Annotated in this window: 72 protein-coding genes, 3 tRNA genes, 2 rRNA genes and 1 pseudogene (2 of these 78 cut by a window edge); 38 read left to right on the top strand and 40 right to left on the bottom strand. The window is 65.8% G+C overall.

Features of this window, described 5'->3' with window-relative positions; translation table 11 throughout:
* From ACW17Y_RS10710 to ACW17Y_RS10700, 3 genes are all read left to right on the top strand, one after another.
* Positions 1-2,293: ribosomal RNA gene (locus tag ACW17Y_RS10710) — 23S ribosomal RNA — on the top strand; it begins 490 nt to the left of the window's first position.
* A 75-nt stretch (positions 2,294-2,368) separates the two neighbouring features.
* A 5S ribosomal RNA gene (gene rrf / locus ACW17Y_RS10705) occupies positions 2,369-2,483 on the top strand.
* Between the two features lie 105 nt (positions 2,484-2,588).
* Positions 2,589-2,665 (top strand) — tRNA-Met (locus tag ACW17Y_RS10700).
* Between the two features lie 140 nt (positions 2,666-2,805).
* Here the strand turns inward: ACW17Y_RS10700 and ACW17Y_RS10695 are convergent.
* From ACW17Y_RS10695 to ACW17Y_RS10670, 6 genes are read right to left on the bottom strand one after another with little or no spacing between them, the layout of a single operon-like run.
* The gene (locus tag ACW17Y_RS10695; protein ID WP_492035693.1) at positions 2,806-3,789 is read right to left on the bottom strand and encodes a formylglycine-generating enzyme family protein; all 984 of its coding nucleotides are present in this window, start codon (positions 3,787-3,789) and stop codon (positions 2,806-2,808) included.
* Positions 3,786-5,576, bottom strand: a complete 1,791-nt coding sequence (locus tag ACW17Y_RS10690; RefSeq protein ID WP_492035692.1) for a long-chain-acyl-CoA synthetase — start codon at positions 5,574-5,576, stop codon at positions 3,786-3,788. Before ACW17Y_RS10690 ends, ACW17Y_RS10695 begins: the two co-directional genes overlap by 4 nt.
* A gap of 5 nt (positions 5,577-5,581) precedes the next feature.
* Complete coding sequence (locus tag ACW17Y_RS10685) at positions 5,582-6,283, bottom strand: glutathione S-transferase family protein (protein WP_492035691.1); 702 nt, start codon at positions 6,281-6,283, stop codon at positions 5,582-5,584.
* Complete coding sequence (locus ACW17Y_RS10680; protein ID WP_492035690.1) at positions 6,280-7,107, bottom strand: formylglycine-generating enzyme family protein; 828 nt, start codon at positions 7,105-7,107, stop codon at positions 6,280-6,282. Before ACW17Y_RS10680 ends, ACW17Y_RS10685 begins: the two co-directional genes overlap by 4 nt.
* Positions 7,108-7,130: 23 nt before the next feature.
* On the bottom strand, positions 7,131-9,533 hold the full coding sequence (locus ACW17Y_RS10675) for an arylsulfatase (RefSeq protein WP_492035689.1): 2,403 nt from the start codon (positions 9,531-9,533) through the stop codon (positions 7,131-7,133).
* The gene (locus tag ACW17Y_RS10670; RefSeq protein ID WP_492035688.1) at positions 9,530-10,573 is read right to left on the bottom strand and encodes a glutathione S-transferase family protein; all 1,044 of its coding nucleotides are present in this window, start codon (positions 10,571-10,573) and stop codon (positions 9,530-9,532) included. The genes ACW17Y_RS10675 and ACW17Y_RS10670 overlap by 4 nt, the downstream gene beginning before the upstream one ends.
* 107 nt (positions 10,574-10,680) lie before the next feature.
* On the opposite strand from ACW17Y_RS10670, the gene ACW17Y_RS10665 reads away from it, so the two are divergent.
* Entirely contained in the window at positions 10,681-11,748 is a 1,068-nt protein-coding gene (locus ACW17Y_RS10665; RefSeq protein WP_492035687.1) for a glutathione S-transferase N-terminal domain-containing protein, read from the top strand.
* A 12-nt stretch (positions 11,749-11,760) separates the two neighbouring features.
* Positions 11,761-12,924 (top strand): glutathione S-transferase, encoded by a 1,164-nt coding sequence (locus ACW17Y_RS10660; RefSeq protein ID WP_492035686.1) that lies wholly within the window; start codon positions 11,761-11,763, stop codon positions 12,922-12,924.
* Between the two features lie 19 nt (positions 12,925-12,943).
* Here the strand turns inward: ACW17Y_RS10660 and ACW17Y_RS10655 are convergent, their stop codons facing one another.
* Entirely contained in the window at positions 12,944-13,246 is a 303-nt protein-coding gene (locus ACW17Y_RS10655) for an SCP2 sterol-binding domain-containing protein (protein WP_492035685.1), read from the bottom strand.
* A 102-nt stretch (positions 13,247-13,348) separates the two neighbouring features.
* Between ACW17Y_RS10655 and ACW17Y_RS10650 the strand changes: the two genes are divergently transcribed.
* Complete coding sequence (locus ACW17Y_RS10650; protein WP_492035684.1) at positions 13,349-13,975, top strand: TetR/AcrR family transcriptional regulator; 627 nt, start codon at positions 13,349-13,351, stop codon at positions 13,973-13,975.
* A 1-nt stretch (position 13,976) separates the two neighbouring features.
* On the opposite strand, the gene ACW17Y_RS10645 is transcribed toward ACW17Y_RS10650, so the two are convergent.
* The 3 genes from ACW17Y_RS10645 to ACW17Y_RS10635 are packed head-to-tail and all read right to left on the bottom strand — an operon-like array spanning position 13,977 to position 18,877.
* Positions 13,977-15,062, bottom strand: a complete 1,086-nt coding sequence (locus tag ACW17Y_RS10645; RefSeq protein ID WP_492035683.1) for an MBL fold metallo-hydrolase — start codon at positions 15,060-15,062, stop codon at positions 13,977-13,979.
* A complete protein-coding gene (locus ACW17Y_RS10640; protein WP_492035682.1) occupies positions 15,059-16,405 on the bottom strand; it encodes a DsbA family protein in 1,347 nt (448 codons plus the stop codon). The genes ACW17Y_RS10645 and ACW17Y_RS10640 overlap by 4 nt, the downstream gene beginning before the upstream one ends.
* Before the next feature lie 24 nt (positions 16,406-16,429).
* Positions 16,430-18,877, bottom strand: coding sequence for a TonB-dependent receptor (locus ACW17Y_RS10635; protein ID WP_492035681.1), 2,448 nt, complete (start codon positions 18,875-18,877; stop codon positions 16,430-16,432).
* Between the two features lie 231 nt (positions 18,878-19,108).
* On the opposite strand from ACW17Y_RS10635, the gene ACW17Y_RS10630 reads away from it, so the two are divergent.
* Positions 19,109-19,480 (top strand): hypothetical protein, encoded by a 372-nt coding sequence (locus ACW17Y_RS10630; RefSeq protein WP_492035680.1) that lies wholly within the window; start codon positions 19,109-19,111, stop codon positions 19,478-19,480.
* A 1-nt stretch (position 19,481) separates the two neighbouring features.
* On the opposite strand, the gene ACW17Y_RS10625 is transcribed toward ACW17Y_RS10630, so the two are convergent.
* The 4 genes from ACW17Y_RS10625 to ACW17Y_RS10610 form a co-directional block, all read right to left on the bottom strand.
* Positions 19,482-20,912 carry an aldehyde dehydrogenase family protein gene (locus ACW17Y_RS10625; protein ID WP_492035679.1) on the bottom strand — a complete coding sequence of 477 codons (1,431 nt, stop codon included), beginning with the start codon at positions 20,910-20,912 and terminating at the stop codon, positions 19,482-19,484.
* A complete protein-coding gene (locus ACW17Y_RS10620) occupies positions 20,909-22,513 on the bottom strand; it encodes a GMC family oxidoreductase (RefSeq protein ID WP_492035678.1) in 1,605 nt (534 codons plus the stop codon). Before ACW17Y_RS10620 ends, ACW17Y_RS10625 begins: the two co-directional genes overlap by 4 nt.
* 2 nt (positions 22,514-22,515) lie before the next feature.
* A complete protein-coding gene (locus ACW17Y_RS10615; protein ID WP_492035677.1) occupies positions 22,516-22,974 on the bottom strand; it encodes a MaoC family dehydratase in 459 nt (152 codons plus the stop codon).
* 392 nt (positions 22,975-23,366) lie between these two features.
* Positions 23,367-23,654 (bottom strand): EF-hand domain-containing protein, encoded by a 288-nt coding sequence (locus ACW17Y_RS10610; protein WP_492035676.1) that lies wholly within the window; start codon positions 23,652-23,654, stop codon positions 23,367-23,369.
* A 109-nt stretch (positions 23,655-23,763) separates the two neighbouring features.
* Here ACW17Y_RS10610 and ACW17Y_RS10605 point away from each other — a divergent pair, with 109 nt between their 5' ends.
* Together ACW17Y_RS10605 and ACW17Y_RS10600 are read left to right on the top strand one after the other, a co-directional pair.
* Positions 23,764-25,419, top strand: coding sequence for a sulfatase-like hydrolase/transferase (locus ACW17Y_RS10605; protein WP_492035675.1), 1,656 nt, complete (start codon positions 23,764-23,766; stop codon positions 25,417-25,419).
* 8 nt (positions 25,420-25,427) lie between these two features.
* The gene (locus ACW17Y_RS10600) at positions 25,428-26,060 is read left to right on the top strand and encodes a hypothetical protein (protein ID WP_492035674.1); all 633 of its coding nucleotides are present in this window, start codon (positions 25,428-25,430) and stop codon (positions 26,058-26,060) included.
* A 154-nt stretch (positions 26,061-26,214) separates the two neighbouring features.
* Here the strand turns inward: ACW17Y_RS10600 and ACW17Y_RS10595 are convergent, their stop codons facing one another.
* The 13 genes from ACW17Y_RS10595 to ACW17Y_RS10535 all read right to left on the bottom strand — a co-directional run bounded on the left by ACW17Y_RS10595 (position 26,215) and on the right by ACW17Y_RS10535 (position 39,847).
* Positions 26,215-27,678 (bottom strand): mannitol dehydrogenase family protein, encoded by a 1,464-nt coding sequence (locus tag ACW17Y_RS10595; RefSeq protein ID WP_492035673.1) that lies wholly within the window; start codon positions 27,676-27,678, stop codon positions 26,215-26,217.
* The gene (locus ACW17Y_RS10590) at positions 27,675-28,985 is read right to left on the bottom strand and encodes an MFS transporter (RefSeq protein WP_492035672.1); all 1,311 of its coding nucleotides are present in this window, start codon (positions 28,983-28,985) and stop codon (positions 27,675-27,677) included. The genes ACW17Y_RS10595 and ACW17Y_RS10590 overlap by 4 nt, the downstream gene beginning before the upstream one ends.
* Positions 28,978-29,721, bottom strand: coding sequence for a FadR/GntR family transcriptional regulator (locus tag ACW17Y_RS10585; RefSeq protein WP_492035671.1), 744 nt, complete (start codon positions 29,719-29,721; stop codon positions 28,978-28,980). Before ACW17Y_RS10585 ends, ACW17Y_RS10590 begins: the two co-directional genes overlap by 8 nt.
* Positions 29,721-30,527, bottom strand: a complete 807-nt coding sequence (locus tag ACW17Y_RS10580) for a helix-turn-helix transcriptional regulator (protein ID WP_492035670.1) — start codon at positions 30,525-30,527, stop codon at positions 29,721-29,723. The genes ACW17Y_RS10585 and ACW17Y_RS10580 overlap by 1 nt, the downstream gene beginning before the upstream one ends.
* Before the next feature lie 95 nt (positions 30,528-30,622).
* The gene (locus ACW17Y_RS10575) at positions 30,623-32,026 is read right to left on the bottom strand and encodes an FAD-binding oxidoreductase (protein ID WP_492035669.1); all 1,404 of its coding nucleotides are present in this window, start codon (positions 32,024-32,026) and stop codon (positions 30,623-30,625) included.
* 23 nt (positions 32,027-32,049) lie between these two features.
* Positions 32,050-34,158, bottom strand: a complete 2,109-nt coding sequence (locus ACW17Y_RS10570; protein WP_492035668.1) for a TonB-dependent receptor — start codon at positions 34,156-34,158, stop codon at positions 32,050-32,052.
* 111 nt (positions 34,159-34,269) lie between these two features.
* Complete coding sequence (locus ACW17Y_RS10565) at positions 34,270-35,190, bottom strand: ROK family protein (protein ID WP_492035667.1); 921 nt, start codon at positions 35,188-35,190, stop codon at positions 34,270-34,272.
* Complete coding sequence (locus ACW17Y_RS10560; protein WP_492035666.1) at positions 35,187-36,692, bottom strand: carboxylesterase/lipase family protein; 1,506 nt, start codon at positions 36,690-36,692, stop codon at positions 35,187-35,189. Before ACW17Y_RS10560 ends, ACW17Y_RS10565 begins: the two co-directional genes overlap by 4 nt.
* Before the next feature lie 120 nt (positions 36,693-36,812).
* Positions 36,813-37,970, bottom strand: a complete 1,158-nt coding sequence (locus ACW17Y_RS10555; protein WP_492035665.1) for an alpha-hydroxy acid oxidase — start codon at positions 37,968-37,970, stop codon at positions 36,813-36,815.
* Between the two features lie 559 nt (positions 37,971-38,529).
* Entirely contained in the window at positions 38,530-38,784 is a 255-nt protein-coding gene (locus ACW17Y_RS10550; protein ID WP_492035664.1) for a carbonic anhydrase, read from the bottom strand.
* A gap of 126 nt (positions 38,785-38,910) precedes the next feature.
* Complete coding sequence (locus tag ACW17Y_RS10545; protein WP_492035663.1) at positions 38,911-39,096, bottom strand: hypothetical protein; 186 nt, start codon at positions 39,094-39,096, stop codon at positions 38,911-38,913.
* A complete protein-coding gene (locus ACW17Y_RS10540; protein WP_492035662.1) occupies positions 39,093-39,545 on the bottom strand; it encodes a tellurite resistance TerB family protein in 453 nt (150 codons plus the stop codon). The genes ACW17Y_RS10545 and ACW17Y_RS10540 overlap by 4 nt, the downstream gene beginning before the upstream one ends.
* A 116-nt stretch (positions 39,546-39,661) precedes the next feature.
* On the bottom strand, positions 39,662-39,847 hold the full coding sequence (locus tag ACW17Y_RS10535; RefSeq protein ID WP_492035661.1) for an HP1242/YdcH family protein: 186 nt from the start codon (positions 39,845-39,847) through the stop codon (positions 39,662-39,664).
* A 498-nt stretch (positions 39,848-40,345) separates the two neighbouring features.
* Between ACW17Y_RS10535 and ACW17Y_RS10530 the strand changes: the two genes are divergently transcribed.
* The gene (locus ACW17Y_RS10530; protein ID WP_492035660.1) at positions 40,346-41,410 is read left to right on the top strand and encodes a TerC family protein; all 1,065 of its coding nucleotides are present in this window, start codon (positions 40,346-40,348) and stop codon (positions 41,408-41,410) included.
* Between the two features lie 61 nt (positions 41,411-41,471).
* On the opposite strand, the gene ACW17Y_RS10525 is transcribed toward ACW17Y_RS10530, so the two are convergent.
* Positions 41,472-42,407 (bottom strand): LysR substrate-binding domain-containing protein, encoded by a 936-nt coding sequence (locus ACW17Y_RS10525; protein ID WP_492035659.1) that lies wholly within the window; start codon positions 42,405-42,407, stop codon positions 41,472-41,474.
* A gap of 31 nt (positions 42,408-42,438) precedes the next feature.
* On the opposite strand from ACW17Y_RS10525, the gene ACW17Y_RS10520 reads away from it, so the two are divergent.
* From ACW17Y_RS10520 to ACW17Y_RS10510, 3 genes are all read left to right on the top strand, one after another.
* Positions 42,439-43,413 carry a sodium-dependent bicarbonate transport family permease gene (locus ACW17Y_RS10520; protein WP_492035658.1) on the top strand — a complete coding sequence of 325 codons (975 nt, stop codon included), beginning with the start codon at positions 42,439-42,441 and terminating at the stop codon, positions 43,411-43,413.
* Positions 43,414-43,737: 324 nt separating this feature from the next.
* Positions 43,738-44,232: a thioredoxin family protein gene (locus ACW17Y_RS10515; protein ID WP_492035657.1), complete on the top strand. Its 495-nt coding sequence runs from the start codon at positions 43,738-43,740 to the stop codon at positions 44,230-44,232.
* Between the two features lie 93 nt (positions 44,233-44,325).
* On the top strand, positions 44,326-44,700 hold the full coding sequence (locus ACW17Y_RS10510; RefSeq protein ID WP_492035656.1) for a hypothetical protein: 375 nt from the start codon (positions 44,326-44,328) through the stop codon (positions 44,698-44,700).
* A 54-nt stretch (positions 44,701-44,754) separates the two neighbouring features.
* Here the strand turns inward: ACW17Y_RS10510 and ACW17Y_RS10505 are convergent, their stop codons facing one another.
* On the bottom strand, positions 44,755-45,654 hold the full coding sequence (locus ACW17Y_RS10505; RefSeq protein WP_492035655.1) for a LysR family transcriptional regulator: 900 nt from the start codon (positions 45,652-45,654) through the stop codon (positions 44,755-44,757).
* A gap of 97 nt (positions 45,655-45,751) precedes the next feature.
* Between ACW17Y_RS10505 and mhpA the strand changes: the two genes are divergently transcribed.
* From mhpA to ACW17Y_RS10465, 8 genes and pseudogenes are all read left to right on the top strand, one after another.
* The gene (gene mhpA / locus ACW17Y_RS10500) at positions 45,752-47,305 is read left to right on the top strand and encodes a bifunctional 3-(3-hydroxy-phenyl)propionate/3-hydroxycinnamic acid hydroxylase MhpA (RefSeq protein WP_492035654.1); all 1,554 of its coding nucleotides are present in this window, start codon (positions 45,752-45,754) and stop codon (positions 47,303-47,305) included.
* Positions 47,293-47,745 (top strand): GlcG/HbpS family heme-binding protein, encoded by a 453-nt coding sequence (locus tag ACW17Y_RS10495; protein ID WP_492035653.1) that lies wholly within the window; start codon positions 47,293-47,295, stop codon positions 47,743-47,745. The genes mhpA and ACW17Y_RS10495 overlap by 13 nt, the downstream gene beginning before the upstream one ends.
* Positions 47,742-48,635 (top strand): VOC family protein, encoded by an 894-nt coding sequence (locus ACW17Y_RS10490; RefSeq protein ID WP_492035652.1) that lies wholly within the window; start codon positions 47,742-47,744, stop codon positions 48,633-48,635. Before ACW17Y_RS10495 ends, ACW17Y_RS10490 begins: the two co-directional genes overlap by 4 nt.
* 13 nt (positions 48,636-48,648) lie before the next feature.
* Entirely contained in the window at positions 48,649-49,485 is an 837-nt protein-coding gene (locus ACW17Y_RS10485; RefSeq protein ID WP_492035651.1) for a fumarylacetoacetate hydrolase family protein, read from the top strand.
* A gap of 53 nt (positions 49,486-49,538) precedes the next feature.
* Positions 49,539-50,885, top strand: a complete 1,347-nt coding sequence (locus tag ACW17Y_RS10480) for an MFS transporter (protein ID WP_492035650.1) — start codon at positions 49,539-49,541, stop codon at positions 50,883-50,885.
* 10 nt (positions 50,886-50,895) lie between these two features.
* Entirely contained in the window at positions 50,896-52,863 is a 1,968-nt protein-coding gene (locus tag ACW17Y_RS10475; RefSeq protein WP_492035649.1) for a glycoside hydrolase family 3 protein, read from the top strand.
* A gap of 155 nt (positions 52,864-53,018) precedes the next feature.
* The gene (locus tag ACW17Y_RS10470; protein ID WP_492035648.1) at positions 53,019-55,379 is read left to right on the top strand and encodes a TonB-dependent receptor; all 2,361 of its coding nucleotides are present in this window, start codon (positions 53,019-53,021) and stop codon (positions 55,377-55,379) included.
* A gap of 85 nt (positions 55,380-55,464) precedes the next feature.
* Positions 55,465-55,954 (top strand): annotated as a pseudogene (locus tag ACW17Y_RS10465) (IS6 family transposase).
* A gap of 202 nt (positions 55,955-56,156) precedes the next feature.
* Here ACW17Y_RS10465 and ACW17Y_RS10460 read toward each other — a convergent pair.
* Genes ACW17Y_RS10460 through ACW17Y_RS10450 form a run of 3 tightly spaced genes read right to left on the bottom strand, consistent with a single transcriptional unit; the run spans position 56,157 to position 59,424 of the window.
* Entirely contained in the window at positions 56,157-56,939 is a 783-nt protein-coding gene (locus ACW17Y_RS10460) for an LOG family protein (RefSeq protein WP_492035647.1), read from the bottom strand.
* Positions 56,936-58,534, bottom strand: coding sequence for an MBL fold metallo-hydrolase (locus tag ACW17Y_RS10455; RefSeq protein WP_492035646.1), 1,599 nt, complete (start codon positions 58,532-58,534; stop codon positions 56,936-56,938). The genes ACW17Y_RS10460 and ACW17Y_RS10455 overlap by 4 nt, the downstream gene beginning before the upstream one ends.
* A gap of 26 nt (positions 58,535-58,560) precedes the next feature.
* Positions 58,561-59,424: a universal stress protein gene (locus ACW17Y_RS10450; RefSeq protein ID WP_492035645.1), complete on the bottom strand. Its 864-nt coding sequence runs from the start codon at positions 59,422-59,424 to the stop codon at positions 58,561-58,563.
* Between the two features lie 442 nt (positions 59,425-59,866).
* Between ACW17Y_RS10450 and ACW17Y_RS10445 the strand changes: the two genes are divergently transcribed.
* Positions 59,867-61,063: an MDR/zinc-dependent alcohol dehydrogenase-like family protein gene (locus tag ACW17Y_RS10445; protein WP_492035644.1), complete on the top strand. Its 1,197-nt coding sequence runs from the start codon at positions 59,867-59,869 to the stop codon at positions 61,061-61,063.
* A 131-nt stretch (positions 61,064-61,194) separates the two neighbouring features.
* Here the strand turns inward: ACW17Y_RS10445 and ACW17Y_RS10440 are convergent, their stop codons facing one another.
* A complete protein-coding gene (locus tag ACW17Y_RS10440; protein ID WP_492035643.1) occupies positions 61,195-62,133 on the bottom strand; it encodes a LysR family transcriptional regulator in 939 nt (312 codons plus the stop codon).
* Between the two features lie 183 nt (positions 62,134-62,316).
* Between ACW17Y_RS10440 and ACW17Y_RS10435 the strand changes: the two genes are divergently transcribed.
* From ACW17Y_RS10435 to ACW17Y_RS10425, 3 genes are read left to right on the top strand one after another with little or no spacing between them, the layout of a single operon-like run.
* Complete coding sequence (locus ACW17Y_RS10435) at positions 62,317-62,802, top strand: hypothetical protein (RefSeq protein ID WP_492035642.1); 486 nt, start codon at positions 62,317-62,319, stop codon at positions 62,800-62,802.
* Between the two features lie 20 nt (positions 62,803-62,822).
* Positions 62,823-64,196: an MFS transporter gene (locus tag ACW17Y_RS10430; protein WP_492035641.1), complete on the top strand. Its 1,374-nt coding sequence runs from the start codon at positions 62,823-62,825 to the stop codon at positions 64,194-64,196.
* On the top strand, positions 64,183-64,512 hold the full coding sequence (locus tag ACW17Y_RS10425; protein ID WP_492035640.1) for a hypothetical protein: 330 nt from the start codon (positions 64,183-64,185) through the stop codon (positions 64,510-64,512). The genes ACW17Y_RS10430 and ACW17Y_RS10425 overlap by 14 nt, the downstream gene beginning before the upstream one ends.
* A 366-nt stretch (positions 64,513-64,878) precedes the next feature.
* On the opposite strand, the gene ACW17Y_RS10420 is transcribed toward ACW17Y_RS10425, so the two are convergent.
* Positions 64,879-64,970 (bottom strand) — tRNA-Ser (locus tag ACW17Y_RS10420).
* Between the two features lie 165 nt (positions 64,971-65,135).
* Between ACW17Y_RS10420 and ACW17Y_RS10415 the strand changes: the two genes are divergently transcribed.
* The 4 genes from ACW17Y_RS10415 (at position 65,136) to egtB (ending at position 70,654) form a co-directional block, all read left to right on the top strand.
* Positions 65,136-65,441, top strand: coding sequence for an SCP2 sterol-binding domain-containing protein (locus ACW17Y_RS10415; RefSeq protein ID WP_428149721.1), 306 nt, complete (start codon positions 65,136-65,138; stop codon positions 65,439-65,441).
* An 82-nt stretch (positions 65,442-65,523) separates the two neighbouring features.
* Positions 65,524-66,738, top strand: a complete 1,215-nt coding sequence (locus ACW17Y_RS10410) for an acyl-CoA dehydrogenase family protein (protein WP_492035639.1) — start codon at positions 65,524-65,526, stop codon at positions 66,736-66,738.
* A gap of 167 nt (positions 66,739-66,905) precedes the next feature.
* The gene (locus tag ACW17Y_RS10405) at positions 66,906-68,294 is read left to right on the top strand and encodes a methyl-accepting chemotaxis protein (RefSeq protein WP_492035638.1); all 1,389 of its coding nucleotides are present in this window, start codon (positions 66,906-66,908) and stop codon (positions 68,292-68,294) included.
* Between the two features lie 203 nt (positions 68,295-68,497).
* Positions 68,498-70,654, top strand: a complete 2,157-nt coding sequence (gene egtB / locus ACW17Y_RS10400; protein ID WP_492035637.1) for an ergothioneine biosynthesis protein EgtB — start codon at positions 68,498-68,500, stop codon at positions 70,652-70,654.
* Between the two features lie 338 nt (positions 70,655-70,992).
* Here the strand turns inward: egtB and ACW17Y_RS10395 are convergent, their stop codons facing one another.
* Both ACW17Y_RS10395 and ACW17Y_RS10390 read right to left on the bottom strand, forming a co-directional pair.
* Positions 70,993-71,223 carry a con-10 family general stress protein gene (locus tag ACW17Y_RS10395; protein ID WP_492035636.1) on the bottom strand — a complete coding sequence of 77 codons (231 nt, stop codon included), beginning with the start codon at positions 71,221-71,223 and terminating at the stop codon, positions 70,993-70,995.
* Between the two features lie 95 nt (positions 71,224-71,318).
* The gene (locus ACW17Y_RS10390; protein ID WP_426040610.1) at positions 71,319-71,465 is read right to left on the bottom strand and encodes a hypothetical protein; all 147 of its coding nucleotides are present in this window, start codon (positions 71,463-71,465) and stop codon (positions 71,319-71,321) included.
* 98 nt (positions 71,466-71,563) lie between these two features.
* On the opposite strand from ACW17Y_RS10390, the gene ACW17Y_RS10385 reads away from it, so the two are divergent.
* Positions 71,564-71,857, top strand: a complete 294-nt coding sequence (locus tag ACW17Y_RS10385; RefSeq protein ID WP_492035635.1) for a hypothetical protein — start codon at positions 71,564-71,566, stop codon at positions 71,855-71,857.
* Here ACW17Y_RS10385 and ACW17Y_RS10380 read toward each other — a convergent pair.
* Positions 71,854-72,555, bottom strand: a complete 702-nt coding sequence (locus ACW17Y_RS10380) for an MBL fold metallo-hydrolase (RefSeq protein WP_492035634.1) — start codon at positions 72,553-72,555, stop codon at positions 71,854-71,856. The genes ACW17Y_RS10385 and ACW17Y_RS10380 overlap by 4 nt on opposite strands.
* Positions 72,556-72,732: 177 nt before the next feature.
* Between ACW17Y_RS10380 and tig the strand changes: the two genes are divergently transcribed.
* The 5 genes from tig (at position 72,733) to ACW17Y_RS10355 (ending at position 77,148) form a co-directional block, all read left to right on the top strand.
* Positions 72,733-74,076, top strand: a complete 1,344-nt coding sequence (gene tig, locus ACW17Y_RS10375) for a trigger factor (RefSeq protein WP_492035633.1) — start codon at positions 72,733-72,735, stop codon at positions 74,074-74,076.
* Positions 74,077-74,228: 152 nt separating this feature from the next.
* On the top strand, positions 74,229-75,131 hold the full coding sequence (locus ACW17Y_RS10370; protein WP_492035632.1) for a hypothetical protein: 903 nt from the start codon (positions 74,229-74,231) through the stop codon (positions 75,129-75,131).
* Positions 75,132-75,237: 106 nt separating this feature from the next.
* Positions 75,238-75,879, top strand: a complete 642-nt coding sequence (locus ACW17Y_RS10365; RefSeq protein ID WP_309628995.1) for an ATP-dependent Clp protease proteolytic subunit — start codon at positions 75,238-75,240, stop codon at positions 75,877-75,879.
* 74 nt (positions 75,880-75,953) lie between these two features.
* Positions 75,954-76,274, top strand: a complete 321-nt coding sequence (locus ACW17Y_RS10360) for a hypothetical protein (RefSeq protein WP_492035631.1) — start codon at positions 75,954-75,956, stop codon at positions 76,272-76,274.
* 100 nt (positions 76,275-76,374) lie between these two features.
* Positions 76,375-77,148, top strand: a complete 774-nt coding sequence (locus ACW17Y_RS10355) for a hypothetical protein (protein WP_492035630.1) — start codon at positions 76,375-76,377, stop codon at positions 77,146-77,148.
* Here the strand turns inward: ACW17Y_RS10355 and ACW17Y_RS10350 are convergent.
* A complete protein-coding gene (locus tag ACW17Y_RS10350) occupies positions 77,145-77,795 on the bottom strand; it encodes an HAD-IB family hydrolase (RefSeq protein WP_492035629.1) in 651 nt (216 codons plus the stop codon). The two genes, ACW17Y_RS10355 and ACW17Y_RS10350, sit on opposite strands and share 4 nt — an antisense overlap.
* Before the next feature lie 186 nt (positions 77,796-77,981).
* Here ACW17Y_RS10350 and clpX point away from each other — a divergent pair, with 186 nt between their 5' ends.
* Entirely contained in the window at positions 77,982-79,247 is a 1,266-nt protein-coding gene (gene clpX / locus ACW17Y_RS10345) for an ATP-dependent Clp protease ATP-binding subunit ClpX (protein WP_492035628.1), read from the top strand.
* A gap of 69 nt (positions 79,248-79,316) precedes the next feature.
* On the opposite strand, the gene ACW17Y_RS10340 is transcribed toward clpX, so the two are convergent.
* The gene (locus tag ACW17Y_RS10340; protein ID WP_492035627.1) at positions 79,317-79,655 is read right to left on the bottom strand and encodes a hypothetical protein; all 339 of its coding nucleotides are present in this window, start codon (positions 79,653-79,655) and stop codon (positions 79,317-79,319) included.
* Between the two features lie 362 nt (positions 79,656-80,017).
* Between ACW17Y_RS10340 and lon the strand changes: the two genes are divergently transcribed.
* On the top strand, positions 80,018-82,420 hold the full coding sequence (gene lon / locus ACW17Y_RS10335) for an endopeptidase La (protein ID WP_492035626.1): 2,403 nt from the start codon (positions 80,018-80,020) through the stop codon (positions 82,418-82,420).
* A 98-nt stretch (positions 82,421-82,518) separates the two neighbouring features.
* Positions 82,519-82,595, top strand: a tRNA-Val gene (locus ACW17Y_RS10330).
* A gap of 115 nt (positions 82,596-82,710) precedes the next feature.
* On the opposite strand, the gene ACW17Y_RS10325 is transcribed toward ACW17Y_RS10330, so the two are convergent.
* Positions 82,711-85,499, bottom strand: the 3' portion of a protein-coding gene (locus ACW17Y_RS10325) for an autotransporter outer membrane beta-barrel domain-containing protein (RefSeq protein WP_492035625.1). 415 nt of this gene lie beyond the right edge of the window; the window shows 2,789 of its 3,204 coding nt (coding positions 416-3,204); its start codon lies beyond the right edge, outside the window — the gene reads right to left on this strand; its stop codon occupies positions 82,711-82,713.

Below are 85,499 nucleotides of genomic sequence, written 5' to 3'. Positions count from 1 at the left end.
AGTACCGTGAGGGAAAGGTGAAAAGCACCCCGACAAGGGGAGTGAAACAGATCCTGAAATCGGAAGCCTACAAGCAGTCGGAGCCCCCAAGCGGGGTGACGGCGTACCTTTTGTATAATGGGTCAGCGACTTCATGTGTCGAGCAAGCTTAAGCCGTTAGGTGTAGGCGCAGCGAAAGCGAGTCTGAATAGGGCGCTAAGTTCGACGTATGACGACCCGAAACTAGGTGATCTATCCATGAGCAGGATGAAGGTAAGGTAACACTTACTGGAGGTCCGAACCCGTGAATGTTGAAAAATTCTGGGATGACTTGTGGATAGGGGTGAAAGGCCAATCAAACCTAGACATAGCTGGTTCTCCGCGAAATCTATTTAGGTAGAGCGTCCGACGAATTCCTCAGGGGGTAGAGCACTGGATGGTTGCGGGCTGCGCGAGTGGTACCAATACTAACCAAACTCCGAATACCTGAGAGAACTATCGGGCAGACACACGGCGGGTGCTAACGTCCGTCGTGAAAAGGGAAACAACCCTAACCATCATCTAAGGCCCCCAAGTACTGGCTAAGTGGGAAACGATGTGGGATTGCTTTGACAATCAGGAGGTTGGCTTAGAAGCAGCCATCCTTTAAAGAAAGCGTAACAGCTCACTGATCAAGCGATCCTGCGCGGAAAATGTAACGGGGCTCAAGCCAGTCGCCGAAGATATGGGTTCACGTAAGTGAGCGGTAGCGGAGCGTTCCGTAAGCCGGTGAAGGTCAGGCGTGAGCCTGGCTGGAGGTATCGGAAGTGAGAATGCTGACATGAGTAACGATAAGGAGTGTGAGAGACACTCCCGCCGAAAGACCAAGGGTTCCTGCGTAAAGCTAATCTGCGCAGGGTTAGTCGGCCCCTAAGGCGAGGCTGAAAAGCGTAGTCGATGGGAAGCAGGTAAATATTCCTGCACCAGCTGGAAGTGACGGATGGCGCAACTTGTCAGGGCTTATTGGATTGTCCTGGCAGGGAAGTTGTCCCTGGAAATAACTCCAGCAGAGACCGTACCCGAAACCGACACAGGTGGTCAGGTAGAGCATACCAAGGCGCTTGAGAGAACTGTGCTGAAGGAACTCGGCAAATTGCACGCGTAACTTCGGAATAAGCGTGACTCTGCTTAGGGCAACCTTTGCAGAGTGGCACAAGCCAGGGGGTAGCGACTGTTTAGCAAAAACACAGGGCTCTGCGAAGCAGCAATGCGACGTATAGGGTCTGACGCCTGCCCGGTGCCTGAAGGTTAAAGGGAGTTGTGAAAGCGACGAACTGAAGCCCAGGTAAACGGCGGCCGTAACTATAACGGTCCTAAGGTAGCGAAATTCCTTGTCGGGTAAGTTCCGACCTGCACGAATGGCGTAACGACTTCCCCACTGTCTCCAGCACAGGCTCAGTGAAATTGAATTCCCCGTGAAGATGCGGGGTTCCCGCGGTCAGACGGAAAGACCCTATGAACCTTTACTATAGCTTCGCCTTGGCGTTAGCGACCGTATGTGTAGGATAGGTGGGAGGCTATGAAACCGGGGCGCCAGCTCTGGTGGAGCCATCCTTGAAATACCACCCTTACTGTCGTTGACGTCTAACCGAGGGCCGTTATCCGGTCCCGGGACATGGCGTGGTGGGTAGTTTGACTGGGGCGGTCGCCTCCTAAAGTGTAACGGAGGCGCGCGATGGTGGGCTCAGACCGGTCGGAAATCGGTCGTCGAGTGCAATGGCATAAGCCCGCCTGACTGCGAGACTGACAAGTCGAGCAGAGACGAAAGTCGGCCATAGTGATCCGGTGGTCCCGCGTGGAAGGGCCATCGCTCAACGGATAAAAGGTACTCTAGGGATAACAGGCTGATTTTGCCCAAGAGTCCATATCGACGGCAAAGTTTGGCACCTCGATGTCGGCTCATCACATCCTGGGGCTGGAGCAGGTCCCAAGGGTTCGGCTGTTCGCCGATTAAAGTGGTACGTGAGCTGGGTTCAGAACGTCGTGAGACAGTTTGGTCCCTATCTGCCGTGGGTGTTCGAAGCTTGAGAGGATCTGTCCCTAGTACGAGAGGACCGGGATGGACATACCTCTGGTGGACCTGTCATGACGCCAGTTGTGCAGCAGGGTAGCTAAGTATGGAATAGATAACCGCTGAAAGCATCTAAGCGGGAAACTAACCTCAAAACAAGGCTTCGCTGAGGATCGTGGAAGACTACCACGTTGATAGGCCAGGTGTGGAAGCGCGGCGACGCGTGAAGCTTACTGGTACTAATAATCCGATCGGCTTGATCGTTTCTCAGCAAAACTCATTCGATTTTTCGAATACGACAATGTCTTCTCGTCACAATCTACATATCCGCTTGGTTGACCTGGTGGTTATGTCGGAGGTTCCCCACCCGATCCCATCCCGAACTCGGTCGTTAAGCCCTCCAGAGCCAATGGTACTATGTCTCAAGGCATGGGAGAGTAGGTCGCCGCCGGGTCTACCAAGCGGATATGTGGATTGTGACGTCTGTCCGGGCTAACGCGCTTTGCGCGACTTCAGCCCAGTGTCTCTCGAACTTCTTCCTTCACAAAGCCGCTCTTGCCGCGGGATGGAGCAGCCCGGTAGCTCGTCAGGCTCATAACCTGAAGGTCGCAGGTTCAAATCCTGCTCCCGCACCCAAGATCTCAAAGCCCCGTCGGTCACCCGCGGGGCTTTTTGCTGTCTGGGCGTCAGCGCAAAGCCTGAGCCTGAAGCCAAGATCTCAAAGCCCCGCTGGTTCGCCACGGGGCTTTTTGCTGTCTGCAATGCTGTGGTGCAGGCTACCGGCCCAGGCCGACGGTCCGGAAGCCGACGTGAGAGGCGCCCAGGGTCAGGTCCTGGGCCTGGCGCGCGCCGGGGCGGTACCGCATGCAATAGTTCGGCGCGCACAGGTAGCTGCCGCCCTTGATCACTCCGACGGGAACCCCCGGCTGGCGGGGGTCCTGTCCGGCGTCGCCGGGGGCGAACGCTACCGGGCGGGTCTGTCGGTAGGGATCGGCGGTCCATTCCCAGACATTTCCGATCAGATCGTGGACCCCCAGCCCGTTCGGTTTGAAACAGGCGACCGGAGCGGCGCCGGAATAGCCGTCTTCGCCGGTGTTCCTTGCCGGGAAAACGCCCTGCCAGGTGTTGGCTTCCGATGGCTGGCGGGTGGAGTTTTCGGCCGCAGGGTCGGCTGATCGGGCCGCCCACTCCCATTCGATCTCGGTCGGCAGGCGACGCCCGGCCCAATGCGCATAGGCCAGGGCGTCGGCCAGGGCGATATGGACCACAGGCAGGAAGTCACGTCCCTTCAGATCGCTTCCAGGACCCTCGGGATGGCGCCAGGACGCGCCGGCCACGAAGACCCACCACGTCGAGGCGTTGCCGGGATCGAAACGCACGCTGTTGAAGCTGAAGACCGCCGAGCCTGGCTGGACTGCGTCGGCCGGCATGCCCGGATACAGACGCGGATCGACCGGCCGTTCGGCGACCGTGACATAGCCCGTTTCCTTCACAAACCGGGCGAACTGAACATTGGTCACCTCTGTCGCATCGATCTGGAAGGCGGCGACCGTCTCGACCCGCGGCGGCCCCTCGTCCGCATAGACGTCGTCGCCCATAAGAAAGCGACCGGCCGGCACGTCGACAAGACGTCCCGGTGCGTCCGATCCGGGCGTGGCGGGGCAGACCGCGGGTTCGACCCTGCGCGTCGGGGTGCAACCGGCCGCGCCCAGAAGGACGGCGACCGCCGCCGGGACGGCCCAAACCTGTCTAGTGATCATAGCCGCAGAGCTCCGGAGACGATCTCGTCGTGAACCGCCTCTGACAAGGACACATAGGCCCTGTGCCGGGGGTCATCGAACATCAGGGCGTCGCCAACTGTACGCGGATCAAAGCCTTCTCGGATGGCTTCGGCCTTCTTCTGCTTGAAAGTTCCCGTCGTTTCCATGGCCCGGGTCAGGCGGAGAAACAGGGGACGGGCATAGCCGGGCAGTCGGGCGTGCACGGCCTCGCGCACATCCGCCGGATCGAACCGGGCTTCATCCACCACCAGGCTGGCCATGCCGGCACGCCCGCCGAAGCCGGGAACCTCTACGCCGTAGACATTCACCTCGAAAATCCCCGGCACGGACGCGATGACCTCGGCGACCTCGGTGGTCGAGACGTTTTCTCCCTTCCAGCGGAAGGTGTCTCCGATCCGGTCGACGAAATAGAAATAGCCGAGACGGTCGCGTCGCATGAGGTCGCCGGACCGGAACCAGGCGTCACCCGGTTGCAGGACGCCCCGGAGGACCTTGCTTTCCGTCGCCTCGGCATCGGAGTAGCCCTCGAACCGCATCTGGGCCCTCGCCGGATCGATCCGGGCGATGGCCTCGCCGATCTCGTCGTCCGGACAGGGGATGCATCTGCCAGAGGCGTCACGGATCGGTCGTTCCGCCACGGGGTCGAACCGGATCAGCGCCACATTGACCGCGGATTTCATATAGGGCGGCGCCCGGCCGATGGCGTGGGGTCCGCCGTCGAAGTTGAACAGGGTCAGATTGCTCTCGGTCGCGCCATAGAACTCCAGAATTCGGGGGATCGCGAACCGCTGCTGGAACCGATCCCAGACATCGGGTCGGAGGCCGTTGCCGACCGCCAGTCTCAGTCTGTGCCGTCGCTCGTCCGGCTGAGGCGACGCATTGAGAAGATAGCGGCACAGCTCGCCGATGTACTGGAACAGGGTGGCTTCGAACCGGACGCAGTCGCTCCAGAAAGCGCTTGCCGAAAACTGCCTGCGCAGGGCGATGGCGCCGCCGACCGTGAGGGCGATGCCCGGGGCGCAGACCCCTCCCACGGTATGGTAGAGGGGCAGGGGCGCATAGATCACGTCCCGCGCCGTCGATCCGCTGGCCGCAGCGAACGAATGCATGGTCAGCAGCATGCGGAGATGGGTGATCCGCGCGGCTTTCGGCAGGCCGGTGGTGCCACTGGTGTAGATCAGGAGAACCAGATCCTCGGCCCGGCTTTCGGCGCGCAATCGCCGGTCTGGCCGCCCGGACGATCCCTCCGAGAGCACCTCGTCGAGGCGGCCGAAATCGTCGGCCACGCCACCGGACAGCCAGGCCGAAACCTCGGCGCCGACATGAGACCGCGCCGACCGCCAGGCCTCGGCGAGGGGCGCATCGACGATGATGTGATCGGCGCAGGCCGTGGCCACGCAATGGGCCAGCCCGGTCCCGGTCAGCTGGGTGTTGATCAGAGCGGTGGCGATGCCGACCTTGGCCAGGCCGAACCAGACCGCCAGATAGTCGGGACGATTTTCCATGAACAGGGCGACCGTCGCTCCCGGGTCGATCCCCTGGTCCACGGCCCAGGTGGCATAGCGGTTGGCTCTCTGCTCAAGGTCGGCATAGGTCCAGCGTTCGTTCTCGAACAGGATCGCGATGCGTGAGGCATGGCGGTCGACGGCGCGTTCAAGGTCGTCGGCGACATTGACGCGGGATCCCGGCTTCAGACGGTTGACCCGGGCAAGCGTCCGCAGGCCGCCTCGCAGAAACCGGACCTCGCGACGCAGCGCGGCCAGCATTCCGGTCACGCCTCGGGCTTGCCCATGTTGACCAGTGTCCGGCCGCCCGCGGCAAAGGTCGCGGACGCCGCTTTCGTGGCCGCCATGGCGGCTTCCAGGTCGAACGGCACCTTGATCCCGGCCTGGGCTGCGGGCCGCGTCGCGATGGCTGCGACCCAACGCTGAAGGTGTTCGAAGGGCGCGATGTCGACCCCGGACCATTTGTGGGTCCTGACCCAGCACCAGTTTGCGATGTCGGCGATCGAATAGTCGCCCGCGAGCCATTCATTGTCCGCGAGCCGGCGGTCGAGCACGCCGAACAGCCGGCCGCTCTCACCTTGGTAGCGATCAATAACGACCTGTATCTTCTCGGGGAAATAACGATGGAAGACATTGGCCTGACCCATCATCGGGCCGATCCCGCCCATCTGGAACATGAGCCACTGGAGCACCAGACTGCGTCCCTTCGCGTCTGCCGGCATCAGCCGCCCGGTCTTTTCCGCAAGGTAGATGAGGATTGCTCCGGACTCGAAGACGGCGAAGTTTCCTTCGTCACGATCCACGATCGTGGGGATCCGCCCGTTCGGATTGAGCGCGAGGTAGTCGGGCGCCCGCTGGGCGCCGGACAGCAGGTCGATGGCATGGACCTCATAGTCGAGGCCCAGTTCCTCGAGCGCGACAGAGGCCTTCCAGCCGTTCGGGGTCGGGGAGGTGTAGAGGTCGATCATGGTGTTTCGTCCAGACGGGAGGGGAGATCCAGGGCGCATCGAAAGCCGATGTGTCCGGTCGAGGTTTCCGGGGTCAGCCCGATCCGCGCCGCCGGCCGGTAACGCGCGCAATACTCGCCGGCGCAGAGATACGATCCGCCCTTGAGCGTCCGGAGATCATCGCCGGCCGCCGGACTGCTGCATCCGCAGGTCGACGTCCGGTCAAACCGGTCCGACGTCCATTCCCAGACGTTGCCGATCATGTCGAACAGGCCGTAGCCATTGGCGGGGTAGGCGCTCACGGGCGTGGTGCCTGGTCCGGGCGGCTCGGACCACCACGGAAAGGCGCCGCGCCAGAGGTTCGCCATTGGCCGCTCGTCCGGAGCGAAGGTGTCGCCCCAGGCGTAGACCGCATCCTCCAGCCCGCCCCGCGCGGCGACCTCCCATTCGCCCTCGCCCGGCAGCCGCTTGCCGGCCCAGTCGCAATAGGCGAGGGCGTCCTCGAGAGAGACGTGGGTCACAGGATGGTTGTCCAGATCGGCGGCTGCCGATCCTGCCCCCTGCGGACTGTGCCAGGCGGCGCCGTCGACGAAGCGCCACCACAGGTCGGGGCGGCTGAGGTCCACCGGCCCCCCGGTCATGGCGAAGACGGCGGACCCTGCGGGTTCGAGACGTTCGGCGGTGGTGACCCATCCGGTCTCCGCGACGAACCGGGCGAAGGCCGCGTGGGTCACCGGAGTGACGTCGATGGCGAAGGCGGACACCTCGGCCCAACGCGCGGGACGCTCCTCGGGATAGTGATCGTCTGACCCCAGACGATAGCGGCCGCCGGGGATGATCGCCATCGTCGCGGTCGTCCCCTGCGATCTCATACGGTCATGCCCATCCGGTCGAGGAACCTCCGGGTTTCCAGCGGATTCGTCGGCTTGTTGTCGACCTCGATCAGCACCCGCTCGATACGACCACCGAAGGGATTGGGCCCCTGATATCGCGTCGAGACCTGGTTCCCGAGGTCGGCGCCGATCGTGAATCCGTCATAGCCGGTCGAGAACAACGCCTGTTCATAGGTGCGCTCGCCGACCTTCCGGTCGTTCACGAACAGGGCGCCGCCCCCGTCGAAGGGACGAGCCGTCATGGTCTGTCGATACCGCACGACGTTCCGGCCCGCGCGAAGCGGGCTGTCGGCGACGATCCGCTCGCTCCAGGGCACGAGGCTGTACTCATAGGATAGTCGACCGTCCTCGACATAGAGGACATAGCCGGCATGCCTGGACCCCGAGGCCACCAGCACGCCGTCCTGACCGGGCGCCCAGTCCAGCTCGACCGTGATCTCGTGGTCGAGACCGCAGACCAGCGGAGCCACGTCATGGGTTATCCGCTCGACCGGCGGGCGAAACTCCCAGCGGGGGCGGATGCCTTTCGACTGGCGGTCCTGCACCAGTTTCAGCATCAGGCTGCGGTCGTCGAGCGGGAAGACGCCATACTTCTCGGCATCCGCCTGCCATGCGGCCCGAAGCCGCTGGACGATTTCGGGATGGGCGGCGGCGAGATCGCGGCTTTCATTACGATCCAGGCTTAGGTCGTACAGCTCCCAGACGTCCTCGTCCTGGCGCGTGCCGCGCGTATGCCGGCAGACCAGCCTCCAGCGCTCGTCCTCATAGGCCCGGTTGCCGCCCAGTTCATAGTACTGGCCCGTGCGGGTCGCCGCGTCCGCCGACAGCAGGTTCGGCAAGAAGCTGGCCCCTTCCAGCGGCTTTTGAGCTGCGCCGAGCCAGGTTTCCGGGCGGGTCACACCGGCGGCTTCCAGCAAGGTCGGCATGACGTCCACGACATGGACGAACTTTTCCCGGATCTTGCCCTTGTCGCGGATCCGGCTGGGCCAGGACACGATCAGGGGGTCAGCGACGCCTCCGAGGTGGGCATACTGTTTGTAGAGCCGGAACGGCGTGTTCGACACACAGGCCCAGGCCATCGGATAGTGGGGGAAGGTGGCGTCCTCCCCCATCACATCATAAAGCTCGGCGGCCTTTTCGATCGGGACCGGCCGTCCGAAGGCCGGCGCGAAGACATTGGGCGAACCGTCGGCTGTGCCTTCGCCTGATCCGCCATTGTCGGACATCACCAGGATGACGGTGTTTTCGGCCTGGCCGAGGTCGCTCAAGGTCGCCAGCAGCCGGCCGACATTGGCGTCCATGTTGGTGATCATGGCGGCATAGACCTCCATGTAGCGGGCAAAGACCCGCCGCTCGACCGCGTCGAGCTCGGCCCACGGACGAGCCCCGAATGACAGGGGGGGCAGACTGGTGGTCGCGGGCAGGAGCCCCATCGCCTTCTGGCGCTGGAGCCGGGCAGCGCGCACGGCGTCCCAGCCGGTATCGTAGGAGCCCTTGTAGGCGTCGCGCTCGCGGCCCCTGGCTTGCAGGGGGGAATGGGCTCCCGGATAGGCGAGTTGCAGATGGAAAGGCTTGTCCGGAGACATCGCCTTCTGCGTCCGGATGTAGCTGATCGCCCGATCGGTCAGATCGTCACAGACATAGTAGTCGTCGGCCGTGGGAGGCTCGATCGGGGCAACGCCGTCATACAGTTCAGACGGCTTGAAATAGTCGGTCGAATGGCCCTGGAACCAGTAGGCCCGTTCGAACCCGCGCGAGGTCGGCCAGTTGTAGTAGGGGCCGTTGGGCCCGCTGCTGGCAGCGTTGTTCAGGTGCCATTTGCCGACGAGGAAGGTCGACCAGCCAGCGTCGCGCAGAACCTCCGGCAACGTCGCGGCCTCGCGCGTCAGGTCGCCGCGATACCCTGGATAGCCGCTGTCGATGTCCGCCAGCCAGCCCATCCCCGCAGAATGGGAGTTGAGGCCCGTCAGCAGTGCGGCCCGAGTCGGCGAGCACATGGCGCAGGTGCGGAAATTGGAATATCGCACGCCCGCTTCCGCCAGGGCGTCGAATGTCGGCGTCCGGATCTCGCTTCCGTAGCAGCCCAGGTCAGAGAAGCCGACGTCGTCCAGAACGATGGTGATGATGTTCGGGGCGCCCTCGGGGGCCGTCGGAGAGCCGGCGTAGGAGGGCCGCGAGTCCCTGAACGATTCGCGCACGCGCGCCGCCTGTCCCTTGGGCACGGCCGAGGGCGTCACATAGGGGGCCATGGCCTCGCGGATCGCACCGAAGGCAAGGGCGCCGCCGGTCGCGGCGACAGTCCCCGCCGCCGCGCCGATCAGAAGGGAGCGTCGATCCACCTGGCGCCGCGGCCGCTCGTTCGGGGGAGTGTCCGTCATGCCGCAACGCCTTCTGAATGATGGCCCGTGAGCAAGGGCAGGCATCCGGTCTCCGCCAGAAGCTTGTCCAGTCGGGCCTGTGTCTCGCGATCCAGGCCGGCGAAAGCCTCCAGGATCGCCCGCAGGCATTTGGTCAGATATCGGTCGGTCGGCTGCTCCAGGTCGACTCCCCCGGCTCGATATTGAAACTGTGTCTGTCCTGACTGAACGGCGGAGGCGTTCGCGGTCAGAAGTGGAAGGTGGTGGGTCGCGCATTCGACGAGCAGGGCCCGCAGGGCTGGCGAGTCGACCTCGTCGTCCCACTGGCCCTCGGCGTCGCCCGACAGGTCGTCGGTTATCTGCACCCAGCGGAACAGCCACGGATACCGGTCCCGCATGAGCGCCTGGGGCGTCGGGTCAGTGGCGAGCTGGGTGAGCTGGCCGTAGAAAGCCATGTCGGCCGCGCTCGGACGGTCGCCAAACAGGAACCCCCGCTCGACCGCGCGCTGGTCCAGTGCGGACATGATCCTGGCGGCCGAGGCCTCGATAACCGGTTGCGCCGCCTCGCCGACCCCTACGATGTCGCGTCGCTCGACCTGCCTGTCCCGCCACATCTTCGCCTGTTCGAGAATCATGGCCTCACCCACGCCGCGCAGGGCGTCGAAGGCCAGCCAGCGACTCATCTGCTCCTGGTCCACCGGTCGGGCCCACCGGTACACGTACATGGCCTTCGAGAGCCATTCGTCGGCCAGGTCCTCGAGCAGCAGCGACAGGAAGGCCACCGCCGGATCAGTCGGGACAAGGCTGCGCGCGCCGGGGTGCCAGGCCTCAAGTCGCTCGATCAGCAGGGTGGAGTCGTTGCAGGCCTCGCCCTCCGGCGTAACCAGCACGGGCAACACCTTGGCCTTCATCGCCTGGGCGGCGATGAACCCGACCATGCCTCCCTGCCAGACGAACGGAATTCGCCGATACCGCAGGACCGCGCGCATCTTCATCGAATAGGGCGATCCGATCGCCCCCTTCAGCTGATACAGGCCCGAGCCCGCCAGATTCTCGTGCACGCGATACCTCCGCCGTGAACCGTTGGATCGGTCTACTATTGGCATTCAAGATGCCATAATGATGGGAGCGGGAAGGCCGGTCAATCGAGCTGGCATGGAGCGGTTCGATGTTCGTCGTCCACGGTCTGGATCTGTCGTATTTCACGGGCAAGCTCGAAGCCTATCTGCGCGCCAGGGGCCTGCCCTATCGGCTCGAGGAGATGGATACGCGCGCCTTCAAGAGCCTGGCCCGACATACGGGCGTTCGACAGATGCCGCAGCTGGAACTGCCGGACGGGCGCTGGATGACCGATACCGTCCAGATCATCGACACCCTCGAAAACGAGCTGCCCCAGCCCGGCATCACGCCCTCCGATCCGGCTTGCGCCTTCCTCGCCGGATTGATCGAGACCTATGCCGACGAGCACCTGTGGCGACCGGCCCTCTACTACCGGTGGGCCTTCGACGACGACGCACGGCTGATGAGTGCGCGGCTGGCGCGGGGGATGCTGCGCGATATCGCCGCCCCCTTCGCGCTGAAGCGGCAGTTTATCCTGCTGCGGCAGCGGGCCCGCTATCTGCGCGGCGAGGGTGTGACCTCCGCCAATCGCCATCAGATCGAGGCCGACTATCTGGACCTTCTGGACGCCCTGGATCCCGTTCTGCGTCGGCGGGACTGGGTCATGGGACCTGGCCCGACGCGAGCTGACATCGGTCTCTTCGGCCCGATGTTCCGTCATTTCCATTGTGACCCGACTCCGGGGCGGATCATGCGCGCGCGGGCTCCGGCGGTCGCCGCCTGGATCACCCGACTGTGGGCGCTTGAGGGCCCTGTCGGACCCGGTGCGCGATCAATGACGTCCGTGCCCGACGACCTGGAAGATGTGTTCCGCCTGATCGCGGGTCGCTGTCTGCCGGAGATGGCAGCCAACGCCGCAGCGGCGGCCGCGGGGCGGGACGAGACTGTGCACCGGGCCGGCGACGCCGTCATTCGCTATCGGCCTAATCCCTATCGCGCCGGGCGTCTCTCGCGCTTGAGCCGCGATTTCGAGGCGCTTGATCCGACGGCGAGGGGGCGGGTGGCGTCGGTTCTGGGCGAAGACGGAACACGCGCTCTGTCAGGCACGAACTTCACAGGGATCGCCTTGGCCGATCCCTCCCGCATCCGCGATCGCTGGGGTCGCGACGTTCGATGAAAAGGTAGATCCATGACGGCGACCTACATCCTGTACGGCATGCCTGTGTCGATGTTTACGGGCAAGGCGCGCGCCTATCTGAGAAAACGCGGCGTGCCCTTCGTCGAACGGCTGATCAGCGATCCGCGGTTCGTCGCAGAGATCGCGCCGTCGGTCGGCCGTCTCATGATCCCGGTCCTCGAAGCGCCCGACGGGGCGATCATCCAGGATACAGCCGACATTCTCGACTACGTCGAAAAGGTCCTTCCGCCGGCGGTCTCCATCTATCCCGCAGGCGCGCGCCAGTCCGTCATCGCCCGGATTTTCGAGCTGTTCGGGGACGAGGGGATGATCCGGACCGGCATGCACTATCGATGGAACTATCCCGAACAGAACCTGGACTTCCTGCGCACGGCCTTTGCCGCCGGAATCGCGCCGGCCGTCGATCCGTCGCAAGCAGCTGCCGTGGCTGAGGGCGCAATGGGCAAGATGCAGGGCTATCTGCCCGCCCTCGGAATAACCCCTACCGTGATCCCGGCCATTGAGGCCGCCTACGAGAACCTGCTGGCCGCTTTGGACGCCCATTTTCGCGTCTCGCCCTATCTCCAGGGCGGCGCGCCGAGCGTGGGCGATTTCGGGCTTCTGTCGGCCTTCTACGCCCACCTGGGCCGAGACCCCTATCCGGCGGAGCAGATGAAGCGGCGGGCCTATTTCGTGTGGCGCTGGGTTGAGCGCATGAACGCGCCGGACACCGACATGCCAGAGTTCGCCGGACTGGACCCTGTGTTCGCCCCTGACGACGAGGTGGCCGAAAGCCTCGTGCCGGTGCTTCGGGCCGTCGACCGCATCTATGGCGCCGAACTGGAGGCGCAGGTGGCTGCCCTGGACCTCTGGCTGGGTGAACACCCCGACATCGTCGCAGGCGACCCGGTCCAGTCGCCGGAGCGGGAGCGTCGCCCCCGGGGGAAACTGACATTCGATCTTCTGGGGACGCCGGTCACGACGTCCCTGAGAGCGTTCAGCGTCTTCAAACTGCAGGCCGTCACGGACACGTTCGCGGCGCTGGATCCCGAGAAACAGGCGTCGGTCAGGGCCTGCCTCGCGCCGCTGGGGCTGTCCCGGTGGCTGGACCTCCGGGCTAGCCGCAGACTCTCACGGGTTCAGAACCGCGAGGTTTGGGGCGATCGCTCGACCTGAGCGACCGCCTCCGGACCACCTAGTTCAGGATGTTGCCCAGCTGCATGGCCAGGCCCATGTCGCCGTCGATCTTGATCTTGCCCGACATGAAGGCGGCCGTTGGGTTCAGCTTTCCGGCGGCCATCTCGAGGAAGTCCGATTTGGAGATCTTGACCGTGCAATCGGCCGCACTGTCTTCGTTGTCGACGACGACGGCGTCACCTTTGGCGTCGATGCGGATCGCGCCGTCGTCGCCGAAATGGAACTTCACCGTCTTGCCCCTGATCCCCCCGTTGGCGGCGACCCGGCCCCGGATCTCCGAGGTAATTTCGTCTAGCGTCATGTCACTGTCCTCCGGTATGTTGATGGATCACCCGGTGGCGCAATTTGCCACCGGAAGTGCCTAATGTTACGGCACTCATAATGTCAATATTTGGAGCGTGCCTTGGCGGGATCCGCTGATGACCAGCCCTTTGTCGACGGCCGTCGGGTGCGCAGCGAACGGAGCCGCCTCGCCATCGCCAGGGCGCTGCTCGACCTCGTCCGCGAAACCCGCCAGATGCCGACGATGGATGCGGTCGCCGACCGCGCGAATGTGTCGCGACGTTCCGTCTTCCGCCACTTTTCCGATACCAACGAGCTGATCGTCGCAGCGACCCACATGCAACGGGACGAGGTGTTTGCCCGATTCCACTCCCGCGACATCAGCCTGTTGCCGGAGTCCGAACGGGTTACCGCCGTGGCCCAGCGGCTTGGGCGACTGTGGGAATACGTCACGCCCGCCCGCGCCGTCGCCGGTTCAATGCGGGCAGAGAACTCCGTCATCGACCGGATGTTGCGAGAGGACGATGTGACCCACAGCCTCTATCTGAGCACCGTCTTTTCCGCCTCGCTCCATCCGCTGGAAGAGACGGATCGGTCCTTGTTCCTCCAGTCGATGGTCTCCGCCTCTTCCTGGCCGACATGGATCGGACTGCGTCGGGACCAGCACCTGACCGTCGTCCAGGCCCGGAGGGTCATGGAGCACATGCTGCGGTCGCTGCTCATGGCCGCCCGGCTGAGCTCGAACTGAACTAGAACAGCCGCCGGCGAATGATCCTGTCGCCGCCCTGCGGCAGGCTGAACAGCATGCCGTCCTCGCCCACGGTGATCGGCCCGTCGAAGTGCTTCTTCGCATCACCCAGAAAGGCCGGATAGCCATAGGCGAGGGGTTGTGGCGGCACCAGGTGGTTAAGCACCAGCGCGTCCACGCCAGCCGCCTTTGCGGCGTCAGCCGCCTGTTCCGGGGTGGCGTGGTAGTCCACGATATCGCGCATGACCTGGGCGAGGCTGGAAAGGTCCTGCTCGTCCAGTCGATGCTCGATGGCCGAAAGCAGGGTCGGTTGGAGCGCTTCATGGACCAGGAGGTCTGCTCCCGTGGCCATGGCGTTCAGATGCGATGAAACGGCCGTGTCCCCGCTGAAGACGACGCTGCGCCCCCCGTAATCGAAGCGGTAGCCGACGGCCGGGCTGACGGGACCATGATCGACCGTGAAGGCCCTGACGATCAGGCCGCCTTCACTGTAGACCACCACGCCGTCCGGCGCCGCGGCCGCTTCTGCGCTGAACACCATGGGGGCGGCCCCGTGTCCGGTCGGCGGCGCGATCGCCGGACCATGGTGGCCGGTTCGATACCCGGAATCGAGCGTGTAGGCGGCGTTGAATCCAGCTGCGACCGCCTCGACTCCCTCCGGCCCGAACAGGGGGGTGGGTTGAGCGTGTGTCCCTCCGACCCAGCGCTGCAGGAGGACCGGGGGGAGGCCGTCGATGTGATCGGAATGGAAATGGGTCAGGAAGATCGCCTCGATCCGTCCGGCGGGAATTCCCATTCTGGAGAGATTGCCGGCGGCCCCTTCGCCGCTGTCGACCAGGAAGACCTTCCCGCCGACGATTACAGCGCTGCAGGGGCCGGCCCGCGTCGGATCCGGAAGAGGGGAGCCTGTGCCGCAAAGCGCGACGTTGAGACCGTCGGGCATGGTGGTGACGCTGTCGCGTCCGACCTGGGTGTCGGCGACCTTGCCCAGCACCCGGGCCCCGATCGGTCGCTGGAACACGATCAGTATGCCCACGGCCAAGAGGATGAGGGCGAGGGCGGCGAGTGCGACGCGGCGAAGGGTCATGAGGCTGTCCTGAGACTGGTCTGGGGTTCGGCCCTGCGGGGGCCGCCGATCGCTTCGACTATGGCCTTCTCGACCAGCCAGAGGCGGTCCTGGCCCCAGGTCGACAGCTTTCCGAACCGGAAGGACGGCACGCCCCACAGATCGTCAGCGAACATCGCCAGTCGATTGTCTTCCACCGCGGTTCGCCAGCCGTCGTCCGTCATCCAGCCCTGGGCCAGTCGCCAGTCGAGACCGGCTCGCTGGACCAGCGCCCGCAGGCCCCGGTCCGACCCGGCGTCGACGCCTTCTGCAAAGACACCGCGAAGGAAGGAGGTCGCAAACGCGGGGCCCTCGCCTGCGGCGATGGCGCCGTGCAGTATGGCCAGCCCCCGCTCGACCGGACGCCCGACCGGATCGGCGACCCTGCCGAACGGGAGGCCGAGCCGCTCGGCCTCCCGCTTGCAATCCCGAAGGATGTAGTTCCGCTTGGCGGCCGGAACGGGCAGTCCTCGCATGACCATCGGCAGGACGGGACGCAAGCGAAGCTCCACGCCGTAGTGGGACGCCAGTGCGATGGTCCGGTCCATCGCCAGATAGGTGTAGGGGCTGCGAAACGAGAGAAACATCTCCAGCGCCGGCGTCGAGGCGGCGGCCGAACGGTCCGTGCCCACGAACCCGAGCTCGGGGCGGGCAGCGATCATCCGTTCCGCGAACTCGCCGCCACACCCCAGGTCCTTCAGACGGGCCTCAAGGTCACCCAGACGATCGAGCCCCCAGTACCACTCGCCGGCATGAAACAGGGTCGCGCCGAGATAGTGACCGAGGCGGTCGCGCAGCTGGCTTCCCTGTATCAGGGCCGCCGCGACGGCGGTCGCGTCCGCATTTCCGAAGGCGATTGCGGCCTCGTCGAGCGAGAGCCCCCGGGTCAAGGCGCGGCTGACGACCGGCGCGGCCGCGAGGAATCGCCCGCTGGTGATGGCGGACTGGAGCACGGCCTGGGCCCGATTCACCTCCTGCATCCGCGGCGCGGCGCGGTCCTCATAGTCAAGCCCGTAGGCAGGGGCGACCTGTGACGCATCGCGTCGGGCATAGGCCTCCAGCTTCCCACGTTCCGGAGCCGCCCAGTCCGGAGGGGGCGGGACCAGATGGGGCGTGATCACCACGCCGTAACGCGCGGAGACCTCCGCGAGCCGCTCGGCCATCAGGGCGGAATAGGGATCATCCGCCTGGTGGAAGTAGAGAATCTCGTGCGGCTGCCCGCGACGTATGCGGGCGGCCTCGAACCGACGCCGTTGATCGTCGCGGCGCCGGGTCGATGTGATCGCCTGCGCGACCAGGGGCCCGATCGCCGCCCTGAGGCCCATCGTCCCGTCCTCAACCTGCCGGGGTCAGAAGTTGCGACGCAGGGTGATGCCGGCCGTGCGCGGCGGTTCCATGAAGGCGCTCTGGCTTCCCGCTTGATAGGTCGTGTCGAAGATGATGTTGGCGACACGTTCGTCGGTCAGGTTCCGCACCCAGATTTCCGCCCCCCACGCCTTGTCGAGAGTGCCAAGACCGAGGCTGGCGTTGAGCAGGACATACCCGTCCTGGAGGGACAGCGGGTCAAGATCCTGGGCGGTCGTGTAATCGGAGCGATACAGATAGTTGAGGTTGGCGCGCAGACCAACGGAGCCGTTCAGGGGCCTGGCGAAGGTGATCCCGCCTGAAATCAGGACATCGGACACGAAGTTCGGGGTCTGGCCGCTCAGATCCTGTACCGTTCGGCCGGCGACGATCTGGCCGGCCGTCGGACTGGCGTTGGCGAAATCGGTGTACTGGGCGTCCTGGAGCGTGCCGCCGCCGTCGAGGGTGATGTCGTCTGTCAGCTGGACACGGTAGTCCCACTCCAGGCCCTTGCTCTCCAGCCCGCCGGCGTTGACGATTCTGAAGGACGTCCCGTCGAAGGCGTTGGTCTGATAGTTGTCCAGGGTCTGGAAGAAGACGTTGGCGTTGATCTGGGCCCGACCGTCCCAGAAGCGGAACTTCGCACCAGCCTCATAGGCATCGACGGTTTCGGGATTGAAGACGACCCGGTTCGGGTCGGCAACGGAGTTGCCGGGCGTCGTCTGCGCCGCCGTTCGGCTGAGGTTGAAGCCGCCTGACTTGTAGCCTCGCGCATAGCGCGTGAACAGGTTCACCCCGTCGGACAGTTCATAGGCTGCGCTGACCGTCCCCGAAACGTCGTCGTCGGTGAACTCCGTCGAGAAGGGGTTCACCGCCGGGAAATTCTGCAAGGCCCGCAGCGCGGCGAAGGGAGCCAGCGGACCCACGAACTGGATCTGCGACAGCTGATCGAACGACTGGATCCGGTAGTCGGCGCTCTTTTTCTCACGCGAGTAGCGAAGGCCGCCGGTAATCGAGAGCCTCTCGGTGGCGTTCCAGGTGGCCTGTCCGAACGCAGCGGCGCTGCGGCTCTGATAGTCATAGTCGTCGTTCACCGCGACGCCGGCCGCGCTGAACGTGCCGACGGGCCGCCCTGTCGCCTGCTCCAGACGCGTCAAAATGGGGACAGTCACTCCCGGTGCGACCGTGACGCGAGGGGTGATGGCCTCAAGATAGGCGCGGAACTGGGTTCCATAACGCAGTTCCTGGTCGGCGAAGATGTCCTGGTTGAACAGAAACCCGCCGATCAGCCACTCCAGCCGAGCATCGGGGTCTGCCGAGGCCAGACGGATCTCGAGGGAGCCCTCCTCAATGTCCTGCCCGGTCGTCTGGGTGAGCAGATTCAGGCTCGTAAAGTCAGCGTCAACCGTCGGAAGGGTCTCATACGTCCGCCGGGATGCGATGACGGTCAGGTCCATCGATCCGAGGTTCCAGTCCAGCTGGCCCGAAATGCCTTGGTCCTTGGACGAGTCGCTGACGGGTTGGGTAGCCGGGTTCAGCGCCACCTCGTAGCGGCTGTTGTCGACGAAGGTCCCGGCGACTCCGCCATAGGTCCCGGCCGTGCCTGTTCGCCGGACGCCCCCCAGCGCCGAGATCGCCGCGCCTGTTGGACCGTAAAAGACGGGCACGGCGACACAGCAGACCTCATCCGTCTCGGACCGATCGGCGATCAGTCGCAGGGTCGCGCTGGGGGAGATATCCCAGAGGAGTTGCCCCTTCACCGACCAGCGTGACCGGTCATTGTAGGTTCCGCCGGAAACGATGTCCTCGACGTAGCCCTCCCGTTGTTGGGAGGTGGCGGTCAGCCGTCCGGCGACAGAATCGCCCAAGAGCGGGCCCGTCACGGTTCCGCGGATCTGGCGGTAGTTGTAATCGCCCAGCGAAGTCTCGATCTGACCGCCGGGGACGAACTGAGGCATTTCCGTCTGCACGCTGATCACGCCGCCGGACGTGTTCCGGCCGAAGAGCGTGCCCTGGGGGCCGCGCAGGACCTCGATCTGGCTGACGTCGGCCAGGTCGCCCAAGGCCGCGCCCGGGCGCCCCCGGTAGACGCCGTCTATGAACACCCCGACCGACTGCTCAAGCCCGGTGTTTTGTCCTGGCGTGCCGATCCCGCGGATCGTGAAAATGGTCTGGGTCGACCCGGAGCTGGAGTTCACGACCAGGGTGGGCGCGACGATCTGAAGGTCGCGGACATCGCGGACCTGGGCCGCCTGAAGCTGCTGGCTTGAATAGGCCGTAACGGCGACCGGTACGTCGAACAGGCTTTCGGGACGCTTCGTCGCCAGGACGATAATTTCGTCCAGCGTGACCGGATCGCTGTCCTGCGCGGCCTGCGCAAGAGCATTGGTTCCAGTGACCATGGCCGCAGCGAGTGCGAGCAGCGAGACTCCGAGTCCGGTCTTGGCCTTCATAGCTTCTCTCCCCCATGGCTGCGTGCGTGATGAAAGCCGCAGCCTTTGCTTGTCCCGTCTCGCGTTACACGGCGGACTTGCGAACTACGTTAGCACTATGAGTGCCAAAATAAAGCGGGATTGAGAGGATTGGGTCTTGCGGCCGATGCGGCCCCCGCTATGCAGGGTTTGCGCCCGGATCCGTCCGGTGTGGAACGTCGTCCTTTCACCATCCCTGCCGGAGGGCATCCCTTGAATACAATCGTCCGGATCGCGCTCTTCCTGACGGGAGGACTGACTTTGCCGCTCGCCGCCGGTTTCCTTCTGATGCCCGCCCGGGCGGCCCTGCGGCTCGGGCTGGAAGCCGCCGGGCCGGTCGGGATGTCCACCCTGCGTGGCGACTTCCTGGGGATCTTCGTCATGATCGGCGGGTCGGCGATCTATGCGGCGGTCCGCAACCGGTCGAATGTATTGATCATCCCTCTGATCATGCTTTCGGTCATCATCGCCGGCCGCCTGGTCAGCGCCGTACTGGATGGAAGCGGCCGGGACGCGCTGCCCCTGATCGGCGCGGAGGTCATGATGCTGGCGGTCGTCGTCCTCGGCTATCGCACACTGCCCTAGTTCAGGATTTCAGGGCCAGCGACGCGGCGAACCGGTAGGCGGCCCCATAGGGCGGCGCGATCAGGCGGCTCGAATGCCAGCGCCCCGCAGCAAAAACACTGCGGGCGTGGCTGAACTCCTCGAACCCCCGCAGTCCGTGATACGCGCCCGATCCGCTCTCGCCGACGCCCCCGAACGGCAGGTTTTCGTTGGCGAGATGGAGCATGGTGGCATTCACAGTGACGCCACCGGAGTGGGTTGTATCCAACACCTGTCGGACCACCCGGTGGTCATCGCTGAAAACATAGAGTGCAAGAGGGCGTTCGCCCGCGCCGACTTGGGCGCACGCGGCCTCAATCGACGCGCTGGTGAGAACAGGCAGCAGCGGCCCAAAGATCTCCTCGCGCATGACTGCCAGATCGGCGGGCGGGTCGATGATGACCGTGGGGGCGATCCGTCGGGCCTGGGCGCAGGCCGCGGGGTCATGCCGGGGCTGCAGAACCTGGACGCCCCTGTGCAGCGCCTCGTCGATCATGGCGGTCAACCGGGCATGATGCCGGTCCGAGACAATGGCCGTGTAATCCGGGTTTGAGGTCACGTCGGGATAGAACGTCTCGGCCTGCCGGATCACGGCCCGGCCGAGCGCTTCGGTACGGCCTCCTGTCGCGAGCACATAGTCGGGGGCCACGCAGGTCTGGCCCGCGTTCAGGAACCGGCCCCAGGCCAGGGGGTGGGCAACCCTGTCCAGAGGGATTGCGGCATCGACGATGACCGGAGACTTTCCCCCCAGCTCCAGTGTGACCGGCGTCAGATGACGGGCCGCAGCCTCGGCCACCGATCGTCCGACCCGGGTCGAGCCGGTATAGAACAGATGGTCGAACCTCTGGGCGCAGAAGGCCTCGGCGATGTCGGCTCCACCCGTCACGACCGCCACTTGGTCGGCAGGGAAGCGGTCGGCGAGCAGGGCCGCCATCAACTGGCTGGTGCGGGGCGTCAGCTCCGACGGCTTGATCAGCACCCTGCAGCCGGCGGCCAGGGCGGCGACGAGCGGGACCAGGGTCAGCTGGACCGGATAGTTCCAGGGCGAGACGATACCGACGACTCCCTTGGGTTCATGCCGGATCAGGGATCGCCCCGGCCCCGCCGTGGCGGGGGTGCCCACGCGACGGGGCTTCATCCAGGCCGCCAGCGCCTTGCGGGCATGACGCGCCGCCTGGGCTGTCACGGCGATCTCGAGCAGCCGCGTTTCCTGCCTGGATCGACCGCCGAAGTCAGCGTCGATCGCGTCGGCGATGGCCGCTTCGTTGTCGAGCACCAGACGCTCGATAGCCTCCAGGTCGCGGCGCCGGTCGGCGAGGGAGCGGCGGGGTTCCCGCGCGAACGCCGCTCTCTGGGCCTCGATGACGGATCGTATCATTTCACGGGTCTCTGCGACGTCGGGGGAATTCGTCATCGGGCGGTTTCCAGGATCATCGGGGCGGCACGGGTGGCGATCATGATCGTCGGGGCGTTTGTATTGCCGCCGACCAGTCTGGGCATGACCGAGGCATCGACGACCCGCAACCGTTCCACGCCCCGGACCCTCAACTGCGGATCGACGACGGCCAGTTCGCCATGCCCCATCATGCAGGTGCCGACAGGATGATACAGGGTTTCGGCGCGGGCCCGGACATCGTCCATCAGGTCCGAACGGCTGGTCTTGTCCGGCCCGGGAAGCAACTCGGCGCGACGGTCGAACTCGAACGCGGCTGAGCCGAGCAGGGTACGGACGATCTCCAGCCCATCGGTCAGGACCTCAAGGTCGCGGGGCGCGGTCAGATAGGCGGGATCGATCGCCGGCGGCATGGCCGAGTCGTCCGAGACGATCCGGATCCGTCCGCGACTTTCCGGATAGAGCACGCAGGCGTGCAGGGTGGCCCCGTGACCGAGCGGCATTTCGCGGCCGTGCGGCGCCGCCAGGCCCGGCGTGAACACCAGCTGGATGTCCGGAAGATCGCCGGCCTGTGAAGACCGGACGAAGGCTCCGCCCTGGATCGGATTGGTCGACAGGGGACCGGCCCGGCCACCCAGCCAGGCGGCGACGCCGCCGATCAGGGTCGGCAGTGCGCGCAGCGACAGTCCGATGGATGTTGCGCTGCGGGTCGCGATCTGACCGATGATGTCGATGTGATCCTGCAGGTTTCGGCCGACGCCCGGCAGGTCGACCTCGGGCGTGACTCCGGCATCGCGGAGATCGCCGGCATCGCCGATGCCGGACAGTTGCAGAAGCTGGGGAGAGTTGACGGCGCCCCCACAGAGGATGACCTCGCGCCGGGCCATGGGCCGCTCGCACAGACCGCCGACGTGGACTTCCACCCCGCGCGCGACGCCGGCCTCCAGAAGGACCCGTCGGGTGAGGGCGCCCGTTCGAACCGTCAGATTGGGCCTCGACAGGGCGGGCTTCAGAAAGGCGTCGGCCGCGCTCCAGCGCCGGAGGCCGCGCTGTGTGACCTGATACGGACCGAACCCGAGCTGTGTGGCGCCGTTGAAGTCCGGATTGCGCGGATACTGAAGCAGGCTCCCGGCCTCGAAGAACGCCTGGGTGAGGGGATTGAGTGGCGACACGTCCTGAACCGTCAGCGGCCCGTCGGCGCCATGGTAGGCGTCAGCGCCTCGCGTCTGACCTTCGACTTCGCGGAATGCCGCAAGGGCGGAGGCCCAGTCCCATCCCTCGCAGCCGTAGGCGTCGCGCCACTCATCGTAGTTGTCGGGCGCGCCCCGGATATAGTGCATCGCATTGATCGCGCTCGATCCGCCGAGGGTTCGCCCTCTCGGCCAATAGAGCCGACGATCATTCAATTCGCCCTGGGGCTCGGTCTCATAGTGCCAGTTGTAGACCCGCGACTGGATGGCCAGCCCCATCAGCATCGGCGTGCGGATCACGGCGGCATCGTCTGACCCGCCGGCCTCGAGGAGCAGAACTGACTGGCCCGGATCGCGGGAGAGTCGTTCGGCCAGCACGCACCCGGCGGATCCTGCCCCCACGACAATGAAATCGAAGATGTCCGTGCTCATGGTCAGGCGATGAGCTGCAGTATGAGGGACTCGGCTGTCAGGGCGGGCTTGTCGATGCCCCTGATCTCGACCGAGATCTCGTTGCGTAACAACCAGCCGGACCCTCGCGGGGTCGCGCCCAGGAATCGATGGCGGGCCCGGATCTCGGAGCCCGCACGGACCGGTGCGATCAAGCGGACCTTTTCGAACCCGTAGTTCACGGCCATGACCAGACCCTCCACGAGAAGATAGCCCGGGGGCAACATGGCGATTGCCATGGACAGGGTCAGCATGCCGTGCGCGATCGTTCCGCCGAACGGGGTCTGCGCGGCCGCAACGGGATCGACGTGGATGAACTGATGATCGCCCGTCGCCTCCGCGAAGCGGTTGATGCGGTCCTGATCGACCAGGACCCAGTCCGACGCGCCGAGATCGTCACCGATGCGGGCGGCCAGGCTCTCGGCTGAAATGATTTGTGGCATGCGTCTCCCCGGGGGCTTTCGACGGCACGACTGGCCATCTATCGGCACTCATGGTGCATTATGGGTGACGGGAGTTGAATCACGAAACCCGCCAGAAGGCCAGACGACAGACTCCAACGGCCGCGCCTGTCGACCTGGCGGAAGCATGAACCTGCGGGCAGGAGGTTCAAATGAACCCGTTCAAGCTCGGGCCGTCTATCGTCCTCGGCCTGTTCGCCCTGATGAACCTGGCGGGCGACGGGATCCCCGCCTTCAGTCCGGACGGGGTCGCGGGCACGATCGCAAGACTGGACCTGGGCACGTCGGCGGACAGGATATTTTCCCGGTTTTGCTCTGATCTGGGTCGGACTGGTCGCGGTCCATGAAGGCCGCAGGTCCCGGCTCGGCGCGCGCTAGTGGATCTGGAGTTCGGCGCGCGAGAGCTGGCCATTCCGATCGCGATCAACGCGACCGAAGGCCATGTCATAGGCGTTATTGTTCCGAACCATCACCGCCCGGGGGCGTCCGGCCGCAACACCCAGGGCGATGAAGCGGCGGAATTCAGCGGCGTTCAGCGTGCCCGAACGGTCCGCGTCGCTGGCGACGAAGTCCTCGGCAGGGGTGCCCGCATTGGCGTGACCCGGCGCAACCGCCAGACCCGCTGCGAACAACGTGGCTGACAGCAGGGTTCTGTCGAACATCACCAATTCTCCTCGCTGCTCTCCGCCCTTTACACAGGCTCCTATATATTGTCATCCTGCATGACAATATATACCGGTTCCGATGCGGAGGGCCGGACGGGGAGTGATCATGAAGCGGGCCGTTTGGATCGGTGGAGCCCTTGCCGGGCTGCTCGTGCTTGGGTTCGGCGGGGTCGCGCTCAAGGACTATGTCATCCTGCATATCGCGGGCTGGCGCGCGCCTCCTGTCGGACCGAACCGCCCGGTGGTGTGGGAACCCGGGCCCGCCTCGCCGGATGCCGCCACGGCGGATCGTCCCCCCAACGTCATTGTCATTCTCGCCGATGATCTGGGGTTCAACGACGTCAGCCTGAACGGCGGCCTGGGGGAGGGGACCGTCCGCACCCCGAACATTGACGGCCTGGCGCAGGGGGGGGCGGTGCTGGCCTCGGGCTATGCGGGCAATGCGACCTGTTCCCCCTCGCGGGCGGCGCTGATGACCGGTCGCTATCCGACCCGGTTTGGCTTCGAGTTCACCTCGATCCCTGTCCAGATGGCCCAGCTGATTCCGACCCTCGCGCCGAGGGATAGGGAACTCAGGCCGGTGTTCCGCCGTGACCGGGTCGATCAGACTCCCTCCTATGAACGGATGGGCGTGCCGGCCGAAGAGATCACCCTGGCCGAACTCCTCAAGACCCGTGGCTATCACACGATGCACCTCGGCAAATGGCACCTCGGTGAGACCGCCGGAATGCGGCCGGAAGACCAGGGTTTCGACGAGAGCCTCGGCTTCATGGTGGGCGGCCAGATGTATCTGCCGGCGCGGGATCCCGATGTCGTCAACTCGCGGCAGGACTTCGATCCGATCGACAGGTTCCTGTGGGCGAACCTGCCCTACAGCGTCCAGTACAACGGCGGAGAGCGGTTTCATCCCGACGGCTACATCACCGACTATCTGACGGACCAGGCTCTCGCGGGTATTCGAGCGAACCGGAATCGTCCGTTCTTCATGTATCTGGCCTACAACGCGCCCCACACGCCCCTGCAGGCGCTGAAGTCAGACTATGACGCGCTCTCCCACATCACCGACCACCGTGAACGGGTCTATGCGGCGATGATCGTCGCGCTCGACCGCGGCGTCGGGCGGATCATGGCCGAACTGAAATCCCAGGGCCTCGACGACAACACCCTGGTTGTCTTCACCAGCGACAACGGCGGGGCGAACTACATCGGCCTGCCCAACATCAACAAGCCCTTCCGCGGCTGGAAACTGACCTTCTTCGAAGGCGGCATCCGCGTGCCCTACTTCATGAATTGGCCGGCCCGGATCCCGGCGGGAACACGGCTGACGGCCCCTGTCTCCCATTTCGACATCTTCGCCACGGCCGCCGCTGCAGCGGGCGCGTCCTTGCCTGCGGACCGAGCGATGGACGGGGTGGATCTGTCTCCCTTCCTGTCGGGTCAATCGTCCGGTCGCCCGCACGAGGCCCTGTTCTGGAGGTCCGGCGGCTATCGGGTCGTGCGCGCCGGGGATTGGAAACTCCAGGTACTCGACCGCCCGTCCCGCACCTGGCTGTTCGACCTCGCCTCGGATCCAACCGAGCGCAATGACCTTGCCGCCAGCCGACCCGAGGTGGTCGCGGCCCTCAGGGCCCGGCTCGAAGCCCACGACAGGACCCAGAAAGCGCCCATGTGGCCGGCCCTGGTCGAGGCGCCCGTCGGTGTCGACAGGACGGGCGAGCAGCCCATCCAGACGGGCGACACCTACGTCACCTGGTCGAACTGACGTCGGCGATGGACGTTCGACCCTGGATGATCTGGATCGCAGCCGCGATCCTCTACGCGGGCTTTCGCCTTTGGTATGACAACTGGCGGGGGCCGATCCGACGGCACGAGATCGAGGCGCTGATGTCCCGGGCCGAAGCGATCTGGCCGCCGGGGCTGAACGACATGGCCCAGATCCGGCGTTTCCTCGAAGAGGATGACGGGCGCGACTTCCTGATGGTCAACCTGATCCGCGTCAGGCCCGGAGCGGTGACGGATCCGATCTCGGGGGAGAGCCGCAGCGGCCCATCCCTGCTGAAGGCCTATTTCGCCGTCTTTGCCCCCACGCTGATCGCAAACGGGGGGCTTCCACTGCTGAGCTATCGCAAGATCTCAGGCTATGTGGATGCCCTCAACGTGCCGCCCGACCCAGGCTGGAGCATCGCCGGATTGATGCGCTATCGCAGCCGCAAAGACATGATGAAGCTGGCCACCGATGAGGCCTTCCTTCGCGCACACGGGTTGAAGATGGCGGCACTGACCCACGCCATGGCTTTTCCCGCCCAGCCGATCTCAACCCTGGTTGCGGGCCCGCGGACGGCGGTCGCCCTGGTGCTGGCCCTGGGGGCCGCCCTGCTTCAGCTGTTCTGGCCGACCAGCTGACGCCGGGGTGGTGTCTGGTTGAAGCCGCAATGGATGTCAGAGATTGAATTAGGCTCTGAAACCCTTCGTCGCTTCCGCGCCAAGGCGGCTGCCATTCGGGCGGCGGCGGTCGCCTGATTCTGGAAGGGGAGGGGAGCCTCTCAACCCGGCGCGGCTATCCTGACAGCGCCATCCAGGTGCGCTGTGATGGAGCCTCGGTGGTTCTCAGCACGCGCAGCCATCGTGTCACGGGGTCGAGAAACGCGTCATTATTGGACAGGTCTCCGAAGACGTCTGTCATCGCGAGAAGCTCAGGCTGGTCGACACCACCGGTCCTCGCGCGCGACCTCAGCTCGTCGGCAAGAGGGTGGCGGAGGGCCAGGGTATCGTCATCGATCAGGGCCAGTCGCTGGATCCAGGCCGCGACAGCGAGGGCGAGACGTCTGATCGGCCTGCCTGCGGCCAGCCTGTCCCGGATCGGGTCCAGCAGCAGGTTCAGCGACGCATCCGTATTGATCCGTTCGACGGTGTCTCGCAGCGTGCGGTTGGAGAACCGGGTCACCAATCGATCCTGATACGCCGCCAGATCGACCGGCAGGTCCGCAGGCAGGGTTGGCGCCAGTTCCTTTTCCATCAAGGCGCGGATGTAGCGCGCCAGTCTCGGGTCGCGCATGGCCTCGGCGACCATGCGATGTCCCCGCAACCAGCCCAATGAAGCCAGGGCCAGATGACTGGCGTTCAGCAGGCGCAACTTCATGCGCTCGAACGGTTCTACGTCTTCCGTGAACTGGACGCCGACGTCCTCCCAGTTCGGGCGACCGTCCGCGAAATCATCCTCGATCACCCATTGGCAGTACGGCTCGCAGATGATCGGCCAGGCGTCGATGAGTCTCCACGTCTGGTCCATCTTCGCGACGTCGTCCTGGCGCGTGACGGGCGTGATCCGGTCCACCATGGCGCCGGGGAATCGTGCATGCTCAGCGACCCAGTCGCCCAACCCGGCATCGACCAGACCGGCGAACTCCAGCACCGCAGCCCCGAGCAGGCCGCCGTTGCCCGGCAGGTTGTCGCAGCTCAGTGCGGTGAAGGCCGTGCGGCGGGCGTCCTTCCGTCGTCGATAGGCCTCGACCAGCAATCCAATGACGCTGTTCGGGCTTCGCGGGCGGGCAAGGTCCGCGACGATGACGGGGTTGGAGCGGTCCAGCCGCCGGGTGGCGGCATCGAGGCAGTAGCCGATCTCGCTGACGGTGAGACTGACGATGCGGATACCGGGTGCATCGATCAAGTCCAGGATGATCTCGGCATCTCCCGGAGTGACAATGTTGACGATCGACCCCACGACCTGAGCTGTCGCCCCTTCGTCGTCGCGCTCGACCAGAGTGTAGAGCCAGTCCTGCGGAGCGAGCGCCTCGTGCACGCCGGCGTCAAAAGGCGTCAGGCCTGCGCCGATGATGCCCCAGTCCATCGCCTGGCCTCGGGCCATCAGGGCGTGGACATAGCGGGCCATGTGGGCGCGGTGAAAGGCGCCCGGCCCGAGGTGGACGATGCCGGCCGTGATCCGCGACGGATCGTAGGTCAGGCCCGCGACCCCGCCAGGCAAGGAATCCAGCGTCGCGCGACAGAGCGTCGGCGAGATCACGTATGCTTCGGCGCCGCCTTCGCTGCCAGGGCGAAAGCGATCAACGACAGGATGCTGGACGTCACGCCAACACCCGCCAGCGCCGACGCCAGCGCCCCCTCGCCTCCAACACGTTCGCTGATGATCGTCACCAGCGAAGGCGCCACGCCAAAGCCTATGAACGATCCAACGACCACGAACGAGCCCAGGCAGAGCGCGCGGAACTGGTTGGGGACCAGCACCGCGATCGCGGTCGCCGTAATCAGGCCCGTCGCCGTGCCCGCCAGCAGCAGGGCGGTGAGCAGGACGGCGAACCCGGGCACGCCAGGCATGAGCGGGAACAGGGCAGCCGGCACGCCGATGGCGGAGGCGACAACCGCGCTGAGCAACAGCCCCCGGCCGCCACCGCGCTTCAGGCCGGCGTCGGCGGCTATGCCGCCCGCGATCGTGCCGACGAGGCCGGACCCCAGCAGCACCAGTCCCATCCAGCCGCCGAACTCGGCGGGCTGAAGGCCGTAGGTCCGCATCAGAACGGGCGTTGCCCAGATGCTGGCTGAGGCGTCCGCCATGATGACGGTGATCTGGCCCGCGAACAGCGGGGCAAGAAGGCCGCGCCTCTCCCACAGCGCCTGCATGGACGCTCCAAAACCCGCGCCCGAGCTGGCCACTTCCTGCCGGACCGGCTCGCGTAGCAGCAACAGCGGCAGCACCAGCAAGGCGCTGGCGCCCGCGAAGATCAGCTGGGTGGCGCGCCAGGCCGCCATACCGAACAGGGGCTCGGTCCGCGCCGACAGGACGCCGAACAGGGCGCCGCCCAGTGCGAATGCCAGGGCGATGCCGAACACCTTGCCCATGGAGAGCATCAGCAACGACCGTCCCCGCTTGTCCGGCGGGCAGAGATCGGCGGCGATGGAAATGGCGACGGGCAGCACGACGGTCAGGCCCAGCGCCGACACCATGCGGGCGGCGAACAGCAGCTCGAACGAGGTGGCAAAGGCGCTGGCGGCGGCTCCCGCGCTCCACAGAACAGCCAGGACCAGCATCATGCGGACGCGGTTGCTGTGATCCGCCATCCATCCGACAGGGATCGAGAGCAGGCCGGCGGGAATGGCGACCGCCATGCCCTGGACCAGGCCCATCTGCAGGTCGGTCATACCGAGATCGGTACGGGCGAACTCCTGTACCGGACCGAAGGCCGCCTGCACCGCGCAACCCGCGGCGATGCTGAGCGAAAGGACTGTCAGGGTCAGACCCAGTCCGCGCGGACGGGCGACAGGGGCAGCCGGCCGGGGCGGAAGCAGGGTATCGACGGCGGTCGGATCATACATGGGCCGGCTCCGGGTTCGCGAGGCCGCGCAGGATGTCCCCGATCGAGGCGTCGAAGTGGGCGTCCATCGCCTGGACGGCGGCATCGGCATCGCGATCCATGATGGCGCGGGCCAGGGTGCGGTGACGCTCCAGCGTCGCCGCGCGGTCTTCGGGGCCTTCGCGCGTCTTCCAGGCCGCGGGCACGGCCTCCTGCATCAGCGGTGCGAAAGACGAGACGATCTGGACGAACAGGGCGTTCTTGCCCGCCCGGGCGATGGCGTCGTGGAAAGCGATGTCGTGCGCGGCGACTTTCGCCATGTCGTCGTGATCGCGGTCCATCGCCTCGGCCAGGTCGACGATCGCCCGGGCCTCGGCGTCCGTGCGGTTCAGGGCGGCGAGGGCGGCTGTGCGGATCTCGATGGTGCGGCGCACGTCCCAGACATCGGCCACGGAAATCTGGGCCGTGGACACGGCGTGGTCCAGCGAACTCGCGATGACGGCGCCGTCGATCGCGCTGACGCGGGGCTTGCGGCCGTTTCCTACATCGATGAGGCGGAGCGCCGCCAGAACGCCGAACGCCTCGCGCATGACCGCGCGGCTGACGCCCAGCTTGTCGGCGAAATGACCTTCGCCCGGCAGGCTGTCGCCGACGCGCAGCTCTTCGGTGCGGATATGGGTGCGGACCGCATCGATCGCCCGCTGAACCAGGGATCCGCCTTCGACGCCGGTGCGGCCGCTCATGGTCAGGGCGCTCATCAGGCGGCGACCCGCGCGGCGCGATAGTCGGACGGCGACAGGCCGAACCGCCGCCCGAAGGCGCGCGCGAAGCTGGCGTTGTTCAGGTATCCGTTCTCGTAGCCGATCGAGGAGACGGGCAGGTCGGTGGTCACCAGCATGCGGCTGGCTTCGGACAGGCGGCGCTCCGCCAGCGCTTCGGCGACGCTGCAGGCGAACATCTTGCGAAAGCCGCGCGTCAGCTTCTCGCGGTTCAGGCCGCAGCAGGCAGCGATACCGTGCAACGACAGCTTCTGGCCCCACTGTTCATCGATCAGCCGGCGCGCCTCCAGCAGACGGCGACTGTCGGCCAACGACAGGTCGCTGTCGCCGGCGACCGGGATCAGGCCGCCACTGTCCAGGGCGGTCCAGGTCTCGCACAGAAGCTCGATCGCCTTGGCGGAGCGGTAGATGTCGCCCGCCTCACTGGCGCGATCGCAGTCGCGCAGCGCCAGGGCGATGGCGCGCAGGGGGCTTGGAAGGTGGAAATCGAGGCGCTCACCCGCTTCCGGACGGGTTGCGGCGCTGATGCGCGCCAGGCCCGAGGGAGCGATCAGGAGCACGATACGGGTCACGCCCGTGTCCTCGGACATCAGCTGTTCGGCTCCAGCGGGCCCGACAAGGCTCAGAGTCGCCGGCGCGTCGATGGCCCCGAAGCCGAAGGCCATGGCAAGGGCCTCCGGCGGTATGGCCGCCTCGGCAAAGGGACCCCGCCCGGTCAGGACAGTGAACTCCGGTGAGACGACCAGGCAGCGACGCGCGACAGGCGCGGTGTTCGACGTGATCATGAAGTCCTCCCGCCTCTCTGACGGAGGCTGAGGTTTGACGATGTACCTATCTGACAGGTTTGGCAAGAGCTATCAGATAGGTCTGCCTTGTCCGATCACAGGCTGAAAATCTTGCCCGGGTTGAACAGGTTCTGAGGGTCCATCGCCCGCTTCAGGGTGCGCATGATGTCAACCGCGTCGCCGAGCTCGGCAACCAGCCAGTCCTGCTTGCCCAGCCCGATGCCGTGCTCTCCGGTGCAGGTACCGTCCATGTCCAGCGCCCTCTGGACGAGGCGACGGTTCAACGCATCGGCCTCGGCGGCTTCTTCGGGCTTGTTCGGATCAATGACGAAGACGACGTGGAAGTTGCCGTCGCCGACGTGACCGAGGATCGGGCCGGGAATGGAGGCGGCCTCCAGATCCTTCTTGGTTTCGGTGATGCATTCCGCCAGACGGCTGATCGGCACGCAGACGTCGGTGGGCCAGCCGACGCAGCCTTTGCGCAAGCCGATCGCGGCGTAATAGGCTTCATGCCGCGCCTTCCACAGCCTGGCGCGCTCCTCGGGCAGGCTGGACCACTGGAACGCGCCACCGCCGTTGTCCGACGCCAGGGCCGAGACCGTCTCGACCTGTTCCTGGACGTACCGCTCCGAGCCGTGGAACTCGAAGAAGAGGGTCGTCTTCTCCGGATAGTCGAGTTTGGACCAGGCGTTGACCGCCCGCATCTGGACGTCGTCCAGAATCTCGACCCGCGCCAGCGGCACGCCCAGCTGGATCGACTGAACGACCGTATCGACGGCCCCGGTCATGGTCTCAAAACTGCACACGGCCGAAAGGATCGACTCCGGAATGCCGTGCAGTCGCAGGGTGACCTCGGTGATGATTCCCAGCGTGCCTTCCGAGCCGATGAACAGCCGGGTCAGGTCATAGCCGGCCGCGGACTTCCTGGCCCGTCGGGCCGTGCGGATGTCGCGCCCGTCCGGAGTGACGACCCGAAGCGACAGCACCGCCTCGCGCATCGTGCCGTAGCGGACGGCGTTGGTGCCCGAGGCCCGGGTCGAGGCCATGCCGCCGATGGTGGCGTTGGCGCCCGGATCAATCGGAAAGAACAGGCCGACGTCGCGCAGATGGGCGTTCAGCTGTTCGCGCCGGACCCCCGCCTGGACCGTGACGTCGAAGTCTTCGGCGTTCACCTGGACGATCTGGTCCATCAGGGACAGATCGATGGTCAGGCCGCCGTTGACCGGGGTGGTGTTGCCCTCGATCGAGGTGCCGGCCCCGTAGGCGATAATCGGCACGCCAGCTGCCCCGCATAGCTTGACGGCCGTCACCACGTCCTCGGTCGACAAGGCGAAGACGACAGCGTCAGGGAGGACGGTGTCGAAATGCGCCTCGCTGGAGCCGTGCTGGGACCGCATAGCCTCGCCGAGGTGAAGGCGGTCGCCGAACACCTCCCGAAGGCTTTCGACAAAGCCTTCGGGCAGGCGGGTCGTCCCGATAGAGAGAGGCAAAGCGTTCACTGTCGGTCCAACTCAGGCTGACGCTAGAAACTATAGCCCACGCGCACGCCGACGCGCCGTCCGTCGCCGATCTGCCCCAAACTGCCGAGCGCCGGCAGGCCGGCAGCGGTCAGGGTGGAGCTGTCGATGTAGGATTCGTAGTACTCCTCATCGAACAGGTTGTTGGAGAAGACGGCGAATTCCATGCCGTTGACCCGATACGAGATCGTCGCGTTGGCCAAGAAATAGCTGTCCAGCTCCGGCGCAAAGGTGCTCGACAGGCCCGCGCCGATCCGGTCGCCCTTCCCCACAATGCCGCCCGAGAATGTCAGGTCACCGCGGCCGAGCGGCACGACGTAATCGCTCTGGAGACTCAGGGTCCAGTCAGGCTGGAACGGGATGCGGTCGGTCGGAAGCAGGCGGCCGGTCGTCTGGCGATAGCGTGTATCGTCGGTGATCCGGGCGTTCTGAAGCAGGCCGCTGGCGCGGATCGTCCAGGCGTCGGTCAGATCTGCGGTTACTTCGGCCTCTACGCCGTAGGAGCGCGCGTCGCCGGTGTTCAGGTTGATGCCGACGATGCCGGCCCCGGTGGTCGAGGGCGCCAGGCTGTTGGCGGCGATAATGTCCTTGTAGTCATTGTAGAAGACCGCTCCCTGCAACGAGACCCGTCGGTTGTCGGTGCTCAGCTTGGTCCCGATCTCGTAGGTCCAGACCGAGTCGCCGTCATAGGTCAGGTTCGGCGCGCCGGGGCCATTCGTGCCGCCCCCGCGGAAGCCGCGCGCGATAGAGGCGTAGATCATGTGATTGTCGTCGAGGCGTTTGCGAAGCGCGATCCGCGGCTGGACCTCTTCGGCCTCGTAGCTGGAGTTACGCGCGCTCTGGAAATCGATCTGCTGGCGATCGTAGCGCAGGCCGACGGTCAGCTCCAGGTCGGGCTGGATGTTCCAGAAGGCGGTACCGAACACGGCCCAGATGTCCGCGTCGGAGTTGGCGAAGGCCGGAACGCGAAGGTTCGCCGGCACCACCAGGGTCGCCGAGGTCTGGTCCTGGGTCTGGTTCGATTTGAATACGCCGATCACAGAGGTGATGTCGTCGCTCCAGCGGCTGTCGATGCGCGCTTCGACGCTCGTTGTCTCCAGTGTGTTCTCGCCGGTCGAACGGAACAGGTTGATCGGCTGGAAGTCGCCGTCGCTGTCGCTGTCCGCGTCGCGCTTGTCGTAGGAGGCGACGACGGTCAGGTCGTGCTGCTCGTTCAGCGGCGCCTGCAGACGGCCATTGACCCCGCTGTACTCGTAGTTGGCGATGCTGCGGAAGTTGGTCTGGGCGTCGTCGACGTAGACGGTCGGGCCCGTAGTGACGGCGTAGAGCGGGTTGGTGCCGTTCACCTCGTCATAGTAGGCGTTCAGATTGATGACTGCGGGCCCGGCCTGCCAACGCAGCGCGCCGCGGATGGTGTTCTGCTCCAGCCGATTGGCGTCGTCGAAGCCCAGCAGGCTATTGTTGATGAAGCCGTCGCGGCTCTGCGTGCCGACGGACAGGCGACCGGCCAGGACGCCTGGAACGATCGGTCCCGCCACCGTGGCCCCAACGATGTAGTAGTTGTCCGGCCCGGCGTAGGTCGCCGTCAGCCTGCCTTCCAGCACGTCCGACGGCTGCTTGGTGGTGACGTTGATGGCGCCGCCCAGTGTGTTCTGACCGAACAGGGTCGACTGGGGCCCGCGCAGGACCTCGATCTGTTCGACGGCCAGGGTCGGGCTGTTCAGGTAGGAGGTGTTCTGCTGGTAGACGCCGTCCACGAAGATGCCGACGCCGGGCTGGACCGTGTCCAGAAGGGTCGTGCCGATACCCCGGATGGAGATGAAGGCGCGTCCGGCGGCGTCGGAGTTGATGTTCAGGCCTGGGGTGACCGCGGCGATGTCGCGGATCGAAGTGAACTGGCGGTTCTCAAGCGTCTCGGCCGTGACGGCGGTGACGGCGACGGGCACCTCGATCAGGCGCTCGGAGCGTTTGCGGGCCGTTACTATGATGTCGTCGACCGAGGAGGCCTGTTCGGCGTCAGCTGGAGGGGCCTGCGTCGCGGTCTGTGCCGAGGCGATGCCGCTGGACATGGCCGCCAGACCGACGCCGGCCGCGAGGAGTGTGATGAAACGCATTTTTGGTGTCTCCGCCCTGGAAGCGCCGGATCTGCTCCGGTCGTTAAGGAGAAGGTGCGCGCCTTTCGACCTATCTGAAAGGTCGGCGAGTGTGCCGATCCGCAGTCAGGCTTAGCGCGATGCTGCTTCCCCGGCGTCGATCGCCAGCGCCAGCGCGCCCAGCGGACCTGCGCGGTGGCCCAGGCCCGGCTGGACGATGAAGTCGTCGATGGCCGCTTCGATCCGGTCCGCGACGCCGTAGCCGTTGAGGCTCGCCAGCAGCGCGGCGCGGATGCGCGGCAGAAGATGCGGCTGTCCCATCCCCAGGCCGCCGCCCAGCAGAATGCGCTGGGGGGCGGTGGTCAGCACCAGATTGTGGAACAGGGCGGCCAAGGCTGACACCACCAGGTCCCAGGCCGCGTCCGTCCTCGAAAGCTGCTCTGCAGGCAGGCCCGCGTGCGCCAGGACGGCGGGCCCGGACGCGAGGCCTTCCACGCAATCGCCGTGATAAGGGCAGACGCCGGCGAAGGCCGATCCGGGCGGACTTGGAATACGAAGGTGTCCGGCCTCGGAGTGGCCCAGCCCGCGGACCGACCGTCCGTTGACGATCGAGCCCACGCCGATGCCTGTGCCCACCGTGACATAGGCGAATGACTCAAGCCCCAGCGCCGAGCCCCAGCGCCCTTCGGCCATGGCCGAGCCATTCACGTCCGTGTCGAACCCGACCGGTACGGCCCAGCAACGGACGCGTCGCAGGATGTCGAACCCGCTCCAGCCCGGCTTGGGCGTGCTGATGACGCAGCCATGGGTCGGCGATCGCGGATCAAGATCCAGCGGCCCGAAACTGGCGACGCCGACAGCCTCGAAGCCATGCCGGTCCCGCCATTGGCGGAGCAGGTCGTCGATCGCGTCCATGGTCTGGTGCGGACCCAAGGTCTCGATCCGGGCCTCCGCGCGGATGTCGTCCGGACCCGTTCCCAGCAACATCGCGCATTTCGTCCCGCCCAGCTCGATGCCGACCTTTAGTGGCGCGGCCTTCGCCGGACGGCTCATTCGCGCCACGTCGCCGCGATCGGAAAGTCCGTGTCGGGCTCGGCGTGACCCTTCGCCAATTGGTAGACTTGCCGCGTCCGGGCCTCGTACTCCGGCCAGGGCGCCGTACCGTCGCGCGCGAAGTCGATCCAGACCTTCTGAATACTGTCGGCCAGGGCCTGGGGCGGCGAAGTCTGGCCAAGGACGCCCGTCGGCCCTGTGGCGGTCGCGAGGGTGTTGAACACGAACGGCACGTCCACGGCATGACAGGCGCCAAGCTCTCCGCCCAGAGCGGGCGAGCGCCAGTCCATCTCATAGAAGTGGGTGCGGCCCTGATGCGCCAGGGCATAGGCCCGCGCCGGCCACCGGAACACCAGATCGGTCAGGGCCCGCGTCAGGGCCGCGCCGCCCGAGACGCCGCTTCGCCCCAGTCCATAGCGTTTCAGAATGCCGAGCGCGCCCCGCTCGGTCCGGCCGAGCAGGAACCAGGCCAGTAACCGACCCAGTTTCGCCTTCACACCCGTCGGCACGAAATACAGGTTCATCTCCTCGGCGTTCGTCCCGATCAGCAGATCCACCTGCGCGCCCGCGCCCTTTGCCAAGGCTTGCAGGGGCGGGACCGGGATCACGTCGTCGCCGTGAACCGGCAGGAATTTGCTCAACCCGTAGGCGGTGTCGCGACCGTTCTCGCCGCGCATGTCCAGGCCTGAGGTCGGGGCCTGCACGACGTCCTGCGCGTCGAGCCCCGCCTTGAGGGTGGTCGAGCGGAAGCCTTCAGCGTCGGCGGACACGCCCAGAACCTTCGCCAGCCGATCCACGACCTTTCGCATCGTCCGGACCGATCGGACCATCGATCCGTGGCCGCTTTGCAGGATAGCGCGTCGGAACAGGCCGCGCGCCAGCGGCGAGACCACCAGATCGCCGATCGCCATCGCGCCCGCGGATTCGCCGAAGACCGTCACGTTTTGCGGGTCGCCGCCGAAGCCCGCGATATTGTCGCGCACCCACTCCAGCGCCGCGATCATGTCGCGAAGTCCCAGGTTGGTCGGAACCCCGGGAATGGGCAGGAACCCCTCGATCCCGAGACGGTAGTTGATCGTCACGCAGACGACGCCGTTTCGGGCGAAGCTGGCGCCGTCCTGCGCGGGCGCGGAACCCGCGCCTCCGACGAAGGCCCCGCCGTGAATGAAGACCATGACTGGCAGGCCGGCGCGGGCCGTACCCTCGGGCGTCCAGATGTTCAGGTTCAGGTAGTCGTCGCCCTGCACCCAGCCCGATCCGACCAGCGGGGTCAGGTCGAGGATCGGAAAATCCCTCAGTTGATAGGGCGCTGTCGGCCCGAAAGCGGTCGCATCCCACGGATCGTCCCAGGGGGCGTGCGGCTGCGGCAGCAAAAATCGGAGGTCTCCGACAGGCGCCGCGGCATAGGGAATACCCAGGTATCGAGCGACGCCATTGATCCTTCGACCCTGCACTCGGCCGCTGGACGTGTTCGCCATGACGGCATCGGAGATCATCGACATGGGATTCACTTTGGACCGGGCGGGCAGGATCCAGAAGGCCGCCTGCTTTGCTGACAGGCCGTTTTCATTGACCGATCCGCAGCCGCGAAAGCCGGGCGCTTTGGCGAGACGGCGGCGACGCTACGACGGCCTGCGTCTGATGTGGCGTCGCGCCAGGCTCTGTATGCCTGCCACGCCCGCCAGGGCGAGGGTGCGTGTGAACTCGTCGCGCAAGATCTCGAGGGACCGAGCGACGCCGGCCTCGCCGCCTGCCGCCAGGCCGTAGAGATAGGGGCGGCCGATGGAACAGGCGGTCGCCCCCAAGGCCAGCGCCTTGACGATGTCCGAGCCGCGTCGAATGCCCCCGTCGCATATGACATCCGGCCCATCGCCGAGCGCATCTCTCACGGCTGCGACCTGATCGATCGGCGCAGGCGCACCATCCAGTTGCCGTCCGCCATGGTTCGACAGGATCACCCCGGTGGCGCCCGAGGCGATGGCGCGGGTAGCGTCCTCGGGCGTCATCAGTCCCTTGATCGCAAGAGGACCGTTCCACTCGGAGGCGAGCCATTCCACGTCGCGCCAGGTCAGGCCGGGGTCGAACTGACGGCCGATGAAATCGAACAGGCTCATCGGGTTCGTCGACAGTGCCTCCGTCCGGTGACTGACGTTGGCCAGATCGAACGGGGCGCCCGTCAGCGCAGGGATCGACCAACCGGGATGCAGGGCGAAATCGAGCAGAGAGCGCGCTGTCAGCCTCGGCGGCAGAGACAGACCGCTTCGCCGATCGCGCAGCCGATTGCCCGCGACGGGCGTGTCGACCGTCAGACAAAGTCCGGCATATCCGGCTTCGCGGCATCGGGAGACAAACTCACGCGTGAGCCCGCGATCCCTGAACACATAGATCTGGAACAACATCGGGACGGGGATCGCTGCGGCCAGGTCCTCCAGCCGCGTCGTGCCCATCGTCGACAGACAGTAGGGGATGCCTTGAGCGGCGGCCGCGCGGGCGACGGCGGGCTCCGCGGAGCCGTGGAACATGCGGGTAAGGCCCGTCGCGGAAAGCATCAGCGGCCACGCGACCGGCTGGCCGAATATCGTCGTGGCGGTCTGGATCGATGACACATCCGTCAGGACGTCCGGGACGATCTCGTAGTCCCGGAAGGCATCGACGTTGCGAGCCAGAGACCATTCCTCGTCCGCGCCGCCGTCCAGATAGTCGAAGATTGGACGCGGCAGTCGACGACGGGCGCCAGCTCTGAGGTCGTCGATGGTGTGGGTCTGATCGATCGATGGCACCCGCTTTTGTACCCAATGCCGTCAGTGACCGGAAGCGGAGTTCCCGGCATCCAGGTGATGAAAGCCGGCGCCGGAGGCCGTGCACAACTTTGGTGTCGATCGGCACAGCGTGCAGAACGGCTCCGCAGGTCAAAAGGGCCGTGTCTGTTCGCCTGGCCGTCCAGAAAATCCGTCGGGGCCCTTCGCGAACGTAGACGACAAACCCGTCTGCTAGAAACTGAATGCCGCGGGTGCTGTCAGTCTAGCGCTAACCTGTCTCCACTGAATGCCGTTGTAATCGGCTGATTGTGGGTGGGTTTCTTGACGCCGCTGTCCTTGGCGTATTGAGCGGTGCGGCCGGCGGATCGACGCGACAGGTCGAGCTCATGCCCGTCCGGGAAGGTGATGAAGCGTGGATGGTTGCCTGCGCTGCCGTCGCCGTGCTGGCCTGCGGCGTGTCGGGCTGCCAGACCGTGGCAGCCTCCCAGGGTGGCGAGGTGGCCGCCGTCGAAGGCCGACCCACGTCCCTGCGGCCTGGTGAATTTCTGTCGGTTCGGCTGCCCGCCAATCCGAGCACCGGCTACGCCTGGTTTCTCAAACCTTGGAATGGGGCTGTCCTGGCCCCTGCGACATTGCGGATGACGAACAGGTCGCCCGGCTCAGCGTCGAAGATGGTCTGGGGATCGATCCGGGCGTCGGAACAGGCGATGACGGCTGTGGTGGGCTGCTGACGTCGTCGCGCGAGCTGAGCATATCGCTGAACCTGGCCGGGCCACACTCCCGTTCGGAAACGTTGGTAGCCCGCGATCAGGGGGTCGTCTGGACGGACCGTCATGCCGCATCCGGACGACGAAAGTTCATCCGCGTGAGCCGGCGCCAGCACACGCCCCATGATTGATCTGGGTGTCCAGCCGCAGTCGGGTCACGGCTGCAAAACCAGTCCTCCGGCCCTGACGCGCGGTCAGACACGGATGTCGAAGGTATGCCGGCTGGGTCGGCGGATCCCGGTATCATCGTTGATGGCCCGCGGCGGATCGACGGGACGATCGGTGGGCGTGCTCTGATGCGCCGCCACGCGACCGGTCATCTGGGATAACTGAAGAGCCCAGGCGTGTGCGGCAGGATTGATTGAGGGGCCGACCTTCATCGTCGATCTCCTTCACGTGACACCAGGTCGAACGACGCCGGATCGACGTCGAGGAGCGTGCAAAGCCGCAAGATCACCGCCCGCTCCTCGGCGTCAAAGCCGCCGTCGGCCTCGGCGACCGCACAGGCGGCTTCTATCAAGGCGCGAGAGGGTCCGGACTGGCCTCGGAGGCGTGAGACGGCCACCTCCGCCGTCGCCTCGCCATCGTCCGGATCCCGATCGAAGCGCAGGTTCAACGCCTCGAACAGGACGAGCACGTCGTCGACGCCAAAGAAGGCGATGGTCGGGGAGTTGCGCATTCGATCGATCATGCCCTTGCGTTCGTCCGGCGTGACCCAGCCGTCGGCCTGGGCCACCATGGCGCAGCCCGCCACGACGGCGTCCATCTGAACGACGTCGCCGGGGGTCCAGACGTCATCCGGGTCGATCGAGGCGCGTCGTCGCAGCAATCTGTTTGATCTGGGCATAGGGACCTCACGTCCGGTCGCCGGCGAGCGGCGAAGCATGTTGATGTCGGGGAGCGATCAGGGTCGGCGGCGGGGGCCGCCGCCGACCCTTGCGGCGGCTAGCGCGATGCAGGCGGCGCCTGATGTCCATCAAAGACGGCGAGCCGGTCCTTGATGGCGAGCTTCTTCTTCTTGATGCCTGCAACAGTGCGGGCGTCAGGACGCGGTCGCGTCCGCTCGTCCTTCAGCGCCATTTCCAGCAGGGCATGAAATCCCCGTAGCCGGTGCGCCAACACGTTAGACATGGAGCCTCTCCTTCTCTGAAGGGGAGCGCCCGACGCCGAAGCCGTCGTTGCGATGGGGGAATAGCAGCCGGACCCCGTCATCGAGCGCACCCGATGCGGTCCGACATCACGATCACCATCGATCGTCAGAGGGGCCCGGGCCGCAGACAGACGCTGCTCTCTCGGCGAAAAACACGCCAATAAGAAGTCCTTATGCAGCCAATGAAAGAGTATAATGGGATCGCCTTACAGATGTTAAGATCCGGAGCCGCAGATCGGGTTCTCAAGCGAACCGCAGACAGGATGAGCTGAGGATCGGGACCACTGTATCGGCAATGTCATAAGCTTGAATTGGGATAGCAAACGCTCAGGCAGGTCTTGACGCGGCGAGGCTCTGCCTTCATTAGCGCACCCTCCACGGGTCCGGGCCCCTCTGGCAGTCGAGGCGTCGGCTGCGATGTCGGATCCCCGCATGGACGGCGCAACGCAACGCCATTTTCCACTATTCGGGGGTGCGGGATGTTTGAATCCCTTCCGCTTTTGGCCGCGACCTATGTCGGTCAGCCCATATGGCTCTGGATCGCGTTCCTGGCCTTCATCGGTCTTCTGCTGTGGCTCGACCTCGGGGTCGTGAACAACAAGGACGGGGTCGTTTCAGCCAAAAAATCGGCGGCCATGTGGGCGTCCTTCGCCTCGATCGCCATCGCGTTCGGGGCCTACGTCTATTTCGTGTATGAGCCCAATCCGCGCTACTACATGAGCGCGGAAAATCTTAACCAGCAGGCCGTTCTTCAATACTTCACGGGCTATCTGCTCGAAACGGCGCTGGCGTTCGACAACATCTTCGTCATCGGGATGATTTTCACCTTCTTCGCGGTGCCGCGCCAGTATCAGCACCGCGTGCTGTTCTGGGGCATCATGGGTGCGATTGTCTTCCGGGCGATCTTCATCTCGCTCGGTGCGGCGATCGTGAACGAATTCACCTGGGTTCTGTTCATCTTCGCCGCCTTCCTGATCTTCACGGGCTGGAAGATGATCTTCGGCGGCGATCACGCGATGGATCTCAATCAGAACCCCGTCCTGAAATTCCTCAGGAAGCGGATGCGGATCACCGACACCATCGACAACCACAACTTCTTCGTCAAAAAGCCCGATCCCAAGGGTACGGGTCGGCTCGTCCTGTTCGCGACCCCGCTGTTCCTGGCCCTGGTCATGGTCGAGGTGGTGGACGTCATCTTCGCGGTCGATTCCGTGCCGGCGATCTTCGCGGTCACGAAAGACCCCTTCATCGTCTACACCTCCAACATCTTCGCGATCCTGGGGCTGCGGTCGATGTACTTCATGCTCGCCGAGGCCGTCGCTCGCTTCAAATATCTGAAGTACGGCCTGTCGATGGTGCTGGTGCTGATCGGGGTCAAGATCATCTGGAACTTCGGCCTCTACAAGGCCTGGAAGGACATGACGGGCGAGGCGCTGGTCCCCTATATCGAGCCGCAGTGGTCCCTGATCGCGACCCTGGGCCTGATCGGCGGCTCGATGCTCTATTCCTGGATCAGGACCGGCTACGGCAAGGACGGGCTGTAGGCCCGAGCCACTGAGCTTCCCGGTCAGTGAGGTCGATGGTGTTGGTCCTTACGGACCGGCATCATGCCGGGATGGGGCCTCGCTCCAACGCCCGCAGGACCTCCTGCGCAAGCAGCCCGGCCGGCCCGCCGGCGCCTCTTGCGGAAACCAGGGCGATCTCGCTGTCCGAGAGCGCGGGGAGTGGCGGCCCCAGGACGGCGAGGTCACGGGGCGCCATGGCGGCGGGAAGCACGCCGACTCCGAGACCGGCGCGCAGCGCCGCCATCTGACCGGCGAGACTCGGCGAGGTGAACGACGCACGGAAATCGATGCCTGCCTCGGCCAGGGCGCCGAGGGCCCGTTTGCGATAGATGTCCGGAGCGGGCGCGATGATCAGCGGCAGCGGCGACGCCTCAACGATCGAGGCGTCCAGCGCCACCCAGACCAGGTGCTCGCTCCAGACGCGAACCCCGAGCTCGGGCCCAACGGGCTCGCGCTTGATCAGCGCCAGATCAAGCATGCCGCGCGACATCTGGTCGAGCAGGTTGGCGGTGTAGTCGCAGGTCACCGACAGCTTGATCCGCGGATGGCTGCGCGCGAAAGCGCCGAGGATGCCGGGGAGATGCATCGTCGCGATGTCCTCAGGCGCCCCGAACCGGACCTCGCCCTCAAGGTCTCCCTCTCCAAGCGTCGACACGATCTCGTCGTTCAGCCGCAGCAACCTGCGGGCCTGCGGCAGCAGCGCCGCGCCCTCCGTCGTCAGGCCGACGCCCTTGCCTCCGCGATCGAACAGCGGGGATCGCAACTGATCCTCCAGCCGGCGGATCTGAAGGCTGACTGCGGGCTGGGTTCGGCCGAGCAATGCCGCCGTGCGGGTGAAGCTGCCGGTTTCGACCACCGTCACGAATGCGCGCAGCAGGTCGATGTCCAGGTTGACCTGTCGATCAGCCATGTCATTAGCGTCCGTTATAACCTGCATTAGGTCAATAAACTGGATCGCCGCGCCGGTCGAGGTCACTCCGACCGACCTTCAGCGGACCGGTTGACGCATGCCTGACTTCTCCACCAGCCTGGCGCTTCTGACGTCGCCGGCCATCCTGTTCTTCTTCGTCGGCGCTGCGGCCGCGTTCGCCCGGTCGGACCTCGCCATTCCCGAGCCGGTCGCCAAGGCCCTCTCGCTCTACCTGATGCTTTGCATCGGCTTCAAAGGCGGGGTGGAAGCGCGTGCGGCGGGGCTTAACGGGGATTTCCTGTCGGCGGCGGCCATCGGCGTCGCACTCAGCGCCCTCATGCCGCTGGTCGCGTTCTTAATTCTGAAACGCGTCCCGAGGCTTGATCGTCCGACCCTGTGCGCGCTGGCGGCCACCTACGGCTCTGTTTCAGTCGTGACCTTCGCCGCCGGCCAGCAGCATCTGGCGGCCATCGGCCTCTCGTCCGGCGGCTATATGGCGGCCGTGCTCGCCCTGATGGAGACCCCCGCCATCCTGACAGCGCTTGTTTTGCTGAACGGCGCGGGTCGGGGCGAGCCGGGGCGGCGCAGAACGATCCTGCGGGAGGTGTTCGTCGGCGCGGCTTCCGTAATGCTGCTCGGCAGCTTCCTGGTCGGGTTGATCTCCGGCGAGGCCGGCATGGCCCGGCTGGACCTGTTCGTCGGGCCGTTGTTCCAGGGCGCCCTGTGCTTCTTCCTGCTCGACATCGGCTTGATCGCCGCTCGCAGGCTTATGGAGGGAGGCCGCAAGTTGACGCCCGGCGTCATCGGTTTCGCCCTCGGATTTCCGTTGCTCTCGGCGGGCGTCGCCCTCGGACTGGCTCATCTCGCCGGACTGGAGGCAGGCAATGCCGCTCTCCTGACCATTCTCGCGGGTTCTGCGTCCTACATCGCCGTGCCGGCAGCCATGCGGCTGGCGGCCCCCAAGGCCGACGCCGGCGTGTTCGTCACCGCGTCCCTGGCGATCACCTTCCCTTTCAACCTGACGCTCGGCATCGCCCTCTACACCGCCGCCGCGGTTTGGCTGTGGCGATAACGTCGGTGATGTCGTGTTTCCGGCGCTGAGTGAATGGCCGCTGCGGGCGCATTGCAGTCCTGGGACACGCACCCGATCTGCCACTTCGATCCCTTACACTCTGAACTTACGAGAGGTGTGAGGTGCGGATCAAACCTCAGTTGACCGGGAATGCGACGGCGTAGCCGCTCTACGGCACGTCAACCTGCCGACCAGTAGCGGACAGTTATCCGAGACGCGGCCGCAGCTTGACCAGTGATCGAATTCGTGGCGAAGCGGGGCTTCGGCACGGCGACATCGCGTGACTGATCACCGCTGACCGCGCCGTCCATCGGAGATTGCCCAGTGAAACGAGTTACGCTGATCGTCTCGGCGGCGTTGGCCGTGGCGGCTTGCGCGTCCGCGCCGGCGACTGCGCCCAAGCCAGATGCCCGCTCCTATCATGTGAGCGAGAACGCGTCGGCCGACGTGGACGCAGCGTTGGCGCGGGCCAGGCAGTCGGGCAAACGGGTCCTGTTGGTGATGGGAGCCAACTGGTGCAGCGACAGCCGCGCCCTCGCCGGTTGGCTGGCTACCGATCGCTTCGCCGAACTGATCGAACGCAAGTACGAACTGGTCTTCGTGAACATCGGAATGCCAAGAACCGGTGACGGACATAATCTGGGCATCGCCTCCCGGTTCGGCATTCAGGAGTTGCCGGGTCTGCCGAATGTGCTGGTGCTTACAGGTGACGGAGTCCTGGTGAACCCAACGACGGCAACCAGTTGGCGGAACGCCGAGAGTCGCACGGGTGACGCAATCTACGATGAGTTGGCGGCCCTGGCCGATTTGCGAGTCTGAACCGCCCGCGCTCTGCCTTGATGGGGGACAACAACACCTGGTCGCTCAGCGGGCGCCAGGCGCGCGTCATGGCCGACGAGGTGTCGTGGCGTAATGCCTCTCGGTTATGAAGCCGCCGGCCGGACGCTGACCATCAACGAGGCGGAGGCCAGGACCGTTCGCTGGATCTTCGAGCGCTACCTGAAGCTCGGCTCTGTCCACGCGGTGATGCTTGAACTGGAGGCGGCCGCCGTCAGGTCGAAGCGCCGAACGACCAAGGCGGGAGCGGAGAAGGGCGGCCAGGCGATGGATCGGGGGCGGTGTTCCACATCCTGCACAACCGCATCTACATCGGAGAAATCACCCACAAGGGCGCCAGCTATCCAGGACAGCATCACCTTCAACATGCAACGCCATCTGATCAGCAGACCTACTCTTCGGCGCTTCCGCGCCGAAGCCGATGCGGTATGGTCGGCTGCGGTCGCCTGATTTCGGGTACGACAGCGGCGTTTTCGACTTCGCGCGGTTAACCTGTCAGGGCCGTCACAGCTCAGAGGCCGCCGCTCTCAGTTCCTCAATGAACTGTTGCGTCAGAGGGCCCGGTCGGCCGCCTCGGCGCAGCTTGTATCCGATGCGCCGCCCGCCGGCCCCCTGCAACGGGATCACGCGAAAGGGCTGAGCAGGTTGCGTCAACTGGGCTCGGGACACCAGGGTGATGCGTGACGTGTGAGCCACGAGGCTTTCAAGCAGGGGCAGGGCGTTCACCAGGATGCAGTCCCTGGGCCACGCGACGCCAGCCGTCATGAACAGAGCCTCGACGTGGCGCCGATAGGTGCTCCCTTCCCGCGGCAAGGCCCAGGGCGCGTCCGCCAGTTCTGTCAGTGAAAGCGATTTCGCGTGGTGGAACGGGCTTGCCGGGCCGACGGCCAGCCAAAAGGGGTCTTCGAACAGAACGGCTTCAACCACATCCTCGGTGCCGCCGAGCATCTCGTCCACGGGACCGACGATGATGTCGATTTTGCCGGATCGCAGCATTGGTACGAGCCGTCCGTCCAGCCCATCGACGATTTCGAGGTCGAGCGGCGTGTCGCCATTGTCCAGACGCCTTAGCGCCTTGGGCAGCAGGCTGGCGAGTACACTGGGTGTGGCCCCGATCCGCAGCGGGCCCGAGATGCCGGCGGCGTGACTGCGAACTTCGGCCTCAGCGTCAGACAGCAAAGATTGAACGCCCTCGGCCCGGCGCACCAGGATTTCGCCGAAGGTTGTCAGCGTTGAACCGCGACGACTGCGCTCCAGCACCTTCACGCCCAGGCGTTGCTCGAGCAGGGCGATGCTGTTCGACAGGGCGGGCTGAGACATGCCCTTTTCCGCCGCGGCGCGGGTGAAGGAGCCGTGGCGGGCGATCGCAAGCAGGTTGGCGATCTGGGACGCTTCGACAGCCATAAGGAAAACGACCCACTACCCCAATTTCGATCATTTGACGGAGGGTGTCGGCGACTGTCAACACGATGACAACGAGAAAACCGAGGGACGGAACCGCGTGCTGGACTACGATGTCGTCATCATCGGCTGCGGACCGGTCGGTGGCTTGGCGGCCAATCTTCTCGGCAAGGCCGGGGTGAGGACGCTGGTCGTCGAACGGGTCGCTGAACCCCATCCCTTGCCGCGCGCCGTGCACATCGACCACGAGGTCATGCGCCTGTTTCAGAGCGCCGGCCTGGTCGACCGCGTTTCGCCACTCATGCGCGACACTCAGGGCCATATGCATATCGGCGCCGACGGCGGCGTCATCCGCTACATGGGGACCGCAGGGCGACCCCGGCCTTTCGGCTGGTCTGGCGACTATTTCTTCTACCAGCCAGAGCTCGAGGCCGTACTTCGCGAGGGGCTCGGCCGGTTCGCAGAGATCGATCTGCGCCTCGGCGTCGAATGCCTCGGGATCGACCAGGACGATCGGGGCGTCCGGTTGCGGTTGGCCGCGCCGGAGGGCGAGACCGTCGTTTCAGCCCGCTGGGTGATCGCCTGCGACGGGGCCAGCAGCCCGACGCGCAAGGCGCTTGGCGTGGTCCTTGATGATCTGGGTTTCGAGGAACCCTGGCTGGTGGTGGACGCCGAGGTAGACGGGCCCCTGGTGTTCCCGGGCTTCCACCACGTGCCCGAAGGCGCGGATTTGCAGCAACTGTCCATCATGCTGTGCGACCCGCGACGGCCCGCGACCATCGTTCCCGGCAGAGGCAATCACCGCCGCTGGGAGTTCATGCTGCTTCCCGGGGAAGACGAGTCGACGCTGGACGCTGACGCCGTCGAGGCCTTGGTGGCGCCCTGGGTCGGATCGGCGCCCAGCCGGATCGTGCGCGCGACCACCTATCGCTTTCATGGCCTGATCGCCGAGACCTGGAAGGTCGGCCGGGTGTTTCTGGCCGGCGATGCGGCGCATCAGACCCCGCCGTTCTTTGGTCAGGGCATGTGTCATGGCATGCGGGATGTCGCCAATCTGGCCTGGAAGTTGGAGAAGGTTCTGTCCGGTGGTGCTCCCGACGCTTTGCTGGACGGCTATCAGCAGGAGCGTGAACCCCAGGTCCGCTCGGTAATCGCCAGCGCGGTCGAGGCCGGGCGCTATATCTGCATGCTCGATCCGGTCCGTGCCGCCGAACGTGACGCCGAAATGCGTGCGAGGCAGGGCGACCCCGTGCGGACCGCCGCCGACCTGATCACGCCGATCCGGGGCCTGACGCTCGACAGCCCCGGCGCCGGGAAGCGGTTTATCCAGCCCCGTGTTCGTCATGAGGGACAGGATCAACTGCTGGACGACGCAACCGGCGGCGGGCTGGTGATGCTGTCGCGGGGCGAGGAGGCGCGGGTGGAGCCGGCGGTGGCCCGGCCTCTTGGCATCCGTCAGTTTCGCATTGGAATGGATCTGGAAGACGTGACTGGCGATCTCGGTCTCTGGCTGGACGAGCATCAGGCCGACGCCGTCCTCCTGCGCCCTGACTTCTACGTTTTCGGCACGGCGAGCGGACCGGGCGGGGCGTCGGCTCTGCTTCGCGCCTTTGACCGCGCTGTCGCCACTGAGGAGACCCTATGTCCGGCCTGACGCTCGATCTCGCCCTCACCATCACGCAAGCCGCCTTCGCGAAGGCGCGGGAGGACGGAGCCAAGCCGCTCAGCGTGGTCGTCCTCGACAGCGGCGGACATGTCCTGACGATCCATCGTCAGGAGACGGCCAGCCTGTTCCGCTCGGCGATCGCGACGGCGAAGGCCGCCGGAGCCCTGGGCATGGGAATGGGCAGCCGGGCCATCGCCGCGCGCGCACATCAGTCGCCGGCCTTCTTCGCCTCCCTCTCGGCCGTGACGGAGGGTCAGATTGCACTCGCGCCCGGCGGGGTGCTGATCCGCGATGCCGCTGGCGCGATCCTTGGGGCGATCGGGATCAGCGGCGACACCTCCGACCTCGACGAGCGCTGCGCGGTCGCCGGCATCGTGGCGGCCGGGCTGATCGCCGATCCGGGTGCCGCCCCGGAGGCCCGGGCATGACCCGGCTCCGCAGCATCGAGCTTGCGCTGCCGGGCGCCGAGGCGGCCGCTCGCTTCCTGACGGATCACTGGGGCATGGCGCCGGCGACGCGTGAGGCCGACACCTGGCGTCTCCGCGGAGCGGGAGACGACGCCTATCTGCTGGCCCTGACCGAGGCGACAGAGCCTTCGGTCCAGTCGGTGACCTTCGCCGCGTCGGAAGCCGAGATCGATCGGATCGAGGCCTCTGCCAGGGCGGAAGGGGCCCCGGTCGGGCGGGTCGATGTCAGCGGCGAACCCGGCGCGGGCCGAGGGATTCTCGTCACGGCCCCGGACGGCGAGCGTTTCCGCTTCCTGTCCGGCGTCGCGCGCAATGAGCGGCTGGAGGGCTGTCCTGACATGCCGAACCGTTTGACTCATGTCGTTTTCAACGCCCGGGACGCCGAGGCCTCCGGCGATTTTGTCGAGCGGGTCCTGGGCTTCCGCGTCTCGGACAGGACGAAGGGCATGGTGTTCGTGCGGTGTGACGACTCACATCACTCGATCGCCTTCGCCCGCGCCGGCGTGGCCACGCTCAATCACATCGCCTTCGAGATGGCCGATATCGACGCGGTGATGCGCGGCATCGGACGGATGCGGGACTACGGCTTGACGGCCGCGTGGGGGCCCGGACGCCATGGTCCAGGCGACAATGTCTTCGCCTACTACATCGCCCCCTTCGGTCCCGTGATCGAGTATTCGACCGCGGTCGAGAAGGTCGGAGACGACTATCGGACCGGTACGCCCGAGGACTGGACCTGGCCGCAGAACCGCATCGACCAATGGGGTGTCACCGACAAGGACGTCGCCGCCCTTGCCGTCGCCGAACGTAAATTCCGTTTCCCCGGCGCGCCTGCGCTGCCGATCGCCTGACAGGAACCGACCCGTGAAGATCGTCAGTTTTGAACACCAGGGCCGCGCCGGTTACGGCGTGCTTGAAGGCGACCGCATCGCGGTGGCGGCGGCCTCCGGACCCGCCGATCTGAAGGCGGCCCTGGCCTCGGGCGGCGTCGCCGCAGTCATCTCGAGCGGCGAGTCGATCGCACTGTCGGATGTGACCTTGCTGCCGGTCTTGCCCAATCCCGGCAAGATCCTGTGCGTCGGTCACAACTACGAAGATCACCGCAAGGAGACCGGCCGGGCCAAGGTCGATCATCCCTCGATCTTCACGCGCTGGGCCGACACCCTCATCGCCACGGGCCAGCCCATCGTGCGACCGCGGGAATCCACCGATCTCGACTACGAGGGCGAACTGGCCGTGGTCATCGGAAAGGGCGGGCGACGCATCTCGCGGGACGCGGCCCTCGATCATGTCGCGGGCTACGCCGTTGCCAACGACGCCTCGGTGCGAGACTGGCAGTGGCACACGCACCAGTTCACGCCCGGAAAAAACTTTCCGGACACCTGTGCGCTCGGCCCCTGGTTGATGACGCCAGATGAAATGGGCCCGCTGGATCGACAGCGGATCACCACCCGGGTCAACGGCGAGGTGGTGCAGGACGCCGGTTTCGACCAGATGATCTTTTCGATCGCCGACATCGTCGCCTACTGCTCGGGCTTCACGACCCTGAGCCCGGGCGACGTCATCCTGACGGGGACGCCGGGCGGGGTCGGGGCCAAGCGGACGCCGCCGCTCTGGCTCAAGCCCGGGGATGTGGTCGAAGTGACCGTCACCGGCCTCGGCGTCCTGAGCAATCCGGTTGCGGAAGACGCGTCCGCCTGATCATTCATCCGCGATCCGGCGCAAGACCGGACGCCTCCAGAGGAAACGAAGCCATGAGCGAACCGGTGATCGACGTCGCCGCCGAAATGCGGGACGCACCGCTGTCCGGCTTCCACATCCGGTTCGCCGTGCTGATCGGAGCCATACTGTTCCTCGACGGCTATGACCTGTTCAACGCCGCCTATGTCGCGCCCTATGTGCGGCAGGAGTGGGGGCTGGGGGCTCCGCAGATCGGCATGATGCTGTCGATCGGTCTGGTCGGGCTGGCGACCGGCGCTCTGCTGCAGGGGCCGCTGGCGGACCGGTTCGGGCGTCGCGCGACCACCTTGGGGGCGGTCTGGCTTCTCGGTCTGGCGAGCCTGGCTCTCGCGATCTTCGCTCATTCGTTTGAAGTGTTCTGCGCCATCCGCCTGGCGCTCGGGGTCGCGCTGGGCATGCTGTCGCCTCTCGCCTTCGTCTATATCAACGAGTGGGCGCCGACCCGGTGCGCCAATCGGTTCGCGACCCTGGCCTTCGTCCTGCCCTTCTCGCTCGGCGGCATCGCCGCGGGTCTGGCAGGCCTGCTGATCGCTCCGGAATGGGGATGGCGCGCCCTCTATCTGATCGGCGGCCTCGCGCTTCCCGTCGCCCTGATCGCCCACGCCATGCTGCCGGAATCGGTGCGGTTCCTGGCGTCCCGCGAGCGGTGGAGCAAGGTGGCGCAGATCCTGTCCCGCGCCCGCCCCGACCGCGCCGCCGCCTATGTCGGCGCGGCCTTCCAGTCCGGCGAGACATCGAGCGGGAAGGGCGCTTTCGCCAGCCTTCTGGCGCCGCGCTACCTGCGCACGACCGTTTCGATCTGGGTGGCGGGTGCGCTGAGCCTGCTCTGCATCCACGGCCTGACGGGCTGGCTGCCATCGATCGTCCTCGCGGAAGGGGCAGGGGTACGCACGGCCTTCGGCTATGGCTCGCTTCTGATGACGATGCAGATCTTCGGCGGTCTTGCGGGCGGCTGGCTGGCCGATCGGTTCGAGCGGGTCCCGGTGATCTGCTGGGGGTTCGTCGGCGGCGCCCTGTCGCTGATCAGCCTGGCGGCGACGCTGAACACGCCCTTCGCCATGGTCGCTGTCGCCGCCACCGGCTTCTTCATCTTCGGCGCCCAGGCTGTGCTGAACAATCATATCGCCATGAGCTACGAGACCGGCCTTCGCAGCACCGCCGTCGGCGTGGCCGTGGCGGTCAACCGGATCGGCGGCGTGGCCGGCCCCATGCTGATCGGCTTCACCCAGGGCCTGCCCGCCGCACTCTGGGCGACGCTGGGCATGCTGGCGGTCGCCCAGTTGCTGGCGGCCGTGACCCTCGGAGCCCGGAGGCCGTCGCCCCCATCGTCGCGATCCGCGCCTGAACCGTCCGTGGCGTGAGAGCGCGCAAATGAGACATCTGACCGTCCTGGCCCTCCTTGGCGCGGCCATGTCCGGCTGTGCATCCGCTTCGCCCGACAATTTCGGCAGGAGCGTCAACCCGCCGGATCTGGGCGTTCGAAGCGCCACCGTGCTGACGGTCGACGGTCTGCGGTTCAAGGATCTCGATCGCGACGGCCGGTTGACCCCCTACGAGGACTGGCGGCTCCCCGCCGCGGCCCGGGCGGAGGATCTCACGGCGCGGATGACCCTGCACGAAAAGGCCGGTCTGATGGTGCATGCCTCGCCCCCGACCATCGGGGGCGTGCTCAGGGCGGAATGGGACCTCGCCGGCATCGAACCGATGATCCGCGATCAGGACATCCGGTTCATCATCCATCGGGTGAGCAGCAACGACGCGGGCGCGCTGGCGGAAACCAGCAATACGGTCCAGGCCATGGCTGAGGCCAGCCGGCTGGGCATACCGCTCACCCTCAGCTCGGATCCCCGAAACCATTTCCAGACCACCTTCGGACTGAGCGTAGCCGCCGGCGCCTTCTCGCAATGGCCGGAGACGACCGGCTTCGCCGCCATCGGGGACGTCGATCTGGTCCGCCGCTTCGGTCAGATCGCATCGGAAGAGTATCGCGCCATCGGGGTCCGGATGGCCCTGTCGCCGATGGCCGATCTGGCCAGCGAGCCACGCTGGCCACGGGTCAGCGGCACCTTCGGCGACGATCCGCTCAGGGTGTCGGACATGGTGGGCGCCTATATCGAAGGCTTCCAGGGCGGGACATCCGGCCTGGGACCGCAGAGCGTCGCCGCCGTGGTCAAACACTGGGTCGGCTATGGCGCCCAGCCGGAGGGTTACGACGCTCACAATCCCTACGGCCGGGACATTGTTTTTCCTGCGGGTCGTTTCCAGGACCACCTGAACGCCTTCGACGGCGCCTTCAGGGCGCGCGTCGCCGCGGTCATGCCGACCTACGCCCGCCCGCCGGAGGGCCTGGAAATCAACGGTCGTCCGGCCGAGCGGGTCGCGGCCGCCTTCAGCCGGCAGATGATCACCGAACTGCTGCGTGAGGACCGGGACTTCGACGGCGTCGTGCTGACCGACTGGAAGGTCACGGACGACTGTTTCGCGGACTGCGAGGCGGGGACGCTCGACTATCGCCGTGTCGGCATGCCGTGGGGCGTCGAAGACCTGACCAAGTCGGAGCGGTTCGCCAAGGCGATCGAGGCGGGTGTCGACCAGTTCGGCGGGGTGGCGGACACCGCCGTCATCATTGATGTCGTCGCCTCAGGACGGATCCCGGAAGCGCGGATCGACCAGTCTGTACGGCGACTGCTGATCCAGACCTTTGAGCTGGGTCTGTTCGAGAACCCGTATGTCGATCCGGAGGCGGCGCGGCGCATCGTAGGTTCGCCCGGACATCGCCAGGAGTCGCTTGAAGCGCAGCGGCGTTCGCTCGTCCTCCTGGAGAACCGTGACGGCGTCCTGCCGCTTCAGTCGGAAGCGAGGAAGGTCTGGCTCTGGAAGGTGTCACCGGACGAGGCGCGCGCGCGCGGCTTCACCGTTGTCGAGGATCCGGCCGAGGCAGACCTCGCCCTGGTCCGGATCGCCACGCCCTTCACCAGCCATCCAGCCTACTTCTTCGGCCAGCGACACCACGAGGGCGCGCTGGACTTTCCGGTCGACAACGCCGACCTGCTGGCTGTGCAGAGGGCGAGCGCAGTCACGCCAACGGTCGTCAGCATCCACCTCGACCGTCCCGCCATTCTGGCGCAAATCAGACCCTTGGCGACCGCGTTGATCGGAGAATTCGGCGTGTCGGATGCCGCCTTCTTCGCCTTCATCACCGGTCGGGCGACGCCGCAGGCGCGGCTGCCCTTTGAACTGCCCTCGTCCATGAACGAGGTGGAATCCCAAGCGCCGGACGCCGGTTCGGACACGTCGCACCCGCTTTACCCACGGGGATACGGCCGTCTCGGCTGGTAGGGGATGCCGTATGCTCAGTCATAAGTGAAATGATGCACGTAGCCATTATCAATCATTTGACGATGGGACCCCGCTCCGTCCAACCATAGGTCAACAACAACCGCTGCGCTCTGGACTTCTCCAGGCGACAGCGGGCAAGCAAATGGGGAGCCACCATGCAGTTTCACGTCAGCCGCCGCCTCATGGCCAGCGCCGCCGTCCTTGTTCTCGCCGCAGCCGCCGCGCCGGCGTTCGCTCAGGACGCCGCGCCTCAGTCTGAAGACACCGCGCAGGTCGAGGACATCATCGTCACGGCGCAGAAGCGCAGCCAGCGCCTGCAGGATGTGCCCCTCGCCGTAACGGCACTGAGCGCCGAGACACTCAGCAACTCCCAGATCACAGGGACCAGCGGCCTCGCCAATCTGGTGCCGTCCCTGACCTACACACAGTCCACCAGCGATCTGAACAACAACGTCCGGATCCGCGGCGTCGGCACGGCGCTGTTCAACACCGGACTGGAATCGGCGGTGTCCTTCGTCGTCGACGGCGTGGTCATGTCGCGTCAGGGACAGGGCTTTCAGGAGCTGATCGACATCGAACGGGTGGAGGTTCTGCGGGGACCGCAGGGCACCCTGTTCGGCAAGAACGCTACGGCCGGCGTCGTGAACGTCGTCACCCGACGCCCGACCGACTACCTTTCCGGAGCCGCCGAGATCACTGCCGCCGAGCACGGAGAATATCGTTTCAAGGGTACGGTCGCCGGCCCGCTCACCGACACCCTCGGTGGCCGCCTCACCGGCTTCTACACTGATGATGAAGGCTATGTTCAGGACACCGGAACAGGTCAGACGGTCTACGGCAGCGAAGTCTTCGGCCTGCGCGGCAAGCTGGAATGGCAGCCGAGCGAAGAGCTGAACCTGCTGGTCTCGGCGGACTATCGCGAAAGCGACAGCACCTGCTGCCAACTCGTGCCCTATCTGACGACCAACGCTGTGCTCGCCGGGATCCGCGCGCCGATCGTGGCCTCGCCGACGAACCGTTCGGTGGAAACCGACGGAACCACCTTTGCCGACAGCAAGTCGTCGGGTGTGTCGCTTGAAGGCAACCTGTCCCTCGGCGACTACACCCTGACCTCGGTGACCGGTTATCGGACCTGGACGCTCGAGAACAACGTCGAGGTCGACGGCTTTCGGTCGGCGACGCCGCTCTATGTTCCGTTCGGCAACGGCTATTTTGGCATCAACGGAGGGGGGCTGGATATCGGCCAGTTCACCCAGGAGCTGCGCCTGACCTCGCCGTCCAATCAGCCGGTCGAGTACACGGTCGGCGTCTTCTACTTCAATCTCGACCTGGATCGCGACTTCCGTCGCCGGGTCGGCGGCTGCGTGACCAATCCGGCCGCCTTCGGTCAGGCCTGCCCGACCTTCTTCTTCTCCTCCGCCGCCCACACCGCCAACACCCAGACGGAGAACGTGGCGGCGTTCGGCCAGGCGGAATGGCATCTGACCGATCAGCTTTCGGCCATCTTCGGAGCCCGTCTCCAGCATGAGACGGTGAGCTACGAAGGTCTGCGTCTGAGCACGCCGCCATTTGCTGGCGATCGGCTACTCTTTGCGGCGTCATCCGGTCGGGGCGAGGTCGCCGACACCGATCTGTCCGGCAAGCTCGGCCTGCAGTACCAGTTCAGCCCTCAGGCCCAGACCTATCTGACCTGGTCGCGCGGCTACAAGGGCCGGGGCTACGACGTCGAGCTGACGGCAGACTTCGCGACCCAGGTGGCGGTCCTGCCGGAGACGGTCGAGGCCTGGGAACTGGGCTACAAGGCCCAGGGTCTTGATGGGCGGCTGAGCGTCAACACGGCGCTGTTCTATGCCGACTATCAAAACCTTCAGGTGCAATCGACGGTCGCTCCGAACGTTTCCATCCCGACGAACGCAGGCTCCTCGGTGTCCAAGGGCGCTGAAGTGGAGTTCCAGTTCGCCCTCACGGATCGCATCACCCTGGGCGGCGGCGTCACCTATGCGGACGCCACCTTCGATGCGACCGGTCTCTCATGCCCGCTGACCGCCCAGGCCGCCGCGATCACACTCGCCGCCGGCCAGGCCCAGCCCTTGAACACCTGCTTCCGGATCGGCAACGGTACCGCACAGAACGTTGTCGACGGGCGACTTCCCAATGCGCCGAAGTGGCGGGGTAATCTGTCGATCCGGTACGACGACACCATTCCCGGCACGGACCTGAACGGATTCATCCAGCTCGCCGCCACCCAGCAGAGTGAGGTGACCTTCTCGCTCGAGCAGGACCCGGGCCTGGTCCAGGACGGCTACGGCCTGGTCAATCTGACGGTCGGAGCCAGCACTGCGGATGATCGCTACACGCTCAGCGTCTTCGTCCGGAACCTGTTCGATCAGGACTTCGTCAACGGCATGCAGCGCGAGTCGATCGTCACCAACGCGGCCAACCCCGGCAACATCGCCTATTTCCCGGCCAAGGACGCCGAACGCTACGTCGGTGTGTCCCTCCGCGCGAACTTCTAGGGTCTCTCCCTCCTGAACGCCTGGCCCCGAAGTCCCTCCGGCTTCGGGGCCTCTTTCGCCACACCACTGACGGGGATCATACTTCGTGAAGCCGATTTCGGTCAGGCGTCACCGGTTTCCGGCAGATGTTATCCGCCATGCCGTCTGGCTGTGGGCGTCAGTTACGAGATGATCCGGTGCTGGACCATCAAGTTCGGCCCCTTGATCGCCCGGCTGCTGCGGAAGCGGCGATGGGCCCCGTCGCCGCGCTGGCACCTGGACGATATGGTCTGCTGGATCGGCGGCAAGCGGATTTATCTGTGGCGTGCAGTGGATGATGAAGGCGAGGTCCTGGATCTCGTGGTCCAGCGCCGGCGGGACACGGACGCGACGCTGAGGCTTCTCCGACGCCTGCCCCACAACCAGCCGGTCGAGCCGCAGTCGATCACGACGGACGGCCTGGCCTCATACGGCGCGGCTCTGGATCAGCTGGATCTGAGAACACCTTCAGCATCCAGCGCCATTTGATCAGCAGACCCACACTTCGGCGTTTCCACGGCGATGCGGCGACCGCATGGCCGGCCGCCGTTGACTGAATCTAGACGGGCAGGAGACTTTTCAGCCGAAGGAGTTTTCCCTGACAGCGCCTCTCGATCGGGTCGAGACGCTGCTGTCGAATCAGTCCGACGAGGTCGAGCGATGGCGGGAGGTGTTCGGCCGCGCGGCGATTCAGGCCGTCGCCGATCGGTAGACGCGGGCAGCGATGGCCGGGCGGATCCGGCGGGCGCCAAGCTGCCGCTAGACGGTCGGCTTGGCGCCCAGGGGCAGTCCTGGTTCGAGGCCTCCCGCGAGAAGCGCATCCCAGGCTTCCACGGCGGTCTCTGCGAAAGCGAACAGGTCGAGATCGGCGCGGGCCACGAAGCCTTCCGTCACAAGGGTTTCGAAGCCGATCGCGGCGCGCCAGTAGGCCTGATCGATGAGCACGACCGGGATCGGCGGCGCCTTGCCGGTCTGGCGCAGCGTCAGGATTTCGAACAGTTCGTCCAGCGTTCCGAATCCGCCCGGGAAGACCACCAGCGCATTGGCGCGCATCGCCAGATGCATCTTGCGCATCGCGAAATAGTGGAAGCGGAAGGTCAACTCCGGCGTGGTCCAGGAATTGGGCTCCTGCTCGCCGGGCAAAGTGATGTTGAAACCGATCGACGGTGCGACCGCCTCTGCCGCGCCCCGGTTGGCGGCCGCCATGATGCCAGGACCGCCGCCGGTGGCGATGACGTTGTCGCGCACCCCGCCGTCCTCCTGAACGGCTCCGCCCTGAAGTGAGGCGAGGGCGCCGAAGCGTCGCGCCTCATCATACCAGCGGGGCTGCGAGCCCGGACCATCCTCTCGGACGCGGGCGCTGCCGAACACCACGATCGTCGATCGCACGCCCCAGGTTTTCAGCGCGCGTTCCGCCTTTTCGAACTCCAACTGGAAGCGCACGCCGCGCATCGCGTCGCCGAGCAGGAAATCCTGGTCGAGGGCCGCGAGGCGATAGGACGGTGAGGCAAGCTGCGCCGCGTTCGACGGGTCGGCGGTCATGGCCTCGCCTCAGACGGGGGCGCGACCGACCTGGCGAGATCCGCCAGCAGGGCTTCTCGGTCTGCGTCGCCCGGCAGGGCCTGCAGCCGTTCGTTAAGCGCTTCCAGGAGGCGGGCCCGCGCATTGTGCCAGTCGGGTCGGGCCGCCGCGCCGGGGATCAAACGGGCATCGGGCCCCTCCAACGGGGTGACCGTCGATGCCGTCAGGCGGAAGCCCTGGTCGAGCTGCGGAATCATGACCGCGTCGGGCGCGCGTCCGGCCGTGACCAGTCGGGTTTTGAGACCCTCAAGACCGCCGGGTTCACCGTGGGCCAGGAAGACGCTTCCCGATACTGGTTCGCGTGCCGACAGCCAGGCGGCCAGCGACGCCGCATCGGCATGGCCGGAATAGACGTCCAGTTCGCGAATGCGGGCGCGGACGCGCACGTCCTCGCCCTGGATCCTGACCATCGAAGGATGCTCCAGAAGGGTGCGCCCCAGCGACCCCGCGGCCTGGAAGCCGGTGATCAGGAGCGTGGTCTCCTTGCGCCACAGCAGCCGCTTCAGATGCCTGCGAATCCGGCCGGCGTCGCACATGCCGCTGCCGGCGAGGATGATGTGCCAGTCTCGAAGTCGCTCGAGACCGTCGCTGTCCTGGGGGCGCAACAGGGTGTGGAGGCGGGGGGCGTCGCGGAGCGCCAGATAGGGGTTCTCGGACGCATCGCTGTTCCAGCCCCGGCGCAGAAAGACTTCGGTCGCCTCGATGGCGAGCGGGGAGTCCAGAAAGATGTCCGTCGCCAGCTCCGGCTCGTCCTGCATGATCGCCAGGATATCCAGGATCAGCTCCTGCGCCCGGCCGACGGCGAAGGTCGGCATGAGCAGCGGTCCGCCCGCCGCCTTGGCCTTACGCATCTCGTCGGCCAGGAGGGCCCGACGATGCGACAGGTCCATGTCGTCGCGGAGCCGGTCGCCGTAGGTCGACTCCAGGATGACGTGATCGACGCCCCTGGGTCCATCCGGGCGGACGAGGTAGGGCTGCTCGCCCGATCCCAGGTCACCCGAGAACAGGAGCCTCACCGTTTCCGCTCCGTCGCCGACCTCCAGCTCGATCGACGCCGCGCCAAGGAGATGGCCCGCGGGCCAGTAGCGCGCACGCAGGTCGTGGCGCACCTCGACCCAGTCGCCGAACTTGACCGTCTGGAAGAGCGCCAGCGTCGGGGCCACGTCCTCGGGACCATAGATGGGCTGGACCTTCGGAATGCCCCGGCGCTCATTGCGGCGGTTCAGGTGATCGACGTCGCCCTGCTGGATGTCGGCGGAGTCCGCGAGCATGACCTCGCACAGATCCCGCGTCGCCCGGGTCGCGAAGATCGTTCCGCGAAACCCCGCGCGCACCAGCTTGGGCAGCAGGCCGGAGTGGTCGATGTGGGCGTGGGTCAGCAGCACCCCGTCGATCGTCGCGGCGTCGAAGGGAAAGGGCTCGTGGTTCAGGGCCCGGAGCGTCTTCGGCCCCTGGAACATGCCGCAGTCGATCAGGAAGCGACCCTGGTCGGTGGCCAGAAGGGCGCAGAAGCCGGTCACGCATCCGGCGGCGCCGTGAAAGGTCAGGGTCAGCATCTGTTCGCGCTCCGTTGGCGACGGCATCAATGCGACAGCAACAGCGAAGGGCCAGCGACGTCGTCCAGCATCGCTCGGGTCGCGCCGCCGAAGAGGGCTTCACGAAGGCGGGTGTGCCCGTAGGCGCCAGAAACAAGCAGGCCGGCTTTCAACCGCCTGGCCGCCTGCACAAGTCCCAAGGTCTCTGATCCTGCCTCGATCACCTCGCTCCGGACCTCGCCGGCGCCGTGGGCATTCAGATAGTCGATCAAGGGGTCGAACGACGGATCGGCCGCAAGCTTGTCCAGCCCCTGGCGGCATTGCACAGCAACGGTTCCGGCTCCCGTCGCGATCAACGGCAAGGCCTGTCTGACAGCCCGTCCGGCCTCCGCGCTGCCGTCCCACGCGATCATGACCTGTCCCGCCAGGTTCGCCGGTTCGCCCCGGCAGAGCAGCACCGGCAGGCGTTGCCGCAGCAGAACCTGGGCGAAAGCCTCACGGGCGGCGACCGATTCCGTCAGGCTCAACTGGCTGATGATCACGAGATCAGTCAGGGCGATGGCGTGGCTCAGCGCCGTTTCCGGGCGTCCGACGGGTCGGGACAGCGCCATTCGCGGCCTTCCTTCGCCTGGGCCGAAGATCAGATCGGCCTCGTTGCAGATGTTTCGGCAAAGGGCTTCCAGGTGTTTCCAGGTCGCCTGCTGGCTGGCCAGGACCGCTTGCGCCGTTTCGGCCGGCAGGGTCGTGCCGAGCAACATGCCGTAGCTGACAAGATCCAGGGCCGGATCCGGCAGATAGGGAAAGACCGCGACGTGAGCCTTCTGATCGACCCCGAGGTGGGCCGCGAAGGCCAGCGCCTGGGCGTCCCCTTCATGGCCGAAAGTGAGGGCAGTCAGTGCACGATAGCTCATGCGATTTCTCCGATACCAAAGGCGCGGTATCCTGCAGGACGCCGCGCAGTGGTTTTCAGGCCGCGACCGTGAGGTGACCGATCCGGGAAACACAACGCTCTTTGACCACACGGCGCTTTGATCCAGATCAGAACCCCGTCGGATCAAGACATGAGGCTGGACGCCAGAAGCGTTCCGACACGGGCGGATCGATGCTTTCCGTGCGCGGAGACTGATGGCAGAACGACCGCGCCTTGCTGCGTCCGTCATTCACGCCGACGGTAGAAATTGTCTCGGGGCGAAGGTGGACGACAGCGACGGAGTCGGCGCCGGGACCGAAAACCCACGGGTGGGCATAGCGGGCTAACACTTTTTGATTCAGCCGTCCGACCAGGGCGGGATCCGTCACGTCTTCGGCCGCCGCCAGCCGCCACCACGCTAAAATCGCACAGTCGGCTACGACTTGCGCTTCAGCACTGTCGGGGGCACCGGTATCACCTCAGCTGCCAATGCCGCCGAAACGGGATCCAAGCGTATGTCGCTCACAGGACGAGAACTACGGTCAACAGTCTCTGGCGGCACATTGAGGCTGTCACTCGATGAGTTCGCCATCGGAGATCTGGCGCCCGACGAAATCGTGGTGAGGGTTGAGGCGGCTCCGATCAACCCGAGCGATCTCGGGCTGCTGCTCGGCCCAGCTGACGTTGCGTCGATGCGTTCAGAGGCGTCCTCGGATCAGCCTGAACTGGTTTTCGATATTCCAGAGGCCAGGCGTCCCGGTGTCGCTGCACGCGTTGGCCAATCGCTGAGCGTTGGAAACGAGGGAGCCGGCACGGTCGTTGCGGCAGGCGAGCAGGCCCAGGAGTGGTTGGGGCGATGCGTTGGAATGGTTGGGGGAGGGATGTACGCTGACCTTCGCAAGATCAGATCTCGCGATGCGCTCCCGCTTCCGGAAGGGGTGACAGCGGCCGAAGGGGCTGCGCTGACGGTCAATCCAATGACTGCACTCGGCTTTGTGGAAACAGCGCGTGCCGAAGGTCACTCAGCGATCGTTCACACCGCTGCAGCGTCGAGCCTCGGTCAGATGCTGCAGAAGATCTGCGCCGGCGATGGCATTCCCCTCATCAATATCGTTCGATCTGATGAACAGGTCCGACTGCTGCGTGACATTGGCGCGACCCATGTCCTCAACAGCCGTGCCGCAGACTTCAAAACGCAACTCGTCGACGCAGTCGTTGCGACCGGTGCGACCATCGCGTTCGACGCCATCGGTGGGGGTTCGCTCGGTAGCGACATCATGCGTGCGATGGAGAAGGGAGCTGTCAGTCGAATGACAGAGTACAGCCGATACGGCTCGTCTAGCTTCAAGCAGCTCTACACCTACGGTGCGCTCGATCTCTCACCGATGGTTTTGGATCGCCTGGCGTTCGGCTTTCAATGGAGCGTATCAGGATGGCTGCTGACGCCATTTCTGCAGAAGGCAGGCGCTGAGACGGTAATGCGTATGCGCAAGCGCGTATTTGATGAGCTGACCACCACGTTCGCGACGCACTACACCAAGACGATTGGACTCAGTGAAGCGCTCGAACCTGAGCTCCTGCGAGCCTACGAACGTAAAGCGACGGGTGAGAAGTTCCTGATCAATCCGACGCTGAACTAGGCTGTCGCACCGTTGTTTGGGCGAGGCCTTGGCCGGCCGATGAAAACGCCTTTTGCGTCGGCGATGGTCAATAATCCTGTCATTGTAAAACCTGAGCAGGGAACGGTCTGGGACTGGCGCCTAGGCGCATATCACTCGCTTGCGTTCAGCGGTGAGTTGCGGCCGCGTTGGGTTTTCCTCGCCGGGGCGCAAACTTCTCTCACACACTCACGTAGCCAACGGTGTGCCGGGTCTGCGTCCATCCTTGGATGCCAGAGCATCGACACTGTGAACTCGGTCGTCGGCATAGGCAGTGAGAACGTCGTCATCCCCTTTCGCAGCTTGACCGTATGAAGGTCGGGAACGGTCGCAACCAGATCAGAGGCGCGGGCAACGGCAAGCGCCCCCGAGAACCCGCTGACGATGCTCGCCACATGGCGGCGGGTTGCGCTGCCGAGGTAGGGCAGGTCGAGCGCACCACTCTCAGCGCCGGTTCGCGACACCACCACGTGCTCAGCCTCGGCGTACCAGTTCTGAGTGATCTTTTTGGTGTCGATGGGATGGCCATCGCGGACAACTCCGACCAACCGGTCCCGGAACAGGGCCTGGGTTCGCACTTCCGGACCGAGTGTCGCCTCGACGACCCCGGTCTCAAGATCGACGACGCCGTCGCGTAGCGGCGTGCTGTCCTTGCTGGGCTTCTGGATGAAGTTGAGGCGAACGCCGGGAGCCTCGCTGCGAACACGAGCGATGAGACTGGCCCCGAAATTCTCGACGAAGCCGTCGCTCGTTCGGATCGTGAAGGTGCGTGACAGGGCGTTGAGATCAATCGCCTCGACGGGCCGGAGGATGGCCTCGATCTCTTCGACCAGTTTGCGAACTGGCTCACGCAAGGCGGCGGCGCGCGGGGTGGGCACGAGTCCCCTGCCGGCCCTGACGAGGAGTGGATCGCCCATCTCTTCACGCACGCGAGTGAGCGCACGGCTCATCGCCGACGGGCTCAATCGCAAACGTCTGGCAGCTCCGACCACGCTCCCCTCGGTGAGGACTGCATCGAGGGTGATCAGCAGGTTGAAGTCCGGCGGCACCATCCGGGAAGCTTGGCAGAAAGTGTGCCTTTGGCATAGCGTTGACTGCAGTGTTGGAGTGCAAATGCTGCGCGTTCCGCACCTATCGATGAATGGCTAGGCTTTCCTCGATCGAGAGGACCAACCGCCATGCAAGACAGTTCGCTTCATCGTTTCGTCTCTTCCGTCCACGCCGGATGGGGGCCCTTGAGCACCAGCCTCGTCGAGGATTGCCAGGCCCAGCTTGCGCAGCTCCTGGATGCCGACCCGGCGGAGCCGTGGCTTGCGGCCCTTCGGCAGGACAAGCCAGTCAACGAAGAACTCTACCGGGACCCGGACCATGGGTTCGTCCTCCTTGCGCACACCGAAACCGAGGGGCTCTACCGCCCGCCGCACGACCACGGCCGAGGGTGGGTGATCTATGCCATGCAGGACGGCGAGATCGAGATGGGGACCTATGGTCGTGTCGAAGACGCGGACGGCGTCCGCCTCGTCAAACGCAACACGACGCTGGTCCGCGCCGGTCAGGTCCAGGTCTACCTGCCGGGTGACATCCACGACACGCGATGCATGAGCAAATCCGCCTTGCTCTTCCGCTTCACCGAACGGGACTTGCGCGTCGAAGACCGACAAGAGCACCGCGTCACACGCTACCATGAGCGCAACGGGGTCTGGACGTCGGCCAGACAATGAGCAGGGCCGGCTCTCCCCACATGACTGACGCCCAGCGCTCGGGGTTGCCGCAGCCTGCCCGGCGCTTCGCGATCACGGCGGTCCTCGCGGCCATGAGCCTCGTCGTTCTCGATGCGGGGATGGTCAACGTCGCCATGCCGTCGATCGCCGACGCGCTGGTGGCGAAGCCAAGCGAGGTCGTGCTCGTCGTGATCGCCTACCAGGCTGCCCTCGTCATGGCGCTGCTGCCTTGCGCCGCGCTCGGCGAACGCTTCGGCAACCGCCGGGTCTTCCAGGCCGGCGTCTGCCTGTTCCTGCTCGGATCATTACTTTGCGCGGCGTCCGGCTCACTGCCCTGGCTCATCGCCGCGCGCTTTCTACAGGGCTTGGGCGGCGCGGCCGTTATGGCCCTTGGGATCGCGCTACTGCGGTTCACAGTGGCGCACGACCGGCTTGGAACCGCCGTCGGCTGGAACGCGCTCACGGTCGCCCTGTGCTCCGCTGCCGCTCCCACGATCGGTGCTGTCATCATCGCTCAGGCGGACTGGCAGTGGCTCTTCCTGCTCAGCGTCCCGACGAGCCTGGTCGCTCTCTTCGCCAGCCGCTTCCTTCCCACTACGGCGCCGGGTGGGAAGGCGCTCGACCTTCCAAGCATGGCGCTCAACGCTGCCGGATTTGGTCTCCTCGTTCTCGCAGTCGAGGCGGTGCATCACGTGCCCTTCTCGGCTCTCGGCCTCGGAACCGGCGCTGTCATTGCCTTCGTCCTTTTACTGCGCCGCGAGGGCAACAAGTCCGCACCATTGTTTCCCCTCGACCTCTTGCGCGAGCGGTCGTTCGGCCTGTCCGTGGTGGCGTCCGTCTGCTGCTTCTCAGGCCAGACCGCAGCCCTGATCGCGCTCCCCTTCTATCTCCAGCATGGGCTCGGTCTCAGCCCGCTGACGGTGGCGTTCTATCTCTCGCCATGGCCTATTGCGGTCGCTGTAACGGCGGGTATCGCGGGCCGCCTGTCCGACCGCATTCCGACGGCCCAGCTCTGCGCCTTCGGAGCCGGGCTGCTCGCTTCGGGTCTGGCGGCGATGGCGGCGTGGCCCCTCTCGGAAACGCCGGTGCCATTGCTTGGCCTGTCTGCATTGTGCGGTGTCGGCTTCGGGCTTTTTCAGGTCCCCAACAATCGCAACATGTTCCTCAATGCGCCTCCGCATCGAAGTGGTGCGGCCGGAGGCATGCAGGGAACGGCGCGTCTGACGGGGCAACTATCCGGGGCCATTCTCATGACCGCCCTGTTCGTCGTCACGCCGCTCCTGACCGCTCCGCGTTGGGGATTGGCGCTCGGAGCCGGGTTCGCTCTTGCCTCTGGCGTGGTGAGCCTCATCAGAACCTCCAGCAAAGAAGGAGCCGCCCATGCTGCGCTCTAGCACCTTTCGACTTGCGCGCCTCCCGGTCCCGCAAGTCTTCCTGACCAAAACGGCCTCCGGACTGCTCTCCGGCGAAGCAGCCTCGCTCAAGGAGATCGCGCGCGTCGAAAGCGTCACGCCGGCCTATGCTCGGCGGGTGATCCGGACGGCCTTCCTCGCCCCTGATCTGAAGGCCGCGATCCTCGACGGATGCCAGCCCGCAGGCCTGTCGCTCGAGGCGGTGATTCGGAGTGAGATGCCCCTCGACTGGGACGCCAGCGAGTGCTCTACGGCGCTGCCTGATCGGCGCGCGGCGCTGCCCCTGATCCGCGCTTGAGGCTTCCCTGTTCCGGCGAAAGTATTCCCTGTTCGGTGCGGACAATTTCCCTGTTCCGTCCGCGGGAATTCTGAACACCGCCAGCCCCCCACTCCAGGCGTGGTGGGCATTCGGGGGGCGTGCCTGCGTCGACTGCACCCCTGCTTGGTCCGGTTTTCCCTGTACTTCCCTGTTAACAGGCTGCGCCCAACCACCCGAAAGGGACCCGTCGCTAGGGCTGCGGAGACCTGGGCCGCTAAACGCCCAGTAATGAGGCACGGGGCCTCGATTAGAGACCGGGTTCCGGTCTCTGGGGATAAGCAAGGCTCGGTAATGTCGGGGAATATTCCCTGAGATCAGGGGCACGGCGGCTACCCGTGAAGTGTGTGGCGGAGACGGAGGGATTCGAACCCTCGATACCCCTTACAGGGTATGACGATTTAGCAAACCGTTGCCTTCAGCCACTCGGCCACGTCTCCGGCAGGCAGGCTCGATAGCGGAGCCCGCGACGCGGCGCAATCCGCCGTTTCGGAATGTTGTGATCCAGATCGCCTGACAGACGGCCGCAGTTTCCCCGACGTGATCTTGTGAGGCGACCCATGGAGGGATAGGGCTTCGGCTCCACCTTCTCAGGGAGACGCTCCATGGCCGATCTGGCTCAAGTCACCGAACACATCCGCGGCGCCGTCGGCGATAACTCCGGTCTGGGCAAGACCGTGAAGATCGACCTGGGCGATACCGGCAAGATCTTCATCGACGGCGCGTCGGTTCCGAACACCGTCACCAACGACGACAAGCCCGCCGACACCACCGTGACCGTGTCGTGGGACGACTTCATCGCCATGTCGGAAGGCAAGCTCGACGGCATGATGGCCTTCATGCAGGGCAAGCTGAAAATCGCCGGCGACATGATGATCGCCCAGAAGCTGATCCCGCTGCTGAAGCGCTAGTGGTCGGCTAACAAAAGCTATACGTCACAACGGCGCGGTCCCTTCGGATCGCGCCGTTCGCATATCGGGAAGGACGACGACCATGGACTTCAAGCACAGCGACCGCGCGCTTCACTGGCAGGAACGGGTCAACCGCTTCCTCGACGACAAGGTCCTGCCGCGCGCCGCCGACTACTGGGCCGATATCCATCGCGACCACACGGTCCAGTCCCCGACCATGGAGACCCTGAAGGCCGAGGCGCGCGACGCCGGCCTGTGGAACATGTTCCTGCCCGGCGACCACGGCGCGGGCCTGACCAATCTGGAGTATGCGCCGCTGGCCGAGGCCATGGGTCGCGCCGGTCTGTGGACCCCCGAGGTGTTCAACTGCAACGCCCCCGACACCGGCAATATGGAGGTGCTCCATATGTACGGAAACGAGGCCCAGCAGGACCGTTGGCTGAAGCCCCTGATGGCGGGCGAACTGCGCTCGGCCTTCCTGATGACCGAGCCGGCCGTGGCGTCGTCGGACGCGACCAACATCCAGACCTCGATCGTCCGCGAGGGCGACGAGTATGTGATCAACGGCCGCAAATGGTGGTCGACCAACATGGGCCATCCGAACGTCGGCATTTCCATCGTGATGGGCAAGACCGACACGGGCGCCGCCACCCACCAGCAGCAGTCCCAGATTCTGGTGCCGACCGACACCCCCGGCTTCCGCGTCGAGCGAATGCTGACGGTGTTTGGCTATGACGAGCGACCGATCGGCCACGCCGAGGTGGTGCTCGACAACGTGCGGGTGCCGGTCGAGAACCTGATCGCGGGCGAGGGCCGGGGCTTCGAGATCGCGCAAGGGCGCCTTGGGCCGGGCCGTATCCACCACTGCATGCGCGTGATCGGCGCGGCCGAGAAGGCTCTGGAGCTGATGTGCGAACGTCTGCTGACCCGCACCGCCTTCCGCAAGCAACTGGCCGAGCATTCGGTCTGGGAACAGCGCGTCGGCGAGGCCCGCACCAATATCGAGATGTGCCGCCTGATGGTGCTGAAGGCCGCCTGGATGATGGACAACGGCGGAGCCAAGAACGCCAAGTCCGAGATCGCCCAGATCAAGGTCGCGGCGCCCCGCATGGCGCTGCAGATCATCGACGACGCCATCCAGGCGTTCGGCGGCGCGGGCGTCTCGGGCGATACGCCCTTGGCAGAGATGTACGCCACGGTCCGCACCCTGCGCCTCGCCGACGGCCCGGACGAGGTGCACAACCGCACCATCGCCCGTCTCGAATACGCAAAGAACGGAGGCCGTCCGGTTCGCTAGACTCCGGCATGGATATAAGGGCTAGCCCTTAGTCGGGGCTAAACGTGCGCGTAATACGTGTGGCCCTAGTTTGGTTAATCGGCGGACTTTCGCCGTAGCTGGACTGTGTGTCGGCAATGTTCGGGTCTTCCAAAGTAATTGGCGGCCTTGAGGTCGCAAATCGGGATATGAGCGGGAAGCTTGCTGCGATTGATCGATCGCAGGCGGTGATCGAGTTCGACCTTGATGGCACGGTCATCACGGCGAACGGGAACTTCCTGGGTTGCCTGGGCTACACGCTCGCGGAGATTGTCGGCCGACATCACAGCACCTTCATGGATCCGGACGAGGCGGCCGGCGAGGGCTATGCCGCCTTCTGGCAGAGCCTGAGAGAGGGACAGTTTGTCGCCCGGAAGTTCCGGCGCATGGCCAAGGGCGGCCGGGAAGTCTGGATCCAGGCGTCCTACAATCCGATTCTCGACGCGGCAGGCAAGCCACACCGGATCATCAAGCTGGCCGTGGACATCACCGAGGCCGAGCAGGAGGCCGCACGGCGGGAAGACGCTCGCTGGCTGGCCGAGGACGCCCAGAACGAACTGGTGCAGACCCTGGCCCGGACCCTGGCTCGACTGTCGGAAGGCGATCTGACCACGCGCATCGATGGCGTGCGCTCCGGCACCCACAAGACGGTCCAGGAGGACTACAATTCTGCGGTCGAACGCCTCCGGGCGGCAATCGACGAGGTCTCGCAGAGCGTAGGGTCGATCCGGACCGGATCCGACGAAATCGCCGGGGCGTCCGAAGACCTCTCTCGTCGGACCGAACAGCAAGCCGCCAGCCTGGAGCAGACCGCGGCCGCCCTGGATCAGATCACCGCCACTGTCCAGCGCAGCGCGGCGGGCGCGAAAAAGGCGGCGGAGGTCGCGGGCAGCACCCGTTCCGACGCTGAACGTTCCGGCCAACTCGTCCAGGAGGCCGTTGCGGCCATGGGCGAGATTCAGCAGAGCTCGAACGAGATCGGTCAGATCCTCGGCGTGATTGACGAGATCGCCTTCCAGACCAACCTGCTCGCCCTCAACGCCGGTGTCGAAGCCGCCAGGGCCGGAGACGCCGGGCGCGGCTTCGCGGTCGTCGCCTCTGAGGTCCGCGCCCTGGCGCAGAGGTCGGCGATCGCGGCCAAGGACATCAAGAGCCTGATCTCCGCGTCCACGTCCCAGGTCGCAAAGGGCGTAAAGCTGGTCGGCGAAACGGGTGAGGCCTTGACGTCCATCGCCAGCCGGGTGGCCGAGGTCGACGGTCTTGTCTCGGAGATCGCCAGTTCGGCCGTTGAGCAGTCGACGGCCCTGGCCGAGGTCAATACCGCGGTCAACCAGATGGATCAGTTCACCCAGCAGAACGCGGCAATGGTCGAGGAGGCGGCGGCGGCGGCGGACACCCTCAGGACCGATGCCGGCCAGTTGTCCAGCCTGGTGCAGCGCTTCCAGACCGGTTCCGAGGCCTCTGTGGACGGTCCGCCGCTGCAGGCCGTCAGGCAGCAGCAGGCCCGGATCGAAGCCTTCGCCCGGAAGGTGGCGTGACCCGACCGCTTGCTGGTCGCCGCGCGTAGCGGCTGACCGGCGTCCCCAGCGACAGCGTTGAGATGACCGCTGCTGCCACCCTTGTGGCAGCAGCATCGGCTGAGACTGTTCCGGGGCCTTGAAGGCAACGAAGCCGGAACAAATGTGTTAGGTCGCACGCGGACGACCAAGAAGGCCTGTCTCGCGCTGCTGGAGCCAGTCCGATGAAGCCATCTGCGCGAGCCGTCTCGCTCGAGACGGACGACCTGGGGCGCTATCGCGCTATCCGGGCCGCTATGCCCGCCCTGGCCGCCGGTCTGTCGGCGGAGGATCTGGCCGCGCAGGCGATGCCGGACGCCAGCCCCGGCAAATGGCACCTGGCCCACACCAGCTGGTTCTTCGAGGCCATGATCCTGGCGGCCCAGCCGGGCTACGAGCCGGTCGATCCACGCCTGCAGCAGCTGTTCAATTCCTACTACGAGAGCCTCGGTCGTCGGGTCGAACGCCATGACCGCGGCCTCATGACCCGTCCATCGATCGACGAGGTCCTGGCCTATCGAGCCGAGATCGACCGCAGGATGGCCGAGCGGATCGAGCGCGGGTTCGACGGACTGGACGAGTATCTGTTCATCCTCGGCCTGCAACACGACCAGCAGCATCAGGAGCTTTTCCTGATGGACCTGCTGAACCTGATGTCGCGGTCGCCGCTGGACCCGGCGGCCTGTGACGCCGAGCCGCGTCCGGGCGGGCCGTTGCAGCCGGCGCGGGGAGGCCAGACGCGGTTCGAAGGCGGGCTGGTCGATATCGGCCATGACGGCGTGGGCTTCGCCTTTGACAATGAGGGACCGCGCCACCGGGTGTGGCTGGAGCCTTTCCTGCTGGACCACGACCTGGTGACAAACGGCCAGTGGCTCACCTTCATGGCGGACGGCGGATACCGGCGGCCTGAGCTGTGGCTGGCCGACGGCTGGGCGGTGGTGAAGGCCGAGGGCTGGGACGCGCCGCTCTACTGGCGTCAGGACGAGGGCGAGTGGACTGTGCTGGGCCTTGCCGGTCGCGCGCCGGTCGATCCGGACGCCCCGGTGCGTCACATCAGCGCCTATGAGGCTGACGCCTATGCGCATTGGGCCGGCAAGCGACTGCCGAACGAGGCCGAATGGGAGAGCGCGGTGGCGACGGCGCCGGACGTCTTCTCCAACCTGTTCGGCGAGGTGTGGCAACACACCGCCAGCGCCTATTCCCCCTATCCGGGCTTCAAGCCGACGGAGGGGACAGCGTCGGAGTACAACGGGAAATTCATGGCGAACCAGCGGGTTCTGCGCGGCGGTTCGTTCGCCACGCCGACCGGTCACAGCCGCGCCACCTACCGCAACTTCTTCTATTCGCATCAAAGGTGGGCCTTCATGGGACTGAGGCTGGCGTCTGACGCCGCGGCGGGCGAGCGCGCCCGCATCGAGGATCTGGAGACCGCGCGGTTCCGCGCCGAACTGGTCGCCGGCCTGTCGCGGCCGCAGAAGTCGGTGTCGCCGAAATGGTTCTACGACGCCGCCGGGTCGGAGCTGTTCGAGGACATCACCCGCCTGCCGGAATACTATCCGACGCGTCAGGAGGCGGCCCTGCTGCGGACCATGGCGCCCGGCCTGACGGGGCATTTCGGCGACAACGCCGTCCTGGTCGAGTTCGGCTCCGGGGCCAGCGAGAAGACCCGCATCCTGCTGGATTCCGCGCCGACGCTGCAGGCCTATGTGCCTATCGACATCAGCCCCGACGCCCTCAACGCCGCCGCCGCCAGCATTGCGGAGGCCTATCCGCACATGGAGGTGGCGCCGATGGTCGGCGACTTCCTGAACCTCGCGCCATTGCCGGAACTGGGGCGCGGGCGGCGGGTCGGTTTCTTCCCGGGTTCGACGATCGGCAATCTGGAGCCGGATCAGGCCGTGGCCTTCCTGACCAACGCGCGGGACCGGCTTGGACCCACATCGCTGTTCATCCTCGGCGTCGATCTGGTCAAGGATCCAGCCGTGCTGGTCGCCGCCTATGACGACGCCCAGGGGGTGACGGCGGCTTTCAATCGGAACCTGCTGGTCCGCGCCAATCGCGAACTGGGGGCCGATTTCGATCTCGACGGGTTCGAGCATCTCGCGGTGTGGAACGTCGAGCAGTCCCGGATGGAGATGCACCTGCGCGCCACGCGGACCATGGCGGTCCATATCGGCGCGGTCGTGATTCCGTTCGTGGCGGGCGAGACCATCCATACCGAAAGCTCACGCAAGTTCACCGAACGCAGCGTGACAGCGATGGCCGAGGCCGCGGGCTGGCAGGTGGTGTCTTTCGAGCAGAGCCCTGATCCGTCCGTAGCCCTGGTTCTGCTCGCGGCCTGACGCTCCACCTTAAGGCGGTATGCCCGGACGGCGCGTCGGATCATGTCGAACAAATATTTCTGTGCGACGCCGAAATCCCGGGTGGGTCAGGCGTGGCGGGCCTCCGCCTGCTCCGAATGCGCCCTGGTCCAGTGCGGGTGTATAGTCCTGGATCACGGCTGGCGGGGAGAGTGACGCCCGATTTCGTCCGTTTCGTCCGTTTGGTCCGTTTCGTCAGGGTGTTTTTCGTCCGGACGAACGGACCAAATCCTGAAGTGCCCAGCCTCGGGGAAAGCCGGCAAACAAAAAAGGGCGGCCGGTTCGCACCGGCCGCCCTTCATTGTTTGCGGGGCCGAAACCTACTCGGCCGGGCCGTCGACAGCGTCTTCGGGCCGTCGCGATCCGTGAGAGGCTTCCCCGCCCTTGCGCCCGGCCTGGGCGGCCAGGCTGCGATCCTGAGAGAAGCTTCGCTTCTCGCTGGGGACGCTGGCGCCGCCCTTGCGCGCGATTTCGCGCTGTCGCTCGGGGTCCATCGAGGCGAAGCCCCGTTTGGAGACTCCGGAGGGACGGGTGGGCTGACCTTGGGCCATGCGAGGCTCCCTTTCGACTTTATGCTGGCGGTTGTTGATCAAACCCCGAAGCGGGGGAGGGGTTCCAAAACCGCGCGATATCAACAGTGTGCGAATCAGTCAGCGCCTGGTCTTTCGACCTCTCCATCGTTGTCGCCGGGTTGGGGCGGCACCTCGTAAGGCGTGCCCGCGGGGTCGATTTCCGGCTGCGGCGACGGCGTCATCGGCGGGGTGATTTCCGGCTGGGGCGTGGGGTCGGTCATGGTGTGATCTCTCCGCCCGGATTGGGCTTCATCAAACGGAACCGCCGACCGTCGCCCGGGTTCAATCGAGCTGATCACAAGCCCGGCAGGAGCCCGCCATGACCGATATCAATCCCACCGCCCTCAGCGCTGAAGACATCGTCGATGACGCCGACGATCAACGCGCTCGCCTGGATCGCGCCGGCGATCGCTGGATGGCCGACGCCGAGACGCGCACCTTCGCCCGGGAGCAGGGTCTTCGCGGAGCGGTTCGCTCCGATATCGAGACCGGCAGGGACTGGGCGCGCGAGCAAGCGTTCCTGGCTCGCACCCGGATCGAGGAAAAGCCGTTGAAGGCGACCGTCTACGCGCTGGGCGTCGGTCTCCTGATCGGCCTGCTTCTGCGCCGCTAGGCCGGGCCTGAAGGCGCGCGCGCCAGCGGCGTGCGCGCCACGGCGGCGTCGGACACGAACGGATTGGTGCGGCGCTCCTCGCCAAAGGTCGAGATCGGGCCGTGGCCAGGAACGAAGGTCACGTCGTCGCCCAGCGGCCAAAGCCTGGTGACCACCGACCGGATCAGGGCGTCCGGGTCGCTGCGCGGGAAGTCGGTGCGCCCGACCGAGCCCTTGAACAGGACATCGCCGACCTGGGCGAACCGGGCGGCTCGGTTGAAGAAGATCACATGGCCCGGCGTATGGCCGGGGCAATGCGCCACCTCCCAGGTCGTCTCGCCCAGCGTAACGGTGTCGCCGTCGTCCAGCCAGCGGGTCGGGGTAAAGGTGCGGGCGTCGGGAATGCCCCAGCGCTGACCATGCTCGGGCAGGTCGGCGATCCAGAACTGGTCCTCTTGGTGCGGCCCGATGATCGGCGCGCCGGACTTTTCCGCCATCTCGGCGGCGCCGGCCGCATGATCGAGGTGTCCATGGGTGATCCAGATCTGATCGAGCGCCAGCCCACGCCGCGCCAGTTCGCCGATGATCTGATCGACCGAGCCGCCCGGATCGATCACGGCGGCCTTCATCGTCGCTGTGCACCATACAGTGGTGCAGTTCTGCTGGAGCGGCGTCACCGGGGTCACGAACACGCCGACGGGGGAGGGAGGCTGGGTCATTGCATCGACATAGCGGCCCCGGGCGTCCGGTGAAACAGCCTCCGCGTTGACCTTTGGGGCTCATCTCATCATAAGGGCGGGCTTCGAGGCGCCGCTCCGGATGGGGCGGCCCTTTCTGCTTTTCCATCTTCGCGCGCGCCGATGCCCGGCGCCGCCCCAGAGCGTCAGATTCGTCCCATGCAAGTCGTCCAAAACACCACCGAAGGTCTGAGCCGCGTCATCACCGTGACCGTGCCGGTCGCCGAACTGAATGCCAAGCTGGACGCCAAGCTGGCCGAGATGGCCCCGAAGATGAAGCTCAAGGGCTTCCGTCCGGGCAAGGTGCCCGCGTCGCACGTCAAGAAGACCTTCGGCCGCGACATGATGGGCGAGATCGTGAACGACGCGATCAACGAGTCGAGCCAGGCTGCGCTTGACGAGATCAAGGTGCGCCCGGCCGCCCCGGCCGACATGAAGCTGACGTCGGACATGGACAAGGTTCTGGCCGGGTCCGACGACCTGGCCTTCGAAATGGCCCTGGAAGTCATGCCGGACTTCACGCCGGTCGACCCCAAGACCCTGAAGCTGGACCGCCCGGTCTATGAGGCCTCGGACGAGGACCTGGACGAGGCGCTGAAGGAACTGGCCGGTCAGGCCAAGTCCTATGAGGACAAGAAGGGCAAGACCGTCAAGGCCGCCGACGGCGACCAGGTGACCATCGACTACCTCGGCAAGCTCGACGGTGTCGCCTTCGATGGCGGTACCGCGGAAGACGCCGATCTGGTCATCGGTTCGAACCGCTTCATCCCCGGCTTTGAAGAGCAGCTGAAGGGCGCCAAGGTCGGCGAGGAGAAGACCATCGAGGTTACCTTCCCCGAGAATTATCAGGCCGCCAATCTGGCCGGCAAGCTGGCCACCTTCGACATCAAGGTGAAGGCCATCAAGGCCGAGGCCGAGAGCGTCGTCGATGACGAGTTCGCCAAGCGCATCGGCCTGGAGTCGCTGGACAAGCTGAAGGACCTGCTGCGTCAGAACCTGAACCAGCAATACGTCGGCGCCGCCCGCTTCAAGCAGAAGCGCGCCCTGCTGGACCAACTGGACACCGCCCACTCCTTCGACCTGCCGCCCAAGATGGTCGAGGCCGAGTTCGACGGCATCTGGAAACAGGTCGAGGCCGACAAGGAAGCCGGCAACCTGACGCCGGAAGACGCCAAGAAGTCTGACAAGAAGCTCAAGGAAGAGTACCGCAAGATCGCCGAGCGTCGCGTGCGCCTGGGTCTGGTGCTTGCCGAGATCGGCCGCACGAACAACGTCGGCGTCACGGACCAGGAGCTGAACCAGGCGATCATGGCCGAGGCCCGCAACTATCCGGGTCAGGAGCGTATGGTGCTGGACTTCTACCGCCAGAACCCGAACGCCGCCGCCCAGATGCGCGCCCCGATCTATGAGGAGAAGGTCGTCGACCTGATCTTCGATCAGGCCAAGGTGACCGACAAGCCGATCACCAAGGAAGAGCTGCTGAAGGAAGAAGACGAGGGCTGAGCCTCGTCTGCCGCCCCGCGGTCGCGTGTGTGACCGCAGGTTACAAACCTGACAGATTTCGCCTTGTTAAAGCCATCGCCGGTCGCTTAACGGCGATGGCCCAATCAGGCGGGCGAGTCGAGTGAGGGTGGGTGATGTCGGTGTCTCTTGGAATGATCGCCTTGTTGGCGGCGCTGCACACGGCGCCCGTCGCGCCTGCTCCCCCGCAGGACGAAACGCGGCTCGGCGACATCGTCGTCAATGGCCGCCCGCTGGACGAACTGGTCGGCGATTTCGTCGACGAGATATCGAGGCCTGCAAGTCAGCGCGGTCTGGCCCGTTGGCAGGGTCGCGTTTGTGTCGGCGTGGTGAACCTGCCCGCCGCCTACGCGCAGACGATGGTCGACAGGGTTTCCGACGTCGCCGCGCGGGTCGGCCTGGAGCCTGGTGAGCCGGGGTGTCGGCCAGGGATCGTCATCGTGGCGACCGACGACGGCTCGGCTCTCGCGACGGCCATGGTGCGTCGGCGCAACAGCGGCTTCGACATCGGAAGTCATCAAACCGACGCCGGGTCGCGGGCGCTCAGGGAATTCCAGACCTCCGACCGCGCCGTGCGGTGGTGGCATACCAGCCTTCCGATCGATTCCAACAACGGCCAGGTCGCCATCCGGCTGCCCGGCATGACCGGTCCCGACGGGCAGCCGTCCTATCCCCAACTGAGTGTCTTCGCCGCGTCGCGCCTCAACACCCAGGTTCGCGACAACCTGGCGCGGATCGTCATCATCGTCGATGTGACCAAGCTGGGGGATACGACCTTCGACCAGTTGAGCGACTACGTCGCCCTGTTGTCCCTCGCGCAGATCGATGCCGACGCCCAGACAGGGAACTTCGACACGATCATGAACATCTTCAGCGACGCGGGCGGTCCCGCCACACTCACAGACTGGGATATGGGCTACCTTGAGGCCCTCTACTCGACCCATCCAGACCGGATCGATCCGAACGCCCTGACGCGCTCGGTGGCCGGCGAAGTGGCGCGAGGCATCCGCGCGAACCAGGCCGAACCGGAAGGCTGATCGGCTTTCCGGGCCGCCCCGGCTTGTATCGCTTGCGCCGGACCGCAATATGAGAACGGAACCGCGACCGACCTGAGTCGCGGGCCTCCTGCATCAGCGAGATCCCATGCGCGACCCGATCGACTACATTTCCTCGAACCTTGTCCCCATGGTGGTGGAGCAATCCAGCCGCGGCGAGCGAGCCTTCGACATCTTTTCCCGCCTGCTGCGTGAGCGGATCATCTTCCTGACCGGACCATTCGAGGACGGCATGGCCAGCCTGATCTGCGCCCAGCTGCTGTTCCTGGAATCGGAGAACCCGAAGAAGGAAATCAGCATGTACATCAACAGCCCCGGTGGTCAGGTGACCTCGGCGCTCGCGATCTACGACACCATGCAATACATCAAGTCGCCGGTCTCGACGGTGGTGATGGGCATGGCGGCCTCGGCCGGCTCCCTGATCCTGACGGCCGGCGAGGCGGGCCAGCGCATCGCCCTGCCGAACGCCCGCGTCATGGTCCACCAACCCTCGGGCGGGTTCCGCGGCACGGCCTCGGACATCGAGCGCCACGCCGAGGACATCATCGCCACCAAGCGTCGCCTGAACGAAATCTACGTCCACCACACCGGACGGACCTATGAGGAAGTCGAGCGCACCCTGGACCGCGACCACTTCATGACCGCCGAGGAAGCCAAGGCCTGGGGCATCGTGGACCACGTCTACGACAAGCGCACCGAAGCCGAGGCCGACGGCATCAAGACCCTCTGATCCGTTCGGACCAATGACCAGAGAAGGGCGCGCCGGGATCGGCGCGCCCTTTTCGTTTGTGCTATCAGCCCCCCATGCAGCACACGCGAGACCTCAAAGGCGTCGTCCAGGTCGACGGCGAAGACTATGAATGGGAAGTCCGCCGCCAACCGCAGCGGACCACGGGCAACAACTGGGACGGCATCGGCATCGCCCTGAAGCTCGTCGAGGGCCAGCGCGAGGCCATCGTCCTGTTTCCGATGGTGATGCGCGCCAACGGCTCGCCGAACTTCGAACGCCAGCGGATCAATATCGAGAGCGTGAAGAACGCCATCGCCTCGGCCATCGCCGCCGGCTGGGACCCGACCTCGCGCGGCAAGGTCGTCGTCTTCGATGTGGACGCAGACGGCAACTGAGCCCCGTGCCGCGGTCGGGTTTCGTCAGCCCTACGTCTGACCGGCCCGTTGCGATCAGTCCTCCCGATGGGCTAGCGTCGTTCCAATAACGGGGGTGGGCGTGACGGAACCGGATTCGAGCCCTAAGCGGCTGACGAACGTAGCGGGGGTCATCGGTCTGGCGACGGCCGTGCTGGGCCTCGTGGGCACCGGAGTCACGGTCTGGAGCAGCACGCGCTCCGACGACAAGGCTGAGGCGGAGGTGGTTTCGACAGCCGCGCCGATCGAGGAAAGCCTCGACAACCTACCTGCCGAGATCGACGGCTATATGAGCGGCCCGACCTACGTCGACTGGCAGTCGGCGCACCTGCTCTGCTACCAGAAGGACACGGACGGCTCCTGCATCGTCACGGCGGGGGTGGAACAGCGAGGACCTCGCGCGATCCGCATGCGGGAAACGTTCTTCACGCGACTGCCCAGCCCCGCCTACGAGCCGCTGGATCTGATCGTCGCCGACGACTTCGCCGAGCATGACCGCAAACGTCCGGACGGCGTGGCTCGTTTCGATCTGGTCGATTACGTCGTGACGCGACAGGGCCTTTGCATCAACCGGGACACGCGGTCCGCAGGCGCGGCCCGGACCCTGGTGTTCGGCATCTACGAGGGCGAACAACTGGTGCCTGTCTCTTCCACGGCCCTGACCGCCTTCCGCACCCAGTTGCGCGAGGACCTCGCCGGCGAGGCTGTCGGCGACAGCCAGTGCTGGCGCTTCAAGCTCGAGCGCGGCCAGTTGCGTCAGGACTATTTCATCGACGGCGTCATCCAGCCCGACAGGATGGTGATGTTCGACTTCCTTCCGGCGGGCGATCGGCCGTTCCTGCGCATCCCGACCTAGGCGGGCCGCTGGCGAAAGACGCGGAAGCCCGGCTGTTCGGCGATCGCCAGCATCTCGGTGTCGCCCGAAGTATCACCATAGGCCGCGGCCAGCTTCAGATTCGGTCCGAAAGCAGCGTGGAGGCGCCGCACCTTCTCCTCACCGCGGCAGTTGGGGCTGGAGAAGGCGCCGGTGATCCGGTCCTGGTCGTCGAAGGTCAGATGGGTGCCCAGAAGGCCCTCGGCCCCCAGCCGACGCGCGAACGGAGCCACCGTAATCTCGGGCGACGCGGTCACGATCACGCGATCAGCGCCGTTCCGGCCCCAGTCCTCCCAGACCTTCAACGCGTCAGGCCGCATGAACCGGTCCCAGACGTGGTCGGCGAATCGCGCCGCATCCGCCTCCAGCTCGGCCCGGGTCACGCCCTTCAGGAACACCCTCACCGACGCCGCCTTGATCGCCCCCCGGTCCCGATCCTGCGCATAGGCCGCCGTGGCCTTGGCCATCCTGACCAGGCCCAGCGCCCAGCCGCCCGCGCCGGCCCGCCAGCGCAGGAACTGGGTGAAGCTGTCGCGGACCGTCAGCGTGCCGTCGAAATCGAACGCGACGATCGGCCGCGCGGGATCATCGGACTGGCGAAAGCCTGCCGTGGCGCCCATGTCACCCATTCGCCGTGATCTCCATCCCGCCTGAACAGTCCACGTCAGTCGCGCTTCGCCGGTGTTCGGCGGGGTTGTGGCGGGCGTTCGGATGGTTGATTGTCATTTTTTGAATATCTTCGCGTCCATAGTGGTGGAATCAACGCGGGGAAAGCGCGCCCGTCTCCCAGAACGGCGCGAGAGTGAGAAGGGTCTATGACCAAAGCAGCCGGCACCGACGCCAAAAGTACGCTCTACTGCTCGTTCTGCGGCAAGAGCCAGCACGAGGTGCGCAAGCTCATCGCCGGACCGACGGTGTTCATCTGCGATGAATGCGTCGAGCTGTGCATGGATATCATCCGCGAAGAGCACAAGATTGGCTTCGTCAAATCCAAGGATGGCGTGCCCACGCCCAAGGAAATTCGCGAAGTCCTCGACGACTACGTCATCGGCCAGAGCCACGCCAAGAAGGTCCTCTCGGTCGCGGTGCACAACCACTACAAGCGCCTGAACCACGCGACGAAGAACAACGACGTCGAGCTGGCCAAGTCCAACATCATGCTGATCGGGCCGACCGGCTCGGGCAAGACGCTGCTGGCCCAGACGCTGGCCCGCATCATCGACGTGCCGTTCACCATGGCCGACGCCACGACCCTGACCGAAGCCGGTTACGTGGGCGAGGATGTCGAGAACATCATCCTGAAGCTGCTCCAGGCGTCCGACTACAACGTCGAACGGGCGCAGCGCGGCATCGTCTACATCGACGAGATCGACAAGATTTCGCGCAAGTCGGACAACCCTTCGATCACCCGCGACGTCTCCGGCGAGGGCGTGCAGCAGGCCCTGCTGAAGATCATGGAAGGCACCGTCGCCTCCGTGCCTCCGCAGGGCGGCCGCAAGCATCCCCAGCAGGAGTTCCTGCAGGTCGACACCGCCAACATCCTGTTCATCGTCGGCGGCGCCTTCGCCGGCCTTGAAAAGGTGATCTCGGCGCGCGGGGCAGGGGCCTCGATCGGCTTCGGCGCCAAGGTGTCGAATGTCGATGAACGCCGCACCGGCGACATCCTCAAGGGCGTCGAGCCTGACGACCTGATGCGTTTCGGCCTGATCCCCGAATTCATCGGCCGTCTGCCGGTTCTGGCGACGTTGGAAGACCTGGACGAAACCGCCCTGGTCACCATCCTGACCGAGCCGAAGAACGCCCTGGTCAAGCAATACAAGCGCCTGTTCGAGATGGAGAACGTCAACCTGACCTTCACCGACGACGCGCTCAACGCGATCGCCAAGAAGGCCATCACGCGCAAGACCGGGGCCCGCGGCCTGCGTTCCATCCTGGAAGGCATCCTGCTGGAGACGATGTTCGAACTGCCCACCTTCGAGGGCGTCGAGGAAGTGGTCGTCAACGCCGAGGTCATCGAGGGCAAGGCCCAGCCCCTGCTGATCTACGCCGAGAAGAAAAAGGCGGCCGACGGCGCCGCGTAAGGCGGGTCCAAGGCCGAAAGAACAGGGGCGGGGCCTTTACGGCTCCGCCCCTTTTTCATGCCCGGCGGGTCAGTTCGTCGGCGGCTTGGGATGCAGGTTTGTTTCTTCCGCCGCTGTCTGGGCGTTGGCGCGGGTGTCGTCGGTCACCGGACCGACACCGGCTCCGGTCGGGGCAGCCATGCTGGAGTCCGCGGGGGCCATCGTTTCCGAGGCGGCGTTGCCGCTGGTCGCAGCGCTAGACGGAGCGACGGGCGCGCTGGTCGAGGCGTCCGACCCTGCGCGGTCGGCGGACATCGCATCGGCGCTCGCTGTCGCGTCATCGACCGCCGGGGCGGTCTCGGTGTCGCGGTTGCAGGCGGCCAGCGCGAACAGGGATGCCGTCGCCGCCAGAGTGATGATCTTGTACAAGAAAGCCTCCCAATCATTGTTATCGGTGCGACGGCAACGGCCACGGTTGGGTTCGGTTGCCGACGACGGACGATGTTGAGGCGCGCGCGCCACAGGGGTTTGACCGGCCCCATGTCGCGCTTTTGGTCTCCGAGGGTCGAGCCGACCCCGGCCACCCCGGTCGCTCACACGGATCATGCAGCTTGACCGGACTTGCACGCGACTGTGCATCGTCCAGCCGCAGCGCTTGAACCCCGGTGGCAAGGGGCCACATACTCACACGAACGCCGTCGGAATCGACGGGCCTCTCCAGGGTGTCGCTGCATATCGCGGGGCGCCAGGGGTGGGCGGACCGGAGATGATCAAAGGTCCAGGAGCGCATTATGTCCGAGAGTAAAATTCTGCCCGTCCTGCCTCTGCGGGACATCGTCGTCTTCCCCCATATGGTCGTGCCGCTCTTTGTAGGGCGCGAGAAATCCGTGCGGGCGCTCGACGAGATCATGAAGGGTGAAAAGCAGATCCTGCTGGCCACCCAGAAGAACAGCGTGGACGACGATCCGGCGCCGGACGCCATCTATCCGGTCGGTGTGCTGGCCACCGTTCTGCAGCTGCTGAAACTGCCCGACGGCACCGTAAAGGTCCTGGTCGAGGGCAAGGGCCGCGCCCGCCTGACCCGCTTCACCGACCGCGAGGAGTATTTCGAGGCCGAGGCCGTAGAGATCGAGGACGACCTGGGCGAACCGTCCCAGGCCGAGGCCCTGCTGCGCGCCGTTGTCGAGCAGTTCGAGAGCTATGTGAAGCTGAACAAGAAGGTGCCGCCCGAGGCCCTCAGCTCCATCCCCCAGATCACCGATGCGTCGAAACTGGCCGACAGCGTCGCCGCTCATCTGTCGGTCAAGATCGCCGACAAACAGGCCTTGCTGGAGACCATCGCGGTCCCGGCCCGTCTGGAGAAGGTCTACGGCCTGATGGAGGGCGAGATTTCCGTCCTGCAGGTCGAGAAGAAGATCCGCTCGCGCGTGAAGCGCCAGATGGAGAAGACCCAGCGCGAATATTATCTGAACGAGCAGATGAAGGCGATCCAGCGCGAGCTGGGCGAGACCGACGACGCCCGTGACGAGATCATGGAGCTGGAGAAGCGGATCCGTAAGACGCGCCTGTCCAAGGAAGCCCGCACCAAGGCCGAGGCCGAGGTGAAGAAGCTGCGCAACATGAGCCCGATGTCGGCCGAATCCACGGTCGTGCGGAACTACCTCGACTGGCTGCTGTCGATCCCGTGGGGCAAGACCAAGCAGAAGCCCATCGATCTGAACAAGGCCGAGGCCATCCTCGAGGAGGACCACTACGGCCTCGAGAAGGTCAAGGAACGGATCATCGAGTATCTGGCCGTCCAGGCGCGCACCAACTCGCTGAAAGGCCCGATCCTGTGCCTCGTCGGCCCTCCGGGCGTCGGCAAGACCTCGCTGGCCAAGTCGATCGCCAAGGCGACGGGGCGTGAATACGTCCGCATGTCCCTGGGCGGCATGCGCGACGAAGCCGAGATCCGGGGCCATCGCCGCACCTACATCGGCTCCATGCCGGGCAAGATCATCCAGTCCATGAAGAAGGTGAAGACCACGAACGCCTTCATCCTGCTGGACGAGATCGACAAGCTGGGCGCCGACTGGCGCGGGGATCCTTCCTCGGCCCTGCTGGAGGTGCTGGATCCGGCGCAGAACAACGCGTTCGGCGATCACTATCTGGAGGTCGACTACGACCTGTCGAACATCATGTTCGTCACTACGGCCAACAGCCTGAATATGCCTCAGCCCCTGATCGACCGGATGGAGATCATCCGGGTGAGCGGCTACACCGAGGACGAGAAGGTCGAGATCGCCAAGCGTCACGTCCTGCCCAAGGTGACGACCGACAACGGCCTGACCCCGGCCGAGTTCGTGGTGCCCGACGAGCAGATCCGCAACCTGATCCGCTACTACACCCGCGAAGCCGGCGTGCGGTCGCTGGAGCGGGCCCTGGGCGGTCTGGCCCGCAAGGCCGTCCGCGAGATGTCCAAGCAGAATCTGCTCTCCATCACCGTCGATGAGGCCAAGCTGGCCGAATACGCCGGGGTGAAGAAGTTCCGCTACGGCGAGACGGACGAGGAGGATCAGGTCGGTATCGTCACGGGTCTGGCCTGGACCGAGTTCGGCGGCGACATCCTGACCATCGAGGCGATCAAGATGCCGGGACGCGGTCGCATGACCGTCACCGGCAACCTGAAGGAGGTCATGAAGGAGTCCATCTCCGCCGCCGCCTCCTACGTCCGCGCCCGCTCGCTCAGCTTCGGCGTCAAGCCGCCCGTGTTCGAGAAGACCGACATCCACGTGCACGTGCCGGACGGCGCGACGCCCAAGGACGGCCCGTCGGCTGGTGTCGCCATGACGGTGGCCATGGTCTCGGTCCTGACCGGCGTCCCGATCCGCAAGGACATCGCCATGACCGGCGAGATCACCCTGCGCGGTCGCGTCACCGCCATCGGCGGCCTGAAGGAGAAGCTGCTCGCGGCGCTTCGGAGCGGCGTGAAGACCGTGCTGATCCCGCAGGAGAACGAGAAGGACCTCGCCGACGTGCCAGACAATGTGAAGGGCGCGCTGGAGATCATCCCGATCTCTACGGCGGACGAGGCTCTGAAATGGGCCCTGACCGGCTCCCTGACCGCGGTGGAGTGGGATGAGGTGGCCGAGCCGCTGAACCCGGCTCCGCAGGCTCCTCCGGCCTCCGACGGATCGACTGTCGTCAGCCACTGACCTGAACAGCCTCCCCGCCCACCGGCGGGGAGGTTTTTCTTTGGGCGGAGCGACTTGAACCGGCGGGCGGGTGAGGGCACAACCCGCCTCCGTGGTGAGGGCGGCTAGCTCAGCTGGTCAGAGCATCTCGTTTACACCGAGAGGGTCGGCGGTTCGAACCCGTCGCCGCCTACCACCGGACACAGAAAAGGCCGCCGGATCGCTCCGGCGGCCTTTGTTTTTGCGTCGTCAAATCGACCAGGATTCACGACCAAATCGACCAAGGTTTACGACCAACCTTGTCAACCTGATCAGAACCGGAAGCTGGCTCGCAGCAGCAGGGTGTAGCGGACGTAGTCCTCGATCATCTCGGCGTCCGCGCTGACGGAAATCTTGCCGAGCTCGTTGCCGACGCTGAGGTGGAAGCCCGCGATCGGACCGCCGCCCTCGATCGAGTCGGGCGTCAAGGTGAACGGCGAGCCGCCCGAGGCGAAGCGGGCGATGGTCTCGCCCGGATCGACGGAGAAGTTCTGACGCCAGCCGAGGCGGACCTCGGGTCGGATCCAGCCGTTCTCGCCGAAGCCGTAGCCGATGTTCACGGCGGCGACGCCGGTGAACATGTGGCCGTCGCGGTCCTCGATATCCAGGTTGAAGCCGGGCTCCAGACCCACCTCGGTGTGCGCGTCCTCGCTCAGCGAGAAGTACTCGGCGTAGACTTCCGGCCGGATGCTCAGGCGACCGAAGTTGCGCTCATAGGAGGCGCCGCCGCCCAGCGACAGCGTGAAGCCGTTCCAGCTGGAGGTGTTGATGAGGTTGATGCTCTGGGTGACCAGCTGGCGCGTCGAATCGAAGGTGGCGTAGCCGCCCGCCGCGCGCGCCCAGGTGCTCCAGGCCTGGCCCTGGGCCCGCCAGTAGAGGCCCAGCTCGACGAGGTTGGCCGAGAGGATTTCCTCGGCCTCGGCCTCGGGATCCTCGATGTCCGACGAGGTGAAGGCGAGGGATACGCCGACGGCGCCCAGGCCCGTGCCGCGCTCGATCCCGCCCGCAACGCCGAAGCCCTCCGAACGGAAGCCATAGGTGTCGGTCTTGTCCTTGTCGGCGTAGAAGTTGATTTCCTGCAGCCAGGCGCTGGTCTCGCCCGGCTCGACCGTCGCGTTGCGGCCGGTCAGGGCGCGGGTGACCGCGTCCACGCCCGATGCCAGGGAGAGCAGGGGACCGCCCGAGTGGTCCGGCAGCAGTTGCTCGTACAGGTCGATGAAGCCTTCACGGCCCGTCTGGGACAGGAAGGCGTTGCGCAGGGCCGTGCTGGAGCTCAGCGCGCCGTAGAAGGAATCGAAGATCTGGCCTTCGACCGCAATCAGGTTCGCCTCGGCAGCGGTGCGGCGACGGGCGTCGATGTAGACGTCGCCGGCAGCCACGTCGGCGCCTGCGCTGACGACGTAAAGATAGGGCGAGTTCGCCTGCACGGCCGTCTGGTCGATCGCGCCTATGGTCAGGGTGTTGGCGTCGATGACGGTGAACCGCTGTGGTCCTGTCAGCAGGGAGTTGAACCGCACGCCCAGGCCGGCCCCGGTGGCCAGGCTCGCCGCGCCGTTGACGCGGAAGCCTGCGCTGGTGGTGCTCGCGGGATCGATCGTGACGATCAGATCGCCCGCTGCGCCGACATTCAGGCTGGTGACCGTGGTGCGCGTCAACTGGCGCGCATCCAGCGTGCCGTTGGTCACATTGATGTCCAGACGACCGTCGGTGTCGGTGATTGCGCCGGTCAAGATGCCGCCGCCCGTGATGTTCAGCCGGTCCGCGCCGGCGCCAAACGAGACATCGCCGGTCATGAAGCCGTTTTCGAGGTTCAGCGCGTCGGCGCCCGAGCCGAAGCGGACCGCACCAATCAACGCGGGCTCGTTCGAATCCGTCACTCCGTCGCCGTCTGTGTCGGGATCGGTTGTCGAGGGCGTGCTGGTCTCGCCGTACTGGCGATAGGTGACGCCCGTCGTGTTGGCGGACACGTCGATCGCCGTCGCAGTGCCGGTGAGCGCCGCGCCGGCCGCGTTGGGAGCCAACGCCGCCGTGATGGAGCCGGCATTCTGAATCGAGGCGAGGGTGCCCGACTGGTCGCGGATCGCGTTGACGGTCGAAATGCCACCGCCTGCCGTGGCCAGGATCGCGCCATTGTTGAACAGGACAGGCAGGTTGGCGCCGACCGCGATGTTGACGCCGGTCGTAGGTGAGTTCGCCAGTTCACTGGACACGCCCGCCGTGATCGTTCCGATGTTGTCAAAGCGCGGGGTGGTGACGCCAGCCCCGATCGAAACGGCGGTCGCGCCGCCGCCGCGGCCCAGGGCCGTGATGGAGCCTTCGTTGCGAACCCCGCCGGCGATAGCTACGGTCTGCCCGCCCGCGACGCCCAGCTGCATGGCCAGGCCGGTGACGTTGTTGTACACGCCGTCGCCGGTGATCACGCCTCGATTGATCAGGCCGTAGTTGGTGGTCGCGGTCGTTCCAGCGGCGCCCAGGGTGATGCCCCGCGTGGAGGACCCGACGGTCAGGGCCGCAGCGCCCCCGAAACTGTTGATGACCGAGCTGTTCTCCGACAGGTCGGCGATGCCGTCGCCGTCCTCGTCGGTCGTGGTCGAGTCCGTGGCGACATCGGTGATCAGGTCCGTCGGGCGGATATCCAGCACAACGCCGCGGGCGACGTTGCCGCCGATGACGACGGCCGAGGCGCCCTGCAGCAGGTCGTCCGCGTCCAGCAAGGCCAGGGTCGTGTCGCCGGGCCGCTGCGTATAGCGATAGCCGGTCGCGGACATGTCGCCCTGAAGGGTCAGGCGGCCGCCGACGTCGCCCTGGACGTTGACCGCGCTGGCGCCGAGGCCCTGGGCGGTGATGGGACCACCCAGATTGACCGCCCCGGACACGTTGCCGGTCTGGGAGTAGCCGATGGCGTTGTCGCCTACGGCGCGAAGCGAGCCGTAGGCGGTCACATTGCCCGTCAAACCGCGCTCGATCGATATGGCGCGTGAGTTCGCGCCTTCGACCACGACGGCGCCGGAGCTCTCCACCAGAATATTACCGGTCAGGGGCGTGGCGCCGGTGAGACGCA

The organism is Brevundimonas sp. AVps7, from assembly GCF_058681545.1.
This window is presented reverse-complemented; position numbering and strand designations above follow the sequence as displayed.

Bases quoted from the DNA above. Each gene is read 5' to 3' on its own strand.
- ACW17Y_RS10680 (WP_492035690.1), bottom strand. From the start codon at position 7,107: ATGGCGATCATCCCCGGCGGCCGCTATCGTCTGGGGTCAGACGATCAC.
- ACW17Y_RS10530 (WP_492035660.1), top strand. From the start codon at position 40,346: ATGTTTGAATCCCTTCCGCTTTTGGCCGCGACCTATGTCGGTCAGCCC.
- ACW17Y_RS10475 (WP_492035649.1), top strand. From the start codon at position 50,896: ATGAGACATCTGACCGTCCTGGCCCTCCTTGGCGCGGCCATGTCCGGC.
- ACW17Y_RS10470 (WP_492035648.1), top strand. From the start codon at position 53,019: ATGCAGTTTCACGTCAGCCGCCGCCTCATGGCCAGCGCCGCCGTCCTT.
- ACW17Y_RS10405 (WP_492035638.1), top strand. From the start codon at position 66,906: ATGAGCGGGAAGCTTGCTGCGATTGATCGATCGCAGGCGGTGATCGAG.
- ACW17Y_RS10695 (WP_492035693.1), bottom strand. From the start codon at position 3,789: ATGATCACTAGACAGGTTTGGGCCGTCCCGGCGGCGGTCGCCGTCCTT.
- ACW17Y_RS10440 (WP_492035643.1), bottom strand. From the start codon at position 62,133: ATGGTGCCGCCGGACTTCAACCTGCTGATCACCCTCGATGCAGTCCTC.
- ACW17Y_RS10365 (WP_309628995.1), top strand. From the start codon at position 75,238: ATGCGCGACCCGATCGACTACATTTCCTCGAACCTTGTCCCCATGGTG.
- ACW17Y_RS10590 (WP_492035672.1), bottom strand. From the start codon at position 28,985: ATGTATGATCCGACCGCCGTCGATACCCTGCTTCCGCCCCGGCCGGCT.
- ACW17Y_RS10665 (WP_492035687.1), top strand. From the start codon at position 10,681: ATGTTCGTCGTCCACGGTCTGGATCTGTCGTATTTCACGGGCAAGCTC.
- ACW17Y_RS10545 (WP_492035663.1), bottom strand. From the start codon at position 39,096: ATGAAGGTCGGCCCCTCAATCAATCCTGCCGCACACGCCTGGGCTCTT.
- ACW17Y_RS10690 (WP_492035692.1), bottom strand. From the start codon at position 5,576: ATGCTGGCCGCGCTGCGTCGCGAGGTCCGGTTTCTGCGAGGCGGCCTG.
- ACW17Y_RS10430 (WP_492035641.1), top strand. From the start codon at position 62,823: ATGACTGACGCCCAGCGCTCGGGGTTGCCGCAGCCTGCCCGGCGCTTC.
- egtB (WP_492035637.1), top strand. From the start codon at position 68,498: ATGAAGCCATCTGCGCGAGCCGTCTCGCTCGAGACGGACGACCTGGGG.
- ACW17Y_RS10570 (WP_492035668.1), bottom strand. From the start codon at position 34,158: ATGCGTTTCATCACACTCCTCGCGGCCGGCGTCGGTCTGGCGGCCATG.
- ACW17Y_RS10370 (WP_492035632.1), top strand. From the start codon at position 74,229: ATGATCGCCTTGTTGGCGGCGCTGCACACGGCGCCCGTCGCGCCTGCT.
- ACW17Y_RS10505 (WP_492035655.1), bottom strand. From the start codon at position 45,654: ATGGCTGTCGAAGCGTCCCAGATCGCCAACCTGCTTGCGATCGCCCGC.
- ACW17Y_RS10460 (WP_492035647.1), bottom strand. From the start codon at position 56,939: ATGACCGCCGACCCGTCGAACGCGGCGCAGCTTGCCTCACCGTCCTAT.
- ACW17Y_RS10390 (WP_426040610.1), bottom strand. From the start codon at position 71,465: ATGACCGACCCCACGCCCCAGCCGGAAATCACCCCGCCGATGACGCCG.
- ACW17Y_RS10480 (WP_492035650.1), top strand. From the start codon at position 49,539: ATGAGCGAACCGGTGATCGACGTCGCCGCCGAAATGCGGGACGCACCG.
- ACW17Y_RS10580 (WP_492035670.1), bottom strand. From the start codon at position 30,527: ATGATCACGTCGAACACCGCGCCTGTCGCGCGTCGCTGCCTGGTCGTC.
- clpX (WP_492035628.1), top strand. From the start codon at position 77,982: ATGACCAAAGCAGCCGGCACCGACGCCAAAAGTACGCTCTACTGCTCG.
- ACW17Y_RS10615 (WP_492035677.1), bottom strand. From the start codon at position 22,974: ATGCCACAAATCATTTCAGCCGAGAGCCTGGCCGCCCGCATCGGTGAC.
- ACW17Y_RS10410 (WP_492035639.1), top strand. From the start codon at position 65,524: ATGGACTTCAAGCACAGCGACCGCGCGCTTCACTGGCAGGAACGGGTC.
- ACW17Y_RS10645 (WP_492035683.1), bottom strand. From the start codon at position 15,062: ATGACCCTTCGCCGCGTCGCACTCGCCGCCCTCGCCCTCATCCTCTTG.
- lon (WP_492035626.1), top strand. From the start codon at position 80,018: ATGTCCGAGAGTAAAATTCTGCCCGTCCTGCCTCTGCGGGACATCGTC.
- ACW17Y_RS10565 (WP_492035667.1), bottom strand. From the start codon at position 35,190: ATGAGCCGTCCGGCGAAGGCCGCGCCACTAAAGGTCGGCATCGAGCTG.
- ACW17Y_RS10520 (WP_492035658.1), top strand. From the start codon at position 42,439: ATGCCTGACTTCTCCACCAGCCTGGCGCTTCTGACGTCGCCGGCCATC.
- ACW17Y_RS10600 (WP_492035674.1), top strand. From the start codon at position 25,428: ATGGACGTTCGACCCTGGATGATCTGGATCGCAGCCGCGATCCTCTAC.
- ACW17Y_RS10490 (WP_492035652.1), top strand. From the start codon at position 47,742: ATGACCCGGCTCCGCAGCATCGAGCTTGCGCTGCCGGGCGCCGAGGCG.
- ACW17Y_RS10660 (WP_492035686.1), top strand. From the start codon at position 11,761: ATGACGGCGACCTACATCCTGTACGGCATGCCTGTGTCGATGTTTACG.
- ACW17Y_RS10675 (WP_492035689.1), bottom strand. From the start codon at position 9,533: ATGACGGACACTCCCCCGAACGAGCGGCCGCGGCGCCAGGTGGATCGA.
- ACW17Y_RS10685 (WP_492035691.1), bottom strand. From the start codon at position 6,283: ATGATCGACCTCTACACCTCCCCGACCCCGAACGGCTGGAAGGCCTCT.
- ACW17Y_RS10495 (WP_492035653.1), top strand. From the start codon at position 47,293: ATGTCCGGCCTGACGCTCGATCTCGCCCTCACCATCACGCAAGCCGCC.
- ACW17Y_RS10350 (WP_492035629.1), bottom strand. From the start codon at position 77,795: ATGGGTGACATGGGCGCCACGGCAGGCTTTCGCCAGTCCGATGATCCC.
- ACW17Y_RS10635 (WP_492035681.1), bottom strand. From the start codon at position 18,877: ATGAAGGCCAAGACCGGACTCGGAGTCTCGCTGCTCGCACTCGCTGCG.
- ACW17Y_RS10380 (WP_492035634.1), bottom strand. From the start codon at position 72,555: ATGACCCAGCCTCCCTCCCCCGTCGGCGTGTTCGTGACCCCGGTGACG.
- ACW17Y_RS10560 (WP_492035666.1), bottom strand. From the start codon at position 36,692: ATGTCGATGATCTCCGATGCCGTCATGGCGAACACGTCCAGCGGCCGA.
- ACW17Y_RS10510 (WP_492035656.1), top strand. From the start codon at position 44,326: ATGCCTCTCGGTTATGAAGCCGCCGGCCGGACGCTGACCATCAACGAG.
- ACW17Y_RS10605 (WP_492035675.1), top strand. From the start codon at position 23,764: ATGAAGCGGGCCGTTTGGATCGGTGGAGCCCTTGCCGGGCTGCTCGTG.
- ACW17Y_RS10395 (WP_492035636.1), bottom strand. From the start codon at position 71,223: ATGGCCCAAGGTCAGCCCACCCGTCCCTCCGGAGTCTCCAAACGGGGC.
- ACW17Y_RS10655 (WP_492035685.1), bottom strand. From the start codon at position 13,246: ATGACGCTAGACGAAATTACCTCGGAGATCCGGGGCCGGGTCGCCGCC.
- ACW17Y_RS10585 (WP_492035671.1), bottom strand. From the start codon at position 29,721: ATGAGCGCCCTGACCATGAGCGGCCGCACCGGCGTCGAAGGCGGATCC.
- tig (WP_492035633.1), top strand. From the start codon at position 72,733: ATGCAAGTCGTCCAAAACACCACCGAAGGTCTGAGCCGCGTCATCACC.
- ACW17Y_RS10425 (WP_492035640.1), top strand. From the start codon at position 64,183: ATGCTGCGCTCTAGCACCTTTCGACTTGCGCGCCTCCCGGTCCCGCAA.
- ACW17Y_RS10610 (WP_492035676.1), bottom strand. From the start codon at position 23,654: ATGTTCGACAGAACCCTGCTGTCAGCCACGTTGTTCGCAGCGGGTCTG.
- ACW17Y_RS10450 (WP_492035645.1), bottom strand. From the start codon at position 59,424: ATGAGCTATCGTGCACTGACTGCCCTCACTTTCGGCCATGAAGGGGAC.
- ACW17Y_RS10535 (WP_492035661.1), bottom strand. From the start codon at position 39,847: ATGTCTAACGTGTTGGCGCACCGGCTACGGGGATTTCATGCCCTGCTG.
- ACW17Y_RS10640 (WP_492035682.1), bottom strand. From the start codon at position 16,405: ATGGGCCTCAGGGCGGCGATCGGGCCCCTGGTCGCGCAGGCGATCACA.
- ACW17Y_RS10620 (WP_492035678.1), bottom strand. From the start codon at position 22,513: ATGAGCACGGACATCTTCGATTTCATTGTCGTGGGGGCAGGATCCGCC.
- ACW17Y_RS10550 (WP_492035664.1), bottom strand. From the start codon at position 38,784: ATGACGGTCCGTCCAGACGACCCCCTGATCGCGGGCTACCAACGTTTC.
- ACW17Y_RS10360 (WP_492035631.1), top strand. From the start codon at position 75,954: ATGCAGCACACGCGAGACCTCAAAGGCGTCGTCCAGGTCGACGGCGAA.
- ACW17Y_RS10625 (WP_492035679.1), bottom strand. From the start codon at position 20,912: ATGACGAATTCCCCCGACGTCGCAGAGACCCGTGAAATGATACGATCC.
- ACW17Y_RS10415 (WP_428149721.1), top strand. From the start codon at position 65,136: ATGGCCGATCTGGCTCAAGTCACCGAACACATCCGCGGCGCCGTCGGC.
- ACW17Y_RS10455 (WP_492035646.1), bottom strand. From the start codon at position 58,534: ATGCTGACCCTGACCTTTCACGGCGCCGCCGGATGCGTGACCGGCTTC.
- ACW17Y_RS10385 (WP_492035635.1), top strand. From the start codon at position 71,564: ATGACCGATATCAATCCCACCGCCCTCAGCGCTGAAGACATCGTCGAT.